Consider the following 115,343-nt stretch of genomic DNA (forward strand, 5'->3'; position numbering starts at 1 on the left):
TTATTAAAGCCGTAATATCCGGAGATGAGAATTCGCGACATGAGAGAACCTTCTTTCTATTCAAACGTACTGGTAACGTAACTGATAAGTAGTATACAATCATAAGTGCCGTTTTTCTAAATTGGGCACATCCTCAAGTATAATCGAGAGGCGATAGGTAAGTAAAGCGAAGGAGATAGAACTACATAATATAGTAGATTCCTGCGGCAACTAACAATACACTTAGTACGATAAAGCTGATCATTACATACAGGATGCCTTTGTTTTTTCGTCTTCGATAGAAAAACTCATCAAACATCGTGTAGACCCCTCTCTTAAACACGCTCTAATACCGTTCATATTACCATGTCTACACTAGGATACGCTAGATTTTTGGAAGAAAGGAACTTGCTGCATGACAAAATATTGGATGAAATATACGCTTTCCCTATCGGGAGAATTAGAGGAGATATTTTCCTATACCATTATGGAAACCGAATACACATTAGGATGGATTGAACCTCAAGTAGAGGTCATTACGACTAATAATGGATATGATTATGCAGAACTGACTGAGAAACCGATGACCGCCTATTTGTTTGAGCCATTATCCACTACGGAGCAGGAACAGACAACTCGACTGCAGAGATATCTTGATCAATGGGAAGGCAGAATTAAAGTCACAGCCACTGAACAAGTAGAGGAGGAGAATGAATCGTGGAAAGATGAGTTTACCTCCATACAAGTGGGGGATTGGCTAATAGCTCCCTCTTGGGAAGATGCGCAGGTGCTAGAGCAAGCAGAGCATGTGCTCTACATTGATCCCGGTGCTGCCTTTGGAACGGGGTATCATGGAACAACACAGGATATTTTACGGATTTTACAGGAGAGCGAATTAGCTGGCAAAACCATTTTGGATGTAGGAGCTGGTTCAGGAATTCTCTCTATTTTCAGCTTGTTAAATGGAGCCGCATATCCTGTCTATGCCGCAGATATCAACCCGGAGACTGATTATCAGCTAAAGCAAAATCTGGCTCTTAATCAATTATCTGATCAATCTGTGAAGGTGCTGATAGGGGATGCATCCGTCGACGATCATCTGTTATCCTTGGAAAAATATTTTGATTTTATCTTCATTAATATCGGCGGAGAAGAAGTGATACAAATGCTGCCGCTAGTAAAACGTACCTTTAAGCCTACTGGCCGCTTACTCCTATCAGGAATAGTAGAATGGATTTTGCCAAAGGTAGTAGAAGCCTATGAACAAGCAGGATTTTATGTGATGGAACAAAAACAGAGCGAAGAATGGGTGACACTCTTATTGGAATTGTGCGACAATAAAGGAAAATAGTTGCATCCCAAAGGAGGAGTAGCATGGCAGAGCCTATCGTAATTGTCGCAGCAAAACGGACGCCCATTGGAACATTTGGCGGTATGTTTCAGGATGTGTCAGCACGTAAATTAGCTGAACTAACGATTCGTGACATCATGGATACAACAGGGATCGACCCCGAAGACATTGATGAGGTTATTCTAGGAAATTGTATTCAACGTACAGATGAGCCGAATATTGCAAGAACAGCTCTTTTAGACGCTGGTCTGCCCCAGCAAGTGACAGGATTGACTGTTCAGCGACAATGTTCCTCCGGTATGCAGGCAATTGTTTCAGGTCTGCAACAGATAGCTTTAGGAGATAGCGAGGTTGTAATCGCGGGCGGTGTGGAGAGCATGAGTCGCGCTCCTTATGTCTTGAAGCAGGCCCGTTTTGGCAAGAGGCTCATGCATGGTGAAATGACAGACGCTTTATGGGAGCTGCTTACAGACCCGCATCACGATATTTTAATGGGTGAAACAGCAGAACGTTTGGCCGATCGCTATAAGATCAGCCGGGAGGAGCAGGATGAGATCGCTTATTTAAGTCATCAGAAAGCGGCGCATGCCACGAAAGAGGGGCTTTTTAAGGACGAAATCATCCCGATTGTTTTGAGTAAAAAAAATAAAACGAACACGCTCACCGCAGATGAGCATATTCGCCCAGCCATTACGCTCGATGCCTTAGCTACATTAAAGCCAACCTTTCGTGAGGAGGGAACGGTTACAGCGGGGAATGCTTCAGGCTTAAATGATGGTGCTTCCGCCGTGCTATTAATGAAAGAGAGTAAAGCTAAAAATCTTGGACTTACCGTACTAGGGCGCATTGTATCTTACGCATGGGCCGGAGTCGAGCCTGACTTAATGGGGTATGGACCAGTGCCAGCCACACAAAAAGCCTTGAAGAAAGCAGGGCTTCGTTTGCAAGACATACAACTGATTGAGGTTAATGAAGCATTTGCTTCTCAGTATTTAGCGGTAGAAAAGCTATTGGAATTGGATCGAACCATTACGAACGTAAATGGCAGTGGGATATCGCTTGGCCATCCAGTCGGCTCAACAGGCTGCCGCTTAATCGTCACCCTCCTGCATGAAATGAAACGCCGCCAGTTGCATAGAGGGTTAGCTACTTTATGTGTAGGTGGCGGACTGGGTATGAGTATGATTGTTGAACGATAAAATGAAGCGAAGGCTGGCAGGGGATAATCCTGAGAACAGATTAGACTTGGTAGCTATTGCATAAATCGTACATTTTTTGACCATAGTATAAAGGACCCTGTATAGGGTTCTTTTTTGTATACACTGTGATGAGGTAAGGGGAAGATCAGATGCAAGTCAAGCAAAAGGAAACCGTCAAAAAAGTGATCGTCATTGTCCTTTGCGTCTTATTTTTAGCGTTGTTAGCCTATCTAGGTACTGCTTTTCAACAATACAAGCAGATGACGCAAGATTGGTATGAGCCGCTTCCTCAGGTGAGCGGCTCTTCATTTCCACACAACACCTCCATTTTGCAGACGCCAGGGGTTCCCTTGGATCAGTCCCCCAATCTTACAGCCGAAGAGCTTTATCACAAAGAACAAACCCTTCAGCCCTTTAGTATGATGCTAATCGGTACGGATAGCCGAAAAGGGGAGCGGGCACGCTCTGATACCCTGTTGATAGCTACCATTAATCCGATAACGCAACAAGCACAATTGATCTCAATTCCTCGTGATACCTATATAAAAATTCCCGGTAAAGGCTTTGATAAAGTAAATCACGCTACTGCCTTTGGCGGACCGGCTCTGTTAAAAAAAACCTTGGAAGACTACTTATCCATTAAGATTGACCGTTATGCCACGATTGATTTTGATGGCTTCCGAAAGCTTATTGATGAATTGGGCGGTGTAGAAGTAACTGTCAAAAAACGTATGAAATATACTGATCCTAGTGATGGAACCAATATTGATCTATATCCGGGCAAGCAGGTTTTGAACGGGAAGCAAGCGCTAGATTATGCACGCTATCGTAAAAGTGATGTAGGCCACGAAGACAGCGACTACGAACGAATTGTTCGTCAGCAGGAAATTATCCGAGCTTTAGCTAATAAAGGAGGCTCCATGGATGCATTTTTAAAGGCTTTTAAATTAATGGAGATCTTAGGCAAACATATTAAGACAGACCTCACACAAAATGAAATTTCCTCGTTACTTGTCACCTACTATGATCCTAAAAAAAATCACATCACGACAGAAACGATTAGAGGACGTGATGAACGCATCTGGAATCATTCAACACTTGGCTGGTACTATTTAGTTTCTTCCGGTGAGAGAGAACGAATCCAGGAAAAAATAAAAAAAGTATTGAGTGCGAAAGCAGAAGATAACCAGAGATGATGCTCTCTTATTTTTATACAGCTAAAAATGTGAAAACGAGAGATGTGGGGTAGGAAAGGCATAACTATGAGTTGGAACAGTCAATTCTGTTTCGTTTTGCCTTTCCTGGCTGGAAAGATTAGTAAAAAAATCTGGAAAAGTCTATCTATTTAGAATAAAATAGTCAAATAAGGAGAGATTGTGAATGTGAAGATGGGAAAGATGAGGTATCAAAGGTTGGAGGGAAAGCGATGTTAATTGCCAAGCCTTGGTTATCTTGTTACCCAGCAGAAGTCCCCGCTACAGTGGAATACCCCCGTGTTCCATTGACGTACTTTTTAGAAAAATCAGCACAAGATTATCCACAAAATTATGCTCTTTCTTTTATGGGAAAGCGCATAACCTATCAAGAATTGCTCACCCAATCCTATCGTTTTGCTCATGTATTACGATCGCGAGGCGTACAAAAGGGAGATCGCATTGCCATAATGCTGCCAAATATTCCACAAACCATAATCGCTTTTTATGGAGCGATGTTTGCTGGAGCGGTGGTTGTTATGACCAATCCTTTGTATACAGAACGTGAATTAACGCACCAGCTAAACGATTCTGGTGCAGTTGCCATTGTCACCCTCGATCTCTTATACAATCGAGTGCAAAATGTGAGGTCAAATACCAAATTACTTCATGTATTTCTAACCAGCATACGAGATTTTTTACCTCCAATGAAGAAAGCGCTTTACCCGATTGCCCAGAAATTTGATAAAAAAGCGGTGCCAGTCCCAGCGATTCTCTATCAGGACGGGGTAGAGAGTTTTGTGCGTGCTCTAAAACAGGCGCCAACGGATCCGATCCATATTGAAGCAAATTGGGAGGAAGAATTAGCCCTATTGCAATATACAGGTGGAACAACAGGTCTTGCCAAGGGAGTGATGCTTACCCATCGAAATCTTGTGGCAAACGCTGTTCAATGCAAGGCTGTTCTTTACAAAATGAAGCAAGGACAAGAGAAAATTCTGGGAGTTCTCCCCTTATTTCATGTTTATGGGCTGACTACCGTGATGAATTGCGGCCTTCAGATGGGCGCAGAAATCATACTTGTTCCCCGTTTCGACGTTAAGCAAATTCTACAATTAATACAGAAGGAGCGGCCTACAATCTTTCCAGGGGCTCCTACCATGTATATTGGTCTGATTAATCATCCAGACATTAAACAATACGATTTGTCCTCTATTGAGGCCTGTGTTAGCGGTTCGGCTCCCTTGCCGTTAGAGGTACAGGAGCGATTTGAAGAAATTACAGGCGGAAAGTTGGTAGAGGGCTACGGTTTAACCGAGACCTCTCCTGTTACCCATTCAAATAACCTGTGGGAAAGACGCGTTAATAGCAGTATTGGGCTTCCATGGCCAGACACGGAAGCTTGTATTATCGACCCAGCAACAGACGAAGCAATGCCTCCAAATCAAATTGGTGAATTGGCTGTTCGTGGTCCGCAGGTCATGAAGGGATACTGGAATCGTCCTGAAGACACGGCTATGGTTCTTAAGGATGGCTGGCTGTTGACGGGAGATATAGCATATATGGATGAAGAAGGGTTTTTCTACATCGTTGATCGAAAAAAAGATATGATTATTGCTGGGGGATTTAATATCTATCCGCGTGAGGTGGAGGAAGTTTTGTTTGAACATTCTGCCATTCAAGAGGCTGCGGTAGTCGGTATACCAGATCCATATCGGGGAGAAACAGTGAAAGCCTTCGTTGTGCTAAAGGATTCCTATCAGGTAACGGAGGAGGAATTGAATGCTTTCTGTCGTCAGCGATTAGCTAGTTATAAAGTACCGCGTTCCTATGAGTTTAGGGAAGAATTGCCTAAAACTATGGTAGGTAAGGTACTTCGTCGTCATTTGCAAGAAGAAGAAAAGAAGCGTATTGAATTAGAAAGTACAAGTAAATTGGGGTAAATCAAGAAAATGTGTCTAAAATGCGACAAAATTAGACATATGAAACGATTTCAGCACATTTCTATCTAGGAAGAATTGCCTATCTTTTCAAATAGAGGTACAATTATAGTAACGGTTTACCCTGACATGGGGTAAGCCGTTTTTTATTTATCCAATGCTTGACAGAGCCGGTTCGGTATTATAAACTTTTCTTGAATGAATATTCATTCATTTCTAACAAAAAATAAGGACATCTAAGAAAGTAAAATGGAGGGTAACATGGCCAAAAAAACGGGGGAAAAGTATCAAGCCATTATAAATGCAGCCGTCACGGTGATTGCCAAGCACGGTTATCATAACGCGCAGGTATCTCGGATCGCGAAAGAAGCCAAGGTAGCGGACGGCACCATTTATCTCTATTTTAAAAACAAGGATGATGTTCTTATCTCGTTGTTTAACGAGAAGATGGGACAGTTTGTAGAGAATTGCCGCGAGTTGACTTCTCAGGCTCAAGATGTTTCTGAGAAGGTGCGTATCCTCATTCGGAGTCATCTCAGCCAATTGGCGCAGGATCATAACTTAGCGATTGTGACACAAATTGAGCTGCGTCAGATTAATCCGGAGGTAAGTCAGGGTATTGGAGAAGTATTAAAATCATACTTTAATCTGATTGATGCAGTCGTTCAGGAAGGAATGGACTGCGGTATCTTCCGTTCAGATATTGATGTACGGATGGCACGCACAATGATTTTTGGTACGTTGGATCAGACGGTAACTTCTTGGATTATGAAAGAATGTAAGTACGATCTCGTCTCTCTTGTGGATCCCATTCATAATCTCTTCCTAAAGGGACTCTGCAAAAACTAGACCCCATTCAACCTAGGAAATCTCCATACAGCGTTTTGCAAAAGGTCTTCATTATTTCACATCAATAAAACTTGTAAAAACACTTTTGTATAGGGATTTCCTCTGATACAATGTTGCCTAGGTTCTATTTTGTACAAAGCTGATCGGGCGCTCATTCACTCGTTCGGTGTAAAAGGGGGACAAAGCATGTCGTATCCAAATCTTACGCTTGTAACAGAAGGAACTATCGCTATAGTAACGATTAACCATCCGCCAGCGAATGCGTTAAATCAAGCTACACTCACCAGCTTGGCTCAGGCTTTGGATGATTTGGAGCAAAATGATCAGATAAGAGCCATTGTTATTACTGGCGAAGGGCGCTTTTTTATCGCAGGTGCTGACATTAAAGAATTTACTGCACTGGCTGAACAGAGTCCACAGCAGGTGGCGGAGCGAGGACAACAATTGTTTTTGCGAATGGAGACGTTTTCTAAGCCGATTATTGCTGCAATAAATGGAGCTTGCCTAGGCGGAGGACTGGAGCTTGCCATGGCTTGCCACATCCGTTATGTAGCAAAGGAAGCAAAATTAGGCTTGCCTGAGCTTAATTTGGGACTAATCCCTGGATACGGTGGTACTCAGCGTTTGCCGCGTCTAATTGGACGAGGGAAAGCTACACAACTCATACTGACTTCCGATATGATTGATGGAGAAGAAGCTCTTGCGATTGGTTTGGCAGAAGCTGTTTATCCAGTGGAACAGTTATTGGAAGAAAGTAAAAAGCTAGCTCGTAAAATTTCAGAAAAGGGTGCGATTTCTGTCAAATACGCACTGGATGCCATTCACAGCGGTGTTGAGCTGGGATTATCTGCTGGAATGAAACGTGAAGCTGAATTGTTTGGGCAGGTATTTACTACTGAAGATATGAAAGAAGGCGTAACTGCTTTTCTTGAAAAACGTAAACCGCAATTTTCCAATCGATAGGAGGTTTCAACCATGAAAATCTTAGTTGCGATGAAGCAGACCTTTGACACCGAAGAAAAGATCATTATTCAGGACGGACTCATTAGTGATGATGGCGTGGAAACGATTATTAATCCTTATGATGAATATGCCATTGAAGAGGCAATCAAGCTACGAGATGATCTTGGCGGCGAGGTTATTGTAATGACCGTAGGCAAAGATGGTGCCGAAAAAGAGTTGCGCACCGCTCTAGCTATGGGAGCCGATCGAGCAGTGTTAGTAGATGATGAATCATTATTTGGTGATGAATATACAACGGCAAAGGTACTAGCGGCCGTTGCCAAAAAAGAAGGATTCGATCTTATCCTAGGTGGACAAATGGCTGTGGATTCGGGCGCAGGTCAAGGTGGTCCTCGTTTAGCTGAAGAGCTATCTATCAACCATGTTTCAACAGCGGTGAAAATTGACATTGAGGGTACGACGGTTCGCGTAGAACGCGATGTAGAAGGAGACACGGAGGTAGTCGAAACCTCCCTACCGGTCCTAATCACGGCACAGCAAGGCTTAAATGAACCGCGTTATCCATCATTACCAGGCATTATGAAGGCGAAAAAGAAACCATTGGATCGTCTGTCCGCAGATGATTTGGGGCTTACAGCAGAAGAGGTAGCAAGTAAAACCGAGATCGTGTATCAATATGTACCGGAAAAGAAAGATGCAGGTCGTATCTTGTCAGGTGATATTCCAAGCCAAGTGGCTGAAGTAGTGCAACTACTGCGTAACGAAGCAAAAGTGATCTAAGGGAGGACTTCCAAATGAAAAAAGTACTCGTACTAACTGAAGCACGTGATCATCAATTGCGTAACGTTTCCTTGGAGGCATTGGCTGCCGCCCAGATCATTGCAGAGGGTGGCGAAGTAGTAGCTGCCGCATTTGGTAGCGATGCAGATACATATGCCAATGCGCTGGGGGAATACGGAGCGACTAGCCTTTATGCAGTAAAAAATGCAACATTGGACCAATATGCTCCAGATGCTTATGCACAGGCTGTGGTAAAGGTCATTCAAGAGGTGAATCCAGACGCTATCGTAGCAGGGCATACAGCGATTGGACGTGATATCGCACCACGAGTTGCTGCTCGATTAGGATTAGGTCTGATTTCAGATGTGACTAATGTGGAAGCAGGTCCAGTTTTTACACGTCCTATTTATGCAGGGAAAGCTTTTCAAAAGCGCATCTTCTCCGATAACAAAATATTCGCAACGATCCGTCCGAACAACATTGCGCTGGGTGAAGCAAAGGCAGGTCAATCTGCTACAGTGATCGCAGTAGACGTAGAACTAAAGGATCTACGCAGTGTTATTAAAGAAGTCGTTCGCAAAACATCTGGCAAAGTAGATTTATCTGAAGCAAAGGTTATTATCGCTGGTGGTCGTGGCGTGAAGAGCAAGGAAGGCTTCCAGCCGCTAGAAGAACTAGCTGAGGTTCTAGGAGCAGCAGTTGGTGCTTCCCGTGGAGCTTGCGATGCAGATTATTGCGACTATGCACTGCAAATTGGTCAAACGGGTAAAGTGGTAACACCTGATTTATATATCGCTTGCGGAATTTCTGGAGCTATTCAACACTTGGCAGGAATGTCAAACTCCAAAGTGATTGTGGCTATCAATAAAGACCCAGAAGCCCCTATTTTCCAAGTAGCTGACTATGGAATCGTGGGTGACTTGTTTGAAGTAGTACCGTTGCTAACCGAGGAATTTAAAAAGGTAGTAGTGGGATAAAACATAATAAATATGATTGCTTAGACTACGGTTGCTTAAGAAAGAACCGTAGTTTTTTGCTTTTGTGGAGAAATTACTTTAGAGTAAGAAAAGATGAAAAAATCATATTAATGAAGAAATACAGAGCAACGATCCGCTACGAAATAAACAAGAGAGTCAGGAGGGGAAGAATTGCAGCAACTGATACAAATGTCAAAACGTATTTTATATCTTACCCCCTATCAGGAGACTGATCGTCCCCTATTAGCAGCAATAGTGGGAGATAGAAAAACACTTTTGATTGATGCCGGCAATTCTTCCAGCCATGCGAAGCTATTTCTAGAACAGTTGGGTGAATTACACATCAAAGGTGATTGGTTAGTCCTCACACACTGGCATTGGGATCATGTATTTGGTTTGAAAGAAATGGATATGCCGATCATTTCACATAGTCAAACGCTACAACATATTAAGGAGCTAATGGATGTAACTTGGACAGATTGTGCTTTGGATAAACGTGTTGAACTCGGAATCGAAATACCGTTTTGTGCAGAGGCAATCAAAAAGGAACTGGGAATGAATCGAGATATCACACTGTGTTTACCTGAGCTTACATTTGATAGTCGAATGACGATTGATTTAGGCGGGGTAAGCTGTGTGATTGAACATGTGGGTGGGGATCATTCATCTGATTCCAGTCTAATCTATATCCCTGAAGAAAAAATCTTATTTATAGGTGATTGCTTGTATCCAAATATCTATGCGAGCAAGTGGAATTACACGATTGAGAAATCACGAAGATTAGTAGAACAGCTTGAAAAATATGATGCAAACATTATTTTTCTATCTCATCAAGAGGTCCCTTTAACGAAAGCCGAGTTTGAAGAAGAGCTTCTGCTGCTAAAAAATACAGCTTTTCTCGCTGAAAAGTTCCAGGGTGATCAGGAAAAAATTAAGAGAGAGATGTCGGCACACCTCCAAAGAGAGTTAACTGAGGATGAGGAAGAAACGATTTGCTTTTTTGTTCATGGATTTGAGTAACTGTAACGAATGGATTCAATCATTTTGTAGCAGGATAAGATAGAAATAGGAATTATTTTTTCAAAGTATAATGAAAGTATTTTGAGTCATGGTCAATTTTGGCTATAGATGATATACTTTCAGAAGGCTTTAAGTTATTTTTTTAAGAGTAAAGGAGGATTTTATCCTATGGCTATTACAAATGCAACTGATCAATCTTTTGCACAAGATATCGAACAAGGTACAGTATTGGTAGACTTTTGGGCTCCATGGTGTGGACCTTGCAAAATGATCGCTCCTGTGCTTGAGGATATGGATAAAGAAGTAGGCGAAAAGCTTAAAATCGTGAAAGTAAATGTTGACGACAATCCAGAATCTGCTGGTAAATTTGGCGTTATGTCCATCCCAACTTTGATTCTTTTCAAAGACGGTCAACCTGTGGACAAAATGGTTGGATTTAAACCAAAAGATGCTTTGATGGAAACAATCAACAAACATCTGTAAGATTGTTGCAAAAGACAAGTGCGTCTGAGTCGAAATGTACAGCATGCGTTCTAAAAGCCCGGCTCCTGAAAAGGGGTGCGGGTTTTTTTGTTTCCCATCCCAATCTTTATAAGTAGGAAAAAGAGAACAAGTGTGCTAGGATAAAGGATAGACGAAAAAGCCATTTGGATTCGGAAGAAATAGATGGAGTACATACTACTAGGAAGGGAGAACGCGACGTGAGTCAGATCAAAGATAAGCTTGCGATATTGCCGGATAAGCCAGGCTGTTATCTAATGAAAAATGCGAATGGCGACATTATCTATGTGGGAAAAGCTAAGGTATTAAAAAATCGCGTTCGTTCCTATTTTACTGGCAGTCATGATGGTAAAACTCAGCTATTAGTAAATGAAATTGCTGATTTTGAATATATTGTCGTCTCTAGCCCGATTGAGGCGCTTATTTTAGAATGTAATCTGATCAAAAAATATGATCCTAGGTACAATATTTTATTAAAAGATGATAAGACATACCCCTATATTAAAATTACCAATGAAGCGCATCCGCGTTTGGAGATCACGCGTCGTACTTTAAAGGATAAGGCGAAGTATTTTGGACCGTATCCCAATGCAACCGCTGCCCAAGAAGTGAAGAAGCTGCTGGATCGTTTATACCCGCTGCGTAAATGTAAAAATATGCCGAAGCAGGTATGCTTGTATTACCACATGCATCAATGTATGGCACCCTGTGTGTTCGAGGTGGATAAGGCGGAGAATCTACGCATTGTTGATGAGATTGCTAGATTCCTAGATGGTGGTCATAAGGCGACGAAGGAAATCCTAACAGAGAAAATGATGATGGCTGCCGAAAATTTAGAGTTTGAACGAGCAAAGGAATTTCGTGACCAAATTCATAATATTGAAGCAGTCATGGAGAAGCAAAAGATTACATTGACTGATACAGTTGACCGCGATATTTTTGGTTATCATACCGATAAGGGCTGGATGTGCGTTCAGGTCTTCTATATGCGGGCAGGTAAACTAATCGAGCGTGATACAAGCTCGTTTCCTTTTTACGGAGACGCTATAGAGGATTTCATGTCGTTTGTAGCACAGTATTATTTTGAAAAACAGCAAGCTCTGCCAAAAGAGATTTTACTTCCTGAGGAAAGTGAGCCGGAGCTGATCTCGGAATGGCTAGGAGTAAAAGTGCTGACTCCAAAACGAGGGAAAAAGCATGAACTAATTGATATGGCTAACGAAAATGCTCGCATTGCCCTAGCTGAGAAATTTGCCCTATTAGCAAAGGATGATGCCCGTACTGTGCAGGCTGTCCATAATCTAGGCAACATTATGGGAATAGGAACCCCTCATCGTATTGAGGCCTTTGACAACTCTAACATACAGGGAACGGAACCTGTCTCGGCGATGGTTGTCTTTACCGATGGGAAACCAGACAAGAAGGAGTACCGAAAATATAAAATAAAAACAGTAGAAGGCCCTGATGATTACGGTTCCATGCGAGAGGTTATTTTACGTAGATATTCTCGCCTGTTAAAAGAAAATCAGCCATTGCCAAATCTAATTGTAATTGATGGAGGCAAAGGTCAAATTAGTGCGGCGATGGATGTGTTAGAAAATGAATTAGGACTGTTTATCCCCGTCTGTGGACTCGCTAAGGACGAGAAGCATAAAACAGCGATGCTACTCTATGGTGACCCGCCTATGCCTGTAGAGCTTAAACGGGACAGCCATGAGTTTTATTTGTTGCAACGCGTTCAGGATGAAGTACACCGCTTTGCTATCACGTTTCATCGTCAGGCCCGTTCGAAAACAATGCTTTCTTCACAACTAGATGAGATACCAGGCATAGGAGAGAAGCGGCGGAAGAAGCTGTTTCAGCATTTCGGCTCGTTGAAAAAGATGCGGGAAGCAACAGTGGAAGATTTCCGCCAGCTGGGTATTGGTGATAAATTAGCAAGAGATATTATTGCGCACTTAAGAGGATTGAAGGATGAGAAATAAGCTTATTTCTTCATAATTTTGTGTAATTGCTTTTTTACAAATAGCTCTATGAATCTCCAGGGTAATATTTTTTTACTAAAGAGTAAGCTTTTGATGCTTTTTCCAACCGGACAACGAAAGGACGGATTAGGAGCTTTTACAATACGTAATACGGTGTGGACTACTTCTTCTGGATCGCCAGAGTGCATGGCGTTGTGCTTGGCTTGCTGCTGCAAATACTCTAAAAAGGTATGATAGGGAGACTCAGATGAGAAAGCTGCTGCTTCTATGCTTTTTTCCCATATATCAGTTCGATATGGCCCAGGCTCTATTAGGACCACCTTGATGCCAAATGGGAGCATTTCTAAGCGTAGAGATTCACTGAAGCCTTCTAGTGCGTGTTTGGAGGCGGTGTAGGGACCGAGCATAGGGAAGCCAAATTGTCCGCAAATGCTGCTCATATTGATAATGAGACCGCTCCTTTGCTCACGCATGGGTTTTAAAACCGCTTGAGTAGTGGCTACCGCTCCAAAAAAATTGGTTTCAAACTGACTGCGCCAGTCCTCTAGAGGGATTTCTTCAGTAAAACCGCCAGTCGCATAGCCAGCATTGTTAATCAATATGTCTATCTTGCCAAATAGTTGTAGCGTTTGGTCGATGGCCTGCGTAATACTATCTTGTTTCGTAACATCTAAGGGGATCATGTGTAAACGATCCTTAATGCCACGGGCTGAAGCCTCTTGAAGAAGAGGCTCTTTTTTTGTTACATCACGCATTGTGGCGATCACTTGATAGCCAGCTTCTGCAAGAGCGATACTAATTTGTTTTCCAAAGCCGCTTGAACACCCAGTAATAAGAACAACAGACGAGGTGGATTTTGAGTTCAACTGTACGGGGGAAGGTGCGTTATTGTCCGTGTTTGCCTCGGTTTGGTTCTGTAAGGTTTTATTATCTTTCATTAGAAAGCCTCCTTTCATGTCCTATATAAAAAGATACGAAAACTATGCTCATTGTATCACGCTACTATCTTCTTATATCCTAAAAAGAATTGTAACGGGTAAAGTAACGTGATATAATTCTGAATAATCTCATAAGCAATAACCTCACTTCCCTATACAGGAGTGAGGTAGAGGCGCAAAAACCAAGAGTACCCTCCGGAGATATGGGAATCTATGATGGAGCTGGGAAAGGGGAATTTGCCGAAGTGTGCACGCGATACCCAAGCGGTGCATGCTGGGCTTACGTTGAATAAGCGTAAGACTGTCATTTGTATGTCCTACCCGTCATGCAAATGGAGAGCTATCTCACCGGGCTGCTAAAGCTATTATTACTTGCTTTGGCATTTCCGTGAATCAGGGGAAGGAGGGACCGTGTATGTCCAGTTAGGGCAACGACTAGGTATTCCTTTGTCGTTGCCTTTTTTGTACTTCATTTAGTAAAAAGCTTTCATTATAAATGAATCAAGGAAGGCATATGATCCAGACTAGCAGAATATACCAGAGGAGAGATTCGAAATGGAAATTGTGGTGCAAAAATACGGGGGAACATCCGTAGGCTCTGCGGAGCGTATTCAAGAGGTAGCACAGAGAATTATCCGGTATAAGGATGCCGGATATGCCATGGTGGTTGTGGTATCTGCTATGGGAAAAACAACAGATGTGCTGGTCGATTTAGCAAAGGAATTACATGAGAGCCCACCTGCTCGTGAAATGGATATGCTGCTTGCTACAGGCGAACAGGTTTCCATTGCGTTACTTAGTATGGCCCTACAAAGCAGAGGGTACGAAGCTGTGTCTATGACAGGCTGGCAAGCTGGCATTTTAACGGAAGAGAAGCATGGAAAGGCACGCATTAGTACGATCAACAGTCAACGGATTGAGCAAGAATTACAGCAGGGGAAAATTGTCATCGTAGCAGGGTTTCAAGGAGCTAGCGAAAACGGAGAAATTACAACATTGGGACGGGGCGGGTCTGATACTACAGCGGTAACAATTGCGGCTAGTCTACAGGCTACCTGCTGTGAAATCTATACAGATGTATCAGGGGTATTTACAGCCGATCCGCGCATTGTTTCTCGTGCACAAAAGGTAAGCTCCATTTCATATGATGAGATGCTAGAATTAGCAACTCTAGGAGCTGGTGTCTTGCATCCACGTTCTGTGGAAAGTGCAAAAAAACATCGAGTTCGACTTGTGGTTCGTTCCAGTTTTACAGAAGAAGAGGGAACATTGGTTGAGGAGGAGACAAACATGGAGTTAGGCAAAGTAATCAGCGGAATAGCTCATGACAAAGATGTATCTTCTATAACGGTTATCGGAATGCCTGTAAAAGTAGGCATGTTATCCTTATTATTTAAAGCATTGGCGGACGCTTCAATTAATGTAGATATCATTATTCAAAGCACCTATCATGACAAAGCAAATAATGTGTCATTTACGATCTCCGCTGACGATTTACATAGAACGCTGGAGACCTTGGCGGCTCATCAGGAAGAGTTAGGCTTTGAGCATGTGGAATATGAATCTGGCCTTGCAAAAGTTTCAATTGTAGGAGCTGGTATGATAACCAATCCGGGAGTGGCAGCCGATATGTTTAGTCATTTATCCAGCCAGGATATTCTCATTCGGATGGTATCTACCTCTGATATTAAGGTATCTTGTGTGATCCCGGCAGAAAAAGTGGCGCAAGCTGTAGCTACACTGCATACGGCGTTTGGATTGGATGTTTCTGCCGATGCTGTCGTGCACGCTTAATTTGTTTTAGATAAAACAGAATGTAGAGCGCTTCAAATGGACAGGGATAGGATTGGATTAATCAAGGAGCCTGGTGGAGAGATGTCCACCGGGCTTTATGTGTTTTTTCTGAATTCTATTGACAAATAGTACACTTTTTCAAATAATGGAGAGAAAAACTTTTGGAGAGGGAATTGTCAAATGATCCGAAAACTAACAGAAGCAGATTATGAAGCATTTATGGAATTGGTATCACAAGAGAGAAGCTTGAACTTATTTCTTATTGGTGATGTCGAAAATTTTGGCTTTTCTACCCCTTTTCAAGAGTTATGGGGAGAATGGTCAACAAGTGAACAGACAAAACTCTCCGCGGTACTCCTGCGGTATTATCACTCGTACGTATTTTATGCTTTGGATAGGTTTGATCTCGAAGGGTTCAGTGAAATTATACTTGCTGACAAGAAGCTGGAGGTTTTATCAGGAAAACAAGATTCTTTGCAAGCTTTTGCAAGCCATCTTCCGAAGCATGAGATCAAAACAACCTATTTTGCAGAATTAGAAGATGACTCTCGATTATCTCAGGCTGACATCAAGGGATTTGAGGTGAAAAAAGCCACAGTTCATGATGTCGTAAAAATCGTCAGCCTACGTGATCAGATACAAGAGTTTGGCAGATCTGCTGATGCAGAAGAAGCATTGAAACACACACTGGAAAGCGGTACAGGGAGAACCTATTATGTAGAGGTGAACACAGAAACGGTAGCCTGTGCTTCAACAACAGCCGAGTGTTCGATGGCTGCTATGATTGTTGGTGTTTGTACGCATCCCCTTCATCGTAAGTGGGGATATGCTAGTGCTTGTATGGTAGCGCTGTGCAGGGATGTTTTGGCGGAAGGGCGAAGCTTGTGCTTGTTTTATGATAACCCAGCGGCTGGAGCTATTTATAAACGTTTGGGCTTTCGGGACATTGGAATGTGGACGATGTATCAAATAAAAAGAGAAGAAGCCTTTTCGTTGAAATAGATTGACAATTCTTACTCAAAAGAAGTATGATAAACAGAATTATATAGAAATCTCTTATCAAGAGTGGTGGAGGGACTGGCCCGAAGAAACCCGGCAACCCCGCGAGAAGCGGAGAGGTGCTAAATCCAGCAGGCACACATAAAGTAGTCTGGCAGATAAGAGCGGGTCTAGTCGATACGATCAAACCCCTCTTCTCCGGAAGAGGGGTTTTTTAGCACATAGGTACCTGTACATTAGGGCATCAAGTGGAAATAGGAGGAATTGCATTGAGAAAAGCAACGATTCACAACCTGGCGTTGGAATGTGGCGAGGTGCTCCGTCAAGTGGAAATCGGTTATACAACAAGCGGTACGTACAACTCTGAGCAATCGAATGCAATTTTGGTTTGCCACGCATTAACTGGAGACAGTCAAGCGGTAGGTGATGGTGAAAAGCCAGGCTGGTGGGATGGGCTGATTGGGCCCGGAAAGGCAATTGATACCGATTATTATTACGTGATTTGCACAAACGTCTTAGGTGGCTGTTACGGAACAACAGGTCCTGCAAGTATGAATACGGAGACTAAAGAGCCATATGCAACTCATTTTCCTGTTGTGACGATCCGAGACATGGTACGCGCCCAATACAAGCTCATTGAGCAACTGGGGATTTCTCATCTTTATGCGGTCATTGGCGGTTCGATGGGTGGTATGCAGGTTTATGAGTGGGCGGTTGAATATCCCCAGATGATGGATGTAGTGATCCCAGTAGCTACCTGCGCTCAGTTATCAGCTATGGCCATTGCTTATAATGATGTGGCAAGGCAAGCGATTTGTAATGATCCAGATTGGAATAATGGACATTATTATCCTCAGTTAGGTCCTATTCGCGGCTTGGCAACAGCGCGTATGGTTGGCATGATTACATACCGGACAGCCGAATTATTTGAAGAACGATTTGGCAGGGCCCATCAAGGCACCGTGCATGCCGACTTAGTGGATACTACATTTGAAGTGGAAAGCTATTTACGTTATCAAGGCGATAAGCTCGTGCAGCGCTTTGATGCAAATAGCTATCTCTATCTCCTAAAAGCAATGGATACACACGATATTGGTAGGGGAAGAGAGGGGATTGAAAACGCATTGTCACGTATCAAAGCCAAGGTAGTCTGTATAGCTATTTCCAACGATTTGTTGTATCCAATTCCTCATCAGCTTTGGCTATCCTCTACGTTAAAACAACAGGGGAAGGATGTTGATTTTTTTGCAATTGACTCCGTATTTGGACATGATGGTTTTTTAGTTGAAATGGATAAAATGGCTCAGCTAGTAGGGCCTTATTTTCCTGTCACAGTGAAAGAGCAACAAACCTCACAATTGATTGGATAACCAGCTTATCAGATGTTGAAGAGAAAGCAGACAGGTAGGAAACCATGACAATGACAACTAGTAACGATGAAACGAATATAAGAGCTCTGCACGTAAAAACAGGTTGTTACCCTGAGATAACAACCTGAATGTGTGCAGTTGGTTCTTTTTTTTTGTCCTTTCCCAGAAGAGTGAGTGTGGCATTTGACTCACGCTCTAACCACTTGCCAATCGATCCGGCAATAAAGCCTGTCTCAAACTGTAGGGTGCGTTCTAGTCGGTTTGTAGTCTGCATAGTAAGATGAGGATGAGTCAGGAGATATTCAATTTGTCTAGCTGTACACAAGGTTAATTCCAGCTTTCCTAAGCCGAGCTGGATGAAGGCTAATATCAGATCTTCCGCTGCATGTATATGATAGGTCTCGCCTATCTCTTTCCCCATCCAATAAAGAATAGGAGCTTCGCAATCTCCCAGTAATTCCTGAGTGACTACATTTCGAAAAAAGAGATGACCGGCAAAAGGCATGTTCATTTGTTGCATGCGCTGACAATCATATACTGAAAACTCAGGTAAAAGCTGCTGTAGGATATCAGTAGCTTGTCTCACTCTAGCTCGTCCTCCTTTTGTGCATGATTTCTATTCTATGAGAGAAAAAAACAATTATGCTAAGACTAGGAAAATGATAGGAGTAAATGAGGGGTGAGTCAGAGTATATCTAATAGATACGTGGTCATAATAAGAATAAATAACAAGAAAAGCTAGGAATGATATAGATTACAATTAATCTAAGAATGTATTAAGTCTATTCAATTGCTTGACGCTACTAAGAGGTAGGAGTACAATTGGTTTTGGTCACATAATTTCCAATCTTTATTCTTTATTTAGACACATCTCGTTTGCGCCCGCGGTTTTTTATGCGTTGGATTGACAGACTTTTAAAACCATTTCGCAAACTGGAAACATTTTGTGTTTCCCTATTGAGGGATTGGTTTTTCGTGAATAGAGGATGTTCTTCCAAAGTGGAAGCGGAGCGGAACATGTGTCTTGCTTGAGCCTGCATGGTGATGGCATAGGTATTGTAAGATAACATTTTCCACACATCAATGAAGGGGGGACCCAAGGCATGGCAAGTAAGAAAAACTTCGCTTTGCACAAGCTTCACACTCTACTCGGGTTGTTTCCGATCGGGTTGTTTTTACTGTTCCATTTAACGGCGAACTTTCAAGCAACCAAAGGGCCGGAAGCATTTAACGAAGCGGTTGGCCTAATTGAAAAGGCACCGTTCTTATTGTTTTTGGAATTTGCATTCATTTATCTCCCACTGTTGTTCCACGCCATTTACGGTCTATATCTCGCATTTCAAGCAAAACCGAACAATGGCAACTACTCGTTTTTCCGCAATCAAATGTATCTCTGGCAGCGTATTACAGGTGTTTTCACGCTGATTTTCATAGCGTGGCATGTATGGCAAACACGTATTGTCAAAGCACTTGGTACTGCCGAAATTAACTATGACCTCATGCATGATATTTTTACTAACCCAGTAATGATAGCGTTTTACGCTGTAGGTGTTCTATCCGCTGTGTTCCACCTTTGCAATGGTGTATGGTCGTTCTTAGTGCATTGGGGCATTACAGTAGGGCCACGTTCACAACGTATGGCAACTTATTTCACCATGATCCTGTTCGTAGCATTATCCTACGTAGGCTTGCGTGCCGTATTCGCATTCGTGTAAGAGAAGGGGGAATAAAACATGGCGAAGGGTAAATTAATTATTGTCGGCGGTGGCCTAGCTGGACTAATGGCGACAATTAAAGCAGCAGAAAAAGGGGTAGCCGTAGAACTTTTTTCCCTAGTTCCGGTTAAGCGCTCTCACTCAGTCTGTGCGCAGGGCGGTATTAATGGAGCTGTTAATACCAAAGGGGAAGGCGACTCTACTTGGGAGCACTTTGATGACACGATTTATGGCGGTGACTTCCTAGCGAACCAACCACCAGTAAAAGCAATGTGTGATGCAGCACCTGGAATCATTTATATGCTAGACCGTATGGGAGTTATGTTCAACCGTACTCCGGAAGGATTGCTAGACTTCCGTCGCTTTGGGGGAACGAAGCATCACCGTACTGCATTTGCTGGAGCAACGACAGGACAGCAATTACTATATGCACTAGATGAGCAAGTACGCCGTTATGAGACGGAAGGACTTGTGAAAAAATATGAGTACTGGGATTTCCTCGGTGCCGTTCTTGATGATGCGGGTGTCTGTCGTGGGATAACTGCACAGAGCATGCGTTCAGGTGAAATTAAAGCCTTCCATGCGGATGCAGTTATCATGGCGACTGGTGGCCCTGGTATTATCTTTGGTAAATCTACTAACTCTATTATTAACACAGGTACAGCGGCATCTGCGTTGTATCAACAGGGTGTTATTTACGCAAACGGAGAATTTATCCAAATTCACCCAACTGCTATTCCTGGCGATGATAAACTACGCCTCATGTCTGAATCAGCTCGTGGAGAAGGTGGCCGCATTTGGACGTATAAAGATGGGAAACCATGGTACTTCTTAGAGGAGAAATATCCTGCATACGGAAACCTCGTACCACGCGACATTGCGACTCGTGAAATTTTCCATGTCTGTGTAGATATGAAATTGGGTATCAACGGCGAAAACATGGTGTATTTGGATCTGTCTCATAAGGATCCAAAGGAATTGGATGTAAAACTAGGCGGTATCATTGAAATTTATGAAAAATTTGTTGGGGAAGATCCACGAAAAGTACCAATGCGCATATTCCCAGCAGTTCACTATTCCATGGGCGGTATGTGGGTAGATTACAACCAAATGACAAATATCCCGGGTCTATTTGCTGCAGGTGAGTGCGATTATTCTCAACATGGCGGTAATCGTCTGGGTGCGAACTCGCTGTTGTCTGCTATTTATGGTGGTATGGTTGCTGGTCCAAATGCAATCAATTACATCAACTCGTTGGATAAGCTCTCAGATGATCTTCCAAGTAGCTTATTTGACAGCTATTCCAAGCAAGAACAAGAGAAATACGACAACATCTTAAAAATGGACGGTACAGAAAATGCGTACGTAATCCATAAAGAGTTGGGCGAGTGGATGACTGATAACGTAACAGTGGTTCGCTACAACGATCGATTGCAAAAAACAGATGATAAGATTTTGGAGCTCATGGAGCGCTACAAAAACATCAATATTCAAGATACACAGCAATGGAGCAACTCTGGAGCGCAGTTTACACGTCATTTGTGGAACATGCTTGTTCTAGCTCGTGCTGTTACAATTAGTGCCCTACAACGTGATGAAAGTCGCGGCGCACACTACAAGCCTGAATTCCCTGAGCGTGATGATGAACGCTTCATGAAAACGACGATGGCGAAGTATAATCCAGAAACAACAGCGCCAGAAATCTATTATGAGGATATAGACGTTTCCTTAATCAAACCACGTAAGCGTGACTATACCAGTGATAAAAAAGGAGGGAAATGATCATGGCTGATCGTTTAATCCATCTGATCGTTACCCGACAAGACACACCTGATTCCACGCCTTATAAAGAAGAGTTTAAAATTCCATATCGTCCAAATATGAACGTAATTTCAGCGTTAATGGAAATTCAACGCAACCCGGTTAACTCGCAAGGCCAGAAGACTAAACCGGTCATTTGGGAATCTAACTGTTTAGAAGAGGTGTGCGGTGCTTGCTCGATGGTCATTAACGGAAAACCACGCCAAGCCTGTTCCGCTCTCATTGATAAGTTAGAACAACCAGTGCGTATCGAGCCGATGAAAACGTTCTCTGTACAACGCGATTTAACTGTAGATCGCAGCCGCATGTTCGATGCTTTAAAACGGGTGAAAGCATGGATTCCGATCGATGGTACCCATGATTTAGGACCAGGACCACGAATGGCGGAAGTAGATCGCCAATGGGCATACGAACTATCTAAATGTATGACCTGCGGTGTGTGTTTAGAAGCATGTCCGAACGTAAATGATAAATCACCATTTATTGGTGCATTTGCTATTTCTCAGGTGCGTCTATTTAATGAGCATCCGACAGGAAAAATGAACAAGCATGAGCGTTTAGATTCCTTGATGGAGGAGGGCGGAATTAGCTACTGCGGTAACTCGCAAAACTGCGTACAGTCTTGCCCGAAAGGCATCCCGCTTACTACTTCCATTGCTCATATGAATAAAGAGACCACGAAGCATGCTATTAAATCCTTCTTCTTCTCGTAAGAAGATACCTTCTTCCCTTTTTATACGACATGAATTCAGAAAAAGCCTTCTCGATAGTGAGAGGGCTTTTTTTTATTTTGAAAAAATTGGTAGTATGCTTTCCTTCCCTTGTAATGGTACGGGTGTATACCCATAAGCTTCCTTTGGCAAACTGATGAAGATACTACATGAAGAATTTTCACCAGGAGGGGGCTGCGTATGAAGAAACAAATGATCAAAGTGCTTTGTACCGGTGCAGTTGTACCGTTGCTATATTATCCGGTCAATTACGTTGGAGCAGATACCGTTTTACATAACCACCAGACGATTGATAACACGCAGCAAATCATTTCACGTGAGCAAATTCAAAAAGATATTTGGGAGGCGACTAGTGCTTCTTTTCCAAAAAAAGCAGGCGGTCATTCCCCGGGCAATCTTTTTAACATGCTTCAGAATCAAGCAAACGAATGGAATTCCTTGAAGCATGTGATGAAAGGAGAGTCTGTGGCTAAAGCTGGAAAATCTACTTTGTCGATGATCGAGGCAGATAGAGCCTGGCAGGAGTTGGGTGTAAAAGGGGAAGGGATGTTGATTTCCATTGTGGATACAGGCATTAATCATAAACACCCTGATTTTCCAGCACCTCACGATAAACAAGCAGCACAAAAAAAGTCTGGAGCATCGCAAAAGGTTATTACAGGATATAATTGGGCTGATCGCAATCAAATAACTCAAGATGTAGGGGAATCTCAGCATGGTGTGCATGTGGCGGGAATAGTAGCTGGAAATGGTAAAGTAAAAGGGGTTGCACCCGAAGCTCAATTGCTTAGCGAAAAAGTTTTTAGCAATTATCAGGGGAGCATTTCTGGGCTTAGTGAATCCATTTTATTTGCAATGACCGATTCTATTGCTAAAAAAGCAGATGTGATTAATCTTAGTCTGGGGTCTTCCGCTGGATATGTAGATGAGACGAATACCGAACAGTATGCGGTCAAAAATGCTGTTGACAGTGGTGTTATCGTAGTCGCAGCAGCTGGAAACGATGCTTATTTTGGTAGTGATAAAGTAAAGCAAGCCAATCCCGATCACGCCATGATCGGGTCACCTGGACTGGCTCCAGATGCTTTTAGCATTGCATCGGTTAATGCCACTACGTTTGCTGGCAATAGTTTTGCGCTTGAGGGTGTTGATCAGTTGCCGCGTGTGGTCTATTTGACGGGAATTCCCATCAGTGGAAGCCCGTTGCAACCTGAGCAGTATTTATCCCAATCACATGAAATGGCGTATGTTGGGAAAGGAAAAAAAGAAGATTACAATGTTAGTGTTAAGAATAAAGTCGTTTTAATTGAACGCGGAGATATAACCTTTGATGAAAAGCTGCGTCTCGCTAAGGAAGCGGGTGCGGCTGGTGCTCTTATTTATAACAATCAAGCAGGTCCCTTTTTGATGAGTGGAAATGAGAGTAAAAATATACCAAGTGCATCTATTTTAAAATCAATGGGCGAAGTAATGGCAGAGAAATTGAAAAAGGGTAAAAAGGTAAAAATTACCTTTGATGGCCAGTTTGCACAAAATGAATTGCCATATCCAGAAGGTGGAACCATGTCCTCCTTTTCCTCATGGGGACCTACGCCGGATTTACAATTTAAACCGGAGATTTCTGCACCTGGTGGTGGAATTTTGTCCACTGTTTCCCAAGACGGATATGGGGTAAAAAGTGGTACATCAATGGCAACTCCGCACGTTGCAGGAGCAATGGCCTTACTCAAGCAGTATTATCAAAAACAAGGATATTCCTTAGAAGGACGAGAGCTGGTTGAAACTCTAAAAGCAGTAGCCATGAACACAGCTCAGCCTGTACTTGATCCGCGTACGTCTAAGTCAAAGGATGAAAAGCTCCCGCCCCTTCCTTATTCGCCTCGTGTGCAAGGGGCAGGCATTATGCAGGTGGTAAAAGCTGCAAAATCTCCCGTTGTCATTACTAATAAAGAGGGAAAAGCAGGTGTATCCTTAGGGCAAATCGGTGAGAAACGAACGTTTAGCCTCATCATTTCTAACAAATTCGGCAAAGAGCCACTCACGTACACACTTAGTGATGAATTCGGTGTGTTAACTGATCAGATAGAGAATGGATACTTTAGCATGAGAGAGACGCGATTGCCTGGGGCCAAGGTTCAATTCCAAACCCCAAGCGTTACAGTAGCTCCAGGTCAAAAACAAGAAGTTCAGGTAACCGTAACTGTGCCAAAGACTGCCCCTAAACAAAGGTTTGTGGAAGGATACTTACTATTTACCCCCAAGCAGACTCAGGTACCTGCCCTGCGAGTTCCCTATTATGGTTTTTATGGAGAATGGAATGAACCAAGAATCATGGACGCTCCGATGTGGAGCGCTGAGAGTCAGGAAAAGCTAACCAGTGTCAAAACAACATGGTATCACGATAAAGAAAGTGACAAATGGCGTTTCCGGGACGCACTGGGTGTGAATGGTGTAGATGAGAATGGTCATGTATTAATCAACCCAGACCATATTGCTTTTTCACCAAATGGAGATGGTCATTATGATAAGGCAGCGCCATCTATTACGTTCTTACGTAATGCGCGAGAGCTTTCTATTAATGTTACAGATTCAACAGGTCAGGTTGTTCGATCTCTCGTCAAAGATGGTAAGGTAAATAAATTTGACCAATCAAGAAAAGGTGATTCCTTTTTCTTCACGGAGAAAGAAGAGTGGGCTTGGGACGGAATGATCTATTCCTCAGATAAAGGGGCCTATGTACCAGCGCCTGATGGGTCATATCGCTTTGTCATCCGTGCGAAAAATGATGGAAGCAACGCCAAGTGGCAGACGCTTACCCTACCTGTACGCGTGGATCGTCAAGCACCGCAAATCACAGCGCAACTAAATAAAAATAAACTTCAGTGGCAGACAAAAGATAAGGATATTCAAGGGTATCTGCTGTATGTGGATGGAAAAAAAACAGGTGGACCTTATGCCCCGACGATTACGCAAGCAGTGGTTAGTCAGCCACACAAAAAAATGACGCTGGTTGCCTATGATTACGCGGGTAACATCTCCTATACTCATATCAATGGACAAAGTGATTTTACACCGCCGGGCATCGAGTTTCCTGATCAGATTTTTCAACAAATCATGGTTAGCAATCAAAATCATGTTGCTATTCGTGGCAAGGTGACAGGCGAAGACATGATGGATCGGGTTAAGCTTACGATCAAAGAGCAACTGGTAAAAGTGGAACCAGACGGTCGATTCCAGACAGTACTAGACTTGCCAGAGGGGATACAATATGTACCTTATAAAGTGACAGATGCCTTTGGAAACACCCGTGAATTTACCCAACGGATTATCGTGGATAAAACGCCACCTATTTTGCAATTTGTAAACGATGGTAACGAGGATATTGTGTTTGACGCGACCAGCAAAAAGATCGTGGTCCCTCTGCGCTGGATGTATCGTGATATGAATTATAAAGGAAGATTGAAGGTTAATGGTGAAATAATTGCAAGCTGGGAAGAGGATCAGATTGAGAAGCCTGTTCATAAATACTTTTCACATCAAATTGCTCTTAAGCAGGGTGAAAATAAGGTTTTAGTTGAGGCGATGGACGAAGCGAAGAACCTGACAACACAATCTGTTATATGCTATGCAGATGCAACGACAGGATCAGCGGTTGTTATGCAGGACCAAAAACGTATTATGTACAAGGCACTTCCTGCTAAGCCGCTTTCTGTGGGTTTTGCAAAGCCAAGCTATGACGATACAGCAGGTTCTACACTTCATGTAAGAGGACGGGTCATTAAACAAGCTGATACAGAGCTGTCCTTTTACTATGGCGATCAGCGTTTGTATGGTGATGTAAGCGATCAGGGAGATTTTCTATTAGAAATTCCACGGGTAAAAGAAGGCAGAGAAACGATCACCGTAGTGGCACAAGATCTATTAGGGCGAGAAACAAAGGCCCAGGCTATAGTGACAGGCAGTAAAATACAATCAAAGCGGTTAAAGCCGAATCGGCAAGAATAAGTGAACGTTTTTATCCCAATAAAAAAGAGTGGCCATCAAAGGAATGGTCGCTCTTTCTTTCATCATGAAGAGGTGAGGCTTGTGTTTTATCATGGCATTCATGACAAATATGTTATTGAACATTACCCAATCCTATCGCCCCGACGGACGGCTCCCTATAAGCATGGCAAGGATTTAGCCGACAGAATGCATTTAATTGAGCAGTTTGGTCTTGAACCGATTCATTTATTAGAAGAGAGCAGGGAGTATTCACAAGATATTTGCTTACGAGAGTGTTGCCGCTTCGGAAATATGGTTTTTTCCTTCCAGTCTTTACCTACTCCCGCATGGCAATTAAGCAAGCATGAAATAGGGGTTCCCATTCTTGATTTGCGAAAAACAGTAGCTATTTATGCTACACAGGAGCACGAGTCAATCAAAAATTTATTTCCATCCATCCCTTATGTCATCATGTAATTCTTAGTAAAAGCTTGTTATTACTAGGGATTATCGTTTGTCAAGAGACTTTGAAAGTGAGAGCAAAAAATCTATTGATAATGATTATCATTCGTATTATAATGTGGTACGAACTTATTTCTATTTCTAACAATTAAGGGGAGTACTTCATGAAAAAGTCTATTTTTACTCTATCAACAATATTTGTAGTAGGTGCATCACTTCTTGGATGCACGCAGCAATCTCAACCAACACAAGCAGATAATAAGGTTGCTCAAACAGATGCTGCACAAAAGGTAGAAGAGAAAAAAGATGCGAAAGATACTTTAAAAGGTGTAACTGAAGCATATCGAACCTATTCTATTGATCAGATCGATCAATTTGTAATTTCTACTGAAAAATTCGTAACGGCAGTAAAAACAGGGGATATGGAAACAGCGAAGAAACTATATGCTCCATCACGCATGTACTACGAGCGCATTGAGCCAATTGCAGAATCCCTAGGAGATTTGGACCCTAAAATTGACGCTCGTGACGGCGATGTACCAAAAGAAGAATGGGGCGGCTTCCATAAGATAGAGCAAGGTTTATGGGTAAACAAAACAACAAAAGGCTCTGAAAAAGTGGCTGATCAGTTGCTAAATGATGCGAAGCTATTGCGTGCTAAGGTAGAAACAGTAGAAGTGACACCAGAGCTTCTAGTAACAGGCGCGGTTGATTTGTTAAATGAAGTATCATCCTCTAAGGTAACAGGAGAAGAAGAGCGTTACTCTCACACTGACTTGTATGACTTCGCTGCCAACGTAGAAGGAGCGCAAAAAATATATGAGCTGTTGCAACCAGCCTTGGTAGCAAAGGATCAGAAGTTATCAGATGAGATCAAAAAACGTTTTGATGATGTATTTGGATTATTGGCACCTTTCAAAAAAGGGGAAGATTATGCTTCTTATACTGAATTAAAACCAGATCAGGTCAAAAAACTTAGCCAAGCAATTGATGCACTTGCCGAGCCACTGTCTAAAATTGGTGTTGTGCTGGAGGGATAGGCATCTATGAAAGAAGAACGTGAAAAAAAACATCACGAGCAACAACAGAACACAACTTCTGATCAAAATGAGACAAAGGTTTCGCGTCGAGATATGCTTAAAATGGTTGGGGTTGGAGGACTTGGACTTTTAGTCGGAGCTAGTGGAATGGGCGGTGTCATTGCTGCAGCTAACCACTTACAGGGTAAATCAGACAAGACAAAGGATAAATCAGGTCGTATGAAAGCTGATACTGTCCCTTTTTACGGAGAATATCAAGCAGGTATTACTACAGAAACGCAAGACTTTGTCTATGTAGCAGCTTTTGACTTAACGACAACCAAACGCTCTGATGTCATAGCGCTTTTTAAAGATTGGACTAAAGCTACAGAAAATATGACACAGGGCCTGCCAGTGGAGGATACGAAAACAAGTCAGTATCTCCCGCCGGTGGATACGGGGGAAGCAGAAGGACTTTCTGCTTCCCAGCTTACCATTACATTTGGTGTTAGCGCTCAGTTTTTTGTCAAGGACGGCATTGATCGTTTTGGGATTAAAGCGAAACGTCCGCAAGCTTTAATCGAGCTACCGCACTTTGCACAGGATGCTCTTCAGCCCGAATGGACGGGAGGAGATATTGTTGTTCAAGTATGTGCAGATGACCAGCAGGTAGCGTTTCATGCCTTGCGCAATCTGATTAGACGAGCGAGAGGCATCGCGACTATGCGCTGGAATCAAGCCGGCTTCCAACGTACCAAGCAGGCTGATCTAAAGGGTGAAACGGTGCGTAACCTGTTTGGTTTTAAGGATGGCACAGGTAATCCTAATGTGAAAGACCCGGCACAGCTTAATCAACATGTCTGGGTACAGTCTAGTGATGGGCCAGATTGGATGGCAGGCGGTTCCTATATGGTTTATCGCCGCATACAGATGCGTCTTGAAGTTTGGGATCGTACGAATTTGAGTGATCAAGAACTGACATTTGGCCGACATCGAGATAGTGGTGCTCCCCTAGGAGGAACAGACGAGTTCGAACCGCTACAGCCTAAGAAATTACCGGATGTTTCCCATGCCCGAATTGCGCATGGAGATGGTTCCATCAAAATTTTACGCAGATCCTATTCTTATGCAGATGGTATGGATGGGAAAACGGGAACTCTTAACGCCGGCCTCTTGTTTATATGCTACCAGCGAGACCCGATTAAGCAATTTATTCCGATGCAGCACCGTTTGGCGAAGAATGATAAGTTAAACGAGTATATTGTTCATCGTGGAAGCGGGTTGTTTGCTTGCTTCCCAGGGGTAAAAAAGGGAAGCTATATAGGTGAGGGCTTGTTCCAGTAGTAACATAGATCTATAAGGAGTAGGAGTTGTGAGCCCCATGTGGTTTTTAAAGAGTAAACAGCGTATGATAGCCATGTTCATGATGGCTACTTTTTTGATGGCTGTAAGTATGCCAGCTTGGGCTACAGAAGCGACAGACCGCCTTTTTGTCACGATGTCTGATGCCTTCTTGAAGACAAAAGAGCAGGATTGGCCTCATGTAGAAGCGACGATCACTACGTTTGCAGGGGAATGGACGAAAGAGAGAACCGATATCCCTCAAGCCAAAGAGGTTGACAGTGCAATAGCGCACGTACAGGCAGAGTTACAGAAAGAAACAAAGGATGATAAGGCCATTTATGCTGGCCTACAACAACTGTCCAAAGCCCTGAGAACTTACGAAGAAACAATAGCTCCTCCCAAAAAAGAGGAGAATCAACAGAAACTAAAGGATGTCCTTGCCCAACTGGAAAAATGGCAAAAGGATGTCAAGCAGCAAAGCCACCCAGAGATGCTGAAGGCCTATCAAGCCTTGGATAGAAATTGGACGAGAGCAGAATTAATTGTCCGCAATAAAAGCATCATGACATACGGTGATATTGAGAAACAATTGGCTTTTGTACGCATTGCGTTAAATGCCGAACCGCTGGATATGAAAAAGGTAGCTGAAAAAATGGACGGACTCCACCAATCTATCCAGGCATTTTTAGATGGAAAAACAAGTGGAGACGCTCCGGCAGAAGGGACTTACTCTGTTCAAAGCTTGTTGGATTTGCTTTCGACCACAATCTCTGCAATAGGGGCCAATGATAATGCTACTGCTATTGATACCCTTAATCAATTTTTAACGATTTGGCCACTGGTCGAAGGTGAAATTATGACGAGGGCACCTAGCTTGTATGCAAAAGTGGAGAATGAAATTCCATTAGCTATTAGTGAACTTAGCTCTAAGGTTCCCAAGACTTCACAGGCTACTGATCGCTTGACTCAGCTACAGATTGATCTTGCTCCCTATGTATCGAGCGGCTCTTATCATATGTGGGATGCAGCGGTGATTTTATTACGCGAAGGATTTGAGGCTTTAATAATCGTAGCAGCCTTACTTTCCTTTCTGAAAAAAACCAACCACGCCCATCAACAGAAATGGATTTGGGCAGGTGTGATTGTCGGAATTATATGTAGTGGTTTGTTGGCTGTTGGTATCCAGCTATTCTTTTCTCAAGCGACAGCAGGTGCTAGCCGTGAATACTTAGAAGGTGTATTCGGAATTGCGGCTGTTATCATGATGGTGCTGGTAGGGAATTGGTTACACAATAAGTCCAACATTCAAAATTGGAATGTTTATCTTAAAGGTCAGGTAGAATCGGCAGTTGCTAAGGGCGGGCTATGGGCCATGGCAACCGTTAGCTTTCTAGCAATCTTCCGTGAAGGTGCGGAAACCGTTATTTTCTATATTGGTTTAGCTCCATCCATTACGATGAAGGAATTGCTAGCAGGGATTGCCCTTGCGTTAGCTATCTTGTTGGTTGTCGGATTTGTGCTGATTCGTTACAGTGTAAAACTGCCGATTCGCTTATTCTTTACGACGGCCACAGTTGTTATTTATGCGCTAGCCTTCAAAATTGTCGGAGTCAGTGTGCATGCATTGCAAATCACTAAATCCTTACCTGTTCATCCGATAAGCCAACTACCATTGTGGGAAGGAATTGGTTTTTTCCCAACCATGGAAACTGTGCTGTCACAGGCTGTTTTATTGATAGTTGTATTAGGGGTGTTTGCTTGGACTCACAAACGAGCTAAAAATCCCGTAATTCCTGCATAAGAGCAATAGGAGAAAAAAGAGTCCGATCAAATTGATGATCGGGCTTTTTCTCTCTCTTTTCATTTTCCTTGACCTCTCCTGAAAAGAAAGGTACGATCAAAAAAAAGATCAGGAGCGATTGTAATAAACATTTGGTTTATCCTAAGGGAGGATCGTCAGCATGAAAATAGCCAAGGTTATTAACAACAATGTGATCAGTGTATACAACGATCAAAATAAAGAACTGGTGATAATGGGCAGAGGAATTGCCTTTCAGAAGCGACCAGGCGATAAGGTTGAAGAAGACAAGATCGAGAAAATTTTCAAATTAGAAAATAAGGATATCTCCGAGAAGTTTAAAACACTGCTTTATGAAATTCCAATGGAGTATATGGAAATCTCTGAGAATATCATTAACTATGCCAAAATGAGCTTGGGCAAAAAGCTAAATGAAAGCATTTACGTCTCCCTTACGGATCATATTTATTTTGCCATTCAGCGTAACAAGGACGGATTAGATATTAAAAATGCCTTGCTTTGGGAGATCAAAAGGTTGTATCAAGATGAATTTTCTGTTGGACAAAAGGCAATCAAACAGATCAATCAGAAATTAGGAATTACATTACCAGAAGATGAGGCTGGTTTTATTGCTTTACACATTGTAAATGCCGAATTAAACGAAGAAATGCCAACGATTGTTACAATAACAAAGGTAATGCAAGAGATTTTAAATATCGTTAAATATCATTTCAATATTGAAGTGGACGAGGAATCCTTGCATTATTACCGGTTTATTACCCATCTAAAATTTTTCGCTCAACGTTTGTGCAAGGAAACCCATATGGAGAGCAGCGACGATTTCTTATACGAGATGGTCAAAAGCAAATATAAGGAAGCTTATGAGTGTACGAAGAAAATCAAGCGATACATTCAAAAGGAATATAAGCATGAGTTAACAAATGAAGAAGTGCTTTATCTAACGATTCACATCCATAGAGTGGTAAATAAAAAGTAAAAATGAAAGCGTTGACATTATCAAGAGGACATGATATTTTATAAGTAACTTAATAAGACAAGTTCTTATTGATTAGGATTGTTACTGGTTAAGCAGGCAAAACCTAAATGGTTGTCTATTTATATGGACAGCGATTTAGGTTTTTTTTAATTTCATACTACTAGGATTGTTACTGGTAAGCAGGCAAAACCTAAATGTTTATTCATGTACAGACATGTTTGTCGATACGTGGGTAGATGTTTGGGTTTTTTTTATGAGATGATGCGAAACTTTTGATCAATTGGGCCCATTTGAACAAGTGCATTGCTTTTATCTCAGTCATGTTAGGAAAAGGATGTGTTTTTCTATGGATAAAGAAAAAGTAGCAAAGGAAATAGTAGCGCTTGTTGGAGGAAAAGAAAATATTGCACACGTTACCCATTGTATGACCAGATTGCGCTTTAACTTGCATGACGATCAGCTTGCTGATAAAGAGAGGCTGGAGAAGACAAAGGGTGTCATGGGTACCATGAAAAGTGGAGGTCAGTTTCAGGTCATCATTGGAAACGATGTTGCGCAGGTTTATAAAGAGATAATGAAGAGTAGCGATATAGCTGCAAGCATACAAGGAAAAGAGAAGGGGATGCAAAAGAAGCAAAATCCGATAAGTGCGATTTTTGATGTCATTGCAGGGGTGTTTACACCGATTCTTCCAGCGATAGCTGGGGCAGGGATGATTAAAGGTCTCTTGTCTTTAGCGGCAACGTTTGGCTGGATGTCGCCCGATGACAGTACCTATCAGATACTAAATGCGATCGGAGACGGTGCTTTCTACTTCCTACCGCTTATCTTGGCTTTTAGTGCGGCAAATAAATTTGGAAATAATCCTTTTATTGCTGTTTCTGTCGCAGCCGCCGTTCTCCATCCGCAATTGACAGCCCTGTTAGGTACAGGGCAAAGTACGAGCTTTATGGGGATACCGGTAACAGCCGTTACCTATGCTTCATCGGTTATCCCAATCGTCATTACGATCTGGCTGGCATCTTATGTGGAAAAATTCGTAGATAACCTAATTCATAAATCAATGAAGCTGATTTTAGTACCCATGCTTACCTTGCTTATTGTAGTACCACTCATGCTTATTGCCATTGGACCAATTGGAACGATTATTGGAAATGGACTTGCATCAGGCATTATCGCGTTGTTTGATCATGCAGGATTGTTTGCGGGATTGCTGCTTGGCGGAACAATGTCTCTTATTATCATTACCGGCATGCACTATGCGCTGATACCAATTATGATTGGTTCCGTAGCTCAGCTTGGCTACGATTACATTCTTCCGATTATGTTCGTCGCTAACCTAGCTCAAGCAGGCGCAGCCTTTGGCGTATTCTTAAAATCACGGAACAAGGAATTTAAATCAATTGCCATGTCTACAAGTATCACAGCAACGATGGGTATTACGGAGCCAGCGATGTATGGGGTCAATATGAGATTGAAGAAACCGTTCATCGCGGCGTTAATCGGTGGAGCAGTCAGTGGAGCCTTTATCAGCTTATTTAAAACAAAAGCTTATATTGTAGGCGGAAATGCAGGATTGCCTGGGTTGCCGATCCTCGTTGGGGAGACATTCTGGTATGCGATTATTGGTCTTATCATTGCTTTTATTGTTGGAGCAGTCATGACATATATTCTAGGCTTTATTGATATACCAACCAATGAAGATCAGGAAGAGTCGAAAGAAACAGTAGAATTCATCGGATTAGAAAAAGAAGGAACAACAGAAAATGCGCTTGTTCAAAATGAACAGATTTGCAGCCCAATAGCTGGTGTTGTTCATCCTCTACAGGCAGTCAGTGACCCCACCTTTTCTAGAGAAATTATGGGAAAAGGATTAGCGATTGAACCCGCAGAGGGACGTGTTGTTTCGCCAGTGAATGGAACTGTCGTCTCCATTTTTAATACGAAGCATGCTATAGGGTTAATCAGTGATGCTGGAGCAGAGGTATTGATTCATATTGGAATAGATACCGTTAAATTGGGGGGCAAACACTTTACCGCCCATGTAGAGACAGGTCAGCAGGTAAAGGTAGGGGAGCTGCTCATTGAATTCGATCTACAGGAGATTAGACAGGCAGGCTTTGAAACAATAACACCTGTGATCATCACGAATACAGACCAATATCCAGAGATCGAACCTTCGAGTCTAGCTGAAATAAAAGAAAAAGAGCTTTTGCTTACCCTGCGAGTCTAAGGGTTATGAATTGTTGATCCATCACCTTGTTTATATCGAAATTTTGCATAGATGCAATTCTACTTATAAGGAGGAAATAAGTTATGACGAAAATCGTGAAGAAATTTCCAGAAGGCTTTCTATGGGGAGGAGCGGTCGCGGCTAATCAGCTAGAGGGCGCTTATCAAGAGGGTGGCAAAGGTCTTTCAACAGCAGATGTGTCACCAAGAGGCATTATGTATCCGCATAATGAATCAATGGAAGGCTACTACCCTTATCATGAAGCGATTGATTTTTATCATCGCTATAAAGAAGATATTGCCTTGTTTGCAGAAATGGGCTTTAAATGCTTCCGCACCTCGATAGCTTGGACAAGAATTTTTCCGAATGGTGATGAGCTGGAGCCAAACGAAGAAGGCTTGAAATTCTATGATCAATTGTTTGATGAAATTAAAAAATACGGTATTGAGCCGGTAGTAACGATCTCACATTATGAGATGCCACTTTATCTGGTGAAGCAGTATGGAGGATGGAGAAATCGGAAGTTAGTTGAATTCTATGAGCGTTTTGCCAAAACACTCTTTAAACGCTACAAGGATAAAGTGAAATACTGGATGACGTTCAATGAGATTAACGTTGTGCTACATGCGCCATTTACGGGTGGTGGACTTGTATTGACAGAAGGTGAGAACGAGAAGAACGCGATGTATCAAGCGGCTCATCATCAGTTCGTGGCAAGCGCTTTGGCTGTAAAAGCATGCCATGAGATCATTCCTGATGCTCAGATTGGTTGCATGCTGGCTTATTTGCCAACCTACCCACTAACAAGTCATCCAGAAGATGTATGGAAAGCATTTACTACGGATCGGGAGACCTTATTCTTTACCGACATTCAAGTGAGAGGCTACTATCCATCCTATACGAAGCGCTATTTTGCTGAAAATGATATTCAAATCGTTATAGAGGAAGGCGACGAAGAGCTATTGCGCACGTATAAAGTAGACTATCTAGGTTTTAGCTACTATGTAAGTAGAACGGCAACAGTAACCCCTGAAAAAGCTGGAGAGACAAATGGCAATCTCATCATGGGTGGAGTAAAAAACCCGTATTTGAAAGCAACAGATTGGGGATGGGAAATCGATCCGAAAGGTCTGCGTATTGCCCTTAATATCTTGTACGATCGATATCAGGTGCCACTGTTTATTGTGGAAAATGGATTAGGGGCAGTTGATGTTGTAGAAGACGGGGATGTCATTGTGGATGATTACCGCATTGCATACTTAAAGGATCACATTGCGGAAATGAAAGAAGCGATTGCAGATGGTGTTGACCTGATTGGTTACACAACATGGGGACCAATTGATTTAGTTAGTGCCTCCACTGCAGAGATGAAGAAGCGTTACGGATTCATTTATGTAGATAAGGATAATGAAGGAAAAGGAACTCTGCGAAGATTGAAAAAGAAAAGCTTCTACTGGTATAAAAATGTCATTGCTAGTAATGGAGAAGTATTAGATTAAAATGCTAGAGGCGCTAGGTTTTTTATAACCTTTGCGCCTTTTCTTATTTTGATAGAAAAGTCATAAATAAAAATAAAATATAAAGAGTGGTCTGGAAGTTTCAGTACGCTCTTTATATCCTCTATGAATGGACTGGATTAATCGGACAATCACGCTCTTTTCTACAAACAAAGCAGTGGATTTTCTTTGCGCCACTAACCGCTTTTATGCTTGCGGTTCTAGGTTTTACTCTAATTGTAAATGCCATGAAGAAGCGATATGAAGAGGCTTATAATCGAACACCTTATGTCTAAAGAATGAAAAAATCCCCCCTTCTCTTCAAGGATTTGAAGAAAAGGGAGGCAGTTCACCTGAGCGGTCAAATTTTTAATTCGCCAAGCCTTACCAATTCTACTACGGCTTGTGACCGCCCTTTCACGCCCAATTTCTGCATGACGTTACTAATGTGATTTCTGACTGTTTTTTCGCTAATGAAGAGCTGTCCTGCTATCTCTTTTGTGGTCTTGTCTTGGACCAGGAGTTCAAACACTTCTCTTTCGCGATTAGTTAATAACGGTTTACTTTGGTCGCTACTCTTCAAAACGTGCCACCCCTCCTTGTGGGCTCTACAGGAACAAGGTTGAGGGATACAGTCACCTTATCCTATGTCAGGGGGAGTGTGTTGGTGCCGAAGTAGCAGGCTTTTTAGGCTTTTGCCTTACATACTATTCATAGGATAAGTGGGGGGTACCTCGGCCCACTCAATTTCTGTTTTTTTCCTATATCTTGTAAAAGATCTAGCTTGTTTCAACTGATTTTTCGCTTTTGTTAGATGCAAAGTCATAGAACGTACCATTGAAAAAACAATTATAATGAAGCAAATGAAGCAAATGACGCTTCAAAGAAGTACTTTGCAAAATAGTAGTAATATGTTATGGTATTATTTGAATTTGTAACATTGAAAACGAAATAAGCATGTACTAAACGGGGGCCGGGCAAATACGGCTGAGATTGTAACAGAATGCGTTACTGACCGTAGAACCTGAACTGGGTAATGCCAGCGGAGGGAGAGGTAGCTGACTTCAAGTGCGAAAGCTGTAGCTCTATCGTCGAGATAGGGTTGTATCGCCGAGTTGAGAACCATCCGTCTAGGGTGGTTTTTTTGTGTGTAAAACATGAAAAACGCTCTTTACAATCAACTGGCTGATACAATTTGCTCTAATTTGTATTTATAGTCTATATAAACTTGAGTTGGACCCTTTCTATTTCTGCTGCTTACATACATACTGCATCAGAATGAGGAGGAATTGAAATGTCACGAACACGACTGGTTATCATGATGGAAATAGCTATCATGGCAGCAATAGCTGTTATTTTAAGTAAGGTAAAGTTGTTTGCCATGCCTCAAGGGGGAAGCGTATCGCTGGTAATGGTACCGATAGCTCTCTTGGCGTTTCGCCGTGGTTGGGTAGCAGGCGTAATCACAGGCGGGCTAGTAGGCATGGTTAAATTCTTTTTTGGTGGCGAGATGGTCCATCCGATTCAAATGGTGTTAGATTATCCTCTATCCTATGCCGTGCTAGGCTTTGGTGCGTTCCTGTACGCTAGTAAGACACAAAGCAAAGCAACAAAAATTGTCTCCATCTGGGGAGGATTGCTAGTGGGAATTGCGCTATGCTTGGCTATTCGCACGACTTCAGGAGCTGTTTGGTTTGGGAGCTATGCCCCGGAAGGAACACCTGCAACACTTTATTCCTTCAGTTATAATGCAACTTATCTGATACCTGAGTATGTGATTACGGCTTTGGTCGTTACATTACTAGCAAATGGGGCACCTCAATTGTTTCAGCAGAATGCGGGCGCTTATCGACGTACATAATAAAGTAGTTTATAAAAAAGCGAAGAGAAGGGAGCTACTTCCTCTCTTGGCTTTTTTTAATATTAGTGAAAATAAAAGCGGTTTGTTACAAAAAAATATTCGAAAGAACGTGAAAAGGTATGGTTTTTTATTATGGAAAAAGTTACATAATTGTGAAATTAAGAAAAAACTATCGAAATTTTGCTCTTTCATTCCCAGTTGCTTACTAGAAGTAAAAACATTACGTTATACTGAGGATTGAAGGCTAGGAGGGATCGTGGATGAAAGAGGAGTTCTGGAAGGCGATAGTAGAATGCGATCCAAATTATGATCAACTATTCTTTTATGGCCTTAGCACGACGGGTATTTTTTGCAAGCCGTCATGCAAATCAAGGACACCCAAAAGAGAGCATGTGAAGATTTATTATGCGGCGTCCGATGCCATTGCTGCAGGTTTTCGTCCTTGCAAGCGTTGTAGACCATCTGAACCAACCTGGAAATCAGCGGAAGAAGATGCGGCGACCCGTTTGCTAGAGATGATTCACGATTGCTATAACCAACCCGTAACTCTGCGTGAAATGGCGTCACGTCTCTATGTGAGTCCTTTTTATTTGCAGCGTTGTTTTTCTCGTTGTATGAAGATAACGCCAGGGAAATATTTAACGCGCATCCGAATAGATGAAGCGAAGAAGCAACTACTAGAAACAGATCGAAATGTTTCCATGATTGCAAGCAGAGTAGGTTTTCGTAATAGTGCCTATTTTGCCGCTGTTTTTCAGAAAGAAACAGGTTGTACACCTACTCAATACCGCTTACAGCAGAAGAAACAGGGAAAAACAGGGACGACACGCTAAGTGCATCTGCTGTATAACGGGAGAACATACATATAAAAAAAGAATGGAAGAACAGAGTTGAAAGCGTTTCTGTATGCTTGCAGAAACGCCTTTTTGTACGAGGAAAAGACAGATAAAAAGCACCTCCTGTCATGTCGCGAGATTCGCAAACTAAGAGGTGCTTTTTGTCGTGTCTACATTTTTACCTTCTCTCACCCATGATGCGCTCTAAAAAATAATCGACTGTTACAGCTAATATGCCAACAAATAAGGGAGTTAATGGTGTTAACAAGACACCAGGAATCCATGTGGTATTCACGAGATAAAAAATGAAGGTCGTTGCTAAAATTTCAGGTATCAATTTCCAATTTCTTGAGATATGTAGTCTTTGCATTATGTATAAAAGGACTGGTTCAAGAATTAGTTCGTACAGCATTAACATGAAAAAGGAGACGACTGCAAAGGAAACGAGTGTCCAGAAATCAGATTTGTCGACAAACATAGGAAATAGAGTGCCGACTGTCCAGAGAATCGTAACCAATAAGAACACGACGATAGCGCTTGAGAATAAAACCAGCAAAGTTGCAATAGCGATAGCTAGACCATTAATCCAGAATCCGCCTTGCTGTCGATCCCCACTCGTCACAGCGCGTCGAAATAAAAAAAGTCCCGCTGTCGCACACAAGCCCACCAGTATGGCAAAAGTCATGTGGTTTGTCATATGTATCATCACCTACTATAAAAATAATACGTAGCAGGTGAGGGAAATGTTACAACAAAGCGGGGAAAAATGTAACCTTTTTGTAACCGTTCGAAATATGCCAAAGTTTACTCGACCCAGGTTGTTTTTTGAGTGATAGGCTTTCGAGCAGTTCGAGGTGTGGCTTCATCAGTTGGATAGCCAATAAATAAGGAACCAATTACTTTTTCTTGATCAGATAGGGACAAGAAGGCTTTGAGACGTTCATCCCTAGCTAAACCTACACCACGTGTACGCCATACAAAACCTAGACCTAGCTCAAAAGCCATCAGCCACATCGAATGAATAGCGCAGCTTACAGCATAATCATTATCAAGCGAAGAAGCTTCGTCGCCTTCTATGATTTGGGATGTAGCGACTATAATGAGAGGGGTGGCCAGAACATTCTTCATGGACTCTTCTACTAAATGAGGTTTGGTAGGAAAGCGTTCAAGCAAGAAATCCTGAGCTAGCTGGTTAAACCGTTCCTTAGCAGCGCCTTGAATGACATAGAAGTGCCAAGGCTCTCGCAAGCGATCATTGGGTGCTAATATAGCTGCTTCTAGAAGTTGCTCAATCTTTTCTTTTTCTACAGGGCGACCATCGTAGGCGCGTATAGCTTGACGTTGTTGTAAGGTGTGTAAGAGGGACATGTTTTAACAACCTTTCTATAATATGTTAATTATGATACTGTATATTCAAATATATTTTCCTCTATGCATAAAAATAGAAGATTTCTAATAGTATGTCAGTATACGATCTTCTTTCACCTCTTGTCCAGTCCCGTGTGGGCTAGACAGAAAAGTATGGACAATAAAATGCAAATTGGATTATGATAGAAGTAATCACATAAGCTTGGGAATAAAGGAATTGTTACATGAGAAACGATTCACATGGGGAAGTTGGTGAAAATCCAACACGGTCCCGCCACTGTAATTGGAGAGCCCGTTTTTGTCACTGGATATTATAAATTTTCAGAAGACGAAAAGGAGCAGAATATTCCAAGAGTCAGGCTACCCTCTTTATTCTAACAACACCGTCAGACCTACGGCAGATGGGGAGGTGTTATGAGAGCAGTTTTGCTACAGAAGGGAATATTCCTTTCAAAAAAATAACAAGCTCATCATAACAGCACTTCTCACGTAAGTCAGACGGGGAAGCGCTGTTTTTTTTATTGTATAAAAATGTAAGGTTGATTGCAAATAAGGATAGGGGGCTTGGAGTAGATGGAGAAAGGAAAAATTCTACTAATTGGCTTTGGACCAGGACATCATGATCACATTACGCATCGGGCAAAAGAGGCTATCCTAGAATGCGAAGTGATAATTGGCTACAACACTTATGTAGATTTAATTCGAGAGCTTATTTCAGACAAAAGTGTCGTGCGTACTGGGATGACAGAAGAGGTTAGCCGTGCTCAAGAAGCGGTAAGATTGGCTGAGTTAGGTCAAGTTGTTGGCGTTATTTCTAGTGGGGATGCTGGGGTATACGGCATGGCCGGACTAGTTTATGAAGTCCTAGTCGAAAAAGGCTGGACAGAATCTACTGGGGTGAAGGTAGAGGTTGTACCTGGAATTTCATCCATTCAGTCTTGCGCGTCTTTATTGGGTGCTCCAATTATGCATGACGCTTGCACAATCAGCTTGAGTGACCATCTTACACCGTGGGAAACGATTGCTAAGCGTGTAGAAGCAGCTGCTTCTGCTGATTTTGTCATTGCGCTTTATAACCCGCGCAGTGGTCGCCGTACACGACAAATTGTAGAAACACAACAAATATTATTAAAATATCGTTCTCCTGAAACGCCAGTAGGAATCGTAAAGAGCGCCTATAGAGATCGAGAACATGTTGTAATTACAACACTTGCAGACATGCTACAGCATGACATTGGAATGCTGACAACAGTAATCATCGGAAACTCGACTACCTTTGTTTACGACCAAAAAATTATTACTCCGCGCGGATATCAACGTAAATATACGTTAAATCGCATGGATCAACCGTTAAAACCTCATGAACGCTTGCAGGAGAAGGCAGAGCCTTGGGCGCTTCACAGCCAGCCTCAGAGTGGAAATCCGGTATCTGAGTCATCTTCTGTGCAAGAAGTGGCTGTAGCGACTTCACCGCAGGCTACAATACAAGAAGCTCAGGTTTCTGATTCCGCACCATCAGCGGCGATGGAAGCCCTTTCAAATCCCAGGCAATTCTCAAGGGAAGTAGAACAGAATTCTTTTCAGGCAGAGACAGAGAGCTTTCAAGCTCCTAAACAAGCGGTAAAGGCCTTTCAATTAGCGATGGAAGCGCTTGCGTGCGTTAATGAAAAGACAGCCTTAGAGTTAAATCAGGGTATCACTCCACCACCTCGCCCGTTTAGCGGAGTTGTTGATATTTTAGAGCTAGGCGTTTCGCCTGGTGTAGCTCGTAAGAATTTTACCTCTGAACAAATGCGTCTATTGGCCGATTTGACCAAGGATGGCGGAGAAATGATGTACAGCATTGAGCATCAAATTATTCTTCGCTTACCGCAGGTAGATCCAGAGCAGGTCACGCAACAATTAAGAGCAGTTGGCTTTCAATTGTTTCCGATCGGGGCTAGTGCGCAGGTGAAAGCTTGTGATTTTTGTGATTTAGAAAAGGATGAATCGATCCCTGTAGCTGAGGAATTAGGTAGACGATTAGATGGTCTAGCTGTGCCAAAGGATTTAAAAATTGGCTTTAACGGCTGCGGAATGGCTTGCTATGGTGCAGTTATGGAGGACATTGGTCTTGTATACCGACGTGGCGCATATGATGTGTTTTTAGGTGGCAAGCGTATCGGACGTAACGCTCATCCTGGACAACGTATAGCTGAGGGAATTCCAGAAGAACAGATTATTGGACTTGTAGAACGGATTGTGGATGAGTATAAGACAAAAGGTCATATCGAGGAACGATTCCATAAATTCTTTAAACGTACAGGGCAGGTACTTGAATACCGCTATCAGGAATTCGTAGCTCCATTGCAGATCGAAGAACCGTGTGGAGATTAAGGGGGGGAATTTTTTGAACGGAATACTTTTTATCGGTCATGGTAGCAGAGATGCCGAGGGAAATGAGCATCTTCTACAGTTTACACAGCGAGTTACTGAATTGTTACAGGAACAAACAGACGTGACACTGTATGAGACTTGTTTCTTGGAGTTAACCAGACCAACCATTATGCAGGGTGTGCAAAAAATAGTAGAACGTGGAGCTACCACTGTAGCAATGGTACCTTTAATGCTGTTTCAAGCAGCCCATGCTAAACTGCATATCCCGCATGAAATAGACGAGGCTAAGGCGAAATATCCCCATGTAGATTTTCGTTATGGGCGCCCCATAGGTGTGCATGAGGATATGGTGCAAATTTTGCGGGATCGCTTACAAAATACAACTTCCTATACTCCACTAGAACCGGCTAACAAGGATAGTGCCATTCTTTTAGTAGGTCGTGGTAGCAGTGATTCAGATGCAAACAGCGATCTTTGTAAAATAGCCCGCTTGTTATGGGAGAGCACAGGGGTAGGTAACGTTGAAGTGGCGTACATGGGCGTTACCTATCCGACAGTGGAAGAAGGGTTAGTCCGTTGTGTAAGACAGGGAGCTAAGCAGATTTATGTCCTTCCTTATTTGTTATTTACGGGTATCCTGTTAAAACGTCTAGAAGAAAACTTACAACAGTTTCATCAGGACTTCCCTGATATACATGCCTCGATGAGCGAGGCATTAGGCTTCCATGAACTGCTAGAACAAATTGTAGTAGATCGTTCTATAGAAGCATTACAGGGACGGGCATTAGCCAACTGCGATCTTTGTCAATTTAGAAAACTCGCTGTATTCGATCATCATCACGACCATGACCATGATCACGACCATGACCATGACCACCATCACGACCATGACCATGACCACCATCACGACCATGATCACCATCATGATCATCACCATGCAAACGGACATAGCCATACCCCTGTAACCCAAGATGGGCAAACAGCCTGTAGCAAGGAGTCTCAGGCTACAGAAGCTGATGATAAACGGGGGGTACGTGTATGATCCTGTTTTTGGCAGGGACAAGTGATGCACGCGAATTGGCTGTCCTTTTGAAGTCTACTGGTGTTAATCTACTGGCAACGGTTGTTACCGATTCTGCCGCTAAAAGCTTGGAGGACGAGGGAATTACGACGCGAGTAGGAAGACTACCACTAGCGGATATGATTGCCTTAGCCAAGGAACAGAAGGCTACAACCATTGTGGATGCAAGTCATCCTTTTGCAGAAGAAGCATCTAAAAATGCGATGGCTTGCGCAGAAGAATTACAGCTTCCTTACATCCGGTATGAAAGGGAGACCCGTAGTTATGTTGACCATCCTAATGTGCTCATAGTGGAAAATTATGAACAAGCAGCATTGGAAGCAAAACAAAGAAAAGGCGTAGTGATGCTAACCACAGGAAGCAAAACGCTTGGGACGTTTACGAAGCATTTGCTAGGTGATCCCGAGATTCGTTTGATTGCACGAATGCTGCCACGTAAAGACAATATGGAAAAATGTGAAGAGTTAGGCGTAGAGCAAAAAAATATTATTGCCATGCAAGGTCCTTTCTCTAAAGAATTGAATGCCGCTTTGTATACACAATATGGTGTTACTACAATGATTACAAAAGAAAGCGGTAAGGTAGGCGCTGTAGACGAGAAGCTAGCGGCAGCCCTAGAGCTTGGCATCTATACCATTATGATCGACAGACCGAAACTCGTGTATGGAGAGACGCATCACACATTTGAGAGCGTTTTGAAAGCGTTACGAACACAGGCTACGGTCTAAAAAATAACGGAACCAAAGAGGGGAGAAATCATATGTCATCGCAATTTCATACGGAGTTTAAACCAATCACGATTCAACCACAAGAAATTGAATCAAAAAGTTTTGAAATGATTACAGAGGAGCTAGGTCCACATCCTTTTACGGATGATCAGTATCGTGTGGTGCAACGCGTCATCCACGCAACAGCCGACTTTGATTTAGGGCGTAGCATGAAGTTTCATCCTGATGCAGTAGAAGCGGGCATTCGCGCTATTCAAGCCGGTGAACCAATTATTGCAGATGTTCAAATGGTTCAAGTAGGCATCAGTAAGCCGCGTCTAAAGGCGTTTGGTGGAGATGTGCATGTTTATATTTCTGATGCTGATGTCATGCAAGAAGCGAAAGCCGAGAATACAACTCGTGCTATTATCTCTATTCGCAAAGCTACGAGCCAAATTAAAGGTGGTATCTACGCGATTGGGAATGCTCCTACTGCACTGCTTGAATTGATTCGTCTTGTGAAAGAGGGTAAGGCAAACCCTTCATTGGTTATTGGCGTACCAGTTGGGTTTGTATCTGCAGCTGAATCCAAAGAGGAATTAGCGAAGTTAGATATTCCATTTATCACGAACTTGGATCGCAAAGGTGGTAGCCCAGTTGCTGTTGCCGCGGTTAATGCGTTGTCCATTCTAGCAACAGAACGGAGCGAGCGTGCATGACTAATGCAAAGGTAGCGGAGGCAGAAAATGAGAAGCCACTTCGTCACGGATATACAACAGGTTCCAACGCTACCGCCGCCACGAAAGCTTCCCTGCTAGCCTTACTTAGCGGGGAAGAAGTTTCGGAGGTGGAAATTCTTTTGCCTAATAAGGATCGGGTCACGTTTCAAATGGTATCTCAGGAACGAGGAGAAAATTGGGTGGAGACTGGTATCATCAAGGATGGTGGAGATGATCCAGATGCCACCCATAAGGCCCTAATTTTGTCACGTGTTTCTTGGCATGCAGATAGCGGTATTCATTTGGATGGCGGAATAGGTGTCGGTAGAGTTACAAAGCCCGGATTGCCGATTCCGGTAGGTGAAGCAGCTATTAATCCTGTTCCACGAAAAATGATTAAGGGCGTTGTCCAAGAGCTTTTAGATGAATATGAAATAGAAGATCGTGGAGTCAGCGTTGTCATTTCAGTGCCGAATGGAGAAGAGATTGCTAAGAAAACGCTGAATGGACGGTTAGGAATCGTTGGAGGTATCTCCATTTTGGGGACCCGAGGAACGGTCGTACCATTTTCAACTGCTGCTTACAAAGCATCGGTAGCTCAAGCTATTCAAGTAGCGAAGGCAAGCAACTGCCAGGCTATTGCCATTACAACAGGTGGGCGCAGCGAAAAAACAGCGATGGAACAGTATCCGGATTGGCCAGAAGAATCGTTTATTCAAATGGGAGATTTCGTGGGCTTTAGTGCCCTTATTGGTAAAAAGCAAGGATTTACCCACATTTCCATGGTTGGAATGATGGGAAAACTGTCTAAGGTTGCTCAGGGAGCAATGATGGTGCATTCCAAGGGATCTTCTGTTGATTTTGAATTTTTGGCGGAGGTAGCTAGAGAAGTCGGTGCAAGTGAAGAACATATTGCAGAAATACAGAGAGCCAACACGGCCATGCAGGTGGGCGAACTCATGAGCCAAGCGGGAAACTCCGCTTTTTTTAACTTATTGGCATACAAATGCTCCGAACAAATCAATAAGCACGTCGGCGGAGGCATGGTTATAGAAACGGTGCTCACCACATTGAAAGGCGAACTGTTGGGAAAGGCGGTAGTAGATGACACAGGTAACGATAATCGGGATCGGGGATGACGGTGCTCAAGGTTTATTTCCCCAAGCTATTGAACTGATCAAACAAGCGCAATTGCTGGTAGGGGGAGAGCGACATTTAGCCTTTTTCCCAGACCTTGACTGTGAACGCTTTGCTTTGAAAAGTGGTGTGCTAGCGGCAATTGGCGAAATAAAACAAGCGGTAGCAGCAGGTAAAGAGGTTGTCGTGCTTGCTTCTGGAGATCCATTGTTTTATGGGATTGGAGGTTTGCTCACCCGCAAACTCGGTCGTGATGTCGTGCAAGTGGTACCGCATTTGAGTAGCTTACAGCTTGCTTTTAGCAAAATGAAGGAAGCTTGGCAAGATGCTCATATTGACAGTGTACATGGTCGTCCAATGCTTGGATTAGCACAACGTGTGAATGGCAAGTCTAAGGTGGCTCTATTAACGGATAAGGAAAATACTCCGGCAAAAGTAGCTCACTATTTACTGCGTTTTGGTATGGATGAATATGAAGCGTTTGTAGCGGAGCGGTTAGGAAATAAAGAAGAACGTTGTCGGTGGTTTACGCTTGTGGAATTGGCAGAGACAGAGTGCGACCCTTTAAATGTCATGATTCTCAAAAGAAAAGAGAATGCCTCACCTGTGAATTGGACCTTAGGCATTCCTGATGAAGAGTTTGCTCAACGTAAACCAGATAAGGGACTCATTACGAAAAAAGAAGTGCGAGTAGCAAGCCTTGCTGAGTTGCAGATAAAACCTGACAGCATCGTCTGGGATATCGGAACAGCGACTGGTTCGGTAGCGATCGAAGCAGCGAAGCTAGCCCCTTTGGGAGCTGTGTACGCTGTAGAAAAGAATGAGCCAGATTTAGAAAATGCTCGCGCGAATATGCACAAGTTTCGTACGGATATCACATTTATCAATGCGAAGGCCCCTGTTGGATTGGATGAATTCCCTGATCCAGATGCGATCTTTGTTGGGGGAAGCGGTGGCGAGCTGACAGAGCTAGTCCAGTTATTTGCTAAGCGCCTGCGTCCAGGTGGGCGTGTAGTAATCAATGCTGTTACCATCGAAAATTTAGCAGATGCAATGCAGTCATGCAAAGCGGCGGGTTTTGACGTATCAGTCACAATGCTGCAGGTGTCGCGTAGTAAACCAATTTTGCATTTGACCCGACTTGAAGGGTTAAATCCTGTCTATATCATAACTGCTAAACACAAAGCCAAGGAGGAGAATAAAGATGAGCAACATGACTAATACAACTCTTGAAAATCATGAAAATACACTGACAAATAAACCGGTGAATACCTCTGTTGGGACTTTATATGGAATTGGAATTGGACCTGGGGACCCTGAGCTTATCACAGTCAAAGCGTTTCGTCTGATGAAGGAAGCGGATGTCATCGCGTATCCTAAAAAGCGTAAAGGCGGCAAAAGCTATGCACTAACGATCGTGGAGCAGTATACGGATGGTCTTGCAAAAGATCTGTTAGGATTAGTGTTCCCGATGACGAAAGAGGAAAACGTTCTAAAGAAACAATGGGCTCAGACAGTAGATCAGGTTTGGGAGAAGCTTTCTCAAGGTAAAAATGTTGTATTTGTAACAGAGGGAGATCCAAATTTATATAGTACGTTTATTCATATGGCTCGTCTAATGAATCAATTGCATCCAGAAGTGCCAGTGGTATCAGTTCCAGGTATTTCCTCAGTGCTGGGAGCGGCTGCCCAATTAAACATTCCATTAGCTGATGGAGATGAGCAGGTTGGTATTATACCGGCAACGGAAGATCGAGAATCTATGCGTAGAGTTTTGGAGCATCATGATACTGTCATTTTCTTGAAAGTAGCTAAGGTGTTAGATATGATGATTGGCTTGCTAGAGGAGCTAGGTATGGCAGACTGTGCGTCTGTAATTACCAAGGTGACATCTGGTGAAGAGACGATCTGGAAGGACGTTCGCCAGTTAAAAGGGAAAGAGCTTGAGTATCTTACACTAATGGTAGTACGGAAGGGATGAATGACATGAACAAACCTAGCGAACAAATGATAAATACAGGGCTTGAGCCTATGGTTTATATTGTAGGAGCTGGACCAGGCGATCCAGACCTAATCACTGTAAAAGGCTTAAATATTCTTCAAAAGGCAGATGTAGTAATTTATACCGACTCTTTAGTAAACGATGAATTAATTGCTCGTGCTAAACCCGAAGCAGAAGTAATCAAAAGCGCGGGACTTGCGCTTGATGAAATGGTAGAAATCATGATTGAGCGAGTTCGGGCAGGAAAAAGCGTTGCTCGCGTTCATACAGGTGATCCGGCAGTGTACGGAGCTATTTTGGAACAAATGGTGATCATGAAAAAGGCAGAGGTTTCCTTTACCATCGTTCCGGGAGTAAGTTCTGTATTTGCAGCGGCGGCAGCACTACAAGCAGAGCTAACCGTTCCTGAATTAACACAAACACTGATTTTAACACGAGCAGAGGGACGCACACCTGTACCAGATCGAGAGCAGCTTAAGGATTTAGCTAGTCACCACTGTACAATTGCACTATATTTAAGTGCTACGCTGACCAAAAAAGTTGTTCGTGAGCTGGTTGAAGCTGGCTGGAGCGAACAAACCCCTGTAGCGGTTGTGCAAAGAGCATCATGGCCGGATCAAAAAATTGTTCGTACAACGCTTGAGCATTTGGACAAAGATATGGCGGCTAATGGAATTCGTAGTCATGCCATGATTTTAGCTGGCTGGGCACTTGATCCAATGCTTCATGATTCCTCCGAGCATCGCTCCAAGCTATATGATAAGACCTTTACGCATCGATTCCGTAAAGGAGTGACTAACGGATGAGTGAGGGTACAGGAGTAGGAAGGCAGACAGGAGTCGAGGTAAATACCCCCGTACCTGCTGGACGTACCCCAAGCGAGATCGTGCAAAATCCGGAGCAACTACCATACGCTATAGTTGCGATTACCAAGCATGGGGTAGAGAAAGCTCGTCACTTGCATCAGGTGTTACCTGGTTCACATTTATACTACATGGAAAAATTCATGGTAGGAGATGAGCAAGAGCGAGATATTCGTACGTTTACAGGCTCTGTACGTCTATTGTTTGCTGACTTTTTTAAGAAATATAACGGTCTCATCTTTTTCATCTCGCTCGGTGCTGTTGTCCGAATGATGGCTCCGGTATTGCAGGATAAAAAAGTAGATCCAGGTGTTGTAGTCGTAGATGACCGAGGAGAGAATGTCATCAGCGTATTATCAGGACACCTTGGCGGAGCGAATGAGCTAACTCGTGAGATTGCGAGATTACTAGATGCCAATCCAGTGATTACTACGGCATCAGATGTGCAAAAAACGATTCCTGTAGATTTGTTTGGACGTGGCTTTGGCTGGGAGTTAGATAGCTTTGAAAAGGTTACTCCCGTAAGTGCTAGTGTGGTCAATGAAGAAAAGGTAGCTATTATTCAAGAAGCAGGGGAAAGCGGGTGGTGGCCTTATCCAGATAAGCCACTGCCGGGGCATTTTCAAGTGTATCATTCCATGGCTGAGGCTTGGAATGATACCTTTCAGGCAGCTTTGGTCATTACGCCACGTGTATTAACAGCAGAAGAGCAGACCCGCTTTTTAGAAAATGGAGTTGTCTATCGTCCAAAAACCATTGTACTTGGCATTGGTTGCAATCGTGGGACATCTGCGGAGGAAATCGAACAAGTCATTTTACAAACCTTAGAGCAACAGGGTCTTTCGGTTAAAAGCGTACGCAATATCGCAACCATTACATTAAAGCAGGACGAAGAAGGACTTTTAGCTGTTTGTCAAAAATATGGCTGGGAGTTAATCGCCTATACACCAGAGCAATTAAACGAGATGCCAATGACAGAACGTTCGGAAACAGTGTATAAATTTACGGGTGCCTATGGTGTCAGTGAGCCTGCCGCATTACGCTCCGCTAAGGCAGAGGCTCCCCACTTAGCGAAACAAAAAAGTGGAAATGTAACCTTGTCCATCGCTTTGGTTAACGGAGGAGGTATTTTACATGGAGAGTAAGGAACAGACTTATCAATGTCCACGAATCGTATTGGGAGGAACCAGTAGCGGCGCAGGGAAAACAACATTATCGATCGGATTAATGGCGGCCTTGCGCAAGCGCGGGCTCCAGGCCCAAGGATTTAAGGTTGGTCCTGACTACATTGACCCTACGTACCATACGGCTGCAACTGGCAGAATATCTCGTAATCTCGATACATGGATGATGCCGCCGCAGGTCATGCATGAGGTGTTTCTGCGTGGCAGCCAGTCAGCGGATATCAGCTTGATTGAAGGGGTCATGGGTTTTTACGACGGTAAAGATCCACTGAGCAATCAAGGAAGTACAGCCGAAATAAGTCTATTATTACAGGCTCCGGTCATCCTTGTTCTTGATGTTAAAGCAATGGCTCGTAGTGCGGCGGCGATTGTCAAAGGGTTTCAAGAATTGGAACCATCTGTAAAAATCGCCGGTGTCATTGCAAACCGATGTGGTAGCGCGAATCATTTTAAGCTAGTAAAAGCGGCTGTTGAGCAAATGTGCAAGGTACCCGTTATTGGATATTTACCTAACGATCCGTCCTTGAAGGTGCCTGAACGACATCTTGGACTAATTCCAGCGATTGAGCGCGGGGAGATGGAACCTTGGTTTGATCTGTTAGCCGAGAAAATCGAAGCGACAGTTGATTTAGATCTATTACTGGCACTGGCAAATGGCGCACCAGCCCTAGCAGAGCCTACAGAAAAATTGTTAGCTGGTCCATCTCCTACATCATCCGATCTATCCCCAGTGAAATTAGCTGTGGCAAAGGATGAAGCATTTAACTTTTATTATCAGGAAAATTTAGAGCTACTAGAAGCGTATGGAGCCGAGCTCTGTTATTTTAGCCCGTTACATGGGGAGCTTCCCCCTATGGATGCTGATGGCCTGTATATTGGTGGCGGCTTTCCAGAAGAATTTGCTGAACGCTTGTCGCAATGGACGAAAGAACGGCAAACCTTGCATAGCATGATAGAAGCTGGATTACCTACTTTTGCAGAATGTGGTGGGTTCATGTATCTATGCCAGTCGATCACAGATCGTGCAGGACAACAGCATGAGATGGTAGGCGCCATCCCTTATCAAGTAGAGATGCAACAGAAGTTGGCTGCACTGGGTTATCGAGAAGCGCTAGCTGAACGGGATTCTCTGTTACTTTTAGCAGGTGAAACTGCTCGCGGGCATGAGTTTCACTACTCTAAAATAACGGAGGAGACTACTGAGAATCATGCTTATCAGGTAAAAGGAATGCGAGGCGTGAAAAAGGAAGGCTACGCCAAAGGTAATTTGTTGGCCGGCTATACACACTTGCATTTTGCTTCTCATCCGGGAATGATTAAGCGTTGGCTAGATTCATGCAGGGAGTATGCAGTGCAGAGATCAGCAGTGAACAAAGCTTTTCATTAAGTCAGTCTTATTACATTGTAAAGGACTTGCCTACTGTACAAAGGTTAAAAGTGAATCATCAGGAGGGAAGCAAAGCATGTCACATCGAAATGACGTGAATCAAGGACAGGCACACAGCCAAGAGCAAAATGAAAATGGATCTACTGTAGCGGTTCCAGTGGAATCTCTTGATGAATTACAACAAAAGGACAGTCCAAAAGAAAGAGCCGAGCGACGTGGTTTGTTTTTAATGTATACCGGTGATGGTAAAGGGAAAACAACAGCGGCTTTGGGTGTTAGTCTGCGCGCCTTGGGACGGGGGATGAAAGTGACGTTTTTACAATTTATCAAGTCCCCGCAGCGATCCTATGGTGAGTCATTATCCATGCGTAAATTAGGAATGGAGATGCAACAGCTAGGAATCGGATTTACTTGGACCAAAACCCCAGAAGAGCATCGTGAGGCTTTAAAAAAAGCATGGTCATTGACGAAAGAGAAACTAAGCGACCCAACTATTGATTTATTAGTATTAGATGAATTAAATAATGCGTTAGCAATTTCTACATTTCCGATTGAAGATGTTCTCCCACTAGCAGAGATAGTAGAAGCGATCAAAAATCGCCCAATCAATATGCATTTGGTAATCACAGGTCGCAGTGCGAAAACGGAACTGATCGAGCTAGCAGATTTGGTCTCTACCATTGAGCCGTCTAAGCACTATTATAATGAAGGAATTCCGGCAGTAAAAGGTTTGGAATTTTAGAGAGGAAGTGCTTACATGCAAGGAAAAGCCATCATGGTAGTCGGCACAGCCTCAGATGTAGGGAAAAGTTTAATTTGTACAGCTTTGTGCCGTATCTTTGCCAATCGAGGATATCGGGTAGCACCGTTTAAATCACAGAATATGGCGCTTAATTCCTATGTAACAAAAGATGGGAAGGAAATCGGACGTGCTCAGGGCGTACAGGCAGAAGCAGCACGAACAATAGCCACTACAGACATGAATCCTATTCTGTTAAAACCAAAGCAGGATATGGTTGCCGAAATCATTGTACATGGAAAGCGTTACGCTGATATGGATGCAAGAGAGTATCGAGAAAGTTATGTAGAACAAGCTATGCCAATTGTAAAGGAAGCCTTAGAACGTCTACAAAATGAGTACGATGTTCTCATTTTAGAGGGCGCGGGAAGTCCAGCAGAGATAAATCTGAAAGATCGAGATATTGCTAACATGCGGATGGCTCATTTAGCGGATGCCGATGTAATTTTAGTGGCAGATATTGAACGCGGTGGAGTATTTGCCTCTATTATAGGGACACTGGAGCTACTCGATGATGAAGAACGGGCAAGAATTAAGGGATTTATCATTAATAAATTCAGAGGAAGACGCGATTTGTTAGACGATGGAGTGGAATGGCTGGAAAAAAGAACGGGAATACCTGTTTTGGCTGTTTTGCCCTATATGGCTGTTGAAATTGAGGCGGAGGATTCGCTAGCACTGTCATCACTTCGCTTTAAACAACCTCAATTAGCTGAATTCCCTATTGATATTGCAATTCTTCGTTTGCCACGTATTTCGAACTTTACTGATTTTGATCCGTTGTTTGATGAACCAGAAACAGGCGTGCGATATGTACGTAACCGACATGAGCTAGGAAACCCTGATCTGGTTATTATTCCAGGTACAAAAAATACCTTGGACGATCTGGCATGGCTTGAACAGGAAGGGCTTGTAGATGCCCTGCGCCAGTTGCATCGCTCAGGTACAAGATTGTTTGGCATTTGTGGAGGCTTTCAAATGCTGGGCGAGAAGTTACTCGACCCTGACGGTGTAGAAGGAGACGGAACAGTACAAGAGCGTGCTGGGCTAGGCTTTCTACCTGTTGAAACCACATTTTGTCAGGAGAAACGAACTGTGCAGGTCACAGGAGAGCTACATCCAAAGGCGCAGGAAATGCTGGGATTGTCGAGTGAGAAAGCAGGCCAGCAGCAAGAGTACACTATGGAACCAACAAAGGACAATCAGAATTCGTTGACAGAGGTAACAGGATATGAAATCCATCTAGGAGAGACCTGTATGACTGATCACTCCGGTTCTCCTTTCATTATCTTACAGGATGGAAAACAGGATGGTGCCATTTCGAAAGATGGAAGAGCTAGTGGAACGTACCTGCATGGGATTTTCCACAATCGACATCTTACCAGACAGCTTATTAATCTGTTACGTCAGGAAAAAGGGTTACAGATCTTTACAGAAGAGGTAGTCACCGAACAGATGAGACGCGAAAAAGCTTATGATCAATTAGCACATCACGTGGAAAGTCACTTAAATATTAGTCATCTTGAAGCATGGTTTCAAAAGAAGGATACTAATTAATTCCAAAGGATGATGGAAATGAATCGGAAATGGATTGCAAGTAGTCGTTTGTTATGGTTACTTCCTGTGTTTGCTGTGTATTTTCTAGTGAACTCGCCCGAAAGTGCCTATGCGATGCATATTGCAGAAGGTTTTTTACCTTTCGGCTGGGCGATCTTTTGGTGGGTAGTGTTTGTACCATTCTTTGTCTGGGGACTTCGCTCTTTAATACGTTTGACGAATGATAAACCACAATTGAAGCTGTTACTAGCGTTGGCTGGTGCGTTCAGCTTTGTATTGTCGGCGCTTAAAATTCCGTCTGTTACAGGTAGCAGCTCGCATCCTACAGGTACAGGACTTGGAGCAGTGCTATTCGGACCACAAATTATGAGTGTGTTAGGTAGTATTGTCCTTTTATTTCAAGCGATTTTACTTGCCCATGGAGGATTAACCACACTCGGAGCCAATGCTTTTTCTATGGCAGTTGTAGGGCCGTTTGTAGGCTATGGGATTTATCGCCTTTTAAGCGGTATGCAGGTAAAGCAAGGAGTCAGCATTTTCTTCGCTGCTGCTTTGGCTGATTTAGCTACTTATATCACGACATCTGTTCAATTAGCATTAGCTTTTCCAGCGGCCTCCGGTGGTTTTGCTGCTGCGTTCATGAAGTTTGGAACCATTTTTGCAGTCACTCAGATTCCGTTAGCTATTTGTGAGGGTTTACTTACTGTAGTTGTTTGGAACTGGATTAGCGCGTATAACCGTCAAGAATTGCAGATGTTGCTTAGCTTGCGGGGAGGTGCCAAATAATGAAAAGAGTAGCCAAATGGAAAAACTTGTTGTTACTTGCCCTTGTGGTAGTGATCGCGGTCATTCCACTGATGTTGATCAAGGACTCTGAATTTGGTGGAGCAGATGGCCAAGCGGAAGAAGCAATCCAGGAGCTGGCCCCAGAATATGAACCATGGTTTCAGCCGTTAATGGAAGTGCCAGGCTCTGAAACAGAGAGCTTGTTGTTCGCAGTTCAGGCAGCTTTGGGAGCGGGTGTGATTGGTTACGCAATTGGATTTTTTAAAGGTCGCAAAAAAAATGAAACGACACACGAAGTACAAGAATGAATTTTTGGATAGACCGAATAGCGTATCAAAATCGACTGCGTGATGTATCTGCTCGCTTCAAAGCTGGTTTTGCGGCAGGAATGCTTGTTCTTGCCTTATGTGCAGATATGGAAATCCAAATTGGCATTTTTATTTGGATGAGTATCTGGATTGTAGGGTATGCTAGTGTTCCCTTGCGTAGCTATCTTGTTTTTATCGGGGTAGCCTGCTTGTTTTTCATTAGCAGTACACCTGCCCTGCTAATCGACGTACAGCGCTTGTCAGGTTCAGTCAGCATCGGGCTAGAATCGAGCTGGCATTTACTTACCATAGGTGATTGGTATGTCTATATTGATCAACGTAATTTGTTTGTGATCGGTAAGCTGTTTACCCGCACATTGGGTGCTAGTGCTTGTTTTGCTTTTTTGCTGCTAACGACCCCTTTAGTTCAATTGCTTGACGTATTACGCGCATTACGAGTGCCTCCCATCATTGTTGAACTTATTATGCTGATGTATCGATTTTTATTTGTCTTTTTCCAAACGGCACATGATTTATGGATTGCGCAAAAAGCACGCGGTGGGCATGGAAGTTTTTCAGCCCAATTGAAGGACATGGGCCGACTAGTCAGCTTGTTGTTTGCTAAAAGTATGCAACGGTATCAGCAATTAAACCATGGTTTACTAGCGCGTGGATTCGATGGAAATCTGCAAGTGGTTACCATGGAAAAAGAGAGATATATAAAGCGTTATCTCATCGAAGCTGCGATGGGGGGAGCTTGCTGTGCAGCGCTGATCTTTTGGCACTCCCTTTTATAAGAGATAAGAACCGATAACCTGAGAGACTTGGCAATCGCCAAGTTTCTTTACTACCAGGAAGGGGGCGTGGCTCTTGTGGAAACCTTGATCAGTCTGGAAAAAGTAAGTTACGCCTACGAACACAAGACAAATAGCCTCGCTCTAAAGGAAATCAATTTACGTATCCCAAAAGGTAAAAAGATCGTACTTCTCGGCCATAATGGCTCGGGGAAATCTACGTTGTTTTTGCAGGCAAATGGTATTTACCGCCCAACAGAAGGAAAGTTGTATTACAAGGGAGAACCATACCGCTATGATCGCCGATTTTTACAAGAGCTACGAAGCAAAGTAGGATTGGTGATGCAAGACCCAGAGCATCAATTATTGGCGGCTACGGTGGCAGAGGATCTCTCCTATGGCTTATGTAATCAAGGTCTATCTACTGATCAGGTTCGTGAGCGTGTATTGGCCACAGCAGAAGCTTTTCAAATAAAAGAGTGGTTACATCTACCATTACACCAGTTAAGCTTAGGACAAAAAAAGCTAGTCACCTTAGCTGGAGTTGTTGTATTGCAACCGGAATTACTCCTGCTTGATGAGCCAACAGCTTATCTGGATAGCTATCATACACAGCTATTTCTGACGCAATTGGAACAAATATATCAGCAGGGTACGACCGTCGTTATGTCTACACATGATTTGGAACTTGCTTATGCTTGGGCCGATTGGGTCTTCGTTATGCATAGAGGCTCGCTTCTTTTAGAAGGAACTCCTCAAGAGGTTTTTTGTCAAAGAGAGCTTTTAAGCCAAGTGCAGCTTGGGGTTCCTCTGCTCTATAGCGTCTGGGAAAGTATCCAGCCACTTTTAAATGAGGAGCAGCGTGCAACGTGGACAGCGCCTAGAACCGTACAAGAATGGTGTGGCTATGCAGAACGAATAGGTATCAAGGAAAAGGAACTACTGCTCGTAACGAAAAATTAACGGGCAAAGAACATAGAGGATAGCGTGCAGATGGGCATTTCATCGGCAGGGAGCCATTTAATTGTTATTTCATTAGAAAAAGGCTAGCAAACAACCTTTGGTCATTTGCTAGCCTTATTTGTCTCTTCTTATGTAGGAAGAATGATTACTTAACAGCTTCTTTTAGTTCTTTACCTGCTTTGAAAGCTGGTAGCTTGCTTGCTGGGATTTCGATTTCTTCGCCAGATTGAGGATTGCGTCCTTTACGAGCAGCGCGTTCGCGTACTTCGAAAGTACCAAAGCCCATCAATTGAACTTTTTCTCCACCTTTTAGTGCGCCAGTGATTGCTTCGAATACGGCGTCAACCACTTGTCCAGCATCTTTTTTTGTTAATTCAGCTGTTTCAGCTACTTTTGCAATCAATTCTGTCTTGTTCATTTTCTTACCTCTTTTCTTTAAAAAACTACTACTCATCATACCAAAAAATCCTTTATTAGAACAGTAAAAAAGCAGAGAAACCCTTAAAAAATCACCTTTTTTTTCGAAAAGGGACAAAACAAAGGATAAAATTTTTTGTTTGCTCCTATATTTGCCAAATTTTACTTTTTCCAAACCTAAAAATCAACGAAAAGAAAACCAATTCAGGAGAAAAGAACGATAGAAAACAATACGGAAGAGCTTGCCCACTCTACAAAGAATCATGTTAGATTCCAGATATCTATCTCTATTTTACGCGAATAAAATGAAAGATGGTAAAAGAGCAAGCGGGTCATCCTCACTCGCATGCTCTTTTTGCATACTTGGCAGAATCATCCCCATATTACTGGTTATTTTGAATATGTCATATATTTCTCATGCATTTGATATGTTTTTCTCAAGGACTGGGGAGTATTATCATAGACAGTAGAGTACAGCCATACAGCTTAGAATGGTTTCCAGCGTAAACGGCTTGCTTGACGGAAGCGATTTTCTACCTCTTCCCAGTTGACAATGTTCCACCATGCTTTGATATAATCAGCTCTTTGGCTGCGGTAGGAGAGGAAGTAGGCATGCTCCCATACATCTAAGACTAGTAATGGAACTACATCCCACTGCGATAAATTTTGGTGTTTTTCCGCTTGTAAAATTTCTAAGCGGTGAGAGCGCGGAGACCAAACAAGAATAGCCCAGCCGCCGCCTTCTACTTTTTCAGCAGCCTGTGAGAAATGTTGCTTAAATTTATCAAAGGAACCGAAATAGCTATTAATATGGGAAGCTAGTTCTCCGGTTGGCATACCGCCACCATCTGGACGCATAACAAACCAAAAAATGGTATGCAGGTAGTGCCCTGCACCATTAAAGGCTGCCTCTCCTTCCCAGAACTTAATCAGATCAAAATTTCCTGTTTCGCGAGCTTGAGCCATCATTTTTTCAGCTTTGTTTAGGTTGTTCACATAATTGCGATGTAGTATATCATGGTGAATGCGCATGGTTTCTTCATCAATGTATGGTTCTAAGGCATCATAAGAATAGGGAAGGGGTGGAAGGGTATGACCACCAATCGGAACGGCTGTATTAGAATAATTTGCTTCTGACACCACTGGAACGATAGCTGGTGGCGCGGGTTGCTCTACTCTAGGCTGCCGTTGAAAGCGACCTCTTTTGTTCGAGTTGGCTTGCTTTTCTTCCTCTTTGTTCTCTTCCTCTGTTTTTCGATTTTGGACGAGACGGAGTAGGTCATGGAAGTGCCGCTGAATGTCTTCAGCTTGGGAGGCTAATTTCGAAATTTGTTCCTCGCGATCCTCTTTATCCTGGTAATAGTTGGCTTTGCGCCCTACTTCACTAAAGGCCACATGGAATTTGTGCAAATCCCGCTTCATCTCAGCACAATGAGGATTTTGACGCAGGTAATCGACCCATTGCCGACCCCATTCGCTCCAATCTAGGAGATGCTGTATTTGGTGGTTCAAGGTAATTCCTCCTTCAACTTTCCTGCTGTATACTTTATGATGATAAATGCCTACAGGTTCAAAATTTTTTAGCTGGTTCATCCTCTTTGTCTTTACATAGGATCAGGGAACAGCATATGGTAGAAAAGGGACTCTGACTTCAAAGGAGCTAACATCAATGAATGGAAAAGAAACCATCGGGATTATAGATTCAGGAGTGGGTGGATTGACCGTAGTAAAAGAAGTAATGCGGCAATTACCGCGTGAAAAGATTGTCTATTTTGGCGACAATGCCCGTTGTCCATATGGTTCACGCGATTCCGAAGAAATTCGCACATATACGAATCAAATGATTCAATTTGTTTCTCAATTTCAACTAAAGGCGCTGGTAATCGCTTGTAATACGGCTGCATCGGTGGTGTTGCATGAAGCGAAGGAACGAATGAATTCGCCCGTTATCGGTGTAATTGAACCAGGAGCACGTGCTGCCATTTCGGCATCTCGTACGGGGCGCATTGGAGTTATTGGTACAGAAATGACGATTCGTACAGGGGCTTACCTACAAGCGATGCGTCGTATTAATCCAGAGCTGTACACAGTGGGCATGGCATGTCCGGCGTTTGTTCCATTAGTTGAACAACAGCGCCTACATACAGAAGAAGCCCGACAAATCGTAACCAAGACCTTAGAGCCTTTCCGTCATGAAGAACTGGATACATTGATTTTGGGCTGTACCCATTATCCTTTGCTTGCTCCACTCATTCAGGAGGCAATGGGAGATAGCATTACCTTGATTAATTCTGCAGAAGAAACGGCGCGTGAGCTTAGTGCAATGCTGTCTATGCAGGGGCTATTGAATGAGCAACAAGAAATCGAGCCCAAGCACCATTTGTTTTATACAAGTGGCAGTAAACAGGTATTCCAGCAAATTGGCGAAGAGTGGCTAGAGTGCCCGTTGAATGTACAGCAGCAGGTGCTTGAGCATGTGGCCCCATTATTTTAGAAATTCTGGATAGGCGATAATCGGTGCGTGTAACGAGTCAGTTCTTGAAATACAGAGAACTGACTTTTTATTTTATCGATATTTTTTAAAAAAGTTCTGTCTCTCTTGACAAAAAGCTTACGTTAACGTAAATTGTTACTTGTTCATATAGTTGTATATCAAACTATTTGAGGGGAGGAGATACCATGACGTTCTTTAAAATTGATGAGGTAACCAAGCAGATTGGAGTAACGAAACGAACATTACGTTATTACGAGGAAATAGGTTTAATTAAGCCTCCAATTCGTACAGAAGGTAAAATTCGGCTGTATTCCTCTGACGATATACGTGATATCAAAAAAATTTTGGAAGCACGTGAGGTACTCGGCTTTTCTTTAACAGAGCTTCAACATTTTATCAGTTTAAAGGAAGAGATGGAGCGAGCGTATGAAAATGAAGATGTGCAAGCATCAGTCCATGCTGATCGACTCCACACACTACTAGAGGCGCAGGTGGATATGTTAACGGAAAAAATGAAACGTATGGAGTCTTTTCGTCAAGACCTTCAGCACATGCTTCTCAAAATAGAGAAGCTCCAGCAGAAAGACAAGTAGATAACATAAATTTTACGAAAGATGTATATGCAACTTAATGCAGGAACAAGGATTAAAAAAATAGGGGTGTATGGTAAAGATGCAGCTTAAACCAATTAATCGAAAACGTGCACGGATCATTACGGTGCTAGCCACTTTTTTTGCGTTTATGGGAATAGGAGTAGTTGATCCTATACTTCCAGTCATTGCTGAACAAATCCATGCGACACATTGGCAAGTAGAGATGTTATTTACTGCTTATATATTTACCATGGCGATTATGATGCTGCCATCCGGTATTTTAGCTGTGCGTTTAGGGGATAAAAAATTAATGATGATCGGGCTAGCAATAGTTACTGTTTTTTCATTGTTATGCGCTATGTCCTCATCTATTGTAGGATTATCTTGGTTTCGCGCAGGATGGGGATTGGGAAACTCCATGTTTTTTGCCACAGCGATGACGTTATTGATTGCCCTATCTGATGAGGTTAGTGGCGCAGTTGGAATGTATGAAGCGGCCATTGGGCTAGGTATGGCAGGAGGTCCCTTAGTAGGTGGACTTTTAGGTGGATTTGCATGGAATTATCCTTTTTTCGCTACTTCTTTCTTTATTTTTTGTGCATTGCTTCTTGTCATTTTCTTTGTTCATGAACCATCCAAAAAACAAGAACGCCAAACAGCGGGTCTAAAAGAACTTCTCAGTCTCTTAACCTACAAACCATTTATGCAAGGTGCTTTGTCTGGCATGTTGTATTATTATTGTTTCTTTGTTATTTTGGCATACTCGCCACTCGTCTTACACTTAACTGCTATCCAATTAGGTTTTGTGTTCTTTGGATGGGGATTAATGCTGGCTTATGGATCGGCGGTTCTTTCCCATAAGCTAGAAGCGCGACTTCCTTATAAAATGTTGATACGCTATGGATTACTTGCTTTAGTGGTTATTTTACTCGGTTTATTTGCTATTCCTAGCAGTACGGCTAAAATAATACTGATTATCGTCTCAGGCCTAGTACTTGGGTTAAATAATGCTCTATATTCAAGCTATGTTATGGAAATCTCTCCATATGAACGAGCAATTACTTCTGGCGTGTATAACTTTGTACGCTGGCTAGGAGCAGCGCTAGCTCCCTTATTATCAGGAGTAATTGGTCACACGCTAGCTCCACAAGCTCCATTTGCAGTGGCTGTTATCCTGTCACTTGCTGCGATTATTATCATGAGTATAAACATGGCTTCTAAAGAGAGGACAGTCTAAGATGGCTTGCTGGAGATTTCTTTTACTCTAGAGGAATAAACCCAAGCCCTGCTCGTATACATGGTAGTACAAAGTGTCAACGAGGAGGATATGGGATGAAAAAAAGACCTATCGGTAAAATGACAGCGGTTGTTGGGCTAAGTGCGATACTCATGACAGGATGTGGGCTGTTTGGTCCATCAAAAGAAACGAGTGTCCCTATACAGACTCCATCCATTACAGGTGCAGATCCTAATCCATTACAGATAACGGAAGAACAGACGGGAGAAGAGACGCAGGGAGCGGTTACCCAAACGACAAAGCGTACTGTTTATCTGCAAGATACCAATGGTTTTGTCGTCCCAGTCTCCTTGATTTTACCCAAAGCAGAAGGACCCGCTAAACAAGTGCTAAGCTATATGGTAAAGGGAGGTCCTGTGGAGACGCTGAAGCCGCAGGGATTTGAGGCTCTGTTACCCGAAGGCACGAAAATTCTAGGGATGTCTATTAAAGAAGGAAAAGCAACAATAGAATTCTCATCTGAGTTTAAAAATTATAAAGCGGTCGACGAACAAAAAATTCTCGATGCAATTACTCGTTCTATGACAGAATTTGATACGGTGAAGGACATTGCGATTTGGGTAAACGGGCAACCGTTAAGCGAGATGCCGGCAAACGGCACACCAATCTCATTGTTAAACCGTCAACAGGGCATTAATACGGAACTGGTTGAAGGGGCGCATCCTGGCAGAACTTCTGCGGTAACGATTTATTTTCAAAGTCAGCTAGATGATAAACGAACCTATTTTGTACCGGTGACACGCTTGATTCCAGAGACGCAGGATATGTCGAAAGCGGTTGTGGAAGAGCTGATAAAAGGGCCGAAAGAAGGCTCACCATTATTTAGCTCCTTACTGCGAACTACAAAGGTACTTGGCGTTGAGCAACAAAAAGATACGGTGGTTGTTAATTTAAGCAACGATATTTTAAAGTATGATAAGGGAAAGGAAGCAAACCCTGAAGCGATGGAATCACTCGTGCTGTCCTTAACAGAGAATACTGATATAAAGAAGGTGCAGGTTCAGGTAGAGGGAAAACCGTTAACGCAAGCAGGTTCAATGAAATTTGACCAGCCTGTATCAAGACCGCTTCAAATTAATGCCTTTGAATTGTAAGCTAACATCCACGTCTAGGGGCGTGGATGTTTATTTATAGTACATGTCTATATGGTCTACAGCCTTCAGGGGTGGTTATTTAGTATGATTCGCGGTGTTTTCTGATAAAATGAACACGTCCTTGCAAGAATCAGGTTGAAAAACTAGCAGTTCATGGTGTGCCTTGGTATACTAGTTGAAGGCTTTGTGATTAAACGTTACCATTCCACAGACAATAGTAAACAAGCACAGCGACATAATAACGAATTTGAAAATATGTAGGAGGTCTTTTATGAGATTGGATGGACGTTCGAGCGATCAATTGCGTCCCGTTAAAATTACCCGCAATTACATTAAGCATGCAGAGGGTTCTTGCTTGATTGAAGTAGGCGATACCAAGGTAATTTGTACAGCGACGTTAGAAGAAAAAGTACCTCCGTTTATGCGGAACGGTGGAAAAGGCTGGATTACAGCTGAATACTCTATGCTGCCGCGTGCCACAGAAACACGAAATGCCCGGGAATCCTCCAGAGGCAAGGTCGGAGGACGTACGATGGAGATTCAACGTCTGATTGGCCGCGCCCTACGCTCGGTTGTAAAATTAGAGGCGATGGGAGAGCGCACAATTTGGTTGGATTGTGACGTTATTCAAGCAGATGGAGGTACACGTACTGCGTCTATTACGGGTGCATTCGTAGCGATGGTGGATGCTATGAATACATTAGTAACGACTGGTACTTGGAAGGAATTACCGATCACGGATTTCTTAGCTGCTACTTCCGTAGGTGTAGTAGAGGGAGTACCAGTATTGGACCTGAATTATAAAGAGGATTCTTCCGCAATTGTTGATATGAATGTTATTATGACAGGCGCCGGTAAATATGTAGAGCTGCAAGGAACGGGGGAAGAATCTCCTTTCAGCACGGAGGAGCTAATGCAATTACTGGCATTGGGACAAAAAGGGATTCAAGACCTCATCGAACTACAAAAAGAAGTGCTAGGAGAAGTGAAGCTTCATAGTAAAGCGTAACTGTCTAGCTCTCAATAGGCCTACATAGGTGGTAAAACCCGAAAGCGGACATCTTCACATGTCTGTTGTTCGGGTTTTATCATGATATGTACGTAAAAATACAGCATGGATGAAACATCAAAAAGGATAACTGCGTCTAAGATTTACCATGGTTACATAGGAAAGGTGAATTTTTACAATGCTTGCGTTATAATGTGGGGTAATACATAAGCAATACAGAAATTGGATTGTAAAGTAGCTTTTATCACGAAAGCGAGGGACAAGCATGAGTGAACAAACAGCAAAGAAAAAAGTGGTATTAGCCACTAGAAATCAAGGAAAAGTTCGCGAATTCAATAAATTGTTTGAAGTATTGAATCTGGAGGCAGTCAGTGTTTCTGAATTTCCAGATGCACCCGAGGTGGAAGAAGATGGAGAAACCTTTGAAGCCAATGCACTCAAAAAAGCAAAAACAATCTCAGAGGTGTTAGGACTACCGGCAATCGGCGATGACTCTGGTTTAGAGGTGGATGCTTTACGTGGTGCTCCAGGAGTTTATTCTGCACGGTTTGCAGGAGAACAGGCTACAGATGAAGAAAACTATCAAAAACTATTAACCAAACTGGCAGATGTTCCGATGAAGGAGCGAACAGCCCGATTCCGTTGTACACTCGCTTATGTTGAACCGGGACAAGAGCCCGTGATTGCGACAGGGGCTTGCGAAGGTGCTATCGCACACGCTCCATCTGGTTCCAACGGCTTTGGTTATGATCCAGTCTTTTTTGTACCAAGTCAAATATGCACCATGGCTGAGTTATCTCCAGAACAGAAGAACACGATTAGTCATCGCGCCATGGCGATGAAGGATTTGCTAGAAAAACTGAAGGGGAGATAGGCGTGAGCATTCTCATCATCAGCGATACACATGGGCAAATCAAAGAGGTACAAGAAGTAGTGGATCGTCACCCAGCAGATTTCATTTTGCATTGTGGAGACTTCTGTGTCGACCAGAAGCAAGCGCCATTTTCAAAAATGCAACTTGTACAAGGAAACTGTGATTTTGAGCCAGTTGCTAAAGATCGGGTTACACGCTGGAAAGATTTAATCATTTACCAAACACATGGACATTTGTACGATGTTAAAAGCTCACTTATGAAGTTGCACTATCGTGCCGAAGAAGTTGGAGCGAACGTTGTGTTGTTTGGACATTCTCATTTTCCAGTATGTGAAGTCGAGAGAGATATTTTGTTCATTAACCCGGGCAGTTTGATGATGCCGCGCGGTTTTAGAACTCCTACATACGCTGTTCTGGAACAAATAGGTACTGATGATCTCCATATTAAGGTACAGGTGCGCTTCTACGATCGACAAGGACAAGAAATTTCTGAACGTGGTGGTCAATTTTTGGTACGACGGTGATTTCTTGAAATTTATTTGTTATGTGATATACTGAAATGGTTATAATGGCAGGTAAATTGCTTCTTAATGACATAGATTGTTTCTGTGTGGGTGAGGCAATGTTTTCTGGATTTAATCTAGGAGGGGAAGTTTAAGTGGTAGCAAAATGGGAAAAGTTAGAGAATAACCAGGGGGTTTTGACGGTAGAGGTTGATGCCGATCAAGTAAACCTTGCTCTGGATGAAGCATTTAAAAAGGTAGTAAAAAAAGTAAACGTACCTGGATTCCGTAAAGGTAAAGTGCCTCGCAAAATGTTCGAAAATCGCTTCGGCGTTGAGTCTTTGTACCAAGATGCATTGGACATCATTCTTCCACAGGCATACGGACAAGCTGTTCGTGAAACAGGTATCGAGCCTGTTGATCGTCCAGAAGTTGACGTAGAACAAATGGAAGCTGGTCAAAAATTGGTGTTCAAAGCAACTGTTACTGTAAAGCCTGAAGTAAAACTAGGCGATTACAAAGGTCTTTCTGTAGAAGAGAAAGATTTTACTGTAGGCGAAGAACAAGTTGCAGAAGAACTAAAAGGTATGCAAACTCGTCACGCTGAATTGGTAACAGTTGAAGAAGGCCCAGCTGAAAACGGCGACTCTGCAAATATCGATTTCGAAGGATTCCAAGATGGAGTTGCATTCGAAGGCGGTAAAGCAGAAGACTACGCTTTGGAACTTGGAACTGGCACATTCATCGCTGGTTTTGAAGAGCAAGTAGTAGGTATGAAAATCGGGGAAGAAAAAGAAATCACGGTTACTTTCCCTGAAGAATACCACTCTCCAAACCTTGCAGGTAAAGAAGCTATGTTCAAAGTGAAATTGAACAGCTTAAAACGTAAAAACCTACCTGAGTTGGATGATGAGTTCGCAAAAGATGTAAGCGAATTTGACACTTTGGAAGAATACAAAGCTGATCTAAAAGCTAAATTAGAAGAAAAAGCTGAAGCGGAAAAGAAAAACTACATCCGCGAGCAATTGGTTCTAAAAGCTACGGAGAACGCTGAGATCGATATTCCAGATGTTATGGTAGAGTCAGAGCTTGATCAAATGGTTAAAGAATTTGAGCAACGCCTACAAATGCAAGGTATGAACCTAGAATTGTACTACCAATTCTCTGGTACAGACGAATCTGCTCTTCGCGATCAAATGCGTAAAGATGCAGTGTTGCGTGTTCGCACAGCATTGGTTCTTGAAGCGATTGCGAAAACAGAAAACCTTGAAACAAAAGAAGAAGATGTGGATCAAGAGCTTGAGCAATATGCGAAGATGTATGGTCGTCCTGCTGACGAACTTAAGAAAATCTTTGCTGCACAAGACGGGCTTGCTGGTTTGTTCCGCGAAATCTTGACTCGTAAAGTTGTAGATTTGTTGGTTGCAGAAAGCAAATAAACTGCATAACCTTAGATATGGGCGCAAGGCACGAACGTTTTTTCGTGCCTTGTTTTCTCAGATAAAGAGAGCAGAAATTAGTGAAGGAGGCCATCCCTTATGCTGATCCCTATGGTCGTAGAGCAAACTAACCGCGGAGAACGTGCGTACGATATTTATTCTCGTCTGTTAAAAGACCGTATCATATTCCTGGGCAGTGAGATTGATGATGAAATAGCAAATGCAGTAGTAGCGCAATTGTTATTCCTTGAATCTGAAGAGCCAGGAAAAGACATTAGCCTATACATAAATTCTCCAGGCGGTTCTGTAACCGCAGGCATGGCGATTTATGACACCATGCAATTTATCAAATCGGACGTTTCCACGATTTGCATCGGCATGGCGGCCAGCATGGGTGCGGTACTTTTGGCTGCAGGCGCGAAAGGTAAGCGTTTTGCATTACCAAACAGTGAAGTGATGATTCATCAACCGCTGGGTGGTGTTCGTGGTCAAGCGGAGGATATTCGTATTCACGCTGACTGGATTATCAAAACAAAGCGTCAATTAAATGAGATTTTGGCAGAAAGAACAGGTCAACCTTATGAAGTGATTGACCGCGATACAGATCGCGATAACTTCATGTCTGCTGAGGAAGCGAAAAACTACGGGTTAATTGACAGTGTGATCGAACGCCGTTAAGGGGCCATCCTGTGCTTGGCTGAAAAAATCATCGACGTGAGGTGAAAAACATGTTCAAGTTTAATGACGATAAAGGTCAATTAAAGTGCTCTTTCTGCGGAAAGTCTCAAGAGCAGGTTCGCAAGCTTGTAGCTGGTCCAGGTGTTTACATTTGTGATGAGTGCATTGAGCTTTGCAATGAGATCGTACAAGAAGAACTAGGGACCGATGAAGATATCGATATGAAGGAAATTCCAAAACCATTGGAAATCCGTAATATCCTAGATGATTATGTTATTGGACAAAATCAAGCTAAGAAATCCTTGGCTGTTGCTGTATATAATCATTACAAACGAATCAATTCAGGTGCGAAGATTGAGGATGTGGAATTATCCAAATCCAATATCGTACTAATTGGACCAACAGGTAGCGGTAAAACGTTGTTAGCTCAAACGCTAGCCCGCATCCTAAATGTACCGTTTGCGATCGCTGATGCTACATCGCTAACTGAAGCTGGATATGTTGGGGAAGATGTTGAAAATATCTTGCTGAAGCTTATCCAAGCTGCTGATTATGATGTAGAAAAAGCGGAGAAGGGTATTATCTATATTGACGAGATTGACAAAGTTGCTCGTAAATCCGAGAACCCTTCTATCACACGCGATGTATCAGGTGAGGGTGTACAACAAGCATTGTTGAAAATTCTAGAGGGTACAGTAGCGAGTGTGCCACCTCAAGGTGGACGCAAGCATCCCCATCAGGAATTTATCCAAATCGATACCTCCAATATCTTGTTCATTTGCGGTGGTGCATTTGACGGCATCGAGCAAATTATCAAGCGCCGTATTGGTAAAAAAGTAATCGGTTTTGGTTCTGAAATGGTGGAAGGTGTTAAATCCGACTTAAAACAAGGCGAATACCTAAAATACGTATTGCCTGAGGACCTGCTCAAATTCGGTTTGATACCGGAATTTGTAGGTCGATTGCCGGTACATGCAACACTTGAGCCATTAGACGAAGAGACATTGGTACGAATTTTGACAGAGCCAAAAAATGCTTTGATCAAACAATACCAAAAGCTACTTAGTCTAGATGGAGTAGAGCTTGAGTTTACAGAAGGCGCTTTGACTCAAATTGCAAAAGAAGCAATTAAGCGTAACACTGGTGCTCGTGGTCTACGTGCAATTATTGAACAAATCATGCTGGATATGATGTATGAGCTTCCTTCGCGTGAGGACGTGGAGAAGTGCCTAATTACGGAGGAAGTGGTTACCGAAAAGGTAAAGCCACAACTTAAGAATAAAGAAGGCGACATCATCCAATCAGCGTAAAAACTCTCGATCAAGCAGGCTAACACCTGTTTGGTGAAAATGATAAGAAAAAGGTGCTTCGTTCTTCGGAACAAGCGCCTTTTTTTGTGTCAAAGAATAAGTGTACTCTATGCTAAGGGCTGGTAGTGATCCAGATTTCGACGGATGTAGGGATGTAAGGATGTAGATGAAAAATTGAGGTGCTCGATCCATAAGAGCTTACATGATACCCAAAAGGTTGTGTAATGATCCTGTTTACTCTCCCATGCACTAGGTAATACTACTTTTATATCGTTTTGGAGGTATTACCAGCATTACTTGGGAGGGTATAGAATTGGAATATACAACAGTCATAGTAGGGGCTATTGAGCTTGTCGTTGGGATCATTATAGGCATCTACTTTTTTAATCTGTTAAAGATGCAAAGAACAACAAAGGTTTCAACGGAAAAAGAATCCCGTAAAGAGGTAGATCATTTACGTAAAATGAAAATGGTCGCATTGACTGAGCCATTATCTGAGAAAACACGACCTAGTAAGCTAGAAGATATCGTTGGACAGCAGGACGGGTTAAAAGCATTACGAGCAGCGTTATGTGGGCCTAACCCGCAGCATGTTATTATTTATGGACCCCCAGGGGTAGGGAAGACAGCTGCTGCCCGTGTCGTGCTGGAAGCTGCCAAAAAAAGCTCGCTTTCCCCCTTTAAGCAGGATGCTAAATTTGTGGAAATTGATGCAACTATTGCTAGGTTTGATGAACGCGGCATTGCTGATCCGCTAATTGGTTCCGTGCATGATCCAATTTATCAAGGAGCGGGCTCTATGGGGCAAGCTGGTATCCCACAACCCAAGCCAGGTGCCGTTACCAAGGCACATGGAGGGATTTTATTTCTAGATGAAATAGGCGAGCTACATACAGTACAGATGAATAAACTGCTAAAAGTGTTGGAAGACCGAAAAGTAATGCTGGAGAGCGCTTATTACAGCGAAGAGAACACTCAGATACCTGCCCATATCCATGAGATTTTTCAATATGGACTGCCGGCTGATTTTCGTTTAGTCGGAGCTACAACACGTACACCTGAAGAAATTCCCCCCGCTTTACGCTCGCGGTGTTTAGAGATATTTTTCCGTCCTCTACAGCCTAATGAGATTGGAAGTATTGTTTCTAAGGCCATGAAAAAAATGCAAATTCAGGTGGAGAATGACGCGATTGCAGTGATAGAGCGTTATGCAACCAATGGACGTGAAGCCATTAATACATTACAGATAGCTGCAGGAATATGCATGACAGAAGGACGTGAGATCGTAACTACTCAGGATGTGGAATGGGTGGTACATAGCAGTCAAAAATCACCTCGTCAAGAAAAACAAGTACATGAGCAAGCTCAAATTGGCGTCATCAACGGGCTGGCTGTTTATGGTCCTAACATGGGCACCGTGATGGAAGTGGAGGTAACGGCCTCATTAGCCCCTATTAAAGGTGCAGGCAAACTTACTCTGACTGGTTTAGTGGAGGAAGAGGAGTTAGGGGGTCCGAGCCGAACCATTCGCCGTAAATCTATGGCGAAAGGCTCCATTGATAATGTATTAACTGTTCTTCACCGCCTAGGCATTCAGCCATATGACTATGATTTACACATTAATTTTCCCGGTGGTGTGCCCGTGGATGGCCCTTCCGCAGGCTTAACAATTGCAATCGCAATCTATTCGGCTATCAAAGAAAGACTTATTGATAATTTATTGGCCGTTACAGGCGAGGTTAGTATCCATGGTAAGGTAAAGCCAGTTGGCGGAGTGGTTGCTAAAGTAGAAGCAGCTCGTCAAGCAGGGGCTAAACGTGTTTTCATTCCAGCGGAGAATTGGCAGACGATCTTTGCGGATATAGAAGGTATTGAAGTAATCGCAATCCATTATGTAGAGGAAGCAATCCAAATGTCATTTGTAGACCAAGGTGTTTTAACTCAAATTGACGAAACAGACCAGACCGAAGACACGTACTTGCCGCCGTTTAGTGTACCTGTACAAGTGGAGGGCATTCAGCCAGGCACTTTACCGTTATAGCATAAGAGGATAGATTCATTTGTTTTACACATAGGCTCCGTTCCTATATGGTTAGGCGGGGCCTATCTCTATCCCATATTTTTTTAATCAAAGTGTACGAAGAAGCAGAAGCTTCTATGAAAGATTAGGAATTTTTGGGTATAATAAAAACGGCTTCATCATCGTATGTGTGTTACAAATGTCGAAATGAACAGCATGTAATATAAGCAAATGCATGTGGTCATTAGACATTGGGTATCATTTTGCGATACAATGAGACGATACCGTCTTTCAGACATTATAAAAGAGAGATATCGTGGCCTTAGAAATGGGAGGTGCTTGGTCATGAGTGAACATACAGGATCCCGTGAAATACCACTGCTTCCGCTTCGTGGTTTATTGGTTTACCCAAGCATGGTGTTGCATTTGGATGTAGGACGTGAGAAATCCGTAAGGGCTCTTGAAAGAGCGATGGTAGATGATAATTATATTCTGCTATCAACGCAAGAGGATGTGCAGGTGGAGGAACCGGATGCAGAACAAATTTATTCGGTAGGTACAGTTGCACGAGTGAAGCAGATGTTAAAGCTACCTAATGGAACAATTCGTGTACTAGTGGAAGGCTTAGAGCGTGCCTCTATTAACGAATATCTGCAAAAAGATGATTATTACTACGTTTCGATTACATATTTACCGGAAACCGTGGAAAATGAAAATGAAATCGAAGCTATGGTGCGAACTGTTTTACAGCAGTTCGAGCAATATATCAAAATTTCTAAGAAAGTATCCCCTGAGACGCTAAGCTCAGTTAGTGATATTGACGAAGCGGGGCGCATGGCGGATGTCATTGCATCCCATCTACCGCTTAAAATAAAGGATAAGCAAGACGTATTAGAAGCAGTAGATGTGCATCGTCGTCTAGAAATCTTACTTAATATCTTAAATAACGAACGAGAAGTACTGGAGCTAGAACGACGTATTGGTCAGCGCGTTAAAAAGCAAATGGAAAAAACGCAAAAAGAATATTACCTGCGCGAACAGATGAAGGCCATACAAAAGGAGCTAGGTGATCGTGACGGGCGAAATGGGGAAATGGATGATTTACGTGAGCAATTGCTCCAATCCGACGCCCCAGAGCGTATCAAGGTTAAGCTGGAGAAAGAACTCGATCGCCTAGATAAGATGCCAGCTACTTCTGCAGAAAGCAGCGTGGTTCGCACTTATATTGATACATTACTCTCCTTGCCATGGACGAAAAAGACAGAGGATAATCTAGATATTGCCCATGCAGAATCGATTTTAAATGAAGACCACTATGGCCTTGAAAAACCAAAAGAGCGCATTCTAGAGTATCTTGCTGTACAAAAATTAGTAAGTGATTTAAAAGGACCGATTCTATGCCTTGTAGGCCCTCCAGGTGTAGGTAAGACCTCCTTGGGTAGATCTATTGCAAGAGCGATGGGACGGAAGTTTATCCGTATCTCGCTTGGTGGTGTGCGTGATGAAGCAGAAATTCGTGGACATCGTCGCACCTATGTAGGAGCGATGCCAGGCCGAATCATTCAATCCATGCGCCAAGCAGGTACTGTTAATCCTGTTATTCTGCTTGATGAGATCGATAAGCTTGCGAGTGATTTCCGCGGAGATCCAGCGTCAGCCTTATTAGAAGTGCTTGATCCAAATCAGAACGAAAAATTTAGTGATCATTATGTAGAAGAAGTTTATGATTTGTCCAACGTTATCTTCTTAACAACGGCAAATACGCTTCATACCATACCAAGACCATTGCTTGATCGGATGGAGACGATCGAAATTTCCGGCTATACCGAGCTAGAGAAATTCCATATTATGCAGGATTATCTCCTTCCTAAAAATATAAAGTCCCATGGTATCACAAAAGAGAAGCTCCAAGTGGCCGATGAAGCCATGATGAAGGTGATTCGTCAGTATACACGAGAAGCAGGGGTACGTAACCTGAACCGTGAAGCAGCGAATCTGTGCCGTAAAGCTGCAAAAATCATTGTCAGTGGGGAAAAGAAACGCGTAGTTGTGACACCTAAGACCTTGGAGAACCTGCTAGGTAAACCGCGATTCCGCTATGGTCTAGCAGAGAAAGAAGACCAGGTGGGTTCTGTTACAGGATTAGCATGGACTCAGGTGGGAGGAGATACCTTAAATGTTGAAGTAAGTGTTTATCCTGGTAAAGGTACTCTCACATTAACTGGTCAACTAGGTGACGTGATGAAGGAGTCAGCTCAAGCTGCCCTCAGCTATATTCGTTCTCGTGCTGGTCAATGGGATATTACTCAGGAATTCCTAGAGAAAAATGATATTCATATTCACGTGCCAGAAGGAGCAATTCCAAAGGATGGTCCTTCCGCAGGAATTACAATGGCAACGGCCTTGTTATCTGCTTTGACAAATATTCCTGTGCGTAAAGAAGTGGGTATGACGGGTGAGATTACATTACGTGGTCGTGTATTGCCGATTGGCGGTTTGAAGGAAAAGGTACTGTCTGCCCATCGTGCCGGCCTAACTACCATTATCTTGCCAATTGAAAACGAGAAAGACTTAGAAGATATTCCAGAAAGTGTGAAAAATGATATGACGTTCCATCCGGTAGAACAGATGGATGACGTGATTAAATATGCTTTTGTGCAAGGGAAAATGGTGAAAAAGAAATGAAGATTACTTCAGCAGAATTTATTATTAGTGCCGTAGGGCCTCAACAATACCCAAAGGATCGCCTGCCAGAGATTGCTCTGGTGGGTCGTTCCAATGTGGGGAAATCATCTTTAATCAATAAAATGTTAAGTCGTAAAGCAATTGCTCGGACAAGCTCGCGTCCCGGAAAAACGCAAACACTTAACTATTTTAAAGTGAATAATCAAATGTACTTTGTGGATTTTCCAGGCTATGGATATGCGAAGGTTTCCAAGTCCATTAAGTCGACCTGGGGCGGTATGATTGATGCTTACCTGAGCAAGCGAGAAGAGCTTAAATTTGTTGTTCAGCTAGTGGATATTCGCCATGCTCCCTCCAAAGAGGACGTTAGCATGTATGAATATTGCAAGGAGCTTGGAATCCCTACTATCGTGGTAGCAACGAAAGGCGATAAGATTTCTCGCGGAAGATGGCTACAGCATTTAAAAGTTATTCGTCAAACTTTGAATTTCCAGTCAACGGATGCTCTCATTGTTTTCTCTACAGAAATGGGACAAGGCAGAGATGAATTATGGGGAGAAATTTTACGCAGGTTAAAAGGCAAGCAGGAATCGCCGGAAGAATCTGCTCATATACTGGAAGGTAACGAGTAACTAAATCAGGCTACGTTAGAAAGACACCAGCAGCTTAGATAGACAAACAGCTTCCCGAGGAGGAGAAAGGATGTCTTCACAAGGATTTGCATTACGGGGACTTATTGAAGGATTTTACGGTAAGCCGTGGTCGCATGAGGAGCGGATTGATATGCTACACTTTATCAGTCAGCATGGCTTTAATGCCTATTTTTATGCGCCCAAAGATGATGCGATCCTGCGAGATGATTGGCAGATGCATCATTCTCCCGCCCAAATGCGTCTCATTTCGGAGCTGATTTCAGAGGCACATTCGGTGGGATGTGCCTTTTATTATTGTCTCAGTCCGGGAATGAGTATGCAGTATGCCAACTCGAAGCACGTAGATAGATTGATAGAAAAGTACGAGAACCTCCTTGCCTGCGGTGTGACGAAATTTGCTCTGTTGTTTGATGATATTCCACAGGAATTAATGCACAAAAGTGATCAAGAGGCATTCATTCATTTAGCAGAGGCGCATGTGCAGGTTACTCTTTTGGTCTGGAACAAGCTAAAAGAGACTAGTAAGGATGATATCCATCTCGTGGTATGCCCTACGGTTTATCATGGTAGAGGTGATGAGGCGTATATTACCTATCTGGGACAGCATTTACCAACAGAAATCGATCTGTTTTGGACGGGGAGGTTTGTCTGTTCTCCTTATCTAACGGAAGCAGACTCCCAATACTTTTTTGAACAAACACGACACTACCCGCTTTATTGGGATAATTATCCAGTTAATGATCTGGCAATGTCGAGCGAGCTGCACATTGGTCCTTTGCAAAATAGGGATGCTACTCTGTTCCGTTTTGCTACGGGGTATGTAGCTAATGCAATGGAATATCCGGAAAGCTCCAAGATTCCTATCATGACGATCGGCGAATATTTAACCCATCCTGATTCCTATGATCCTGAAGAAGCCTTCCAACGTGCAGTGAAAGAGATAGCGGGGTCTGAAGATTTTGATGCCTTTCTTTTGTTTGCCGATCATGTGCGCGCATCGTTTTTGTGTGACGAAGAAGCGCCGCAGCTATTGGAAAAATTACATCAATTTCGCTACCACTTTTTTCACGGCGATCAACAGAAGGCTGTGGAAATCCTAGAGCATACCTTTTCTGAAATGGAGAGCTCTGCAAGGCACCTATTGAACGGTATGCAAAATGAAAGGTTATATAAAGAAATAAAAGGCTGGCTGAAAAAGTATGCATACTGGGCTAAATTAGGCAAAACGGCAACACGTTTAATTGATGCTGGTCGGAAGGGACAAACGATTCGGGCAATCTTCTACTTTTTACGAATGAGGCGAAGATTACGGCAAGCGGAAAAGCTTCCTGAGAAGGTAAGTAGCAATGTCATGCGGTTAATGGTAGAGGCGCTTAGCTTGGAAGTGCGAAATTATCGAACTTGGAAACGTCGTGTATAGAGTTGAAAGCAAAATCAAACAGGCACCTTTCTATTCGCAAGGAAGATGTCTGTTTGATTTTTTACGTACAAAAGCTAACTCTATAGAGATAAGACTGTAGAAGGCTAAGCAGATATTTTGGCTTTTAGATTGCGTAGCCAGAATAGAATAGGCAGTTCAGAAAACAGCATACCACTTAGGATAAAAGCACAGCCGATCAATTGTTTCATCGTCAACAGCTCGTGAATCCATAGATAGGAGGTGAAGGCTGCAAAGACTGGTTCTAAGGCAAAGATCAGTGCCACGTGCGTTGGAGAGGTGTCCTTTTGAAAAGAGGTTTGCACTAAGAATGCGAGGGCAGTAGCTGGAATTGCCGTGATAAATAGAGCCCATAGAACCTCAGGGTGTCCTATGATGAGAGGGTCATATATCGCTTGCCAATCCTCTAAGAGAAGGGCGTAGCACATACTGAAAAAAGAGACAGTGAACAATTGAATGATCACTAAGGGCATCGTAGGAAACCGAGGAGAATATCGACCGGTCAACACAATCTGCATGGCAAAGCAAATCGCACAGCAAAGCACTAAAAAATCGCCAAATGTAAGAGAAAGAGTTCCATTCATTGTTAATAAGTAAAGTCCAATTACGGCCATGCAGACGCCGATAAAGGTAGAGGCTTTCACTTTATGCGTAAGTACAACAATCGAGAGTAAGGGCACAAGCACAACCGACAGACCTGTAATAAATCCTGCCTTTGATGGTGAGGTATACAAGAGTCCTACTGTTTGAGTTGCATAGCTGACAAACAGCCAAAAGCCTAGAAATACACCGCTGCGTACCAAAGAAAAGTTACAGGTTTGCCAAGCCCTTGGATTTCGAATAAAGTAGATAAGGGACAAGAATAACGAAGCGCTAAAAAAACGGATCGCATTAAACGTATTGGGAGGAAGCATGTGAACCGCATTCTGAACGACCACAAAGGTTGCTCCCCAGATAAAAACGATACATAACAATAAACAGTCAACCATCAATGCTTTTTTCACCCTACTACCTCGTTTCTAGAAAATATGTTGGCCGATTCCGAGCTATAGTACTCATTATAAGAGTAGATAAACAGGGAAGGAAGGAGTTTTTTGATAGTTCCGAAAGAAGCATGAATAAGTAAAAACGAGACAAACTAAGATAGTGAAAATCTGGATAAAATTAACAAGATGAACAAATGTTAATTTGTGGAAAAAGATGTGAAATCCTGAAAGTAATTTGTCGAACCAGTGAATAGCACATTTGACAAGGTTTTTTGGATAACTTTAATGAAAATTTCACATTTTAAACTACTTGCTTACGGACATAATGTTATAATAAAGAAGCTAAAATCCGTATTTGAATGACACGGGAGGAAGGCTATGGAAATCTTACTGCTCGGCCTAAATTATAAGACAGCGCCTGTCGAAATTCGTGAAAAATTCACGTTTAATGACGACAGCACGCCGAGAGCACTTCATATTCTATCTCATACCAAAAGCATTCTAGAATGTATCATTGTAGGAACCTGTAACCGTACTGAAATCTATGTGGTTTGCGATCAGTTGCATACCGGTAGATTTTATACACGGAATTTTCTTGCAGAATGGTTTGGCGTAGAGAAAGAGTCGCTTCTCGATTATATGTACGTAAAGGAAAATGACGAAGCGATTGAGCACTTATACCGTGTAACCTGTGGACTCGATTCCATGGTAATGGGAGAGACACAGATTATTGGTCAAATTCGCAACGCTTTTCTCCTAGCACAACAACATGAGACTACTGGAACCATTTTTAATACACTGTTTAAACAGGCTGTAACCCTTGCAAAACGGGCTCATACTGAGACTTCTGTAGGCCAAAATGCTGTATCTATCAGCTATGCCGCGATTGAACTGGGCAAAAAGATTTTTGGAAGCTTTGCTGATAAGCATGTACTGATCTTAGGTGCAGGTAAAATGAGCTTGTTAACAGCTAAGCATTTGCACGCAAACGGAGTGGCGCATGTGACAGTAGCAAACCGTACGCTGGAACGTGCACAGACCTTAGCGGAACAGTTCCGCGGTGAAGCCTGTACCATGGAGGATCTGCCCCAGAAGCTGGCTAAAGCAGACATCGTCATCAGTTCGACGGGAGCAACCGGTTTTGTGTTAACAAAAGCACAATTAAAGCCGATTATGAAGCAGCGTCCTCATAAGCCATTGTTTATGATTGATATCGCCGTGCCGCGTGATCTTGATCCTGATATTCATGGGCTAGAAAATGTATTCCTGTATGACATAGATGATCTGGAGGGCATTGTTCAGAGCAATCTAGCTGAACGCTCCAAAGAAGCAGAGCGTATTGAACTTATGATTGAGGAAGAAAAGCAGGAGTTCATTAACTGGAAACAGACGCTGGGCGTTGTGCCTTTGATTGCGGCATTGCGTGAAAAAGCATTTTCCATTCATGGAGAAGCAATCCGCAAAATTGAAAACAAGTTGCCTCATTTAAATGAGAAGGAAATGCATATTATTCGCAAGCATACACGTGGAATTATTTCTCAATTGCTGCATGATCCAATCGTACAACTGAAGGAGTTGACCGTCCAAAAGAAAGGAGAAGAGGTACTCGATATCTTTTCTACAATTTTTGCTTTGGATGAAATATTGGAAGGTAAAAAACAGGAAGCATTATGGGAGCAACAAAAGCGTGAAAGCTTAAGACGTGAAAAAGCTGTTTCATTACAATCACGTGAACAGCGTTTCTAGCAAGAGACGAGGAAGAAATGGATTTCTTCCTGCTCCGCCTGTTTTCACAGGCAATTGAGAAAATGGGCGTGATCTAGATAGTAGGGAAAGGTGAGCGTGTATGGCAAATGCAAGGTGGCTCTATGACTTGACCATCTTTCTCTATGCAGCGGGTGTACTTTGTTACTTCAATGATTTTTTGCAGAGTAACCGGCGAATGAAGCAAATTGCGCTAGGACTACTCTCGATTGTCTGGTTGTTACAAACCATCTTTTTTGTTTACCAAATGATCGTAAAGTCATATTTGCCCGTTGTTACCTTTTTTGAAACCTTAGTTTTTTATTCTTGGGTATTGGTGACCCTTTCTCTGATCATACATGCTGTAGCTCGCATTGATTTCTTACTATTTTTTACTAATGTAATCGGGTTTGGAGTTCTCACCTTATCCATGTTCTTTTCAGAGCCAGCAACTCCGCAGCACAGCGGAGTTATCTCTGATTTTATTTTTATTCATGTGACAATTGCTATCATTAGTTACGCATTACTGGCCGTGTCCATGATATTCTCAGGTATGTATCTAGTGAATCTACATATGCTGAAGCAAAAAAAATGGACACCACTGTGGCAACGGCTCCCAAGTTTGGAGAAATTGGATGCGTTTTCTTTTAAACTAAACATTTTTGGTGTGCCGCTACTTTTGTTGTCAGTCATTTTAGGCAGTATTTGGGCACAATTGATTTTTTCACATGGATTTTGGATGGACGCGAAAGTGTGTATGTCGATCGTCGTTCTGATTTTATATAGTATGCTGTTGTATCAAAGGGTTCGGAATCAATGGTTGGGAAAAGTGGCAGCATGGATAAACATCATTGCATTTGTATGTTTATTGCTTAATTTTTTGCTGATTGATCCCTACTCACAATTTCATCAATGGTCGTAGAGAGGTGGGGCAGATGAATCCGCATTATCCAATTCATGTTAAAATGGAGGGAATGCTCTGTGCAGTTATTGGTGGTGGAGAAGTAGCTCAACGCAAGGTAGGTTCTCTACTGGAATGTGGGGCAATAATCACCATTATTTCTCCTGAGATAACGCCATTGTTAGCTGAATGGACCGAGCAGGGGAAGATCAATTGGAAACGTGAGCTGTATCAGGGACAGGATTTAAGTCCGTATTTTTTTATCGTAGCTGCGACCAATCATCGGCATGTCAACTATTCGGTATATGAACAAGCGAAAAGAACCAAGGCTTTTATAAATATTGCAGACCGACCAGACCTATGCAATTATATCGTTCCCTCTACGGTCAAGCGAGGCAGGCTAGTGATTTCTGTATCTACCTCAGGTGCAAGCCCTAGTTTGGCAAGTAAATTGCGTAGAAGGCTAGAACGAGAGTTTGGTCAGGAATATGAGGGCTATGTTGACTTTTTAGCCCAGATGCGTTTAAAGGTTTTACAGGAGATTAAAGATGCGACCGTGCGCAAACAAATCTTTCAAGAGTTGCTTGATGATAGATATGTAGAGGCGCCTTCCCTGCAAAGAGAGCAGATGGCAGATGCTTTACTACAACAGGTGAAACAAAGAGAGCAATTATAGGGAGGCAGACATGAAAGAGTGGAAAGTTGGATCGCGTAAAAGCATGCTGGCACTTACCCAAACAAAATGGGTGCTGGCTCGTTTGCGTGAAATAGACCCTGCATCAAGTTTTAGCATCACAGAGATTGTTACAAAGGGAGATCGCATTCTGGATGTTACACTTTCCAAAGTGGGCGGTAAAGGTCTGTTTGTTAAAGAAATTGAACAATCCCTGTTGGAAGAACAAACTGATATGGCTGTCCATAGTTTAAAAGATATGCCTGCTGTCTTACCAGAAGGTTTGACGATCGGTGCCATTCCAAAAAGGGAAGACCCGAGGGATGTGCTGATTTCCAAGGACGGTAAGACGCTTGATGAGCTAAAACAAGGCGCTGTGGTGGGAACGAGCAGTTTGCGCCGCTCCTCCCAATTGCTACATTACCGACCTGATCTCATTATTAAACCGATTCGGGGAAATATTGATACACGAATCCGCAAGCTAGAGGAAGAAGATTTTGATGCAATTATTCTGGCTGCTGCCGGTCTTAAACGTGTGGAGTGGAAGGGCACGATCACGCAGTATCTTGATCCACAAATCAGTCTTCCTGCGGTGGGGCAGGGGGCGCTTGCTATTGAGTGCCGTACACATGATGCTGAAATGATGTCACTTTTACAACGGTTTGATCATCTGGAGACCCGTTATGCGGTTAAGGCGGAGCGAGCTTTTCTTCACAAAATGGAGGGAAGCTGTCAAGTGCCGATTGGCGCTTATGCAGAAGTACAGCTTGATGCAGATCAAAAGCCTTCCATTAGCATTACAGGGATGGTAGGGTCTCCTGACGGAAGCCAATTGTTTAAAGCAACATTGACTGGAGACAATCCTCAAGCATTGGGTGAAAATTTGGCAGAAGAGCTGCTCCGTCAGGGGGCGCGAGAAGTGCTTGCTAAAGTATTGGAGGAGAACCGTCAATGAATAAAGGAAAAGTTTTCTTAGTAGGTGCTGGGCCTGGTGACCCTAAGCTAATTACGGTGCGTGGTTTGGAAACGATTCAAATGGCTGATTGCATCGTGTATGATCGCTTGGCAAGTCCACGATTGCTAGCACATGCAAAACCGGACGTAGAGTTAATCTATTGTGGAAAACTGCCTGATCGTCATACCCTAACCCAGGAAGAGATCAATCAGGTATTAGTCGATAAAGCATTAGAAGGGAAAGTGGTTACTCGTCTAAAAGGCGGGGACCCTTCTATCTTTGGGCGTGTTGGAGAAGAAGCTGAAGAATTGGCTAAGCACGATATTTTATTTGAGATTGTACCAGGGATCACTTCAGGGATTGCTGCTCCGGCGTATGCAGGCATCCCCGTGACCCATCGCGATTTTAATTCCTCGTTAGCAATAGTGACAGGACATGAGCGTCCAGAGAAAACAGAATCAAGCATTAACTGGGAAAAATTAGCCACGGCTGTTGGTACGATCATCTTTTACATGGGAGTAGGCAATCTCCCCTATATTACGGAACAATTAATGAAGAATGGTCGCTCTCCACAAACACCGGTAGCTTTGGTGCGTTGGGGGACTTTAGTCGAACAGGAAACCTTGGTCGGTACCTTAGAGGACATTGTAGAGAAGCGTGAGCAGGCAGGCTTAACAAATCCTTCTATCATTGTGGTTGGTGAAGTGGTTACGCTTCGTGAAAAATTACAATGGTTTGAGAAAAAGCCGTTGTTTGGGAAGCGTGTACTCGTTACGCGTGCTAGAAGTCAAGCCAGTGAACTATCGAATCAAATCAATGAATTAGGCGGGGAGGCATATGAATTCCCGCTGATAAAGATGGTTGATCCACAAGCTTTACCGCAATTGGATACCGCATTGCAACAGCTATCAGCTTTTGACTGGGTCATGTTTACTAGTCCAAATGGGGTTCAATTCTTCTTTAAACGCTTGCGTGAGTTAAAGATTGACATTCGTACCCTAACTGGTAAAATTGCGGCCGTTGGTCCGAAAACCGCCTCCATGCTAGAAGAAAGAGGCTTGACTGTAAATGTCTTACCTGGTGAGTTTCTTGCAGAGGGCTTGGTTGAATCCCTTAAGGATGAGTTACAGCCAGGCTCTAAAGTCTTGCTTCCACGTGCGGATATAGCGCGCGAAACATTGCCACGAGAGCTGAGAACTCTCGGCATGGAAGTGACGGAAGTAGATACCTATGATACAGTTATAGATGCACAGAACATTGGGGAAACGGTTTCCCTGTTGGAAGAAAAGGCGATACAGATCATTACATTTACCAGCTCCTCTACGGTCAAAAACTTTGTGGAAGCGCTGAAGGAATACGATCTTACCCAATTACTTCAGGGTGTACAGATTGCTTGCATTGGACCGATTACAGCGGATACGGCAAGACAAGCAGGCTTGCAAGTGGATATCATGGCAAGTGAATATACAATTGAAGGACTAGTCAATGCACTAATTACCACGTAAAAGGGGAAGTAGATCATGATTAAATTTGACCGTCATCGTCGTTTGCGCCGAAGCCAAGCGATGCGTAACCTTGTACGAGAAAACCATGTGCGAGTAGAAGATTTGATCTATCCGCTGTTCATAGTAGAAGGGGAAAACATCAAAAATGAAATTTCCTCTATGCCTGGTGTTTATCATTTTTCCTTGGATCGTCTTCATGAAGAAGTTGAAGAAATCGTTAGTCTAGGCATTCAGGCTGTTCTTTTGTTTGGGGTTCCAGAGCATAAGGATGCGCTTGGAACAGAAGCTTATGCAGATAATGGGATTGTACAGCAAGCAATTCGTCACATAAAAGCCTCTTTCCCTGAGTTGCTTGTTATTGCAGATACATGCCTATGCGAATATACGGATCATGGCCACTGTGGTGTTTTGCATGAATGTGGAGAGCTACTAAATGATGAGTCTCTTGTTTTATTAAGCCAAGCTGCTGTATCACAGGCTAAAGCTGGCGCTGACATCATTGCGCCATCTAATATGATGGATGGATTTGTTACCGCCATTCGTGAAGCTTTAGATGAAGCTGGATTTACACATATTCCGATTATGTCTTATGCGGTTAAATATGCTTCTGCATACTACGGCCCGTTCCGTGAAGCAGCTCAATCCGCTCCGAAGTTCGGTAACCGTAAGTCCTACCAAATGGATTATGCTAATGCGCGTGAAGGTTTGCGCGAAGCAGAATCCGATGTGATGGAAGGGGCCGATTTCTTAATGGTAAAACCAGGTCTTGCTTACATGGACATGGTTTTACGCTTACGTCAAAGCTTTGATTTGCCGTTAGTTGTTTACAATATCAGTGGAGAGTATTCCATGGTAAAAGCAGCTAGTGCAAATGGCTGGATTGACGAGCAAGGCGTTGTTATGGAAACAATGACGGGATTCAAACGCGCAGGTGCTGATTTAATCATTACGTACCATGCTAAAGATGTTGCCAAGTGGCTACAAGGAGGTTCATAACATGTCGGTTGACTTATTAGACGCGTTAGATAAAGAGATTTTGGATGCCATACAAAAAGAGATTCCATTGGTTCCTGAACCATTTAAGGTTATGGCAAAAAATTTAGGGACAACAGAAGAAGAGTTAATGGCTCGCCTGGAAAAAATGAAAGGTGATTCTATCCGTCAAATCTCTGCTATTTGTGATACAAAAGCATTAGGATATAAATCAAGTCTTGTAGCGGCTCGGATTGCTCCTGATAAATTAGATGAAATGGCTGTAAAGATTTTTAACTCCCATCCGGGTATTACACATAACTATAAACGCAACCATGACTTTAACCTGTGGTTTACGATTGCTCTACCTCCGAACAGTCGTTTTGGGTTGGAAAAAACGGTTGAAATCCTAGGAGAATTGTCTAATGTGGAATCGATTCGCATTCTACCTACTCTAAAACTATTTAAAATCGGAGTACAACTAGATGTGAAAAAAGAGGCAGATGCGAATACAAAATCTGCTCCAACTTACACAGAAGAAATGCGCCAGGCAGCGATTGATCTTGGGATCACTGATGAAGATATCAAGGTGATTATCGAACTGCAAAAGGATTTGCCAATTGTATCGCGTCCATTTGATGAATGGGCAAAGAATGCTGGCATGACAACAGAGGAATTATTGAACCACGCGAAAGTATTGGTAGACCGTGGCCAAATGCGTCGTTTCTCTGCGGTACTAAACCACCGCAAAGCTGGATTCCGTGCAAATGGGATGGGTGTATGGAACGTACCAGCTGAACAAGCAGAGGAAATTGGAATGAAAATGGGTTCCTTCCGAGCGGTTAGCCATTGCTATTTACGTCCTACCTATCCAGATTGGAAGTACAGCATCTTTACGATGGTACATGGTCGTGATAAGGAAGAGTGTGAATCAATCCTACAAGCCATTGAGGATGAAACAGGTATCACTGACCGTATTACATTGTACTCTACGAAGGAATACAAGAAAACACGCGTATCCTATTTTACACCTGAGATTTATGAATGGGAAAATGAGATGGCGGCAAAACTGGGATTGGATAAGTAATCGCGCACAATATCCGATAGCATGGAATGCATGCGCTGTTTCCTGATAAGGAGCATATTGTCATAACAGGAAAACGCTTGTTTGATCACCTTCAAACAAGCGTTTTTTCTACCAGTTTCACGATAACAGATTCTAATGGGGTGAGTGGAATGACTCGACAATTCACGAAATCAATCGAACTACATAAAGAAGCGGTACAATACATTCCCGGTGGGGTTAATAGTCCTGTGCGTGCATTTAAAAGCGTAGGGGGCAATCCTATTTATATTGAAAAAGGGGAAGGTTCCCGTATTACAGATGTTGATGGGCATACTTATATTGATTATATTGGCTCCTGGGGACCTTTGATTTTGGGGCATGCTCATCCAAAAGTATTGCAGGCGATTAGTGAAACTGCTTTACTGGGTACTAGCTTTGGGGCACCTACAGAACGTGAAACCACAATGGCAAAGCTAGTGTGTGACATTGTTCCTTCAGTAGAAGTTGTGAGAATGGTAAATTCAGGGACTGAAGCAACAATGAGTGCGCTTCGTTTGGCGCGTGGGTACACAAAGCGTGATAAAATTATGAAGTTTGAAGGCTGTTATCATGGCCACGCGGACAGTTTACTGATTAAGGCTGGTTCGGGTGTTGCCACCTTAGGCCTGCCGGATAGCCCTGGTGTGCCTGAAACAACTGCAGTAAATACGATTACGGTACCATATAATGACATCGATAGTGTACGCCTTGCCTTTGAAAAATTCGGCTCAGAATTAGCTGCTGTTATTGTAGAACCAATTGGCGGAAACATGGGTGTAGTACCACCTCAGCCGGGCTTTCTAGAGGAACTGCGTAGCATTACGGAAAAACATGGTACTGTACTGATCTTTGATGAAGTAATGACAGGCTTCCGTGTAGCTCGCGGCGGTGCGCAAGACTTGTATCGTATCACACCTGATTTAACCACGATGGGTAAGGTCATTGGTGGCGGTTTGCCAGTCGGTGCATACGGTGGGAAACGTGAGATTATGCAGCATGTAGCTCCAGCGGGAAGTGTGTATCAAGCAGGAACCTTATCGGGGAATCCATTAGCAATGGCAGCGGGTATTGCTACATTAATGGAGCTTGGTAAGCCAGGGGTCTACGAACAGCTTGATGCTCGTTCAGCACGACTAGCAGAAGGCTTAGCGGCTAATGCGACTAAATTAGGAATTCCTCATACCGTAAATCGTGTTGGTTCGATGGTATGTTTATTCTTTACAGATACCTCAGTAATCAACTATGAGACAGCTAAAACTGCAGATGTAGATAAATTTTCGCGTTACTTCCAACAGTTGCTGCAAGAAGGGATCATGATTCCACCTTCCCAATTCGAAGGAATGTTTGTCTCCGTTATGCATACAGATGAAGATATTGAAAAGACCATTCAAGCAAGCTATAAGGCAATGGCTACCCTAGTCTAGATGAGATGTTTTCAAAGAAGAATATAGATTGTGAAGCAGACAGATGAACTTATCTGTCTGTTTTTTTGTATTCATAAAACTTGCTGAAAAAAGTAAAGTTCACCTACTTTTCCTAGCAAGATGATATAATAAACGAGGGGGTTTATCACAAAAAGAAAGGGACACCAAGGGAGGAATGACATGGGAGGAGAGCGATTTACCGCACCAGTCACCGTACATATTTTTTTGCGAAAAGATAACAACATTTTGCTATTAAGACGATATCAGACCGGATACGAAGATGGTAATTACAGTGTTGTAGCCGGTCACCTTGATGGTGGTGAGCAGGTGATAGAAGCTGCGATTCGTGAAGCGCGTGAAGAAGCAGGCATCATCTTAAAGCCTGATCAAGTAACGATAACGGGCATTATGCATCGCTTGTCAAATGATGAGCGTATCGATTTTTTTGTAACGGCAACAGAATGGTCCGGAGAGATTTATAATGCAGAGCCGCATAAATGTGATGAACTAGCATGGTTTTCTATTCATGATCTTCCCCAGAATACCATTTCGTACATAAAAAAAGCGATTGAGCTTTCGGTCAGTCAATCTGACATTTGGTTTAATAGCTATGGATTTGACAATAAGGAGGGATAATGTGCAAACAGCGCTTGTTTTAGGGGGAACTCGTTTTTTTGGAAAAAGGTTGGTTCAGGAGCTTTTGGATAAAGGCATAAAAGTTACCCTTGCAAACCGAGGGATTACCGAAGATCCATTTGGTAAACAGGTAGAGAGAATTATTGTCGACCGTTATGATGAGGAATCCATGCTGTCTGCATTTGAGGATTATGAATTCGATATGATTTTTGATAATATTTGCTATTCATCAGAGGATGCTCGGATCGCTATAAAGGTTTTTACCGATAAAGTGTCCCGTTATATTTTTACATCTACGTTATCTGTTTATGACGAGGCAGACAGATTTGTAACGGAAGAGGATTTTGATCCTTATCACTACCCTGTTGAATATGTGACGCGACAAGAAACATCCTATAAGGAAGGCAAACGTTTGGCCGAAGCTGTGTTCTTTCAAGAAGCTCCTTTTCCTGTAGCAGCCATTCGTTTTCCGATCGTTCTGGGGGATGATGATTATACGCGTCGCTTGCATTTTCACGTAGAGCATGTGATGAAACAATGGACGATCGGGATTCCAAACCTAGATGCAACTATTGGGTTTATTCCAGCTAACCAAGCTGCACGCTTTTTGCTATGGGCTGCTGAAGAGGAGCTGGAAGGGACCTTTAATGCTTGCTCTCATGGGGGTATTACATTAAAAGGACTTATCAGTCTGATTGAAGATAGTACAGGCAAACAAGCTATTATTATGTCAGAAACAGCAGATGAACATATGTCTCCGTTCGGGATAACCCAATCAGTATGGTGCATGAGTAACGAAAAGGCAAAGGAGACAGGCTTTTTATTCGTTCCTTTACAAGAATGGCTACCATCACTTATTCAGAGAATCACGAAAACATTCGAAAAAGAAGAGAGTTATTTAAGTAATCATGAGTAAATATGTACGATCATCTAAAAGAGGCTGGTTGTACGTTTTAATGAGAAGTCCCGTTTTACCTATTAAGGTAGAGCGGGATTTTTTTTGATCCGACTAGCTAAGACGTAACCTTATGCCAAATCATTCTCTTATGTTCTATTTTTGTTGCTCTGTCCATATAGATATAGGGAAATGCTTGTGGAGCTGAAAGGAGGAGCAGGTGTGTCTGTACAAGATGGACTGTTATCGTTTCAAATGAAAGAGACTATATTTCTCTCATCAGATAAACCAGAAATTGAAGAGCTACGGGAACTGGAGTTATTACCCGATTTAGAGATAAGGGAAAATGATTATGAGATTACGATATGTGGGTCCTTACAACTGCGAGGCAAGTATGTGCCGACCAAGAACGCCAATGCAAATGGCGGAACGGACACCTTGGTTTCGGCAATGAGATTTACTCCGTTGCAGTTGGAACAAGGAGATGCTAGCGTTTTTTTCTCTGATGAAGAGGCGGAGATCATGCATCGTATCCCAATAAGTATCTCTGTTCCTATTTCTAGAACCAAAGAGGTTTCTGATATTCATGGGATTATTGATAGTTTTGATTATGAGATAAAAGGCCCTAAACAATTGCTAATTACCGCTGACCTGATAATAGATGGAATCCAGCTAAAGAATGAACAGGAGATTCGTGCTGAGCAGCAATCGCAAAAATCACCTGACACCTGGGAATATATACAAGTAGCTGACGATGAGAGTGAAGAACAGGGATATCAGCATGTCACTATTGATGATCTAGAACGAAAGCTGACCGCTCTAGAGAAAGAAGTAGAGTCTCAATTGGAACATCAGAACGAAGACGGACAAGAATTGATAGATGAGATTGCGCATGCAGAGTACCAGCAAAATGAACAGTACGAGCAATATGGGCAAAATAATCAATATTATCAATACGAGCAAAATGCGCAAAATGATCAATATCATCAATACGAACATAGTGCGCAAAATGATCAATATCATCAATACGAACCTAATGCGCAAAATGATCAATATCAACAATACGAGCATAGTGCGCAAAATGATCAATATCAACAATACGAGCATAGTGCGCAAAATGATCAATATCATCAATACGAACATAGTGCGCAAAATGATCAATATCATCAATACGAGCATAGTGCGCAAAATGATCAATATCATCAATACGAACCTAATGCGCAAAATGATCAATATCAACAATACGAGCATAGTGCGCAAAATGATCAATATCAACAATACGAGCATAGTGCGCAAAATGATCAATATCATCAATACGAACATAGTGCGCAAAATGATCAATATCAACAATACGAGCATAGTGCGCAAAATGATCAATATCAACAATACGAGCATAATGCACAAAATGACCAATATCATCAATACGAGCAATATGAGCAATATGAGCAAATTAATCAAAATAATCCGTTTGATCAATTCGAGAAAACCAACCAATACCAGCCATATCAACCATTTCCGGGTTTTCAGATGCAGTCAGAAGATATAGCTCAAAATAACTGGGATCAAGATTCGGCGACACGGTTTCGTTATCAGCATCCACAATATGAAGCATATGAAACAGCAGCTGATGAAGCAGAACGGGAAGAAATCGATGAAATCCAGCAATCAGGCAATGGACCTTATCAAGCATATTCAAATCTACAAGCAGATTTCAAAGGACAGCAATCACCTTACGAACATGGATTTCACCCAATTTCTAGGCCAGAACCCCCGCAGTATGCACCGCCGTATGGTACACCGCCGTTTTATCAAACAAATTCTTACCAGCAGGGATCAGGACACCAGGGACCGGGCCGCGGATTAGGTGCAGACTCGAACCCTATTCCTTTTGCCCCACCACCTCCAAATCCATTTCAGCCGATGGCAGGGCCGTTTTATCAACAGCAGCCACCACAATATCCGTTTGCCCAGATGCCACCATATGCACCACCACAACAAATGTTTTATCAACCACCTCCATTTCCACCTGGCCCAGTCCCTCAACCTGTTGCTGGCATGCAGTACCAACCTGAGCATATCGCTAAATCTCTATATCAAGCTTCGTATCAGCCGCTTAATCCTAATGAATATGTGAATGAGTCAGTGGAAGATCAGGAGGTAATGACTGATGGTGTGTATGTAGAACCTGTCTCCTATCATGAGCAGGTTGAAACAGAAGTAGATATAGAGGAGAAGGAGAGAGAATCTTTTTACGAAGAAGTTACTTTTAAGGAGGAGTCACCTCACCTTGAGCAATCTGCATCATTTGAATTAATTGCAGAGCATCAGGAAACATCTAGAGAGCCAAAGGAAGCTGTTGCAAGGCACCAAGAGACCGTTCCAGAGCTAAAAGAAGCCGTTGCAAAACCGCAAGAGACAGTTGCCGAACCAAAAGAAGTTGCTGAAAAACGCCAAGAAACCGTTCCGGAGCCAAAAGAAGCCATTGCAAAACCGCAAGAAATAGCTCCAGAGCCAAAAGAAGCCGTTGCAAAAACCCAAGAGACAGTTGCCGAACCAAAAGAGGTTGCTGAAAAACACCAAGAAACCGTTCCGGAGCCAAAGGAAGCCGTTGCAAAAACCCAAGAGACAGTTGCCGAACCAAAAGAAGTTGCTGAAAACCGCCAAGAAACCGTTCCAGAGCCAAAAGAAGCCGTTGCAAAACCGCAAGAAATAGCTCCAGAGCCAAAAGAAGCCGTTGCAAAAACCCAAGAGACAGTTGCCGAACCAAAAGAAGTTGCTGAAAAGCGTCAAGAAACCGTTCCAGAGCCAAAAGAAGCTATTGCAAAACCGCAAGAAATAGCTCCAGAGCTAAAGGAAGCCGTTGTAAAATCCCAAGAGACAGTTGCCGAACCAAAAGAAGTTGCTGAAAACCGCCAAGAAACCGTTCCGGAGCCAAAAGAAGCTATTGCAAAACCGCAAGAAATAGCTCCAGAGCCAAAAGAAGCCGTTGCAAAAACCCAAGAGACAGTTGCCGAACCAAAAGAAGTTGCTGAAAACCGCCAAGAAACCGTTCCGGAGCCAAAAGAAGCCGTTGGAAAACCGCAAGAAATAGCTCCAGAGCCAAAAGAAGCGGTTGCAAAATCCCAAGAGACGGTTGCCGAACTAAAAGAAGTTGCTGAAAACCGCCAAGAAACCGTTCCAGAGCCAAAAGAAGCGGTTGCAAAACCGCAAGAAATAGCTCCAGAGCCAAAAGAAGCCGTTGCAAAAACCCAAGAGACAGTTGCCGAACTAAAAGAAGTTGCTGAAAACCGCCAAGAAGTAGCTTCAGAGCCAGAAGAAGCCGTTGCCAAACGCCAAGAAGTAGCTCCAAAACCAAAAGAAGCTGCAACGAAACACCCGGAAGTAACTCCAGAACCAAAAGAAGTTGTTGCGAAACAACATGAAGAACGGATAGAGAATCATCACTCTCAATCAACGGTGCAATTAGTTGAGGGGAGTGAAGAAGATCAGGTAGACATAACCACAGCAGCAAAAAAAGAAGCAATAACAGAAAGAGTAACAGAAACAGCAACAGAAACTGCCAAAGTACATGTCGAACTAGATGAAAATAAGGTGAAAGTTCATACAGCAGATTATGATCAGGAGCAACAAGAGCCTACTATCAGGACGGAATTAAGCACAGAAGAAGAGGCAACTGTGCTCATGGCTCAATTGGAGAAGGAAGAAGCAAAATCGGCAGAGGAAAATACAGCATCCCAAGTTGAACAGGAAAAAGAAATGAAGGTTGCAATTGGCTCAAAAAACAATCATAAAGAGCAAAATGAAATGATGAACTTCTCCAATATTCTCTCACACTTACATGGAAATGAGAAAAATAAAAATCTGCGTGAGGAGAGTAAACAAGAGGAGGAGCTTTCAGAGCAAACGAAAGCAAAACGTGATACCAGTAGTTCACGTAAAGATGCATTAGGGAATCTAACTTCATTTGTTCAAGATCGCACAGAAAAATTCAGTAAATTGAAAATGTGCATTATCCAAAAAAATGATACCTTAGATTCTATTGCACAGCGGTATGAAATGTCCGTGAGCAAAATTAAAGAAGCAAATCGAATGTCAACAGATCGGGTAGAAGAGGGGCAAATTCTTTACATTCCGCAATAAGGGGAGAGAAGGGCATGGCAAAGGAACAATTAGATATTTCCCCCATCTGCAAACGATATAAACTGAAAACGACCAAAATAACACCAAAAGTGGATTACTATTTAATAGAAACAAACAGGGGAACCAAAGAGGTAAGGGTATGGCCTCGTATAGAATATATGCGTTGGTCTTACGGATGGCGTGAGCAAATGGCGCGTCAGGGGGTTAAAAACGTAGAACGATTTATTCGTACCAAAGATTCGAAGCCTTATATAGTATCAAATAAAAAGGGTTATAGCATGATGGACCACCATCGCGTAGAAGAACCTATCGCCTACACCACTGATAACATGCTGGAATGTGGTCGTATAACAGCGCAAATGCATTTAGCCCAACAAGCGCAATCCCTCCAAATTGGTGGAGAATTGTTGAAACGAGAACAATTACATGCACAGCAAGGGCTGGATCGGACAAAAAAATTTTTAAAGCAGTGGGAACGAGATCGTAATGCCAAGAAGCGCAATAAATGGGGAAGCTTGTTTCCGTCAATCTTAGAACGGATGGAGCGCAGTGCTACCTTGATTCAGAGCGTATCCTTACCAGATGAAGTACTTGCAGCTTCTCATAAGGACTTATCACGGAAGAATTGGGTAATGGTTGACGATCAAGTGTTTTTGCGAGGCTTTTATAAAACCTCTCTCACTGTTCAGCATAAGGATACAGCAAGCTTTTTACAGGAGATTGCATTGGATGGTGGAGATCCGGCATTGGTTGACGCCTTTCTAGATGGTTATGAAGAGGTAAAACCATTGAATTATGAAGAGTTTCGTTTACTACTCTCCTTTATGGCCTATCCGCATGAATTGTGGAAAACGTTGGAAAAGGTTCTTCAAGCTAGCACAAAAGAGGATAAACAAGCAGCAGAGGATGTCAAACAATCAGTCATGCGACAGCGAGAATTGGATTATCATCTGCAACGCTTGGCGAAGCGAGCAGAGCGGGGACGGCAATCGTCATGAGTCAGTACGATCAACTCTTTCCCTTGTTTAACGAGTACGATATGTATGTACAATCAATTGAGTTGGTTAAAGCTCCAAGTGTATTCAAAGGGGTTACTCCAAATGGGTGTTATTCCTGCAAAAAAACAGCCACACCGGCCACTCGCCTACTTTATGTGGGTGGCGTATTGAGGCATTTGGAGCAAAGAGGCTGGGATGGTGCTATCCCTCTTTTATATACCAAAATTGATGAGCCATATGTAAAGCAAGGGGGAGAGGTCTATTATTTAACCCAATGGGAGGACAGTGTCTCAATTTCCAAAGCGAATCTGTCCAGCTGGGCTTCGGGCACAGTTGTTCGATTGGCGGAGTTTCATCAGCTAACGCAAAATTACCGAATTGAAGATCCAAAGCAGGTGGAGCCGCTCGTTGATGCCCTAATTAATAGATGGCAAAGCTGGATTCGTCAATTGGCTATGTTCCGTGATCTCGCTAATGAACGTGATTATGCATCTCCGTTTGATGTGGCGTTTTTAGCAAATCATACTTTTATTGCTGACATTGCTAATCAAGCCTTGGAAAATTTACGAATTTGGCGAAGACGACACGAAACAAGCAATCAATTTCGACTCTCGCTCATCCATGGTTATCCAGATCCAAGTCATACGGTTATGAATGAGAGCGGCAAAGTGCGTTTACTAAATTTTGACCGAACGGTGTTCGATACCCCCATTCGTGATGTAGCGGTAATGCTACGTAATTATTTTCAGCTCGGGGGGGAAAGTAAAACAGCAACTGATCTTTTTGAACAGTATAGTGAAGTGTTTCCCCTTCGACCAGAAGAGATTTCGCTGCTACGATACTTTTTGCAATATCCTGAGAGGATCATGCGTAATCTGGAGTCCTACTATAATCGACGGTACGAATGGACGGAGCTATATGCAGTTAAACGATTGGAAAAGGATTTGGATCGGCTGGTGAGCTTAAATAGATGGACCAATCAAGCATTTTGATTTAGACGCCTTCTTGGGAAAAGGAGGCGTTTTTTTGCATGATGGGTGGGTAAACATAATGACGTGACTACAGCCAATCCATCGAGAATGCGGCATAAGAAATGGCGAGGAAGCCGAGGATTAATACATCGAGAGAGGTGGGCAATAGTAAGGTTCTAATAAACTGAAAGGCTGTAAAAGGCAATAGAAACTGCTTATAAGAAGCTTTTACATTGTGTAGAAAAGAACTGTATTTAAAGCGTCGCCAATTCATAATGATCACCCCTTACTGCACAGTGTATGCAGTATGCGGATAGAGGGTGAAGCCCAGCAGCACTTTATGAATCGTTTCTTTACATGAATTGCAGTAAAATATAAAAAAACAAATAAAGAAGAGAGGATGTGGTTCTTTTGATTGAACATAGAAGGGTTAATACCGTTCAACTATTCAAGAGAGCTTTTTTTATCATTCTAGGGTCCATGATTTTTTCATTTGGACTAGAAGAATTTTTGATTCCCAATCAAGTCATTGATGGAGGAATTACGGGTGTTTCTATTATTTTTAGTCATTTGACAGGCTGGCCAATTGGTCTTTTCTTATTTTTATTAAATATTCCCTTCCTCATTATTGGTTATAAGCACATAGGTAGAACCTTTGCCCTATCTACATTGTTTGGAGTTACGACCATGTCAATTGCTACAAGTTTATTGCACCCAGTCAGCGCTGTTACGAGAGAACCGTTTCTCGCTGCGGTTTATGGTGGCGTATTTTTGGGGATAGGAGTAGGCTTGGTCATTCGTTATGGTGGGTCGCTGGATGGGACAGAGGTTGTAGCCATTTTGTTTAACAGGAAAACAGCCTTTTCTGTTGGAGAGGTAATCATGTTTTTCAACATATTTATTTTAGGCAGTGCGGGATTTGTATTTGGCTGGAATCAAGCGATGTATTCCTTACTTGCTTACTACATCGCCTACAAAATGATTGAATTAACACTTGAGGGCTTTAACGAATCTAGGTCAGTCTGGATCATTAGTGACAAGCATCGAGAAATTGGTGAAGCTCTGCTAGCAAGGCTAGGACGTGGTGTTACTTATTTGAACGGGGAAGGTGGATATTCTAGAGATAATAAGACAATTATCTTTACCGTTATCACCCGATTGGAAGAGGCCAAATTAAAATCAATTGTAGAAGAATGGGATCAGTCTGCATTTTTAGCCATTGGAAACATTCGTGATGTAAAAGGCGGTCGTTTTAAGAAGGAAGCGATTCATTAAAAGGAACGAAGGCTGTCTGATTTAGAAGGGAAGGTAAATCAAACAGCTTTCGTTTCTGTCTGTAAGCATTCACATTTTTCTCTATTTGACGTACCATTAGGGGTTCGCTATAATATGCTGTATATGATTATATATGCAATGCTATGATTGGAAAGAGTACATATACCCACCTTATCAGAGAGGGAGAATCATTAGCTGCGAGATTCTCTAAGGAGTAGGGATATGGAAAGTCATCCATGAGCAATTCCAATGAAATGAGAAGTAATAAAGTAGTTGGAATCGGCGTCAAACCGTTATCTTGTTAGAGTGAACGCGTGAGTTCCGTACTTTCACATAGTGGGAAATGTATTTGAATGATGACGCGCGTTAACAAAGGTGGTACCGCGAAACAAACTCCTTTTCGTCCTTTGATGATGAGGAGTTTTTTTATTTGCCCATGTAATGATGTGCAATTATAAGGAGGAATAGGTTTATGGCAAACGAACAAGCATCTCTTGATTCACAACTACCAAAAAACTATGATCCAAAGGCAGCGGAGGCCAAATGGTATCCCTACTGGATGGAACAAGAATTTTTTAAAGCGGAGCGCGATCCAAAGAAAGCTCCTTATACGATTGTAATCCCACCTCCAAATGTAACGGGTAAGCTACATTTGGGTCATGCATTGGATACAACGCTACAAGATATTATTACACGTGCTAAGCGTATGCAGGGATACAGTACGCTGTTTCTACCAGGAATGGATCATGCGGGTATCGCAACTCAAACGAAGGTAGAAGCAAACCTGCGTGAAGAGGGCTTAAGCCGTCATGATTTGGGCCGTGAAAAATTTATAGAAAAAGTTTGGGAATGGAAGCATGTCTATGCTAATCATATTCGTGAACAATGGGAAAAACTTGGGCTTGCTCTAGATTACTCACGCGAGCGTTTTACGATGGACGAGGGCTTATCACGTGCCGTTCGTGAAGTGTTTGTTCGCCTCTATGACAAAGGTTTGATCTACCGCGGTAAGCGCATCATTAACTGGGACCCAGCCGCTCGTACAGCCTTGTCTGATATCGAGGTTATTTATAAAGAAGTAAAAGGCGCGCTGCACCACATGCGTTATCCATTAGCTGATGGAAGCGGCTTTATTGAAGTGGCTACAACTCGTCCTGAAACGATGCTAGGCGATACCGCAGTAGCCGTTCACCCAGAGGATGAACGTTATAAAGATTTAGTTGGCAAAATGGTTGTTCTGCCGATTACAGGTCGTGAAATTCCGATTGTTGCGGACGATTATGTAGACCCTGAATTTGGTTCTGGTGCGGTTAAAATTACGCCTGCACACGATCCAAATGACTTTGAGCTGGGTCAACGTCATAATTTGGAACAAATCATTGTCATGGATGAATCAGGGGTAATGAATGAAAATGCTGCTTCCTATAAAGGGCTTGATCGTTTCGCTTGTCGCAAGCAAATTATTAAAGACTTACAAGATCAAGGCGTTATGTTTAAAATCGAGGAGCATATTCATCAGGTTGGACATAGTGAACGAAGTGACGCGGTAGTAGAGCCATACCTATCGACACAATGGTTTGTTAACATGCAGCCTCTTGCAGACGAAGCGCTAAAAAATGCTGCTTCCGAAGACAGTGTTACATTTGTTCCTGAACGTTTTAAAAACACGTACCTGCGCTGGATCGAAAATATTCGTGATTGGTGCATTTCCCGACAATTATGGTGGGGCCACCGTATTCCTGCTTGGTATTGCCAGGATTGTGGCGAGTTGCATGTATCCCGAGTTGATGTTACAGAATGCTGCAAATGTCACTCCAGCAACCTTTCTCAGGATAATGACGTCTTAGATACGTGGTTCAGCTCTGCGTTGTGGCCATTCTCCACATTAGGTTGGCCAGATGAAACGGAAGACATGAAATACTTCTATCCAACTAACGTACTTGTAACAGGCTACGACATCATTTTCTTCTGGGTAGCACGTATGATTTTCAGCGGTTTGGAATTCACTGGTGAGAAGCCATTTGAGCACGTGTTAATCCACGGAATTATCCGCGATTCTGAAGGGCGTAAGATGTCTAAGTCGCTTGGTAACGGGGTTGACCCGATGGAAGTAATCGAGAAGTACGGTGCGGATGCCTTGCGTTTCACATTGGCAACGGGTAATTCCCCGGGTAATGACCAACGTTTTTATTGGGAAAAGGTAGAAGCGAACCGCAATTTTGCAAACAAGATCTGGAATGCTTCACGTTTTGCTTTGATGAATCTACAAGACTTTACGTATGAAGATATCGATTTAACCAAAGAATTATCTGCACCTGATAAATGGATTTTAACCCGTCTTCAAGGAACCATTGTAGATGTTACTCGATTGATGGATGCGTTTGATTTTGGAGAAGCAGGCCGTCTGCTATACAATTTCATCTGGGATGATTTGTGCGACTGGTACATTGAGATGGCTAAATTGCCATTGTACGGTACAGATGAACAAGCGAAAAAAGCAACTCAATCAGTGCTTGTATATGTGCTAGATCAGACGTTGCGTTTGCTACACCCATTCATGCCTTTCATCACGGAAGAAATATGGCAAGCCCTACCGCATCAGGGTGAAAGCATCACAATTGCTGCTTGGCCGCAGGCAAAAGGCGAGTTAACTTTTAACGATGCTGAAGCTGAAATGAGCTTGCTTATGGATATTATCCGCAGCGTGCGTAACATCCGTGCAGAAGTAAACGTGCCAATGTCTAAAAAAATTGAACTAGTAATCAAGGCTAACGATCAACAATCTCTTCAAAGTCTACAACGTGGAGAAGAGTTCTTGGTACGTTTCTGCAACCCTGAAAAACTAGTAATTGGTACTGATTTGGAAGCGCCAGAAAAAGCAATGTCCGCTGTTGTTACTGGTGCAGAGTTATTTTTACCGCTTGCAGGGTTACTTGACTTAGAACAGGAGCGCAAGCGTTTGGAGAAGGAAATTGATACACTAAATAAAGAAGTAGAACGCATCGAGAAAAAGCTGAACAACCCAGGCTTTATGGCAAAAGCTCCCGCAAATGTTATTGAGGAAGAAAAAGCTAAAATGGCAGACTACGCGAACAAGCGTGAAAAGGTCATCGCTCGTTTAGCTGATCTAGAATCCTAAGCTTGTCTGCTTCATTCTTGTCATAATTAAACGATTGGGGTCATACGGTAAATGAAGGCAGATCATATTCTTACTTATGATGAAGCATTGGATTGGCTTCACAGCCTGTTACGTTTTGGACTTAAACCTGGTTTAGAGCGCATGAATTGGATGCTAGAGGAGTTAGGGCATCCTGAACGAAATTTGTTATTTGTTCATGTGGCAGGTACCAATGGAAAAGGCTCTACGTGCACTTTTTTGACACACGTAATGCTGGAAGCGGGAATTAGTGTTGGAACCTTTACTTCCCCATATATCACTGATTTTCGCGAACGTATTCGATTTAATAACCAACTCATTCCACAGGACGACCTTGTTCGTCTTGTGGATGAAATAAAGCCGTTGGTGGGGCGCTGTGAACGGGAAACGGAGTATGGCTGTCCTACTGAGTTTGAGGTTATTACTTTACTGGCGATCTGTTATTTTAGCAGAGTGGTCAGACCTGCGATTGTGATTTGGGAAACGGGGCTTGGTGGACGTTTGGATTCATCGAATGTTGTCCATCCCATCATAAGTGTCATTACCAATGTTGGTCTTGATCATACCAATGTTCTAGGCTCAACGATTGGTGAGATTGCTTTGGAAAAAGCCGGCATAATCAAATCAGGAGTGCCTGTTGTAGTAGGACATCTGCACGAAGAGGCACTTGATGTTATTTCTCGGATTACCAAACAAAAAAACAGCAGGCTTTATAGGCTAGGTAACGAATTTTATTCCAAGCCTCTCTTTACAGAAGCTTCAAGAGGAGCCCAGCATATCGAATATGGTAGTTTATTTCGTCTCAACTCTTCCACATATCAATTGGGGTTACTAGGCAAACATCAGGTACAAAACGCGGGCGTTGCCTTGATGGTTCTAGATCTCATGAGAGAATTCTATGCTTTTTTTGTGGAGGAAGAAGATAGGAAGAAGGGTTTGGCGCAAGCTACATGGCCAGGGCGCTTGGAGATTGTCTCACGAAAACCGTTATGTATGATAGATGGAGCACATAACACGGAAGGTATCACGATGCTAGTCGACAGTTTAACTGAGCTGGCAAGCGATACAAAGCGAGTTCATTTAATGTTCTCTGCTCTTGAGGATAAACCGTTGCCTCAAATGGCTCGGGTTCTTAAAGAGGCGCCGCTCGAATTTGCCAACGTGTATCTCACGAGCTTTGATTTTCCAAGAGCCGCCTCTGTAGATACCTTAGAGGATGCTTTTTTGATGGGTGGCTTTAATCAAGAACAACTGGAACGTGTTGATAATTGGGAAATCACGTTGCGTGAATGGCTGAGCGACGAGACGAAGAGCGATGAGACGTTGCTGATTTGCGGATCACTTTACTTCATCTCTTTGGTACGCTCAATCTTTTTAATCCCCGTAGAACAGGTAGGTGAATAAAGTGGAACCATTGCAACATGTCCACTTCGTCGGAATCGGCGGTTATGGTATGAGTGGAATTGCACGCGTATTAGTTGATTTAGGATATAAAGTAACAGGATCGGATGTAGCGATGAACGATCTTGCCCGAAAGCTACAGGAAAAAGGAGCACAAGTGATTATCGGTCATGATGCTTCTTATATTGATGGGGCAGATATCGTCGTTTATTCCACTAGTATATCGAAAGAAAATCCTGAAGTTGCAGCGGCCCTGGAAAAGGGGATTCCGCTGCTGCATCGTTCACAGATGCTTGCCAAGATTCTAAATGAAAGAACAGGTGTAGCTGTAGCTGGTGCTCATGGTAAAACCACTACAACTTCTATGACAGCTCACATTTTAGAAGCATGTGGCGAGGATCCTACTTTTATTATCGGTGGTGAACTAGTCAACGCTGGTACGAATGCAAAAGCTGGTAAAAGCGACTATGTAGTGGCAGAGGCAGATGAAAGTGACGGCTCCTTTAAGGAATACCATCCAGCATATGCGATTGTAACTAATATTGAGCCAGATCATTTAGAGCATTTTGATGGAGATTTTGCCAACCTAAAAAAGGCTTATGTTCATTTTCTAGGTAACATCAAACCAGATGGTACAGCTATTGTGTGTCTGGATGATCATCATGTACGTGAATTAATGCCTTCAGTTAATCGAAAGGTAATTACCTATTCTATTGACCCTGTATATAGTGGGTCAGCGGATTTTTATGCTACGGAGATTGTATGCGGTGATCTGACTACAACCTATCAGGCATGGCATAAGGATGTTCATTTAGGCGAAGTAATTCTTCACTTCCCAGGCAAGCATAATGTAGCTAACTCCTTAGCAGCCATGATTGTAGCGTTAGAAGCAGGAGTTCCCTTTGAAAAAATCTCACAGGCCTTGAGTACGTTCCGTGGTGCAAAACGTCGTTTCCAAATTATTGGGGATGCACAAGATATTTTAGTGGTTGATGATTATGCTCATCATCCAACAGAAATCATGGCAACATTAAATGGAGCGAAGGCTTGTGGGCGTCGGGTGATCGCAATATTTCAGCCACAGCGCTATACTCGCACGTTTTTCTTGATGGAGGAATTTAGCCGAGCTTTTTCAGAAGCGGACGAAGTGATTATTACGGATATTTTTTCTCCCGCAGGGGAAAAGAAAATCGAAGGGGTATCCTCTGAGATTTTAGTTGATAAAATTAAAGTGAATAGTCATCCGCGTGCACAGTACATCCCTACTAAGGAAGAAGTGCAGCAACAACTGGTGAAGCAATTGCAGCCAGGTGATCTCGTCTTAACAATGGGAGCGGGAGACATTTGGAAATCTGCATATTGGTTCGCTGAGCAATTGCAACAAAAAGTTAAAGAAACACAGGAAAACTGAGCATAAAAGCATTTATTGTCATACTAAACTAGATAGTGGTAACAAAGGAAACTGCCGGATTTGTCTGGCAGTTTTTTTGTCTCTATCTAATGAGCTAGGATACAAATTGAACGTAGTAACAAGCCGAGGCAGGTGTTTATGATGCTACAGTGGGGGTGGCCCATTATATTAGGGGAAGAAGCTGAAATCGAACGACTAATTTGCTGGATCTGCGGGGGGTTACTAGGAGTGATTTGCTTTTCGGATATAAGGAAACGCCTGATCCCTAATTCTATTGTTTTGCCCGCTATTTTTACATTTTTATGTGTACGTGTGATTCATCCATTAGAAAAAGAGACATTTACAACGCATATGTTAGCTATGTTATTGGCTTTTGTGCTTTTATATGTAACAGCAATTGTTACGAAAGGAGGACTGGGAGGAGGAGATATTAAGTTAGCAGCCTTATTAGGATTAATTGTAGGGAGGACCTATATAATTTCTCTGTTGCTCGTAGCCGGGATTAGCACAATCGCACTTGCGATTCTATTAGCTCGACAGCCGCGAATAAGAAAGGAAGGAATGCCATTTGCCTGTTGTTTGACAATTGGCTGGTTGTTTACGTATGTAGGCAGGATAGATGTGCTGCATGTCTATGCTATATTTTTTCTTCCCTGAGCAGTCATAACTTGTTAGGTCTGTTCGTAAACTAGTAGTACTAGAGTTAAGAGAACGAGGAGGACCTACTATGAGCGGACAACCTTCCAATCGAATATCTATAAAACTATCACCTGTCATCCCGCCCCAAAATAAGATGGGGGCAAATACACCTGTACAAAATATGCAGGTAAAAGAACAGAAGCATGACAAAAAAACACAGCCAGAAAAGGCCGCAGATACTAAGGTAGTACATGGAAAAATACGGGAGCTAGTAGGCGATGACAATAAAGAAACAAGGCAAGAATATGGCGAGCAGCAAGCGAAGGAGGCAGAGCTGGAATTAGCTGAGGCAATGAGTAGATTGGGGAAGCTGGAGGAACAAAACCTACCCACTCATACGAGTAAGGAACAGTTCCTAGCTGAATTGTCTAAAGCTGAGCGCTTATTGGAAAAAGAAGAGCAGGATAAATCGTTTGTAGAAGGTCGGCTGGGTGAAGAGGGATATCAGAGCCCATATTACGAGGGGGTTTATCCCTCTGATTGGGAGCAAGAATCAAGGAAGCCGGCATGGTGGGAAAAACTAATAAAAAATCAAAGCCATATGTCAAAGCGACCTATTTTACGAGTATTTCTTACGACAATAAGTGCCGTTATCCTTGGAGTGTTATTTGGCTTTATTGTTTTAAATATCTTCGTACAAGAACAGCTAGTGCATCCCTCACAGGCGGGTGCTACAGTGCCGAAATCAACGGAAGCCACACAGAATTCTGCTGCTACTTCTGAAGGGACGAGTGCATTCAATGAAAAAGCTATTCCCGTAAATGGTGAGCGTCAGCCTAATGAATCAAATGATGCACGAGAAGCGGGCTTGTCTAAAGAAGGAGCGTCACAGCAGGTGAGATCGCCACTTGGCTCTACTAGTCAGAAATCAGATGCCGTGCTTGCAACCGTCCAATTTCCAGAACAAAACTATTACATGGTTCAAATGGGGGTGTTTACTGACCCAAAAGCAGCCGAGCCCGCTATTGCCTCTCTCGACGAAAAGGGATTACCTCATTTTCTTTATCCAATCGAAGGAAGACTTCATTTATTTACGGGAGTATCGCCAAGTCGTGATGCCATTTTGGGATTGGCAGATAATTTCAGACAAAAGCAAATGGAAGTCTATGTAAAAGAAGTGAAGCTACCAGCTACAGAGAAACAAGTTCAGATTGTCCCTACCTCCCCTTTAGAAGTAGGTGCTTCCTCTGATAAAGGGGTTGTTAATGCTTTTATCAAATCGGGAATAGATATCATTCAACAGCTTTCTACTTTATCCAGTCAAGTGGTTAATACAGATAAGCAAAAAGTACAGCCGCTTACAGCAGAGCAAGAAGCTAAGCTCAAAAGGATGCATGTCGCCTTTTTAGATAATAGTAGAGCAACACAGCAGGCCTTGTCACAAAAGGAGCAAGTCTATATAGCGGGGATGGTGCAGGGGATGAATCAGGCAATGAGTACGATGACCCAACTAAAAACGGGCAATGCAGAGCCATATGCTTGGCAGGTACAAAAAGGAATTATGCAATATTTACATTATTATGCTACATGGATGAAGGAGACGAATTAGGAAAATGGCTTTGTTTGCAAAAGGTTTCTTGCAAACAAGGTCTTTCTTTCGTTATGATCATAAAAATAAATCTGAAAATCAACTGCTTCGGTAGTTGTCTCTTGATGTCAAGTTTTGCTACACTTAGGTGTGATTATAACGACTTTCTTCCAAAAAACAACGATGAAAAAACGAGGGTAGAGAGAATGACGGGGAAAGAATTTGTAATTTTATTGATTGTCCTGTTATCAGGTCTCTTGTTTGGTAGTCTATTAGGGCAAATATTAGGTCCTTGGATTCCTTTTCTTCGAGAGAGTAAGATGTTAACATGGAGTCCTGCGGCAGATTTGGACATTTTGAAGTACAATCTTCATTTTGAGGTAAAACTAAACCTAGCCAGTATCGGAGGGCTTGTTCTCGCTTTTTGGATATATAAGAAAATTCGATAGGGGGAGATAAAATGAATCCAGAACAGCCAATCGTATTAGCTTCTTCTTCCCCGCGACGTCAAGAATTGCTGGCATGCTTGGGCTTGCCTTTTCGCGTTCAGGTGAGCAATGTAGATGAGACGATATCTGAAGAGATTGCGCCAGAAGAAATCGTAAAAATCTTATCTCATAGAAAAGCAGATGCAGTTGCCAAAAATTTGTCATTTGGTCTAGTTATTGGCTCTGATACAATTGTTGTGCTAGACGGACAGGTATTGGGAAAACCGCATGATGAAGAGGATGCATTTCGGATGCTCACTTCATTACAAGGGCGCGAGCATGAAGTATTCAGCGGCCTAGCTATTATTGATGTTTCAACTGGGAAAACAGCACTTGATTATTCATCTACAAGGGTTAAAATGCGTACAATGACAGATCAGGAGATACGTGGATATATCGCCAGTAAAGAACCAATGGATAAAGCAGGTTCCTATGCTATACAGGGCCTTGGATCGACGATTGTAGAACGAATTGAGGGCGATTATTTTACGGTAGTGGGACTACCGCTCAATCGCTTGGCCCAGATGCTTACTCAATTTGGAATTTCCCTGTTAAACAAGTAGGTGTTCCTCTTAGATTGCTTCTCCATGATAACAGCCGCTTGGCAGGAATGAAGGAAGGGGCAAAATAAGAGATGAACTGTAACAATTTTAAGTTAAAAAACGTCCCTACATATGAGCGTCCGCGCGAACGTTTGTTAAGGCAAGGGTCTGGTGCTTTATCTGATGTCGAACTCTTAGCGATTTTACTTCGGACTGGCACAGAAAAAGATCCAGTCCATAGGGTAGCGCAGCGCTTATTAGCTGTGTTTGGTGATTTGCAACAACTTGCAGCAGCTACTAATGAAGAGCTGACAGATATCAACGGGATTGGTCCCGTTAAGGCTGTGGAAATACAGGCAGCGCTGGAGTTAGGACGAAGATCTGCCATTAAAGCTCGAGATATTCGTATCAGTATCCGCTTGCCAAAAGATGTAGCAGATTTTATGATGCCGGAAATGGCTGGTCTCGTACAAGAACATTTTGTATGCCTCTTTTTAAATACGAAAAATCAGGTGATTGGGAAGAAAACAGTTTTTGTGGGAAGCTTAGATTCTTCTATTGTTCATCCACGGGATATTTACCGCGAAGCAATTAAACGTTCTTGTGCCTCTATAATCTGTTTGCATAATCATCCAAGCGGAGATCCTGCTCCAAGCAAAGAGGATATTAATGTGACTAAAATTCTGCTCCAAGCAGGAGATTTAGTAGGAATCCCTCTTTTGGATCATCTTATTATTGGAGATGGTCATTACGTTAGTTTAAAAGAACAGGGATATATGTAACACGTACCCTTTCACAAAACAAATAATACCTGTCTGTCAGCGGAAGCATCCTAGGAAAATGACCGTTTTGACAAAATGGAAGGAGATTTTCAATATGTTTGGTAGTTTCACACGCGATATGGGGATTGACTTGGGAACAGCTAATACCCTCGTATACGTTAAAGGAAAAGGAATTGTGGTGAGCGAGCCTTCTGTTGTAGCGATCCGCACTGATACAAATACAATTGAGGCTGTAGGTAATGCAGCCAAAAACATGATTGGTCGTACACCGGGAAATATCGTGGCTGTTCGTCCGATGAAAGACGGAGTTATTGCTGATTTTGAAACCACTGCAACCATGATGCGTTATTTTATTCGTCAAGCTCAGAAAAATCAAGGCTTCTTTAGCCGTCGTCCTAGTGTAATGGTTTGCGTGCCATCTGGGATTACAGCGGTTGAAAAACGTGCGGTAGAGGATGCAACGAAGCAAGCAGGAGCAAAAGAAGCATATACAATTGAAGAGCCATTTGCGGCTGCAATTGGTGCTGATTTGCCTGTTTGGGAACCAACAGGTAGCATGGTAGTGGACATTGGGGGCGGTACGACGGAAGTAGCTATCATCTCATTGGGTGGAATTGTTACTAGTCGTTCCATTCGTGTAGCTGGTGATGAAATGGATGAGGCAATCATTCAGTATATTAAACGTCGTTACAATCTGATGATTGGTGAGCGTACTGCTGAGACGTTGAAAATGGAGATTGGTTCCGCTATCGCCCCGGATGAACAAGAAACAGTAGAAATTCGTGGTCGAGATCTTGTGACAGGTTTGCCAAAAACGATCTCTGTTACAAGTACAGAAATTGCCGAAGCATTGGCTGAAACGATTATGTCAATTGTTGAAGCTGTGAAAATTACATTGGAGAAAAGTCCTCCGGAGTTGGCTGCAGATATCATGGATCGTGGAATTGTACTAACTGGAGGCGGGGCATTACTACGTCACATTGAGCGTTTATTAACACGTGAAACAGGTATGCCTGTTCATGTGGCGGAGAATGCACTTGACTGTGTAGCCATTGGAACAGGGCGAGCGCTTGAGAATTTGCATCTCTTTAAATCTAAACATGGAATAACATCTTCTCGTGCAAAAAGACGATAAGCGGGTGACGTGTCTATGTCATTCTTCGGTAATCGAAAACTTATAATTGTATTAATTGGCTTAGTTGTTCTGTTGGTAGTGATGGGTTATACCGCCAAGGACAGAATGAACCTGACATGGCCAGAAAAATTCATGAAAGATACAACCAGCGTGGTGCAGGGCCTATTTTATCGCCCTGCCCAGGCTGTTTCGCAGTTTGTTCATAATGTTCAAGATGCTTATCATGTGTACGAAGAAAATCGTGTATTAAAAGCAAGCTTGGATCAATACGCGCAGATGTCTGCTGAGTTAAAAGCTATAAAGTATGAGAATGGACAACTGAGAGAGAGTCTTGGCACAAAACAAAAATTAAATGATTACAATGTCATTTATTCAGAAGTAGCTGCAAGGAATTCGAGTCAATGGAATGATGTGTTGGTCATCGGTAGCGGTAGCAAACAAGGTGTTAAGAAAGACATGGCTGTTATGACCTCTAAAGGTTTGATAGGGAGAGTGAAGGATGTTTCCAATTTCTCTGCGACAGTTGAATTGCTTACAAGCAGAGAGAGCTCTAACCGCAACCATGTTTCTGGATACATTTTGGCCACTCAGCCAATCCAAACTCCGCCTTCAACTACTGGTAATGGCCAACAGACGAATGGCACAAGCAATACAGCAAATGCGGCTAATTCGAATAAATCAAATACAGCTACCACGCAGGCGAATAACCAACAGAAGCCAGCAACTACTACGAAGTATGTAAGCGGAATTTTAGAGGATTACGACTCGGTTGAAAAATTATTGATTATGCGCAAGATTCCTTTAGATCAAAAGATCAGTGTGAATGATGCGGTAATTACGTCTGGGTTAGGCGGTATGATTCCTAGTAAACTACCAATTGGTGTAGTGGTCAAAACAGAGCCAGGAGACTATGGATTAACCCAAACAGCCTATATAAAACCGTATGCTGATTTCACATTAATTTCTGATGTCTTGGTTATTGATCGTAAGTCTGTGGAGACTCCAACTGGCGATTCGAGTTCTTCCAGTCAAAAAGGAACCACTCAGCAATCGAAGGGAAAAGGGGGTAAATAGTATGTTATCTCGAACGAAATTGACCCTCTTTTTGCTATTGCTGTTTATATTGGAAGGATCGGTAGTACAAGTTTTTGTGCCGAGTGCATGGGGGATGTCTTACGAGACGATTCCCCGCTTTGCTTTGGTGGGAACTATCCTGATTTCCTTGTTTATCGGGAGACGGGAAGGATTGCTATATGGATTGGTCTTTGGACTGTTACAAGATGTTGTTTTCGGTCATATAATCGGCGTGTATACGTTATCTATGATGGTGGCAGGGTACTTTGCTGGACTAGTCTTGATGCTATTTCATCGTAGCTTTGCCGTCGTGTTTACTACGCTGCTTCTCGTTTTGTTTGGGCATGAGTGGCTTACTTATACGCTGTTTCGCTTATTTATGACCAATCCTGTAGATGTTCGTTGGACACTTACTCACGAAATTTTTCCGACAGTTCTTCTAAATATGCTGTTTGCGGCTTTTGTTTATTTACCGATGAAAAAGCTTTGCTTGCAAGTGAAAGAAAACAAAGAGCGCTCTCATGAGTAGGATCTGACAGAAGGAGGAGTAGCTCGCATGGGAGAGAACCAACAACAACCTAAATCCCATATTGCCACTAGATTAAACGTTTTGTTTTTTTTCGTGTTTATATTTTTTGCAGCTGTTATTTTGCGACTTGCCTATGTGCAAATCGTAGAGGGAGAACAATATCAACACGATTTGGAAAAGTATAGTATTAGACAATTACCAATACCTGCACCGCGTGGTCGTATCATAGACGTGAACCACAATGTTTTGGTTTCGAATAAGCCCGTTTTTACGGTTACTTATACATCCGAGCAAAAAAGGGAAATTAATGAGGAAGCAGTAGCCGAAAAACTGACGAGCTTGCTGCAAATGGATGAAAAGATTGGGACTGATAAAGAACTGATAAAAAAAGCGACTGAATTGCAGACCACATTACCGATCACTTTTAAGCCAGAGCAATCTCAAAAGCTCATCCAGCAGCTAACTCCCAAAATTAATGCTCTTCCAAATTCGGCTCAATTAAAAGGGATAAAGGACTATGATTTAGTAAAAACAGCCTTTGCCTTGGGACTCTCAGTAAGATCCCCTTTCGATGAAAATGATCGTGAAGCTTTACAAAAAAAATTGCCAGCAACGATTCAGGTAGACGGCAAGAACGTGGATACGAAGGCAGCCTATGACAGTCAATTGTTAAAATATGTCATCTCAGCTAGTGTACCGTATCCAATTGCTCTTGAAGACAAAGTAAAGGAATCTTTGCAAAAGGATGTAAAATCACTTTTAAGCAAGATGCCTTCTGCTGAGGAGCTAAGCAGTAAAACAGATGCAGAATTACTCCAATATGCTGCTAGATTTGATTTGGATGTTGCATTGCCATTAACTCCGGAGCAACGTCAGTATCAGTGGCATCGTATTAGCATTTTAAATAGCATGCGAGATTATAGTATGCCTAAATTCATTCCTCGTCGAATTAAGGAAAACGCTACTGAAATTGAAGTAGCCAAAATCAATGAAAATTTAAGTGAATTACCTGGAATTAATGTAATTGTTGAACCCGTACGGCAAATTAGACAAGATGAGGATGGCGCTTTTGCCACACATATTCTTGGCTACATCAGTCCAATCAGTGCAAGTCAGGTTAATGAGTATCTTGCGATGGGATATTCCAAGACAGATCGTATTGGAGTCGAGGGGTTAGAAAGATATTACGAGAAAGATTTACGTGGAAAAGATGGCATTATGGACGTGCAGGTAAACAAGGATGCAGAGACGGTCGTGAAAGGAAGAACTCGCGAAGCAATACCTGGTAATGATCTAGTTCTTTCCTTAGATTATCGCTTCCAAAGTAAATTGGAGGAAATTCTTAAACGAAATGTCAATGAGATGAGACGCTCTGCGAAAGGAACAGTGAACGCTGCCTCTGCGGTCGTAATGAATCCTAATACAGGTGAAGTTTTGGCTATGGCTAACTACCCTGATTACGATTTAAACCTCCACTATAATCGAAAGCTATTCAATGAGAATTATGAGAAGGTAGTTGCTCCAGCACAGCTTAATAATGTCACTAGGGGTGTTTATCCACCGGCTTCTACAGTGAAACCTATTTCGGTTATGATGGCCTTACAAGAAAAGTTAACTACACCCAATGAGTCAATTTTTGACCCTGGTTATTTCCAATTTGGGGATGTAAAGAAACGAAACTGGAAACTAGGTGGCCATGGTCAAGTTGATGCAAGACGAGCAATAGCTGTATCCAATAACACATACATGTACACAATGGGCTGGAGATTAAAGGAGCGCGAGATAGGAAAAGGAAATAGTTATCGTGAATCCTTTAAGATCATTAATTTTTACAATCAGCAGTTCGGTCTAGGAGTTAAGACTGGTATTGATTTACCAAGTGAAAAGGCAGGCTGGCCAGCTCCAACATTTGAAATGGGACGTATTGCCGATGCTCTTATTGGACAGTATGATAGCTTTACTCCTATCCAATTGGCTCAATACGTTTCTACAATCGCAAATGGCGGATATCGAATTCGACCGCATATGGTTAAAGAAATTCGAAAAGGCTCTATTGATCCTAAGAAGCCAGGAGATGTCATTACAACCATAGAGCCGCAAGTTTTGAACAAAATTAATATCAATCCAAGCTACCTCAAGGTAGTTCAAGAGGGGATGCGCCGTGTTACTCAGCCTGGAGGTACTGCTGCGACAGCGATGGCAGGCTTGCCGTTTAGTGTAGCTGCTAAAACAGGTACCGCTCAAACAGGCGGAACATCTTCTGATAACTCCTTGATCCTTGGATATGCACCTTACGAAAATCCTAAAATTTCCTTTGTAGTAGTGGTTCCGCATTCTGGAGGACATGGTTCAGATAGGATCGCGCGTGAATTGCTGGAGGCTTATCATGCCTTGTATCCACTTAACAGTACGGTAACGCCGACAGAGTAGGCTTTCTAAGATTAATTCGCTGAGTTTTTTGTTAGCGAGGCAGGAGTTTGTTGTATAAATGGCGAATGGTAACGGTCGAGGTGAAACATCTCCATGAATACGGCCAAAAGTAAAGTAGTCATTAAAGGAACCAAAGATGGACTTGTCTTTTTTATGGACGATACCTGTTCATTTTCGGAGCTTTTAGATGATTTACGTGAAAAAATTGAGCACAGCCATCCACAATTTTTTAGTGGTCCTCTCATCAGGATTACATTAAAACTTGGGAAGCGTTACTGCACTCCAGAGCAACAGGAAGAGTTAACGCAGATTATTCGCATGAAGGGTAATCTGGTTATTCATATGATCGACTCGGATGTGATTCTTAAAGAAGAAGCATATAAAGAAGCCAAAGCTCCCGGATTGATTGTACAAACAAACACGGTTCGTTCCGGTCAGGTATTAGAATACGACGGAGATATTTTGCTACTGGGTGATGTTAATCCTGGTGGTACGATAAGAAGTACGGGGAGTATCTTCGTGTTAGGTAATCTTCGTGGTGTAGCGCAAGCGGGAACGAATGGCGACAAAGATGCTGTAATCGCCTCCGCTTGCTTACATCCAACCCAACTGAGAATTGCGGAAGTAATCAGCCGTCCGGGAGATGAATGGTCGGACTATAGCGGTACTACTGAGTTTGCTTATTTGGAAGAGGATCGGATGGTAGTCGCTAAAATGAACTTTTTGCATCGCTTACGCTCAGATTTGGGTAAGAAGAAAGCATAACGGTACGGAATGAAGGAGAGGGAGCATACGTGGGTATTGCAATAGTTGTTACTTCAGGGAAAGGCGGAGTGGGGAAAACCACCTCATCTGCTAATATAGGAACCGCATTGGCTCTTAATGGCCAGAAGGTGTGTATGGTAGATACAGATATCGGCTTACGCAATCTGGATGTGGTCATGGGACTAGAAAATCGGATCATTTATGACCTGGTTGACGTAGCAGAAGGCAGTTGTCGTTTGCAACAGGCTTTAATTAAAGATAAGCGTTTTGAGACGTTGTCATTATTACCAGCAGCGCAGACCAAGGATAAATCAGCGCTTACAACAGATCAAATGGAAGATATCGTCACCCAATTGAAGCGTGATTTTGACTACGTCATTATCGATTGTCCAGCAGGTATTGAACAAGGATTCCGCAACGCTGTAGCAGGGGCTGATCAGGCTATTGTTGTGACGACTCCGGAAAAGGCGGCAGTACGTGACGCAGATCGTATCATTGGCCTGCTTGAACGTGAAAATGTAGGAATGCCTAAATTAGTAATTAATCGAGTGCGGTCCCATATGGTTAAGAATGGTGACATGTTAGATGTAGAGGATATTCTGGATTTACTTGCCATTGATTTACTGGGTGTGATTCCTGATGATGAATATATCATCAAATCAGCAAATGCAGGCGAGCCGGCAGTGATGAATCATGAATCCCGTGCGTCCTTAGCATATCGAAATGTAGCAAGACGTTTGTTAGGGGAATCAGTGCCTTTACTGCCACTTCAGGAAAAACCAGGAGTTTTTCATAAGTTCCGTAAGTTTTTTGGCTTAAAATAAGGAATGCTAGTCGAGAAACAAGAGAACAGGGGTATACTCCTGTTTCTTTTTTACTGATCCGAACTTATGGAATTTTTATCTTATAAAGTGCAACGAAGGTTCTTAGTGCCAAAGGTTTGGTTTTCAAGTTTTTCTTTGCATTTCCGAATAATATAAGACTTACAGATACTAGACCTTAACATGCACGGGGGAAAAAAATGGATTTTGAAAAGCGATATATAAAGCAGTTGGATTGGTTGATTCTGTTGATCCTTCTAGGTCTTGGCTTGTTTAGTTATCTCGGCATAAGCGGATCTGCCCCAGGAGTGGCGACAGCGAACCGACAGCTTATGTGGTATGCTATTGGTTTTGGCGTATTGTTTTGTACACTGATTATTGATTATCGGGTGTTCCGGCAGCTATCATATGTAGTTTACGCTATAGGACTAGTTTTGCTTTTCGGCGTATTTTTTACGAAGGCCATTAACAACGCCACTAGTTGGTATAATCTGGGTGTCGTTCTGTTTCAACCATCCGAACCTATGAAAATTTTTACGATAATAGCTGCTGCACACTATATGTCCAAACGTGAAGAAAAATTAGGTAAGCCTTATTATCTTTATGAATGGTGGCCTGTATTTCTGATCGTTGGGGTACCGCTTCTCATGATTTTTAAACAACCAGACTTGGGTACAGCTTTAGTCTTTTGTGCTATATTAGCAACCATGCTGATTGTTGGTGGAATTCGAGTACGGCATATGATTACGTTTAGCGGGATTGCTGCTCTTGGAGTAGGGTTAGTTTCCTATGTTTATATGTACCATAAAGATGATATCTTTTTTAAATTGATCAAACCTTATCAATGGGCTCGGATTGAATCTTGGTTAAACCCTTATCTTGATCCAGTAGGTCAAGGATTTCAGCTTTTACAATCGCTTATTGCAATTGGATCGGGGCAGTTAACAGGTAAAGGCTTGAACACAGCCACACAGGCTAGCTTGCTATGGGTTCCGGTTGGTGAGAGTGATTTCATTTTTACGGTCATTGGAGAGCGTTTAGGGTTTATTGGAGCAGGAATTATGATGATCCTGTTTTTCGTGTTAGTATATCGAATGATTCGGATTGCGATGGAGTGTAATGATCCATTCGGTGCCTATGTGGTATCAGGTGTAGTTGGAATGCTTACGTTTCAAATTTTTGAAAATATTGGAATGACCATTCAGCTAATGCCAATTACTGGTTTGCCTTTGCCATTTATTAGTTATGGTGGAAGCTCGCTTTTAACCAATTTCTTAACAATAGGTGTAGTATTGAATATTGGGATGAGGAAGCAGAAACTTAGTTTCGATTAAGTTAAAAATCGTGACAAACCAATAAATGTGTGATATATTCAAGGTAAGTTAACCATTTTACTTACCTAGTGATTTGATGGATTGGATGATATGCCGTGCTTTTCAGAGATAGCGTCACCATGTGATCAAGTCTCTGTTGGGCACGGCTTTTTTCCTTGAAACAAGCTTTAAGTGATGGTTAACAGATATTTTAATCGTCTGAAAAGGCGAACATTTCTAGGAGGTTTTTTCCATGCAACAAGGTACTGTAAAATGGTTTAACGCAGAAAAAGGTTTTGGTTTCATTCAAGTTGAAGGCGGAGAAGATGTATTCGTACACTACAGCGCTATCCAAACTGAAGGTTTCAAAACTCTTGAAGAAGGTCAAAAAGTTGAGTTTGAAATCGTTCAAGGTAGCCGTGGACCACAAGCTGCTAACGTTAATCGTCTGTAAGATCAAATACGTATAAAAAGAAGCAGTCTCTCTTTTGAGGGGCTGTTTTTTTTCATTTATGCTAATAATTACAGCTCTGTTTTACAGTGTCATATCCCACCTAGACAAGTCATATAATCCAAGTAAAGCTTGGCCTGAAAAGGGGTGGGATGCATGTTTCATGAAAGAGAACGGGTAAAGGAGAGAAGACAGGAAAGAAAAGAACAGCTTCTCTTACAATCGCGCGACAGTATGCCGCCACACATTGATGAACTACACGATCCGATAAAAAGAGTGCTTATTCCTGATCAATATGTAAAAAACACTGATTTCAGCAACGAGACTCCCCCGAGCAAACCGGTGGGATTCCAGCTTAAAAGGCAGATCTATCTTTCTCTAGCGGTTATTGGTGTGGCCTATGTCCTATTAAAAAGCCCGTTTGGTGTTCCGAATACATGGCGAGATTTATCAAGAGAAGTGATGACTCGCGATTTTAATTTTGAAGGCGTGGCGGTTTGGTACGAACAAGTCACAGGTCACTCGTCAAGCGTGCTACCGGTTCTTTTTAACAAAAAGGAGAAGGAGAGTGTGCCAGCCAACGCGTATCAGCTAAGTAAGTGGAGTTTGCCGAAGGAGTGGAAAATAGCGAAGGAATATGATACGAAAAGCGCCAAAATAGTTGTTGACTTAGGAGACAAAGGAGAGGTCGTCAACATGGATACCGGCTGGGTAACTTTTGTTGGGGAAAAACCTGGTTATGGAACCACTGTGGTCATGCAGTATACCAATGATCGAGAGATTTGGTATGGAAACCTTGAAAAAGTCAATGTATCTGTAAATGACTGGGTGAATAAAAAGGACACAGTTGGGGTTGCTAAGCCTTTTGTCGATCAAGTGGTTAACACGCGTTACCTTTTTATGGCGATGAAACAAAACGGAAGATTTACTAATCCATTGGACGTGATCTCATTTGAGTGATTTTTGGCCAGGCGGTATTCGTATCCGCATCCACCTTTTATTTTGGCTGGTCATAGGCCTAGCTGTAATGGCTGGTTATTTTATTGAAACGATTGCGTTATTTATCATTGTACTTATCCATGAGCTTGGTCACATAGCGGCCGCCCGTGAACTTGGCTGGGAAGTAAAAGAAATTCAATTGTTACCCTTCGGTGGAGTCGCGGTTATGGAGGAATCTCCAACATCTGATGCCATAGACGAGATTGTCGTAGCATTAGCAGGCCCTTTTATGAATATCGTTATGATTTTTTTTTCTCTTTTATTTTGGTGGGTAGGTATATGGTCGGAGCATTGGGCCCATTTTTTTATGAAAAGCAATATGATGATTGCTTTGTTTAATTTATTACCGATGTGGCCCTTAGATGGTGGCCGCATTGTGCAGGCAGTCTTAACATCGTTCATTTCTTATCGGAAAGCGGCGATTTTATCATTTAGCAGTAGCTGTGGATTAGCTATTTTACTTCTAGGAGCCGGAATTTGGTTGCTTCATGCCAATCTAACTGCTATTGCCATCTATTTGGCTCTTACCAATGGGCAAGCATACAAACGCTTTCCTTATCAGTTTATTCGCTTTTTACATAAAAGATATCAGAGAGCGCCCAGACTAGAGCCGATAGAGCCTGTACGCGTACCTTCGTCTCTCTCTGTTTGGGAAGCTACCCATAAGCTACAAAAAGGGAAATATCATTTGTTTTATATTACAGGGAAACAAGGTGGCGTACTGCCTGAGGAGAATGTACTTTATGCTTGTCTAGTGGAGCGGCGTCAGCGAGATTGGATCAGCAGCCTACTGTAGCGTATGATGCTTTTTGACTTGATCATTGAAAAGCTACTTCTGTTATTTTTCAAATCGAATAGAAATGCGCTACAATGAGAGGATAGGACAGACCTCCAGGAGGAAGATTAGTTGAACAAAAAACAACAACGTGCTCTCCAACAAATTATCGTGAGCCGTGACATAGAAGAAACACGTATTGCTGTCATGGAAGCAGGGCGACTTGCAGAATTGACAATGGAACAGAACAAACCAATGGCGGCGGTGGGAAATATTTATAGAGGGCGAGTAAAAAAAGTCTTACCAGCCATGCAAGCTGCCTTTATAGATATTGGAGAAGAGCAGGAAGCGTTTTTATATATTGACGAGGCATTGCCCCCAGGCTGGAAAGTACAGAACCGAGGGGCGGCCAAGCCTAATATTCGAACATTGGTACAAGTAGGCGAGGAAAAAATCGTCCAAATTAGCAAGGAAGCGATAGGAAGCAAATCTCCAAGACTTACCTCTGAAATCAGTCTGCCGGGCCGCATGCTGGTTTATTTGCCATTTGCAGGGCTAATCTCGTTGTCACGTAAAATTGTAGACGTAGACAAACGGGAACGACTAAGAACATGGGCAACAGATAGCTTAGCTGAGGGAGAAGGGATTATTGTAAGAACGATGGCCGAGGAAGCTTCCGTGGAGCAGTTGCAGACAGAGCTTAATTTCCTCCGTGCAAAATGGAAGGCGGCCTATCAGGAAACGGGAAAGAAAAAAACGCCGTCCCTTCTATTGTCAGCAGATAATGCAGTAAGCCGCATTTTATTAGATCGCTCGGAAGATCAGATGCTGGAAATCGTAGTGGATGACGCAGAGCTGTATCATGAGCTTAGGGGACAAGCAAAGGCTATTTATCCAGCCATGTTTACTAAAATTCAATTCTATCAAGGAAAAACCTCTGTGTTAGATGCCTATGGTGTCGACAAAGAAATTGAAAAAGCTCTGTACAGGCAAGTGTGGCTCAAAAGTGGCGGCTTCCTGGTAATTGATCAAACAGAGGCTATGACTGTGATCGATGTTAATACAGGGAAATTCACGGGGAAGAGCGGTCAGCAGCTAGAGGATACCGTGACGGCAACCAATGTGGAGGCAGCCCAAGAGATTGCTAGGCAACTAAGGCTTCGCGATATTGGCGGTATTATCATAATTGATTTC

General features: G+C 42.7%; 100 protein-coding genes, 4 riboswitches and 1 other annotated feature (2 of these 105 only partly in view). Of the genes, 90 read left to right on the forward strand and 10 right to left on the reverse strand.

The features are described from left to right. A protein-coding gene (gene csaB / locus GOP56_RS21640) for a polysaccharide pyruvyl transferase CsaB (RefSeq protein WP_003338915.1) crosses the window boundary here: on the reverse strand, positions 1–41 show its 5' end (the start). The gene continues 1,063 nt to the left of window position 1, outside the view; only the first 41 of its 1,104 coding nucleotides appear in the window; it begins with the start codon at positions 39–41; its stop codon lies beyond the left edge, outside the window. Positions 42–394: 353 nt separating this feature from the next. Here csaB and GOP56_RS21645 point away from each other — a divergent pair, with 353 nt between their 5' ends. The 11 genes from GOP56_RS21645 (at position 395) to uvrC (ending at position 12,737) form a co-directional block, all read left to right on the forward strand. Further along, positions 395–1,330 carry a 50S ribosomal protein L11 methyltransferase gene (locus GOP56_RS21645; protein ID WP_163246610.1) on the forward strand — a complete coding sequence of 312 codons (936 nt, stop codon included), beginning with the start codon at positions 395–397 and terminating at the stop codon, positions 1,328–1,330. A 23-nt stretch (positions 1,331–1,353) separates the two neighbouring features. Beyond that, the gene (locus tag GOP56_RS21650; RefSeq protein ID WP_003338911.1) at positions 1,354–2,529 is read left to right on the forward strand and encodes a thiolase family protein; all 1,176 of its coding nucleotides are present in this window, start codon (positions 1,354–1,356) and stop codon (positions 2,527–2,529) included. A gap of 149 nt (positions 2,530–2,678) precedes the next feature. Next, a complete protein-coding gene (locus tag GOP56_RS21655) occupies positions 2,679–3,725 on the forward strand; it encodes an LCP family protein (RefSeq protein ID WP_163246611.1) in 1,047 nt (348 codons plus the stop codon). Between the two features lie 230 nt (positions 3,726–3,955). Beyond that, positions 3,956–5,665 carry a long-chain-fatty-acid--CoA ligase gene (locus GOP56_RS21660; RefSeq protein WP_022584133.1) on the forward strand — a complete coding sequence of 570 codons (1,710 nt, stop codon included), beginning with the start codon at positions 3,956–3,958 and terminating at the stop codon, positions 5,663–5,665. 258 nt (positions 5,666–5,923) lie between these two features. Continuing rightward, positions 5,924–6,511: a fatty acid metabolism transcriptional regulator FadR gene (locus GOP56_RS21665; RefSeq protein ID WP_022584134.1), complete on the forward strand. Its 588-nt coding sequence runs from the start codon at positions 5,924–5,926 to the stop codon at positions 6,509–6,511. A 186-nt stretch (positions 6,512–6,697) separates the two neighbouring features. After that, a complete protein-coding gene (locus GOP56_RS21670; protein ID WP_003334956.1) occupies positions 6,698–7,474 on the forward strand; it encodes an enoyl-CoA hydratase in 777 nt (258 codons plus the stop codon). Between the two features lie 12 nt (positions 7,475–7,486). Beyond that, positions 7,487–8,254 carry an electron transfer flavoprotein subunit beta/FixA family protein gene (locus tag GOP56_RS21675; RefSeq protein WP_163246612.1) on the forward strand — a complete coding sequence of 256 codons (768 nt, stop codon included), beginning with the start codon at positions 7,487–7,489 and terminating at the stop codon, positions 8,252–8,254. A 14-nt stretch (positions 8,255–8,268) separates the two neighbouring features. After that, positions 8,269–9,231, forward strand: a complete 963-nt coding sequence (locus GOP56_RS21680) for an electron transfer flavoprotein subunit alpha/FixB family protein (protein WP_163246613.1) — start codon at positions 8,269–8,271, stop codon at positions 9,229–9,231. 171 nt (positions 9,232–9,402) lie between these two features. Further along, positions 9,403–10,251, forward strand: a complete 849-nt coding sequence (locus tag GOP56_RS21685; RefSeq protein WP_163246614.1) for an MBL fold metallo-hydrolase — start codon at positions 9,403–9,405, stop codon at positions 10,249–10,251. 168 nt (positions 10,252–10,419) lie between these two features. After that, a complete protein-coding gene (gene trxA / locus GOP56_RS21690) occupies positions 10,420–10,734 on the forward strand; it encodes a thioredoxin (RefSeq protein WP_003334951.1) in 315 nt (104 codons plus the stop codon). A gap of 275 nt (positions 10,735–11,009) precedes the next feature. After that, complete coding sequence (uvrC, locus tag GOP56_RS21695; RefSeq protein WP_254068749.1) at positions 11,010–12,737, forward strand: excinuclease ABC subunit UvrC; 1,728 nt, start codon at positions 11,010–11,012, stop codon at positions 12,735–12,737. A 2-nt stretch (positions 12,738–12,739) separates the two neighbouring features. On the opposite strand, the gene GOP56_RS21700 is transcribed toward uvrC, so the two are convergent. Beyond that, positions 12,740–13,675: an SDR family oxidoreductase gene (locus tag GOP56_RS21700; protein WP_163246616.1), complete on the reverse strand. Its 936-nt coding sequence runs from the start codon at positions 13,673–13,675 to the stop codon at positions 12,740–12,742. A 160-nt stretch (positions 13,676–13,835) separates the two neighbouring features. Further along, a riboswitch (Lysine riboswitch) is annotated at positions 13,836–14,026 on the forward strand. Between the two features lie 204 nt (positions 14,027–14,230). Here GOP56_RS21700 and GOP56_RS21705 point away from each other — a divergent pair. The 3 genes from GOP56_RS21705 (at position 14,231) to GOP56_RS21715 (ending at position 17,838) form a co-directional block, all read left to right on the forward strand. Then, the gene (locus GOP56_RS21705; protein WP_163246617.1) at positions 14,231–15,469 is read left to right on the forward strand and encodes an aspartate kinase; all 1,239 of its coding nucleotides are present in this window, start codon (positions 14,231–14,233) and stop codon (positions 15,467–15,469) included. Positions 15,470–15,649: 180 nt separating this feature from the next. Then, positions 15,650–16,471, forward strand: a complete 822-nt coding sequence (locus GOP56_RS21710) for a GNAT family N-acetyltransferase (RefSeq protein WP_163246618.1) — start codon at positions 15,650–15,652, stop codon at positions 16,469–16,471. A 51-nt stretch (positions 16,472–16,522) separates the two neighbouring features. Continuing rightward, positions 16,523–16,633: riboswitch (SAM riboswitch) on the forward strand. Between the two features lie 104 nt (positions 16,634–16,737). Next, on the forward strand, positions 16,738–17,838 hold the full coding sequence (locus tag GOP56_RS21715; RefSeq protein ID WP_163246619.1) for a homoserine O-acetyltransferase MetX: 1,101 nt from the start codon (positions 16,738–16,740) through the stop codon (positions 17,836–17,838). A 106-nt stretch (positions 17,839–17,944) separates the two neighbouring features. Here GOP56_RS21715 and GOP56_RS21720 read toward each other — a convergent pair whose 3' ends face one another. Next, complete coding sequence (locus tag GOP56_RS21720) at positions 17,945–18,424, reverse strand: DUF2507 domain-containing protein (protein ID WP_022584144.1); 480 nt, start codon at positions 18,422–18,424, stop codon at positions 17,945–17,947. Between the two features lie 517 nt (positions 18,425–18,941). Between GOP56_RS21720 and GOP56_RS21730 the strand changes: the two genes are divergently transcribed. The 11 genes from GOP56_RS21730 to GOP56_RS21780 all read left to right on the forward strand — a co-directional run bounded on the left by GOP56_RS21730 (position 18,942) and on the right by GOP56_RS21780 (position 35,441). Beyond that, positions 18,942–19,553 (forward strand): succinate dehydrogenase cytochrome b558 subunit, encoded by a 612-nt coding sequence (locus GOP56_RS21730; RefSeq protein ID WP_003334941.1) that lies wholly within the window; start codon positions 18,942–18,944, stop codon positions 19,551–19,553. 18 nt (positions 19,554–19,571) lie between these two features. Continuing rightward, complete coding sequence (sdhA, locus tag GOP56_RS21735; protein ID WP_003334940.1) at positions 19,572–21,335, forward strand: succinate dehydrogenase flavoprotein subunit; 1,764 nt, start codon at positions 19,572–19,574, stop codon at positions 21,333–21,335. A 2-nt stretch (positions 21,336–21,337) separates the two neighbouring features. Next, on the forward strand, positions 21,338–22,087 hold the full coding sequence (sdhB, locus tag GOP56_RS21740; protein WP_003334938.1) for a succinate dehydrogenase iron-sulfur subunit: 750 nt from the start codon (positions 21,338–21,340) through the stop codon (positions 22,085–22,087). A gap of 198 nt (positions 22,088–22,285) precedes the next feature. Next, positions 22,286–26,110, forward strand: coding sequence for a S8 family serine peptidase (locus GOP56_RS21745; RefSeq protein WP_163246620.1), 3,825 nt, complete (start codon positions 22,286–22,288; stop codon positions 26,108–26,110). Between the two features lie 81 nt (positions 26,111–26,191). Further along, complete coding sequence (locus tag GOP56_RS21750) at positions 26,192–26,566, forward strand: hypothetical protein (RefSeq protein WP_003338892.1); 375 nt, start codon at positions 26,192–26,194, stop codon at positions 26,564–26,566. 149 nt (positions 26,567–26,715) lie between these two features. Further along, entirely contained in the window at positions 26,716–27,591 is an 876-nt protein-coding gene (gene efeO / locus GOP56_RS21755; RefSeq protein WP_163246621.1) for an iron uptake system protein EfeO, read from the forward strand. A 6-nt stretch (positions 27,592–27,597) separates the two neighbouring features. Then, positions 27,598–28,914, forward strand: a complete 1,317-nt coding sequence (efeB, locus tag GOP56_RS21760; protein ID WP_163246622.1) for an iron uptake transporter deferrochelatase/peroxidase subunit — start codon at positions 27,598–27,600, stop codon at positions 28,912–28,914. Positions 28,915–28,951: 37 nt separating this feature from the next. Further along, the gene (locus tag GOP56_RS21765) at positions 28,952–30,715 is read left to right on the forward strand and encodes an FTR1 family iron permease (protein ID WP_163246623.1); all 1,764 of its coding nucleotides are present in this window, start codon (positions 28,952–28,954) and stop codon (positions 30,713–30,715) included. 160 nt (positions 30,716–30,875) lie between these two features. After that, on the forward strand, positions 30,876–31,709 hold the full coding sequence (gene licT / locus GOP56_RS21770) for a BglG family transcription antiterminator LicT (protein WP_003338887.1): 834 nt from the start codon (positions 30,876–30,878) through the stop codon (positions 31,707–31,709). Between the two features lie 346 nt (positions 31,710–32,055). Next, the gene (locus GOP56_RS21775) at positions 32,056–33,942 is read left to right on the forward strand and encodes a beta-glucoside-specific PTS transporter subunit IIABC (protein ID WP_163246624.1); all 1,887 of its coding nucleotides are present in this window, start codon (positions 32,056–32,058) and stop codon (positions 33,940–33,942) included. Positions 33,943–34,025: 83 nt separating this feature from the next. Then, on the forward strand, positions 34,026–35,441 hold the full coding sequence (locus GOP56_RS21780) for an aryl-phospho-beta-d-glucosidase (RefSeq protein ID WP_121473634.1): 1,416 nt from the start codon (positions 34,026–34,028) through the stop codon (positions 35,439–35,441). Positions 35,442–35,799: 358 nt separating this feature from the next. Here GOP56_RS21780 and GOP56_RS21785 read toward each other — a convergent pair whose 3' ends face one another. Next, entirely contained in the window at positions 35,800–36,021 is a 222-nt protein-coding gene (locus GOP56_RS21785) for a helix-turn-helix domain-containing protein (protein WP_003334928.1), read from the reverse strand. Between the two features lie 373 nt (positions 36,022–36,394). Then, positions 36,395–36,506: riboswitch (TPP riboswitch) on the forward strand. A 226-nt stretch (positions 36,507–36,732) separates the two neighbouring features. On the opposite strand from GOP56_RS21785, the gene thiT reads away from it, so the two are divergent. Both thiT and GOP56_RS21795 read left to right on the forward strand, forming a co-directional pair. Further along, entirely contained in the window at positions 36,733–37,299 is a 567-nt protein-coding gene (gene thiT / locus GOP56_RS21790) for an energy-coupled thiamine transporter ThiT (protein ID WP_163246625.1), read from the forward strand. A gap of 260 nt (positions 37,300–37,559) precedes the next feature. Further along, a complete protein-coding gene (locus GOP56_RS21795; protein ID WP_003334925.1) occupies positions 37,560–38,132 on the forward strand; it encodes a bifunctional transcriptional activator/DNA repair enzyme AdaA in 573 nt (190 codons plus the stop codon). Between the two features lie 181 nt (positions 38,133–38,313). On the opposite strand, the gene GOP56_RS21800 is transcribed toward GOP56_RS21795, so the two are convergent. Further along, on the reverse strand, positions 38,314–38,832 hold the full coding sequence (locus GOP56_RS21800; protein WP_022584152.1) for a hypothetical protein: 519 nt from the start codon (positions 38,830–38,832) through the stop codon (positions 38,314–38,316). A gap of 107 nt (positions 38,833–38,939) precedes the next feature. Next, the gene (locus GOP56_RS21805; protein WP_163246626.1) at positions 38,940–39,503 is read right to left on the reverse strand and encodes a nitroreductase family protein; all 564 of its coding nucleotides are present in this window, start codon (positions 39,501–39,503) and stop codon (positions 38,940–38,942) included. Positions 39,504–39,697: 194 nt separating this feature from the next. After that, positions 39,698–39,890, forward strand: a riboswitch (cobalamin riboswitch). A 186-nt stretch (positions 39,891–40,076) separates the two neighbouring features. Here GOP56_RS21805 and cobJ point away from each other — a divergent pair. The 16 genes from cobJ (at position 40,077) to GOP56_RS21885 (ending at position 56,166) form a co-directional block, all read left to right on the forward strand. Beyond that, on the forward strand, positions 40,077–41,879 hold the full coding sequence (cobJ, locus tag GOP56_RS21810; RefSeq protein WP_163246627.1) for a precorrin-3B C(17)-methyltransferase: 1,803 nt from the start codon (positions 40,077–40,079) through the stop codon (positions 41,877–41,879). 13 nt (positions 41,880–41,892) lie between these two features. Beyond that, the gene (locus tag GOP56_RS21815; RefSeq protein ID WP_163246628.1) at positions 41,893–42,921 is read left to right on the forward strand and encodes a sirohydrochlorin chelatase; all 1,029 of its coding nucleotides are present in this window, start codon (positions 41,893–41,895) and stop codon (positions 42,919–42,921) included. After that, positions 42,918–43,688: a precorrin-6A reductase gene (gene cobK / locus GOP56_RS21820; RefSeq protein ID WP_163246629.1), complete on the forward strand. Its 771-nt coding sequence runs from the start codon at positions 42,918–42,920 to the stop codon at positions 43,686–43,688. Before GOP56_RS21815 ends, cobK begins: the two co-directional genes overlap by 4 nt. Positions 43,689–43,720: 32 nt before the next feature. Then, a complete protein-coding gene (locus GOP56_RS21825) occupies positions 43,721–44,386 on the forward strand; it encodes a precorrin-8X methylmutase (protein WP_003334919.1) in 666 nt (221 codons plus the stop codon). After that, complete coding sequence (locus tag GOP56_RS21830; protein ID WP_003338877.1) at positions 44,383–45,525, forward strand: cobalt-precorrin-5B (C(1))-methyltransferase; 1,143 nt, start codon at positions 44,383–44,385, stop codon at positions 45,523–45,525. The genes GOP56_RS21825 and GOP56_RS21830 overlap by 4 nt, the downstream gene beginning before the upstream one ends. After that, positions 45,491–46,744, forward strand: a complete 1,254-nt coding sequence (gene cbiE / locus GOP56_RS21835) for a precorrin-6y C5,15-methyltransferase (decarboxylating) subunit CbiE (protein WP_163246630.1) — start codon at positions 45,491–45,493, stop codon at positions 46,742–46,744. Before GOP56_RS21830 ends, cbiE begins: the two co-directional genes overlap by 35 nt. A 43-nt stretch (positions 46,745–46,787) precedes the next feature. Continuing rightward, positions 46,788–47,504, forward strand: coding sequence for a precorrin-2 C(20)-methyltransferase (gene cobI, locus GOP56_RS21840; RefSeq protein ID WP_174250739.1), 717 nt, complete (start codon positions 46,788–46,790; stop codon positions 47,502–47,504). A gap of 5 nt (positions 47,505–47,509) precedes the next feature. Next, entirely contained in the window at positions 47,510–48,331 is an 822-nt protein-coding gene (cobM, locus tag GOP56_RS21845) for a precorrin-4 C(11)-methyltransferase (RefSeq protein ID WP_163246632.1), read from the forward strand. Further along, positions 48,328–49,533 (forward strand): cobalt-precorrin 5A hydrolase, encoded by a 1,206-nt coding sequence (locus tag GOP56_RS21850; protein ID WP_003334913.1) that lies wholly within the window; start codon positions 48,328–48,330, stop codon positions 49,531–49,533. Before cobM ends, GOP56_RS21850 begins: the two co-directional genes overlap by 4 nt. Beyond that, the gene (locus GOP56_RS21855; RefSeq protein WP_163246633.1) at positions 49,523–50,959 is read left to right on the forward strand and encodes a cobyrinic acid a,c-diamide synthase CobB; all 1,437 of its coding nucleotides are present in this window, start codon (positions 49,523–49,525) and stop codon (positions 50,957–50,959) included. Before GOP56_RS21850 ends, GOP56_RS21855 begins: the two co-directional genes overlap by 11 nt. A gap of 76 nt (positions 50,960–51,035) precedes the next feature. After that, the gene (locus GOP56_RS21860) at positions 51,036–51,701 is read left to right on the forward strand and encodes a cob(I)yrinic acid a,c-diamide adenosyltransferase (protein ID WP_003338874.1); all 666 of its coding nucleotides are present in this window, start codon (positions 51,036–51,038) and stop codon (positions 51,699–51,701) included. A 15-nt stretch (positions 51,702–51,716) separates the two neighbouring features. Further along, positions 51,717–53,315 (forward strand): cobyric acid synthase, encoded by a 1,599-nt coding sequence (locus GOP56_RS21865; RefSeq protein ID WP_163246634.1) that lies wholly within the window; start codon positions 51,717–51,719, stop codon positions 53,313–53,315. A gap of 18 nt (positions 53,316–53,333) precedes the next feature. After that, positions 53,334–54,101, forward strand: a complete 768-nt coding sequence (locus GOP56_RS21870; protein ID WP_163246635.1) for an energy-coupling factor ABC transporter permease — start codon at positions 53,334–53,336, stop codon at positions 54,099–54,101. After that, positions 54,101–54,409: an energy-coupling factor ABC transporter substrate-binding protein gene (locus GOP56_RS21875; protein WP_003334908.1), complete on the forward strand. Its 309-nt coding sequence runs from the start codon at positions 54,101–54,103 to the stop codon at positions 54,407–54,409. The genes GOP56_RS21870 and GOP56_RS21875 overlap by 1 nt, the downstream gene beginning before the upstream one ends. Beyond that, positions 54,406–55,206 (forward strand): cobalt ECF transporter T component CbiQ, encoded by an 801-nt coding sequence (gene cbiQ / locus GOP56_RS21880; protein WP_163246636.1) that lies wholly within the window; start codon positions 54,406–54,408, stop codon positions 55,204–55,206. The genes GOP56_RS21875 and cbiQ overlap by 4 nt, the downstream gene beginning before the upstream one ends. A gap of 75 nt (positions 55,207–55,281) precedes the next feature. Continuing rightward, positions 55,282–56,166 carry an energy-coupling factor ABC transporter ATP-binding protein gene (locus tag GOP56_RS21885; protein ID WP_003338870.1) on the forward strand — a complete coding sequence of 295 codons (885 nt, stop codon included), beginning with the start codon at positions 55,282–55,284 and terminating at the stop codon, positions 56,164–56,166. Between the two features lie 145 nt (positions 56,167–56,311). On the opposite strand, the gene GOP56_RS21890 is transcribed toward GOP56_RS21885, so the two are convergent. Together GOP56_RS21890 and GOP56_RS24105 are read right to left on the reverse strand one after the other, a co-directional pair. Beyond that, entirely contained in the window at positions 56,312–56,584 is a 273-nt protein-coding gene (locus tag GOP56_RS21890) for an HU family DNA-binding protein (RefSeq protein ID WP_003338869.1), read from the reverse strand. Positions 56,585–57,069: 485 nt separating this feature from the next. After that, the gene (locus GOP56_RS24105; RefSeq protein WP_163246637.1) at positions 57,070–58,095 is read right to left on the reverse strand and encodes a superoxide dismutase; all 1,026 of its coding nucleotides are present in this window, start codon (positions 58,093–58,095) and stop codon (positions 57,070–57,072) included. A gap of 157 nt (positions 58,096–58,252) precedes the next feature. Between GOP56_RS24105 and racE the strand changes: the two genes are divergently transcribed. The 14 genes from racE (at position 58,253) to GOP56_RS21965 (ending at position 74,652) form a co-directional block, all read left to right on the forward strand. Next, complete coding sequence (racE, locus tag GOP56_RS21900; RefSeq protein WP_096887675.1) at positions 58,253–59,077, forward strand: glutamate racemase; 825 nt, start codon at positions 58,253–58,255, stop codon at positions 59,075–59,077. A 185-nt stretch (positions 59,078–59,262) separates the two neighbouring features. After that, complete coding sequence (locus GOP56_RS21905; protein WP_121473648.1) at positions 59,263–59,670, forward strand: MerR family transcriptional regulator; 408 nt, start codon at positions 59,263–59,265, stop codon at positions 59,668–59,670. Between the two features lie 79 nt (positions 59,671–59,749). After that, the gene (locus tag GOP56_RS21910; protein ID WP_163246638.1) at positions 59,750–60,907 is read left to right on the forward strand and encodes an MFS transporter; all 1,158 of its coding nucleotides are present in this window, start codon (positions 59,750–59,752) and stop codon (positions 60,905–60,907) included. A 95-nt stretch (positions 60,908–61,002) separates the two neighbouring features. Then, positions 61,003–62,061, forward strand: coding sequence for a GerMN domain-containing protein (locus GOP56_RS21915; protein WP_163246639.1), 1,059 nt, complete (start codon positions 61,003–61,005; stop codon positions 62,059–62,061). A gap of 271 nt (positions 62,062–62,332) precedes the next feature. Continuing rightward, positions 62,333–63,070 (forward strand): ribonuclease PH, encoded by a 738-nt coding sequence (gene rph, locus GOP56_RS21920; protein WP_163246640.1) that lies wholly within the window; start codon positions 62,333–62,335, stop codon positions 63,068–63,070. Positions 63,071–63,335: 265 nt separating this feature from the next. Then, positions 63,336–63,944 carry an XTP/dITP diphosphatase gene (locus GOP56_RS21925; protein WP_163246641.1) on the forward strand — a complete coding sequence of 203 codons (609 nt, stop codon included), beginning with the start codon at positions 63,336–63,338 and terminating at the stop codon, positions 63,942–63,944. A gap of 2 nt (positions 63,945–63,946) precedes the next feature. Beyond that, on the forward strand, positions 63,947–64,468 hold the full coding sequence (locus GOP56_RS21930) for a metallophosphoesterase family protein (protein WP_163246642.1): 522 nt from the start codon (positions 63,947–63,949) through the stop codon (positions 64,466–64,468). A 134-nt stretch (positions 64,469–64,602) separates the two neighbouring features. Then, complete coding sequence (gene tig / locus GOP56_RS21935; protein WP_003334895.1) at positions 64,603–65,886, forward strand: trigger factor; 1,284 nt, start codon at positions 64,603–64,605, stop codon at positions 65,884–65,886. A 99-nt stretch (positions 65,887–65,985) separates the two neighbouring features. Beyond that, the gene (gene clpP / locus GOP56_RS21940) at positions 65,986–66,564 is read left to right on the forward strand and encodes an ATP-dependent Clp endopeptidase proteolytic subunit ClpP (protein ID WP_003334893.1); all 579 of its coding nucleotides are present in this window, start codon (positions 65,986–65,988) and stop codon (positions 66,562–66,564) included. Between the two features lie 50 nt (positions 66,565–66,614). Next, positions 66,615–67,874 (forward strand): ATP-dependent protease ATP-binding subunit ClpX, encoded by a 1,260-nt coding sequence (gene clpX / locus GOP56_RS21945; RefSeq protein ID WP_003334892.1) that lies wholly within the window; start codon positions 66,615–66,617, stop codon positions 67,872–67,874. A gap of 313 nt (positions 67,875–68,187) precedes the next feature. After that, positions 68,188–69,915 carry an ATP-dependent protease LonB gene (gene lonB / locus GOP56_RS21950; RefSeq protein ID WP_163246643.1) on the forward strand — a complete coding sequence of 576 codons (1,728 nt, stop codon included), beginning with the start codon at positions 68,188–68,190 and terminating at the stop codon, positions 69,913–69,915. Between the two features lie 324 nt (positions 69,916–70,239). Then, complete coding sequence (gene lon, locus GOP56_RS21955) at positions 70,240–72,579, forward strand: endopeptidase La (protein WP_003334890.1); 2,340 nt, start codon at positions 70,240–70,242, stop codon at positions 72,577–72,579. Then, positions 72,576–73,211, forward strand: a complete 636-nt coding sequence (gene yihA / locus GOP56_RS21960; RefSeq protein ID WP_003338860.1) for a ribosome biogenesis GTP-binding protein YihA/YsxC — start codon at positions 72,576–72,578, stop codon at positions 73,209–73,211. Before lon ends, yihA begins: the two co-directional genes overlap by 4 nt. 70 nt (positions 73,212–73,281) lie before the next feature. After that, positions 73,282–74,652 (forward strand): protein O-GlcNAcase, encoded by a 1,371-nt coding sequence (locus GOP56_RS21965; protein ID WP_163246644.1) that lies wholly within the window; start codon positions 73,282–73,284, stop codon positions 74,650–74,652. Positions 74,653–74,756: 104 nt separating this feature from the next. On the opposite strand, the gene GOP56_RS21970 is transcribed toward GOP56_RS21965, so the two are convergent. Beyond that, positions 74,757–75,674: a DMT family transporter gene (locus GOP56_RS21970; RefSeq protein WP_305792559.1), complete on the reverse strand. Its 918-nt coding sequence runs from the start codon at positions 75,672–75,674 to the stop codon at positions 74,757–74,759. A gap of 360 nt (positions 75,675–76,034) precedes the next feature. On the opposite strand from GOP56_RS21970, the gene hemA reads away from it, so the two are divergent. The 13 genes from hemA (at position 76,035) to GOP56_RS22035 (ending at position 92,595) form a co-directional block, all read left to right on the forward strand. Next, positions 76,035–77,402: a glutamyl-tRNA reductase gene (gene hemA / locus GOP56_RS21975; protein ID WP_064017819.1), complete on the forward strand. Its 1,368-nt coding sequence runs from the start codon at positions 76,035–76,037 to the stop codon at positions 77,400–77,402. Between the two features lie 100 nt (positions 77,403–77,502). Continuing rightward, a complete protein-coding gene (locus GOP56_RS21980) occupies positions 77,503–78,321 on the forward strand; it encodes a cytochrome C assembly family protein (RefSeq protein WP_003334885.1) in 819 nt (272 codons plus the stop codon). Between the two features lie 13 nt (positions 78,322–78,334). Continuing rightward, on the forward strand, positions 78,335–78,976 hold the full coding sequence (locus GOP56_RS21985) for a precorrin-2 dehydrogenase/sirohydrochlorin ferrochelatase family protein (RefSeq protein WP_003338856.1): 642 nt from the start codon (positions 78,335–78,337) through the stop codon (positions 78,974–78,976). A gap of 10 nt (positions 78,977–78,986) precedes the next feature. Beyond that, a complete protein-coding gene (hemC, locus tag GOP56_RS21990) occupies positions 78,987–79,928 on the forward strand; it encodes a hydroxymethylbilane synthase (protein ID WP_163246645.1) in 942 nt (313 codons plus the stop codon). Further along, on the forward strand, positions 79,925–81,433 hold the full coding sequence (cobA, locus tag GOP56_RS21995; RefSeq protein ID WP_163246646.1) for a uroporphyrinogen-III C-methyltransferase: 1,509 nt from the start codon (positions 79,925–79,927) through the stop codon (positions 81,431–81,433). Before hemC ends, cobA begins: the two co-directional genes overlap by 4 nt. 15 nt (positions 81,434–81,448) lie before the next feature. Then, complete coding sequence (gene hemB, locus GOP56_RS22000) at positions 81,449–82,429, forward strand: porphobilinogen synthase (protein ID WP_003334881.1); 981 nt, start codon at positions 81,449–81,451, stop codon at positions 82,427–82,429. Between the two features lies 1 nt (position 82,430). Beyond that, complete coding sequence (locus GOP56_RS22005; protein WP_096887667.1) at positions 82,431–83,492, forward strand: siroheme decarboxylase subunit alpha; 1,062 nt, start codon at positions 82,431–82,433, stop codon at positions 83,490–83,492. Positions 83,493–83,641: 149 nt separating this feature from the next. After that, positions 83,642–84,934 carry a glutamate-1-semialdehyde 2,1-aminomutase gene (gene hemL / locus GOP56_RS22010; RefSeq protein ID WP_163246647.1) on the forward strand — a complete coding sequence of 431 codons (1,293 nt, stop codon included), beginning with the start codon at positions 83,642–83,644 and terminating at the stop codon, positions 84,932–84,934. A 180-nt stretch (positions 84,935–85,114) separates the two neighbouring features. After that, positions 85,115–85,570, forward strand: a complete 456-nt coding sequence (locus GOP56_RS22015; RefSeq protein ID WP_003334878.1) for an NUDIX hydrolase — start codon at positions 85,115–85,117, stop codon at positions 85,568–85,570. 1 nt (position 85,571) lies between these two features. Further along, positions 85,572–86,486: an NAD-dependent epimerase/dehydratase family protein gene (locus tag GOP56_RS22020; RefSeq protein WP_003338852.1), complete on the forward strand. Its 915-nt coding sequence runs from the start codon at positions 85,572–85,574 to the stop codon at positions 86,484–86,486. 201 nt (positions 86,487–86,687) lie between these two features. Continuing rightward, positions 86,688–90,605: a LysM peptidoglycan-binding domain-containing protein gene (locus GOP56_RS22025; RefSeq protein WP_163246648.1), complete on the forward strand. Its 3,918-nt coding sequence runs from the start codon at positions 86,688–86,690 to the stop codon at positions 90,603–90,605. Positions 90,606–90,619: 14 nt separating this feature from the next. Beyond that, positions 90,620–91,603, forward strand: coding sequence for an aminoglycoside phosphotransferase/kinase family protein (locus tag GOP56_RS22030; protein WP_003346006.1), 984 nt, complete (start codon positions 90,620–90,622; stop codon positions 91,601–91,603). Then, positions 91,600–92,595, forward strand: coding sequence for a protein kinase family protein (locus GOP56_RS22035; protein ID WP_163246649.1), 996 nt, complete (start codon positions 91,600–91,602; stop codon positions 92,593–92,595). The genes GOP56_RS22030 and GOP56_RS22035 overlap by 4 nt, the downstream gene beginning before the upstream one ends. 67 nt (positions 92,596–92,662) lie before the next feature. On the opposite strand, the gene GOP56_RS22040 is transcribed toward GOP56_RS22035, so the two are convergent. Further along, positions 92,663–92,848: a hypothetical protein gene (locus tag GOP56_RS22040; protein WP_003346010.1), complete on the reverse strand. Its 186-nt coding sequence runs from the start codon at positions 92,846–92,848 to the stop codon at positions 92,663–92,665. A 137-nt stretch (positions 92,849–92,985) separates the two neighbouring features. On the opposite strand from GOP56_RS22040, the gene GOP56_RS22045 reads away from it, so the two are divergent. From GOP56_RS22045 to GOP56_RS22140, 20 genes are all read left to right on the forward strand, one after another. Then, entirely contained in the window at positions 92,986–93,849 is an 864-nt protein-coding gene (locus tag GOP56_RS22045; protein WP_003338405.1) for a YitT family protein, read from the forward strand. A gap of 134 nt (positions 93,850–93,983) precedes the next feature. Next, positions 93,984–94,260, forward strand: a binding site (T-box leader). A 61-nt stretch (positions 94,261–94,321) separates the two neighbouring features. After that, positions 94,322–96,988 carry a valine--tRNA ligase gene (locus tag GOP56_RS22050; protein ID WP_121473656.1) on the forward strand — a complete coding sequence of 889 codons (2,667 nt, stop codon included), beginning with the start codon at positions 94,322–94,324 and terminating at the stop codon, positions 96,986–96,988. Between the two features lie 51 nt (positions 96,989–97,039). Next, positions 97,040–98,410, forward strand: coding sequence for a bifunctional folylpolyglutamate synthase/dihydrofolate synthase (locus GOP56_RS22055; RefSeq protein WP_163246650.1), 1,371 nt, complete (start codon positions 97,040–97,042; stop codon positions 98,408–98,410). 1 nt (position 98,411) lies between these two features. Next, positions 98,412–99,818: a UDP-N-acetylmuramate--L-alanine ligase gene (gene murC / locus GOP56_RS22060; RefSeq protein WP_163246651.1), complete on the forward strand. Its 1,407-nt coding sequence runs from the start codon at positions 98,412–98,414 to the stop codon at positions 99,816–99,818. A gap of 138 nt (positions 99,819–99,956) precedes the next feature. Continuing rightward, positions 99,957–100,475 (forward strand): prepilin peptidase, encoded by a 519-nt coding sequence (locus GOP56_RS22065; protein ID WP_163246652.1) that lies wholly within the window; start codon positions 99,957–99,959, stop codon positions 100,473–100,475. Positions 100,476–100,545: 70 nt separating this feature from the next. Next, on the forward strand, positions 100,546–102,066 hold the full coding sequence (locus GOP56_RS22070) for a sporulation protein (protein ID WP_163246653.1): 1,521 nt from the start codon (positions 100,546–100,548) through the stop codon (positions 102,064–102,066). 299 nt (positions 102,067–102,365) lie between these two features. Beyond that, a complete protein-coding gene (locus tag GOP56_RS24110; protein ID WP_231929217.1) occupies positions 102,366–102,494 on the forward strand; it encodes a DUF4321 domain-containing protein in 129 nt (42 codons plus the stop codon). A gap of 11 nt (positions 102,495–102,505) precedes the next feature. Next, the gene (locus GOP56_RS22080; RefSeq protein WP_022585802.1) at positions 102,506–103,096 is read left to right on the forward strand and encodes a Maf family protein; all 591 of its coding nucleotides are present in this window, start codon (positions 102,506–102,508) and stop codon (positions 103,094–103,096) included. A 71-nt stretch (positions 103,097–103,167) separates the two neighbouring features. Then, on the forward strand, positions 103,168–103,857 hold the full coding sequence (radC, locus tag GOP56_RS22085) for a RadC family protein (RefSeq protein WP_163246654.1): 690 nt from the start codon (positions 103,168–103,170) through the stop codon (positions 103,855–103,857). Between the two features lie 94 nt (positions 103,858–103,951). Further along, a complete protein-coding gene (locus tag GOP56_RS22090; protein ID WP_003338394.1) occupies positions 103,952–104,992 on the forward strand; it encodes a rod shape-determining protein in 1,041 nt (346 codons plus the stop codon). Between the two features lie 15 nt (positions 104,993–105,007). Beyond that, positions 105,008–106,066 carry a rod shape-determining protein MreC gene (mreC, locus tag GOP56_RS22095; RefSeq protein WP_163246655.1) on the forward strand — a complete coding sequence of 353 codons (1,059 nt, stop codon included), beginning with the start codon at positions 105,008–105,010 and terminating at the stop codon, positions 106,064–106,066. Position 106,067: 1 nt separating this feature from the next. Then, on the forward strand, positions 106,068–106,595 hold the full coding sequence (gene mreD, locus GOP56_RS22100) for a rod shape-determining protein MreD (RefSeq protein WP_003338392.1): 528 nt from the start codon (positions 106,068–106,070) through the stop codon (positions 106,593–106,595). A gap of 27 nt (positions 106,596–106,622) precedes the next feature. Beyond that, positions 106,623–109,025, forward strand: coding sequence for a penicillin-binding transpeptidase domain-containing protein (locus GOP56_RS22105; protein WP_163246656.1), 2,403 nt, complete (start codon positions 106,623–106,625; stop codon positions 109,023–109,025). Positions 109,026–109,118: 93 nt separating this feature from the next. After that, the gene (gene minC / locus GOP56_RS22110) at positions 109,119–109,790 is read left to right on the forward strand and encodes a septum site-determining protein MinC (RefSeq protein WP_003346023.1); all 672 of its coding nucleotides are present in this window, start codon (positions 109,119–109,121) and stop codon (positions 109,788–109,790) included. Between the two features lie 29 nt (positions 109,791–109,819). Beyond that, entirely contained in the window at positions 109,820–110,614 is a 795-nt protein-coding gene (gene minD / locus GOP56_RS22115; RefSeq protein WP_003338388.1) for a septum site-determining protein MinD, read from the forward strand. A 197-nt stretch (positions 110,615–110,811) separates the two neighbouring features. Continuing rightward, the gene (gene rodA, locus GOP56_RS22120) at positions 110,812–111,945 is read left to right on the forward strand and encodes a rod shape-determining protein RodA (protein WP_163246657.1); all 1,134 of its coding nucleotides are present in this window, start codon (positions 110,812–110,814) and stop codon (positions 111,943–111,945) included. A 232-nt stretch (positions 111,946–112,177) separates the two neighbouring features. Beyond that, positions 112,178–112,378, forward strand: coding sequence for a cold-shock protein (locus GOP56_RS22125; RefSeq protein ID WP_003338386.1), 201 nt, complete (start codon positions 112,178–112,180; stop codon positions 112,376–112,378). Positions 112,379–112,531: 153 nt separating this feature from the next. Continuing rightward, on the forward strand, positions 112,532–113,335 hold the full coding sequence (locus GOP56_RS22130) for a M23 family metallopeptidase (protein WP_163246658.1): 804 nt from the start codon (positions 112,532–112,534) through the stop codon (positions 113,333–113,335). Further along, positions 113,328–114,170: a M50 family metallopeptidase gene (locus GOP56_RS22135; protein WP_041751982.1), complete on the forward strand. Its 843-nt coding sequence runs from the start codon at positions 113,328–113,330 to the stop codon at positions 114,168–114,170. The genes GOP56_RS22130 and GOP56_RS22135 overlap by 8 nt, the downstream gene beginning before the upstream one ends. A 111-nt stretch (positions 114,171–114,281) precedes the next feature. Beyond that, positions 114,282–115,343, forward strand: the 5' portion of a protein-coding gene (locus tag GOP56_RS22140) for an Rne/Rng family ribonuclease (protein ID WP_163246659.1). The gene runs 450 nt beyond the window's last position; the window shows 1,062 of its 1,512 coding nt (coding positions 1–1,062); the start codon lies at positions 114,282–114,284; the stop codon falls past the right edge of the window.

Source organism: Brevibacillus sp. 7WMA2, assembly GCF_010748895.1.
Lineage (GTDB): Bacteria > Bacillota > Bacilli > Brevibacillales > Brevibacillaceae > Brevibacillus_B > Brevibacillus_B halotolerans.

What these genes read in the sequence shown, in the direction of transcription:
- GOP56_RS21645 (WP_163246610.1), top strand. Translation starts at nt 395, where the DNA reads ATGACAAAATATTGGATGAAATATACGCTTTCCCTATCGGGAGAATTA.
- GOP56_RS21650 (WP_003338911.1), top strand. Translation starts at nt 1,354, where the DNA reads ATGGCAGAGCCTATCGTAATTGTCGCAGCAAAACGGACGCCCATTGGA.
- GOP56_RS21655 (WP_163246611.1), top strand. Translation starts at nt 2,679, where the DNA reads ATGCAAGTCAAGCAAAAGGAAACCGTCAAAAAAGTGATCGTCATTGTC.
- GOP56_RS21660 (WP_022584133.1), top strand. Translation starts at nt 3,956, where the DNA reads ATGTTAATTGCCAAGCCTTGGTTATCTTGTTACCCAGCAGAAGTCCCC.
- GOP56_RS21665 (WP_022584134.1), top strand. Translation starts at nt 5,924, where the DNA reads ATGGCCAAAAAAACGGGGGAAAAGTATCAAGCCATTATAAATGCAGCC.
- GOP56_RS21670 (WP_003334956.1), top strand. Translation starts at nt 6,698, where the DNA reads ATGTCGTATCCAAATCTTACGCTTGTAACAGAAGGAACTATCGCTATA.
- GOP56_RS21675 (WP_163246612.1), top strand. Translation starts at nt 7,487, where the DNA reads ATGAAAATCTTAGTTGCGATGAAGCAGACCTTTGACACCGAAGAAAAG.
- GOP56_RS21680 (WP_163246613.1), top strand. Translation starts at nt 8,269, where the DNA reads ATGAAAAAAGTACTCGTACTAACTGAAGCACGTGATCATCAATTGCGT.
- trxA (WP_003334951.1), top strand. Translation starts at nt 10,420, where the DNA reads ATGGCTATTACAAATGCAACTGATCAATCTTTTGCACAAGATATCGAA.
- uvrC (WP_254068749.1), top strand. Translation starts at nt 11,010, where the DNA reads ATGAAAAATGCGAATGGCGACATTATCTATGTGGGAAAAGCTAAGGTA.
- GOP56_RS21700 (WP_163246616.1), bottom strand. Translation starts at nt 13,675, where the DNA reads ATGAAAGATAATAAAACCTTACAGAACCAAACCGAGGCAAACACGGAC.
- GOP56_RS21705 (WP_163246617.1), top strand. Translation starts at nt 14,231, where the DNA reads ATGGAAATTGTGGTGCAAAAATACGGGGGAACATCCGTAGGCTCTGCG.
- GOP56_RS21710 (WP_163246618.1), top strand. Translation starts at nt 15,650, where the DNA reads ATGATCCGAAAACTAACAGAAGCAGATTATGAAGCATTTATGGAATTG.
- GOP56_RS21730 (WP_003334941.1), top strand. Translation starts at nt 18,942, where the DNA reads ATGGCAAGTAAGAAAAACTTCGCTTTGCACAAGCTTCACACTCTACTC.
- sdhA (WP_003334940.1), top strand. Translation starts at nt 19,572, where the DNA reads ATGGCGAAGGGTAAATTAATTATTGTCGGCGGTGGCCTAGCTGGACTA.
- sdhB (WP_003334938.1), top strand. Translation starts at nt 21,338, where the DNA reads ATGGCTGATCGTTTAATCCATCTGATCGTTACCCGACAAGACACACCT.
- GOP56_RS21745 (WP_163246620.1), top strand. Translation starts at nt 22,286, where the DNA reads ATGAAGAAACAAATGATCAAAGTGCTTTGTACCGGTGCAGTTGTACCG.
- efeO (WP_163246621.1), top strand. Translation starts at nt 26,716, where the DNA reads ATGAAAAAGTCTATTTTTACTCTATCAACAATATTTGTAGTAGGTGCA.
- efeB (WP_163246622.1), top strand. Translation starts at nt 27,598, where the DNA reads ATGAAAGAAGAACGTGAAAAAAAACATCACGAGCAACAACAGAACACA.
- GOP56_RS21765 (WP_163246623.1), top strand. Translation starts at nt 28,952, where the DNA reads ATGTGGTTTTTAAAGAGTAAACAGCGTATGATAGCCATGTTCATGATG.
- licT (WP_003338887.1), top strand. Translation starts at nt 30,876, where the DNA reads ATGAAAATAGCCAAGGTTATTAACAACAATGTGATCAGTGTATACAAC.
- GOP56_RS21775 (WP_163246624.1), top strand. Translation starts at nt 32,056, where the DNA reads ATGGATAAAGAAAAAGTAGCAAAGGAAATAGTAGCGCTTGTTGGAGGA.
- GOP56_RS21780 (WP_121473634.1), top strand. Translation starts at nt 34,026, where the DNA reads ATGACGAAAATCGTGAAGAAATTTCCAGAAGGCTTTCTATGGGGAGGA.
- thiT (WP_163246625.1), top strand. Translation starts at nt 36,733, where the DNA reads ATGTCACGAACACGACTGGTTATCATGATGGAAATAGCTATCATGGCA.
- GOP56_RS21795 (WP_003334925.1), top strand. Translation starts at nt 37,560, where the DNA reads ATGAAAGAGGAGTTCTGGAAGGCGATAGTAGAATGCGATCCAAATTAT.
- GOP56_RS21800 (WP_022584152.1), bottom strand. Translation starts at nt 38,832, where the DNA reads ATGACAAACCACATGACTTTTGCCATACTGGTGGGCTTGTGTGCGACA.
- GOP56_RS21805 (WP_163246626.1), bottom strand. Translation starts at nt 39,503, where the DNA reads ATGTCCCTCTTACACACCTTACAACAACGTCAAGCTATACGCGCCTAC.
- cobJ (WP_163246627.1), top strand. Translation starts at nt 40,077, where the DNA reads ATGGAGAAAGGAAAAATTCTACTAATTGGCTTTGGACCAGGACATCAT.
- cobK (WP_163246629.1), top strand. Translation starts at nt 42,918, where the DNA reads ATGATCCTGTTTTTGGCAGGGACAAGTGATGCACGCGAATTGGCTGTC.
- GOP56_RS21825 (WP_003334919.1), top strand. Translation starts at nt 43,721, where the DNA reads ATGTCATCGCAATTTCATACGGAGTTTAAACCAATCACGATTCAACCA.
- GOP56_RS21830 (WP_003338877.1), top strand. Translation starts at nt 44,383, where the DNA reads ATGACTAATGCAAAGGTAGCGGAGGCAGAAAATGAGAAGCCACTTCGT.
- cbiE (WP_163246630.1), top strand. Translation starts at nt 45,491, where the DNA reads ATGACACAGGTAACGATAATCGGGATCGGGGATGACGGTGCTCAAGGT.
- cobM (WP_163246632.1), top strand. Translation starts at nt 47,510, where the DNA reads ATGAACAAACCTAGCGAACAAATGATAAATACAGGGCTTGAGCCTATG.
- GOP56_RS21850 (WP_003334913.1), top strand. Translation starts at nt 48,328, where the DNA reads ATGAGTGAGGGTACAGGAGTAGGAAGGCAGACAGGAGTCGAGGTAAAT.
- GOP56_RS21855 (WP_163246633.1), top strand. Translation starts at nt 49,523, where the DNA reads ATGGAGAGTAAGGAACAGACTTATCAATGTCCACGAATCGTATTGGGA.
- GOP56_RS21860 (WP_003338874.1), top strand. Translation starts at nt 51,036, where the DNA reads ATGTCACATCGAAATGACGTGAATCAAGGACAGGCACACAGCCAAGAG.
- GOP56_RS21865 (WP_163246634.1), top strand. Translation starts at nt 51,717, where the DNA reads ATGCAAGGAAAAGCCATCATGGTAGTCGGCACAGCCTCAGATGTAGGG.
- GOP56_RS21870 (WP_163246635.1), top strand. Translation starts at nt 53,334, where the DNA reads ATGAATCGGAAATGGATTGCAAGTAGTCGTTTGTTATGGTTACTTCCT.
- GOP56_RS21875 (WP_003334908.1), top strand. Translation starts at nt 54,101, where the DNA reads ATGAAAAGAGTAGCCAAATGGAAAAACTTGTTGTTACTTGCCCTTGTG.
- cbiQ (WP_163246636.1), top strand. Translation starts at nt 54,406, where the DNA reads ATGAATTTTTGGATAGACCGAATAGCGTATCAAAATCGACTGCGTGAT.
- GOP56_RS21890 (WP_003338869.1), bottom strand. Translation starts at nt 56,584, where the DNA reads ATGAACAAGACAGAATTGATTGCAAAAGTAGCTGAAACAGCTGAATTA.
- racE (WP_096887675.1), top strand. Translation starts at nt 58,253, where the DNA reads ATGAATGGAAAAGAAACCATCGGGATTATAGATTCAGGAGTGGGTGGA.
- GOP56_RS21905 (WP_121473648.1), top strand. Translation starts at nt 59,263, where the DNA reads ATGACGTTCTTTAAAATTGATGAGGTAACCAAGCAGATTGGAGTAACG.
- GOP56_RS21910 (WP_163246638.1), top strand. Translation starts at nt 59,750, where the DNA reads ATGCAGCTTAAACCAATTAATCGAAAACGTGCACGGATCATTACGGTG.
- GOP56_RS21915 (WP_163246639.1), top strand. Translation starts at nt 61,003, where the DNA reads ATGAAAAAAAGACCTATCGGTAAAATGACAGCGGTTGTTGGGCTAAGT.
- rph (WP_163246640.1), top strand. Translation starts at nt 62,333, where the DNA reads ATGAGATTGGATGGACGTTCGAGCGATCAATTGCGTCCCGTTAAAATT.
- GOP56_RS21925 (WP_163246641.1), top strand. Translation starts at nt 63,336, where the DNA reads ATGAGTGAACAAACAGCAAAGAAAAAAGTGGTATTAGCCACTAGAAAT.
- clpP (WP_003334893.1), top strand. Translation starts at nt 65,986, where the DNA reads ATGCTGATCCCTATGGTCGTAGAGCAAACTAACCGCGGAGAACGTGCG.
- clpX (WP_003334892.1), top strand. Translation starts at nt 66,615, where the DNA reads ATGTTCAAGTTTAATGACGATAAAGGTCAATTAAAGTGCTCTTTCTGC.
- lon (WP_003334890.1), top strand. Translation starts at nt 70,240, where the DNA reads ATGAGTGAACATACAGGATCCCGTGAAATACCACTGCTTCCGCTTCGT.
- yihA (WP_003338860.1), top strand. Translation starts at nt 72,576, where the DNA reads ATGAAGATTACTTCAGCAGAATTTATTATTAGTGCCGTAGGGCCTCAA.
- GOP56_RS21965 (WP_163246644.1), top strand. Translation starts at nt 73,282, where the DNA reads ATGTCTTCACAAGGATTTGCATTACGGGGACTTATTGAAGGATTTTAC.
- hemA (WP_064017819.1), top strand. Translation starts at nt 76,035, where the DNA reads ATGGAAATCTTACTGCTCGGCCTAAATTATAAGACAGCGCCTGTCGAA.
- GOP56_RS21980 (WP_003334885.1), top strand. Translation starts at nt 77,503, where the DNA reads ATGGCAAATGCAAGGTGGCTCTATGACTTGACCATCTTTCTCTATGCA.
- GOP56_RS21985 (WP_003338856.1), top strand. Translation starts at nt 78,335, where the DNA reads ATGAATCCGCATTATCCAATTCATGTTAAAATGGAGGGAATGCTCTGT.
- hemC (WP_163246645.1), top strand. Translation starts at nt 78,987, where the DNA reads ATGAAAGAGTGGAAAGTTGGATCGCGTAAAAGCATGCTGGCACTTACC.
- cobA (WP_163246646.1), top strand. Translation starts at nt 79,925, where the DNA reads ATGAATAAAGGAAAAGTTTTCTTAGTAGGTGCTGGGCCTGGTGACCCT.
- hemB (WP_003334881.1), top strand. Translation starts at nt 81,449, where the DNA reads ATGATTAAATTTGACCGTCATCGTCGTTTGCGCCGAAGCCAAGCGATG.
- GOP56_RS22005 (WP_096887667.1), top strand. Translation starts at nt 82,431, where the DNA reads ATGTCGGTTGACTTATTAGACGCGTTAGATAAAGAGATTTTGGATGCC.
- hemL (WP_163246647.1), top strand. Translation starts at nt 83,642, where the DNA reads ATGACTCGACAATTCACGAAATCAATCGAACTACATAAAGAAGCGGTA.
- GOP56_RS22015 (WP_003334878.1), top strand. Translation starts at nt 85,115, where the DNA reads ATGGGAGGAGAGCGATTTACCGCACCAGTCACCGTACATATTTTTTTG.
- GOP56_RS22030 (WP_003346006.1), top strand. Translation starts at nt 90,620, where the DNA reads ATGGCAAAGGAACAATTAGATATTTCCCCCATCTGCAAACGATATAAA.
- GOP56_RS22035 (WP_163246649.1), top strand. Translation starts at nt 91,600, where the DNA reads ATGAGTCAGTACGATCAACTCTTTCCCTTGTTTAACGAGTACGATATG.
- GOP56_RS22040 (WP_003346010.1), bottom strand. Translation starts at nt 92,848, where the DNA reads ATGAATTGGCGACGCTTTAAATACAGTTCTTTTCTACACAATGTAAAA.
- GOP56_RS22050 (WP_121473656.1), top strand. Translation starts at nt 94,322, where the DNA reads ATGGCAAACGAACAAGCATCTCTTGATTCACAACTACCAAAAAACTAT.
- GOP56_RS22055 (WP_163246650.1), top strand. Translation starts at nt 97,040, where the DNA reads ATGAAGGCAGATCATATTCTTACTTATGATGAAGCATTGGATTGGCTT.
- GOP56_RS22065 (WP_163246652.1), top strand. Translation starts at nt 99,957, where the DNA reads ATGATGCTACAGTGGGGGTGGCCCATTATATTAGGGGAAGAAGCTGAA.
- GOP56_RS22070 (WP_163246653.1), top strand. Translation starts at nt 100,546, where the DNA reads ATGAGCGGACAACCTTCCAATCGAATATCTATAAAACTATCACCTGTC.
- GOP56_RS24110 (WP_231929217.1), top strand. Translation starts at nt 102,366, where the DNA reads ATGTTAACATGGAGTCCTGCGGCAGATTTGGACATTTTGAAGTACAAT.
- GOP56_RS22080 (WP_022585802.1), top strand. Translation starts at nt 102,506, where the DNA reads ATGAATCCAGAACAGCCAATCGTATTAGCTTCTTCTTCCCCGCGACGT.
- radC (WP_163246654.1), top strand. Translation starts at nt 103,168, where the DNA reads ATGAACTGTAACAATTTTAAGTTAAAAAACGTCCCTACATATGAGCGT.
- GOP56_RS22090 (WP_003338394.1), top strand. Translation starts at nt 103,952, where the DNA reads ATGTTTGGTAGTTTCACACGCGATATGGGGATTGACTTGGGAACAGCT.
- mreC (WP_163246655.1), top strand. Translation starts at nt 105,008, where the DNA reads ATGTCATTCTTCGGTAATCGAAAACTTATAATTGTATTAATTGGCTTA.
- mreD (WP_003338392.1), top strand. Translation starts at nt 106,068, where the DNA reads ATGTTATCTCGAACGAAATTGACCCTCTTTTTGCTATTGCTGTTTATA.
- GOP56_RS22105 (WP_163246656.1), top strand. Translation starts at nt 106,623, where the DNA reads ATGGGAGAGAACCAACAACAACCTAAATCCCATATTGCCACTAGATTA.
- minC (WP_003346023.1), top strand. Translation starts at nt 109,119, where the DNA reads ATGAATACGGCCAAAAGTAAAGTAGTCATTAAAGGAACCAAAGATGGA.
- rodA (WP_163246657.1), top strand. Translation starts at nt 110,812, where the DNA reads ATGGATTTTGAAAAGCGATATATAAAGCAGTTGGATTGGTTGATTCTG.
- GOP56_RS22125 (WP_003338386.1), top strand. Translation starts at nt 112,178, where the DNA reads ATGCAACAAGGTACTGTAAAATGGTTTAACGCAGAAAAAGGTTTTGGT.
- GOP56_RS22130 (WP_163246658.1), top strand. Translation starts at nt 112,532, where the DNA reads ATGTTTCATGAAAGAGAACGGGTAAAGGAGAGAAGACAGGAAAGAAAA.